Here is a 103,160-nt window from a genome sequence, read left to right as displayed (position 1 = left end):
GTAACCCAGACGCGCCGCGCCCCCGTACCGCGTCCACTCCGCGCCGACCTTCGCACTCACCATGACCGAGCCCGTGGCCGAAGACCACCCCACGACGCCCTTCTGGAACGACATCGCGCACCCGCCACCGGCGAGCGTGCAGTCCACGGTCGACGTCGGCCACCCCCACGCCGCCCCCTGCGGACCGCCGGCAGCCTCGTAGTTGCGCAGGAACACGCCGGAACCGATACCGAACGTCCCCGCCGGGGAATCGAACACCTTCCCCTTCGTGAACGCCTGCACCGTGCCGCCACCGTTCGCGCTCACGACCGTCGCCTTGCCGGACGGGTAACCCAGACGCGCCGCGCCCCCGTACCGCGTCCACTCCGCGCCGACCTTCGCACTCACCATGACCGAGCCCGTGGCCGAAGACCACCCCACGACGCCCTTCTGGAACGACATCGCGCACCCACCGGCCGTCGTCGAGCAGTTCTGTGCCGAGATCGGCCAGCCCCACTCGCCGGCTTCCCCCTGGGCAGCGAGATAGTCGGTGAGCATCCCACCGGTCTTCATGCCGAAGGTGCCGGCGGACGAGGACCAGATCTTGCCCTTGGTGTACTCCTGCACCTGCCCGCCGCCGTTCGCGGTGACGGCCAGCACGGCGGTCTTCGGATACCCGTAGACGCTCTTGACTCCGCCGGCTGCTCGCCAGAACGTCAGGAAGGAGCCGCTGACCTCGACGAGACGCGTCGCCGGCGAGTAGGCGATCACGCCGTTCTGGAACGTCTGCTCGAATCCGGCATCCGGCCCGGCGACAGCGGCCTTGGTCGGGTAGCCGAAGCGGCTCGACTCGGCACCCAGAGTCTCGTAGAGGGCGGCGAAAGCGGTGGGCACGAGCATGGAAGCGGTCGCCGCCGAGTAGTACACGGTGCCCTTCTGGAACACCATCTTGCAACCGCCGTCCGCCAGCTGGCACACCGCATTCCCGGTAGGCCAACCCCACGAGCCCTTCTCGCCGCCGGCGGCGAGGTAGTTCGTGCGGAAGGGTCCACTGCTCATCGGGTACGCGTGCGAAGAGGAGGCCGGCTTCCAGATCGTGCCCTTGGCGAACTGCTGCACGTAGCCGCCCCCGTTGGCCGACACGTACACGGCGTTGCCGGTGGGCTGCCCGTACCGCCCGGTCGCTCCGCCCTGCGCGTTCCAGGCCGTCAGGATCGCTCCGGAGACGGTGTACTTCGTGGCGCCGAACCAGTCGGTGAAGTAGTTGTAGAAGTTCCGGTTGCCGTAGGCGGAGCAGCTGTCACCCGTGCCGTAGCCGGCGCGGAGTGCTGCCGCGTTCGGCTGGTACGGCGTGTAGTAGTACAGCGCCGCCGTCGCCGCGTTGGCGATGTAGACGGGCGAGGAACCGCACGACTTGTTCGGGTTGTAGAGGATGTTCCAGGTCTTGCCGGGGGCATACCACTGGAACCACTTCCCCTCCATGTAGATCTGCATCTGACGCGCAGCGCCGTAGATCTGGTGGAAGAATCCCACGAAGTTCGGATCGCACGGTGCCGTGTCCGGGCACCCCTGGCCGAGCGCGATGTTGTAACGCCATGCGCTGGGCCAGGTGTGCGTCACGAGGCCCTGTTCCTTCTGGAGCATGACGATGAGGACCCGCGGGTTGATGTCGCAGGCCTTGGCGACGCGGTAGATGATGCGAGCTGCCGACTCGTTCTTCGCACCGGTGTATCCGTCGCAGTACGCATCGGCAGGGCGGGTGACCGACGTGATCTTGAAGTCCTTGAGGCAGACGTATCCGCTCTGGCACTTCGAGACCTTGCTGTTGAAGAAGCTCTGGATCTGCGCCTCGGTCATGGTGCTGCTGTCGGTGAAGACGGCGTCACTGATGATGTTGCCGGGTGTGAACCCGACCAGCGATGATTTCACGATCCCGGCGGCCGCGGGGTCGCCGACGACCCTGCTCACGGAACCGCCGACGGCGGACGTCACAGCGGCGGAGGCGGCGGTGGCGGGGACCACCGTGCCGATCACCAGGGCGGAGGCAGCGAGGAAACAGGTGAGAAGGCGGGTGACCTTCGTGGTGTTTCGAGAGCGTGGGGCACGTCGAGACATGTGACCAGTGTGACGGAAGTTGCGGGATGATGCCACTGTTGCCACGGAAACGCGATCAGCTCCCGGCGTGTCGCGTGGATGCGAAGCTGGCGTTCAGGTGATCAGAGGTCTGCGTGCAGACTCCACACCCGCTCCGCGGCACTCGCCCAGGAGAAGGCCCGCGACCGGTCGGCGGCGAGCACGCGCAGGCGCTCCCTTCCGGCGCCCGCCGCGTCCTCGATCGCCTCTGGCAGCGCCTCCTCGGCGACCACCGCTCCCCCGTCGGCGAGGACGTCGTGATGACACCCGGACTCCACGGCCACGACGGGGACGCCCAGCGACATCGCTTCCACGGCGCGCCAGGGCCATCCGGTGACGGCGTCGGTGGATACGAAGACGCGAGCCCCGGCGACGACGGCGGCGCGGTCCGACACCTCGAGGGTCCCTCGGACGTGCGCACGGCGCTCGGGCAGTCCGGCGGCGGCGGCGATCTCGGCGATACGCGGTTCCGTGCCTTCCGCCGCTCCGATCACCACGGCGTCGAGACCGGCCGCGACCGCCCCGCGGAAACCGGCGGCCAGGGTGTCCTGCGGGCCGGACAGGACGAGGTACTCCGACGGCAGGCCGAGTGCGTCGCGTCGCGACGTGGCGTCCGGCGGGAGGACGAGACCCTGGGGTGGAGCGCCGGCGATGACGCGGATGCGGTCGCCGAGCTTCACGAGGCCGGACAGCCGCTGCGCCATGGAGTGCGAGGGGACGACCACGGCATCCGCATGTTTTACGGCACGCCGGAGCATCCCGCGCTGCCAGGCGACGGCGCCCCTGGACAGTTGGGACGGCGCCTCCCAGGCCCGCAGATCCCACAGCGTGACGGTCGTCTGGTCGTTGTCGTGCACGCGGTCATGACGCACCAGCGGAGCGAGCAGCGTGGGCGCGTGGATGAGGCCGCCGCCGACGCCAGGGGCGATACCGAGCTGCCAGGACGCGGCGAGCTCACGGCGGCCGACCGCGAGGGTGCGCACCTCTCCGATGCCGCGCAGGTCGACGTCCGCCCCCGACGGCACGATCGCGTCGACCGTGCAGTTCGGTGGGGCCGTCTGGACGAGCCCGGCGGCGAGATCTCGCGACGCCGCCGCCTGATCGGGGTCGACGACGTGCACGAGCTGATCCAGAACAACACGCAGTCGAGCACCCATGCGATCAGGCTAACCGCGGGATGCCGACGACCCCGGGAGCGCATCACCTGTCCACACCGCTACTCAGCGTTCCCACAGCATCGGGAGCGCGGCGGGCAGCCTCGCCGTGCTTGAATGCCAGGGTGAGCGATGGTCGCCTTCCCGTCCGCCGCCGATGGGTCGGGTGGACCATCGGCCTCGTCCTCGTGTTCCTCGTCCTCGCACTGGGCTGGGTCACGGTGCGCGGCATCGGCGCGGTCGACAACCTCCAGCAGATATCGAAAGCGACCAGTCAGCTCAAGCAGTCCATCGCCGAGGGCGATCTCGATGGGGCAGCCCCGGTCGCCGCCCGCATCTCCCGCAACGCGGAGTCGGCCCGATCGCTGACGGGAGACCCGATCTGGCAGGCGTTCGCTGTGCTGCCCTGGATCGGCCCGAACTTCCGCGCGGTGAGCGAGGTCGCCGAGATCGCCGACGACGTCTCCAGGGACGCCCTCGGTCCGCTGCTCGACGTCGCCGACGACGTCGACCTCACGAGCCTCGGCTTCGCGGGCGGGGCGATCGACCTCGCTCCCTTCGCGGCCGTCGAGAAGCCGCTCGGCACCGCGAGCGCGGCGTTGACCGTGGCGGAGGAGCGGGCCCGCCGCATCGACGCCGACGCCACCCTTCCGCCGCTCGCTGACGCGGTGCGGGAGATGCGCGGCGCCGTCACCCAGGCCGCCACGGCGGTCGGTGCGCTGCACGGCGCCTCCGTCCTGCTGCCGACCATGCTCGGCGGCGAGGGCCCCCGCACCTACGTCCTCGCGATGCAGAACAACGCAGAGCTGCGGTCATCGGGCGGCATCATCGGCTCGATCGCGCTCCTGCGCGCGGAGAACGGCAAGGTCACGCTGCAGCGGCAGGCGTCGACGCGCGACTTCCCCCCGCTGGACACGGCGCTGCCGGTCAGCGACAGCACCGTCGCGCTCTTCGAGGACCGCCCCGGCCGCTATCTGCAGAACATCACCAGCATCCCCGACTTCCGTGAAGCGGGACAGACCATCGCCGCCCGGTGGGAGGGGCGCTACGGGGGGAAGGTCGACGGGGTGATCGCGGTGGACGCCGTGGTCGCCGCACACCTCATGCGAGCCACCGGGGATCTCTCCTTCGGACCCTTCACGGCGACTGCGGACACCGTGACCGATCTGCTCCTCTCGGAGATCTACGCGGCGATCCCCGATCCCGCGGCTCAGGACGCGATCTTCGCCCAGGCCGCCGGCGGGCTGTTCTCGGCCGCTCTGTCCCACGCGGAGCCGCAGGCCCTCGTCCGCGCTCTCGCCGACGCCGCCGGCGAAGGCCGCATCCGGATCTGGAGCGCGCACGAGTCGGAGGAGTCGCTCCTCGCCGCCAGCGCGCTCGGCGGCGCCATGCCGCAGGACGACGAGGACGCCGCGGTGGTCGGCGTCCTGATCAACGACGGGACCGGCGGGAAGATGGACTACTACACCCGCGCCTCGATCGCGACGGCGGTGGGGACCTGCGCGGGGGTGCCGACGACCCAGGTGCGCGTCACCTGGTCGAACACGGCCCCCGCCGACGCCGCCACTTCTCTGCCTCCGTACGTCACCGGCGACGGCATCTACGGCGTGCCGGCCGGCAGCGTGCGCACCCTGATCGCCGTCTACGGTCCGGACCGTGCCCTGCCGTCGCATATCGACCGGGACGGCAAGGAGGAGGGCGTGCAGACGACGACCATCGGCGATCGCTCCGTCGTGCAGCACGAGGTGCTCCTCGCCCCCGGCGCCTCCACCACGATCACCGTGGAGTTCCAGGGCGAGGGCGCCGGAGCGCGCCTCACCGAGGTGCAGCACACCCCGTTGATCGTCGCCCCGAAGCTGACCCGCGAGACCCTGCAGTGCGGCTCGTGACAATCGCCGACGGATGAGGTACTGTCATCTCACTGGGGAATAACCGGGGTCCGTGAACCTGCCGTGGGGGCAGAGGACTCCGCGCAGTCGGACGCAGGGGTGTGTCCGGAGGCGATTCCGCGTGAAATTCTGGGGAGAAATCATGCTGAAGAAACTGGCTGCCATCAGCCTTACCGCTGGCGCGCTCATCTTGGCCGCGCCGACCGTCGCCTCTGCGGCACCGAGCGACTCCTACCCCTCGCCTCCGGGCGCGAAGGTGGGCGACGCGATCATCGACACCTGTGAGGTCTCGACCGTCGCCTTCGGCGCCGGGTACTTCGAGCCCTCGGAGACCGTCGGAGTGTCCGTCTCGGGGCAGAACGCCGGCGCCGCCGCCATCTCGGGCAACACCGCCGCATCCGACGGCAGCCTGAGGGTCACGTTCCGCCCGCCCTCCGACGGGCAGGGGGCCTACGCCCTCGACTTCGCCGGTTCCCGGGCCTACACCGCGACGGTGACGGTGTCTCACGGGAACGCCGCCGCTTCCAGCTGCGACCACGATCCCGGCACCGCCGCGCCCGCCGGGACCGAGCTCCCGCTCACCGGCGGCACGGAGCTCGCCCTCACCGGTGGATCGGTGTCGCCGTGGATCATCGGCGGCGGAGCAGTCGCTCTGGTCGCCGGTGGTGCTCTCGTCGCCGTCGGAGCCGCGCGTCGCAAGCGCGCCTGAGTCGCGCGCCGCATGCGCGCCTGAGCCAGGTCGCCGCCTTGCGCGGTGGCCGGCTGGACGACGGTGATCCCTCCCCCTCCGATCACCGTCGTCTGGCGAATCCGGTCATGCACCGGACGGCCCACGGGCGATGTTCCCGGGAACATCGCCCGTGGGCTGCGTCGTTCCCCGCTGTCTCAGGGAGCCGGAACCGGGGTCTCCGTCGGCGGGTGCAGCTTCTGCTGCATGAGCTCGTGGATGAAGTCGTAGTTCGGGTCGAACTCGTCGACGCCGTTCTCGGGTGTCAGCTCGACGGTCTGGACCGGCTGCTCCTTGGCCTTCAGCATGAGGTCGAAGAACTCCGGCAGCTTGCCCTGCGGAAGATCGGTGCTGATGAGTGCCGTGCCCGCAGCGGCCACCTCGTTGAATCGGGTGAGGACGGTCTGCGGAGTGAACTGGGCGAGGATCGCCTCCTGCAGTTCGCGCTGCCGCTTCATGCGGTCCCAGTCGCTGGTCGTGTACCGCGAGCGGGCGTACCACTGAGCCGTGTCGCCGTCCATGTGCTGCTGCCCGGGCTCGATCCAGCCGATCGCCCATTCGTTCACGTCCGTGCCGGACCAGCCCTCCGGCGGGCCACCCTTGGGCAGGCGCTCCGTGACGGTGATGTCGACGCCGCCGAGGGCATCCACGAGGTCGGCGAAGCCGTGCATGTCGACGAAGACGTAGTACGGGATCTCGATGCCGAGCACGCCCTCCGCCGCATCCTTGGTCGCCTCGATACCCGGCGCCGAGCCCGTGGCCTCCGCGTCCGGATAGAGCCCGGTCCCCTTGTCCTCCCGGCATACCTCCGCGGCGTTGCGGACATGGTTCATCCACCCGTTCCAGCCGCAGGTGGACGACCCGTGGCCCTGGAAGCCCTCGGGATAGAGCTCTTGCATCGGGCTGCCGTCGCTGAACGGCGCATGCGGGAGCTCACGCGGGATTCCGGTGATGGTCACTGCTCCGGTCTCGGCGTTGACCGAGACGACGGAGATGCTGTCGAAACGCATCGAGTCACGGCCGTCTCCGCTGTCCGCGCCGAGCAGCAGGATGTTGTAGTAGCCGTCGCTGGGCGGGAGGCTCGGGCCGCTCTGCCCGAAGATCGCCCCGACACTGCCGCGCACAGAGCCCACCGCGGTGGCCGCGTAGCCCATGACGCCTCCGACGAGCCCCAGCAGGACGAGCGCGACGACCGGCACGAGGAACCGCGACGGCGCGGGGACCCTGACCAGGCGGACGAGGCGGAGCGTGTCGAACGTGAGGACGATCCAGAGGACCACGACTCCCACGAGCAGCACCTGCACGAGTGTGAGCAGCGCCGCCGATACGAACCCGCCACCGATCGTGAGCCAGAGGAAGACGGGGCGGGCGAACAGCACGAGCCCGACGGCGACGACGGCCAGGAACCACGTCGTCAGGGTGACGCCGAGCCCGAATCTTCCCAGCCGTCGATTACCCGCCAGGACCTGCGCGGACCCCGGCAGCAGGAAGTTGAGACCGACGAGCCACCAGGCGCGTTTCGACATGAGCCCGGCATCGGCCGTATCCGGGTGTCGCAGCGGCCGCGTCTCGATGAGCGGACGTCGCGTCGCGCGCGGGGGCGCAAGGGTCACAGCGAGCCCTTCAGCCGATCGTTCTTCTCCTCGACCTGGGCCTCGAGGTCGGCGGCGTACGCCTCGACACGGTCGGCCAGCTCGTCGTCCGCGGCACCGAGGATCCGGGCCGCGAGCAGACCCGCGTTGCGTGCGCCGCCGATCGACACCGTCGCGACCGGGATACCCGCGGGCATCTGCACGATCGACAGCAGCGAGTCCATACCGTCCAGGTATGCGAGCGGCACCGGGACCCCGACGACGGGAAGTGCCGTCATCGACGCGAGCATGCCCGGAAGGTGGGCGGCACCACCGGCGCCCGCGATGATGACACGCAGGCCGCGAGCCCGGGCTTCCCGCGCATAGGACATGAGCTTGTCCGGCGTGCGGTGGGCCGAGACGACCTCGACCTCGTGCGGGATCCCGAAATCGGTGAGCGCCTGGGACGCGTCGCTCATGACGCGCCAGTCGGAGTCGGATCCCATGACGACGCCGACCAGAGGGACGGCGGAGGAGTGCAGTGGCTCGGTCACCAGATCAGGCTACGGTCTCGCGCTGGGAGAACACCCGAGCGGCACACGTCTTTTCCCGTGCGCCGCCGCGGGAATACTCAGACGAAAGCGGCCGCGGCGGCCCTGGCCACGTACACCGCGTCGTCGAGATCGTCCCCGGCGACGTTGACGTGGCCCACCTTACGACCGGGGCGCGGTGCCTTGCCGTACGTGTGGATCTTGGCGTCCGGGTGCGCGGCCATCGCCGCCTCGAAACGGTCCCCCAGCGTGCCCTCTGCGGGCCCTCCGAGGATGTTCACCATGACCGCCCAGGACGCACGAGGTCGAGTGTCGCCCAGCGGCAGGTCCGCCACGGCACGCAGGTGCTGCTCGAACTGCCCGGTGACGGCGCCGTCCTGGCTCCAGTGCCCGCTGTTGTGCGGACGCATCGCGAGCTCGTTCACGAGGATGCGCTCGTCGTCCGTCTCGAAGAGCTCGACCGCGAGCATCCCGGTCACGCCGAGACCCTCCGCGATGCGACGACCGATGTCCTCGGCGACCTCGGCGAGACGCTCGGTCGCCGCGGGCGCCGGGGCGATCACCTCGGCGCAGACGCCATCGCGTTGCACGGTCTCGACGACCGGATACGGGATCATCTCTCCTCCGGGTCGGCGCGCGACCTGCTGGGCGAGCTCACGGACGAAGGGGACGAGCTCCTCGGCGAGCAGGGCGTCGGAGCCCTCGAGCGCATCGAGCCAGTCCTGCGCCTCGGCACCGGAGCGCACGACCCGCACGCCCTTGCCGTCGTACCCGCCCCGCGGCGTCTTGACCACCGCGGCACCGTCGTGCTCGTCGAGGAAGCGCTGCAGGTCATCGGCGGAACGGACCGGCGCCCACTCCGGCTGCGGCACGCCGAGCTCCGCCAAGCGGGCGCGCATGACGAGCTTGTCCTGGGCGAACTGGAGGGCATCCGGTCCGGGATGCACCGCGATCCCCTCGGCGACGAGGGCGCGGAGCACTTCCTGCGGCACATGCTCGTGGTCGAAGGTGAGGACGTCGACGTCGGCGGCGAAGGCGCGCACGGTGTCGAGGTCCCGGTAGTCGCCGACCGCTGTGGCGGCCAGGCCCGCGGCCATGCCCTCCTCCTCGGCGAGCACCCGCAGTTCGAGACCGAGCTCGACCGCCGGAGCGATCATCATCCGTGCCAGCTGTCCTCCGCCGATCACGCCCACACGCAGCGCCATGTGCCGCCTCCATTCGTCATGCCCATTCTTCCGCACGCTCACCGGTCCGGGGAACGGCGAAGCGAACGGGCCGCGAGGCGGCCGTGAGTTCGCGCTCAGGCGATCTCGTCGCCGCTCGCCTGCGCGTCGCGATGGGCGAGGATCTGCCCGACCTCGATCTGATCTGCGAGCGTCTCGTGCACGAGGGTGACGTTCGGGACGTTCACGAGACGGAGAGGTGCGTCCACGCCGTTCGAGAGCGTGATGGTCCCGCAGCCCCACATCCGCTGCAGCGGACCCCGGCGGACACCGATCGTGTAGCCGCGGGCATGCGACATCTCGCGGCGGTTGCGCGCGCCCAAGCCCTGGGCTGCGATGACACGTCGGGTCGTGATCGTCGTCGTCCGCGAGTACCAGACGATGAAGGGGATCACGACGGCGATGAGGACGACGACTCCGGCGGCGGCGAGCAGCATCCAGTCCTCGAACCCGGCCGGAAGGTTGCCGTAGAAGTAGGCGGTGGCCCCGAAGGCGGCGATGAGCACGAGCGCCGACCAGAAGAGCCGGCGAGCGTGGCCGCGGAAGCGCGCGATGAGCAGCTCCTCGGCGGGAGTGCCGGGCGGCGGCATCAGCGGGCGTCCGCCGAGCGTCACGGGCTGGGTCACACCCCCATTGTGCCCGCGATCGCCGACAACACCGTCCGCGGGACGGCGTGTCCCCGCGTCACGCGGGCCGGACGTGCACGACGTCACCCGCGGAGACCGCGTGCACCGTCCCCTCCGCCGCGACGAGCAGACGCCCCTCGTCGTCGATGCCGACGGCCACGCCCTCGAGCAGGGACCCGGCGGGCAGCGAGACGCGCACGGCTTGTCCGACCGTCGCGCACCGCGCGGTCACCGCCGCATGCAGACCGCTCGCGGTCGCGTCGTCCGCCGCGGCGAGCGCGCGGAGGTGGCCGTCGAGCGCCGACACGTAGGAACGGAGCAGCTCGTCCTCGTCGACGACGACCCCCTGTACCGCGAAGGAGGTGGCCGTGGGAACCGGAAGCTGGGTCGCGGTCATGGCGGTGTTGACGCCCGCCCCGACGATCACGGCCGTCGGCGTCGCCTCGGCGAGGATGCCGCAGATCTTCCGGCCGTCGACGAGGACGTCGTTCGGCCACTTGAGGACGACGGCGGCCTCAGGAAGCTGTGCGGCGACGGCCTCGGCCATGGCCGCCCCGGCGGCGAGCGGGATCCAGCCTCGCGCTGCCGGCTCGGCAGGCAGATCGCGGAGGAGGACGCTCACCGCGAGCGCCGAACCCGCCGGGGCGATCCACCGGCGATCCAGCCGCCCCCGTCCGGCCGTCTGGTGCCGGGTCAGGAGGACCGAGAGGTGCGGCCAGGCGTCGGCGTCGTCCGCGTTTCCCCGGAGGTCGGCGTTCGTCGAGCCGGTCGCGTCGACGACCTCGAGACGTGGTAGGAGCGCAGCGGAGCGCGGGAAGTCGCTGCTCATGCGTCCTCTTCGTCCGCCTCGTCGTCGTCATCGTCCGCATCACCGCGGACGGCACCGATCTCCCGGTCGCGCCACCGCTCCCACTCCCCCATGAGCCGCTCGACGGCGGCGTGGAACTTCTGCGTCGCCACGCCGGGGGTCGTGTCGCCGAAGTAGTGGCGCACCCACATCTGCAGGCGCGCGACGGCCGCTTCGTCCTCCCGTACGCGCTCGACCTCGGCGACGATGTCGTCCGCCGCCTCCGCGGACAGCCATTCGCAGTCGGAGAGGTAGCCGGTGGTGTCGACGGCGGCCTCTTCGTCGACCGGGCGCGTGATCATGAGCGGCTTTCCCGCCGCGAGGCGGTCGTACACCATGGCCGAGATGTCCACGACGGCGACGTCGGCGGCGGCGAGCTGCCAGCCGAGCTCGGGGCCGTCGTCGTACATGTGCTGCGCGGTCGGGTCGGCGGCGTTCGCGGCGGCGATGGCCGCGACGATGCGGCGATGCGCCGCCCCGTAGGCCTCGTCGACGACACCGCTGCGCGGGTGCGGGCGGTAGATGACCCGGTGCTCGCCCGTCGCGAGCAGTCGCGCCACCAGGCGCTCGCCGTGCGAGGCGATGGAGCCGTAATGCGCGCTGGGACGATCGCCTTCCCACGTCGGGGCGTAGAGGACGACGAGACGGTCGTCCGGCGTATACGGGAGCGAGCCGGAGTAGTGGTCCGCCTGGGGGCGTCCGATCTCGATGGTCCGGCTCTCCACGTCGTAGTCCCACAGCGTCCGCGACAGCCGATCCCTGGCCGCCTGACCGGCGACGAAGGCGTAGTCATAGGCCTTGTACTGATTCGTGGTCATGTACATCTTGTCGGACTCGCCGTGGTTGATGAACACATGCCAGCGACGGCCGTACCGGAACATCTGGAAGTTACGGGTGTTCTGATTCACGTAGAGGACCACCCGGATGTCCTGTGTGGCGAGGAATCGCTCGAGGTCGCGCACCTTCGGCACGAACGCGACGGGCGGGCCGTCCTCCTCCAGCAGCTTCTCCGCGCCAGTCGCCTGGCGCGCGAGGACCACCACGGGCCACCGCTCGGCGAGCGCGGCCAGCGGGCGGTACCACTGCCGCATCTGGTACATGTTGACCGCACCGTCGGCGAAGTACACGGCGACCCGGAAGTGATCTGCCGGGCATGGCGCCTGATCCGCCAGCCGGCGGCGGACACGCTGCACCGCGGAGCGCGAAGCGAGCGCCCGCCGCAGGAGACGGTAGGCCTTCTTCGCGTCAGACAGTGCACCCATCCCTCCAGGATAGTTCGTCCGCTCGCGGTCCCCGCTGAGCCGCGACGACCGCGCTCTGCCTGGGAGAGCGGGGCAGGAGCGGCGTGACATGATCGACGTGTGCCAGCCAACGGATCCCCCGCCCCCGTCACCGGGGTGTCCTTCGTGATGCCGGTGCTCAACGAACGCGCCTACCTGGAGCACGCGGTCGCGTCGGTGCTCGCTCAGGAGGTCGGGGTTCCGGCCGAGCTCGTCCTCGCGCTGGGACCGTCGTCGGACGGCACCACGGCCCTCGCCCGCCGACTGGCCGCTGCCGACGACCGGATACGCCTCGTGGACAACCCCGCCGCGCACATCCCGGTCGGACTCAACGCCGCGATCCGGGCCAGCCGCTACCCCACCGTCATCCGGGTCGATGCGCACTCCGAGCTCGCCCCCGGCTACGCGGCCCGTGCCCTGCAGACGCTGCAGCGCACGGGGGCGGCCAACGTCGGCGGCGTGATGCACGCCGAGGGTCGGACTCCCTTCCAGAAGGCCGTCGCCCGGTTGTACAACTCCCCCGTCGGCCTGGGCGGCGGCGCGTATCACGGCGGCCGCGTCGAGGGCGAGGCGGAATCCGCCTACCTCGGCGTGATGCGGCGGGAGGTCCTCGATGAGGTCGGCTTGTTCGACGAGACGATCCGCCGCGGCGAGGACTGGGAGCTGAACCTGCGCATCCGTCAGGCCGGCCACCGGGTGTGGTTCGATCCCGAGCTGTCGGTGACCTACTGGCCGCGGGAGAGCTGGCTGCGACTGGCCAGACAGTTCCGCGCGACCGGTGCCTGGCGAGGGGAGCTGGTGCGCCGCTTCGGCCGCCGCAACGGTCTGCGCTACTTCGCCCCGCCGGTGCTCCTGCTGTTCGTCGTGCTCGCCGTCGTCCTCGGCATCCTGCAGCTCACCGGCGCGGTGTCCGGCACCGCCTCGCTCATCGCCTCTGGCCTGGTATACGTCCCGCTCGCGCTCTACGTCCTGCTCGTGGTCGGCGTGGCTCTCTCGCCGGGCGGGGGTGGCCTGCGGCAACGCCTGTGGACGCTCCTCGTGCTGCCCACGATGCACCTCTCGTGGGGCCTCGGCTTCCTCGGCGGCGTGCTGCGCGGAGCCGGCGACACGGTGGACGCGTCGCGGCTCGGCACGCGGAACACTCCCCTGCCCTGAACGCGGACGGCTACGGGGTGACGAATCCGAGGTCGAGGATCCGGTCGACCACCCGCTGCGCGGCCCGGCCGTCGTCGAGCGCGTTGAACTGCCGCTGCCACGCGGCATAGCGTTCCGCGTACCGTTCCCGGTGCCCCTGGTCGTCCAGCGCGGCCACGAGCTCGTCCTGCGTACGGACCAGCGGGCCGGGCGCGCGTTCCGCGAGATCGAAGTAGAACCCGCGGAGCTGACCGCGATAGTGGTCGAGGTCGGGCACGAGGAAGTACATCGGCTTGCCGGTCACCGAGAAGTCGAACATGACGGAGGAGTAGTCCGTGACGAGGGCGTCGGCGGCGAGCAGGAGCTGCGACGTCTCGGGGTATCCCGTCACGTCGATCACCCGCGCGCCGGCACGGTCCCTGCCCTCCCCCAGCGTGCGCGAGTGACCGCGCACGAGCACGACGGCGTTCGTCTGCCGCGCCAGGAGTTCCGGATCGACGAAGTCGACCATCTCCGCACGGTCGTCACGCCACGTCGGGGCGTAGAGCAGCACGCGTTCGTCGGCGCCGATGCCGAGCGCCGCGCGCACGGCGACCGGATCCCCGGTGCGCAGCGCATCATTGCGCGGGTAGCCGTCGACCCAGATCGGCCGCCCGAAGAACGCGTAGGCCTTGCGGAGGATGCGCGCGGAGTAGGTGTTCTGCGCCAGCAGCACGTCCCACCGCCGGGACTCCTTGACCACCGCCGCCATCCGCCGGGGGTCGAACCCCGGGCGGTGCAGCGCCAGACGCTTGAGGGGCGTGCCGTGCCAGGTCTGCAGCACCTTCTGTCCGGGCTTGCGCGCGAAGCGACGGCGCAGCCAGTCGTTCACGATGAGCAGTCGTGCAGCACCGCGGGCGCGCCACCATTCCGGGCTGCCCTCGATGACCGCTATCGCGCCGTCCGGCACCTCGACCGACAGATCGGCGACGCTCCAGTACCGGCGCACCTGCGGAGCACGCCGCGCCAGCTCCCGATCGATGGCGCGGGGGTTGCACCCGACGCTTCGGCCGTAGAAGCTCTCGAAGAACACGGCGTTCTCCGTCCCGCCGGTCTGCGCCACATAGCGCTCCTCGAGCGTCGAGCGCCCTTCTGCCGTGTCATACACGGGATCGACGGGTGCCGCGATGCGGACGACCGCACCATCGACGGCGATCCGCACTCCCGGGAGCACGACCGGCGCGAGACGCAGCTCCGACAGATCGGCGCCGCCGATGCGCAGCTCGTACTCGCCTGATGGCAGGGGCAGCTCCGGGCCACCCCACCGGGATGCGCGGAGCGCGAACGTCGCCTTCCAGGTCTTCCCCCCGCCGGTGACGCGGGCCTCCACCCGCGCCCGCGGTCCGGCGAGCTCGGCACTCTCCGGACGCTGCCCGGTCCCTGCGATGACCAGCGCCTGTGCCGTGTCATCGATGCGGGCCGTCGTCATGCTGCTCCCTTCGGCGCGGGGATCCCCCGCGCGCGGATCGTCCGGTATACCCGACGAGTGTTCCGACCATCACGGAACGCGTGCATCTCCGCGCTGAGCGTAGCGGAACGTCGGGCAGCCTCGTCGAACGCGGCGGGGTCGCCGAGAAGCGACGCCAGCCGGACGAGCGCCGCCTCCCATCCCGTCGCGACGCCTGAAGCGGCGACCTCCTCGAAGCGCCCGTAGAAGCCGCGGGTGCGGGCGTACTCCCTCACATCGGGTGCGAGGAAGACGACCGGCATGTCCAGAAGTCCCACGTCGTAGGCGAGCGAGGAGTAGTCGGTGATGAGGACGTCGACCGCGGCCAGCACCGGAGTGACGTCGCTGACGACCGTGCTGGGCAGCGCGCGCACTCGCGCCGTCGGCAGCGGCGGCGTGTAGCTGCCGTCACCGAGCGGATGCGAACGCACGAGGAGGACGGCGTCGTGCTCCTCCAGCACCCGGATGATCTGCATCCATTCCTCGGCCGTCGGCACGGAGGGGTCGGGGGCGCCGTCCCGCCACGTCGGCGCGTAGAGGACCAGTCGTCGGGCGTCGCCGATCGCGCCCACGGCCTCCACGAGCAGGGCCCGTGCATGCGCGCGGCGTTCCTGGGGCGTGCCGAGGGAGAGCACATCGACGCGCGGCTCCCCCGTGACCACGACCCGGTCGTCGCTCAGCCCGAACGCGGACTCGAGGCGCGCCCTGGCCCGGTGCGAGGCGGCGGGGAGCATGCGGATCCGCCGCGCGGCGCCGCGGTACAGCAGCCCGACGAGGCGCCGGAGGATCGGGGCGCCGGGGACGGCGGGCACCTGCGTCGTGGCCGGCGAGTCGAGGCCGATGCGCTTGAGCGGGATGCCGTGCCAGAGCTGCACGACGAAGGCGCCACCGCTGCCGTAGCGGTTCACGTCGCCGAGGCCGTGCGTCACGACCAGCACGCCGGCGCGCGCGGTCGCCCACCATCCGCGGAGCCCGCCCCGCGGGACGGTCCGCAGGCCGAGGGCCTCGGCGTCGGCCGCTTCGCGCGCCGATCCGGTCAGCCAGAGGGTGTCATGCCCCTCCCCTGCCGCACACCGCTGCAAAGCCAGAGCACCATCGCCGACGCCGGCGCCGCATCCGAAGACCCAGCGCCGACCGCGCGGCACGACGAGGGTGCCGAGACGACCGAGGGCGTACAGCGGGATCCGGAGCAGCTTGGCCGCGTTGCCGGTGCCGAAAGAGAAGGACGCCACCCGGCGAGCCTATCGCGCGGGTGGCGTCCTTCTCTGACCGTCGGGATCAGCCGGCGAGCGTGCCGAGCGTCACCTCGATCTCACTCTGCTTGCCGTTGCGGACGTAGGTCACGTCGGCCTTGCTTTCGGCCGCCGCCGCGCGCACCTGCGCGGTCAGGTCGGTCGCGCTCGTGATGGGCACCCCGTTGAAGCTCGTCACGACGTCGCCGGCCTGGAGGCCGGCAGCCGCGGCCGCACCCCCGTCGGTGACCTCGGCGATGTACGCACCGGCCTCGGTCGCGCCCTCGACGCCGGAGGCATCACGAACCGACGCGCCCAGCAGGCCGTGGGTGGCCGCGCCGTCGGCGATGATCTCGTCCGCGACGCGCTCGGCGATGTTCGACGGGATGGCGAAGCCGATGCCGATCGAGCCCGACTCCTCGGAGCTGCCCGAGCTCGCGATCGCGACGTTGATGCCGATCAGCTCGCCCTTGCTGTTGACGAGGGCCCCACCCGAGTTGCCGTGGTTGATCGCCGCGTCCGTCTGGATCACCGCGATCGAGATCGACTCGGTGGCCTGCTGCCCGCTGTTGCCGGGGAGATCGAACTGGAACGGCCCCTCGCCCTGGCCGTCCTCCGGCGCCTGCTCCTGCGGGGCGTCCTCGGACGAGGAGTCCGGCAGAGCGGAGGAGGCGATCTGGATGCTGCGGTTCAGTGCGCTCACGATGCCGGTGGTGACCGAGTTCGCGAGTCCCAGCGGGGCGCCGAGAGCTACGGCGGTGTCGCCGACGTTCAGCTTCGACGAGTCTGCGAACTTGATCGGGGTCAGGCCCTCGGCGTCGGTGAGCTTGATCACCGCGAGATCGTAGATGGGGTCGGTGCCGACCACGGTCGCCTCGTAGATGCGGCCATCGGAGGTCGTGACCCGGATCGTCGGGTCCGCCGCCGCCCCGCCGAGCGTGACGACGTGCGTGTTGGTGAGGACGTAGCCGTCCTTGCTGATGATGACGCCCGAGCCGCTGCCGGCCTCCTGGGAGCCGGCGACTTCGATGGTCACGACAGAGGGAAGAGCCTCGGTCGCGACCGCGGTGGTCTCGTTGACCGAGCCGGGGTTGTTCACCGTGACGGTCTGCGGTCCCTGCGCCGACCCGGAGGACGGCGAGTCCTGCAGCCCGGTGAGCAGCGCGCCGCCACCGAAGCCGGCGACGCCACCGACGAGGGCGGCCGCGACGATGAACGCCGCGACGCGGGTGCCGCCGCGCGACTTCTCCTTCGTGGCGGCGGGGGCCGGCTCAGCCGGCGGCACCGTGCCGTCGAGCGGGCGGGTGTCCTGCGCCGGGACGCCGAATGCGGCGCCGGGGACGCCGGCCGCGGTCGGTCCGGGCGCGGCCAGCCCGTGCGGCACGGGGGCCACGGTCGGGGCGCCGGCGGCGTGCGACGCGAACGTCGGCGGCATGTGATGTCCCTGCGGGGCGGCCGGTGCGGAAGCAGCCGGGGCCACGGGGGTACCGTCGGCGGCCTGCGACGACGCACCGGACGCGGTCTCCGGGGTCTGGGGGTTCTGTGCGGCCGACACGGCGTCGTCCGACGCCGGTGCCGGGCGGTCCTGCGGGTTGTCCTGGTTCATGGTGTGCTCCTTCAACGCTCCTCCAGGATGCCCCGCATCCCTGTGCGTTCCTTATGCCGAGCTTGAGTTTCAGCTATGGCCTTAGCCTGTTCTTCATGAGTGTCATCCCCGGCGCATGGCGTCGCACGGCGGCCGGTGCCGGTCTGCTCGACGCGGACGGTTCCGTCGCGCCCACCATCTTCGCAGAGATGTCCGCCGCGGCGGCCCGAACCGGCTCGATCAATCTGGGCCAGGGCTTCCCCGACGAGGACGGCCCGGAGGCGGTGCTCACCGCCGCGCGCGACGCGATCGCCGACGGCCTCAACCAGTACCCGCCGGGACGCGGGTTCCCCGATCTGCTTCTGGCCATCGCGGAGCATCAGCAGCGCTTCTACGGTCTGACGGTCGACCCGGACTCCGAGGTCATCGTGACGGCCGGCGCCACCGAGGCCCTCACCGCGACCCTGCTCGCCCTCATCGACGGGCCGGAGGACGAGGTCGTCGTCTTCGAGCCCTACTACGACTCGTACGCCGCGGCGGTGGCGCTCGCGGGTGCTCGCCTACGGACGGTGCCCCTGCGGGCGCCCGATTTCCAGCCCGACCTGGATCAGCTGGCGGAGGCCGTCACGGACCGGACCAGGGTCATCCTCGTCAACGACCCGCACAACCCCACCGGAGCCGTCTTCGACGAGGAGGTGCGCCGTGAGGTGGTGCGTTTGGCGGCGCGGCACGATGCCGTGATCGTCACGGACGAGGTCTACGAGCACCTCACCTTCCACACCCCGCACGTCCCGATCGCCACCCTGCCCGGTGCCGCGGAGCGGACCCTCACGATCTCGTCGGCGGGGAAGACCTTCTCGACCACGGGGTGGAAGATCGGCTGGGTCCACGGTCCCGCCGCGCTCATCACGGCCGTCCTGACCGTCAAGCAGTACCTCACCTACGTCAACGGCGCCCCGTTCCAGCCCGCCGTCGCCGTCGGGCTCCGCCTCGACGACGCGTTCTTCACGGACGCGGCCGCCGTGCTCGCCCGCAAGCACGGGATCCTCGGCGACGGGCTCCGCGCAGCCGGCTTCACGGTCCACGCACCGCAGGGCGGCTACTTCACGGTGGCCGATGCGACGGCCCTCGGCGGCGCCGATGCGGCGGCCTTCTGCCGTGCCCTCCCGGACCGTGCCGGCGTCGTGGCGATCCCGCTGACCGCCTTCGTGTCCCCCGCGCAGCGTCCGGCGTATGCGGGGCTCGTGCGTTTCGCTGCATGCAAGCGCATCGATGTCCTCGAGGAGGCGGCGGCGCGCCTCGCCGGCCTGAACACGTGAGCGGGTCCGGTCAGCGCGGCACCACAGCGTAGCGACGGGCCCGCAGCGAGGGATTGGTCGCACGGACGCGGGCGATCGCCGCGCCGTCGACCACCCCGAGGGCCACTCCCGGCTCCGGCCCGATGCCCGCGCGGACGGCCCCCTGCGGGTCGACGATGCGTGAGTGCCCCACGCCGATCGGCGCCGGGTGGTCCGCGGCGATCACGAACACCGTGTTCTCGATGGCGCGCGCCGCGAGCAGAGTGGTCCAGTGCTGCTCCTTGAGCGGTCCGCGCACCCACTCCGCCGGCACCACGAGCGCATCGGCGCCGGCGACCGCGAGAAGCCGCGACACCTCGGGGAACCGCAGGTCGTAGCAGGTCATCAGTCCGAAGCGCAATCCGCCGACCTCGAACACCGCGGGCTCGCCGATGTCTCCCGGCTCCACCCAGTCCGACTCGGTCTGCCCGAAAGCGTCGTAGAGGTGCTGCTTGCGGTAGACCGCGAGGATGCCGTCGCCGCGCACGGCGACGACCGTGTTGCGCACGCGCCCCTCGTCCGAGGCCTTCTCCGTGACGCCCGCGACGATGACGACGGCGAGCTCCGCGGCCAGACCGATCAGTCCGGTCACGAACTCGCCGTCGAGATCCTCCGCATTGGCCGCGAGGCGCTCGTCCATCGGATCGACGAAGTAGCTCGAGTACTCAGGGAACACGATCAGCTTCGCCCCGAGCCGTGCGGCCTCCGTCGCCAGCTCCGCGATCCGTTCCCGGTTGGCCTCGCGGGAATCGGTGGGGGCGAACTGGCACACGGCGACGGGTACGGCGGTGTTCTCAGACATGACGCCATCCTCTCGCACCCGCCGGCGCCGCGCTCGATTCGACGCCTCCCCGGATCCGTGATAAGTTATCTCTTGTGCCGCGGGGTGGAGCAGTTCGGTAGCTCGCCGGGCTCATAACCCGGAGGTCGCAGGTTCAAATCCTGTCCCCGCAACAAGGGAAAGGCCCTCTGGCCGGGAGTGATCCCAGGCCGGAGGGCCTTTCGCATAAGGCGGGAGCCGACCTCTGCGAGTATCGAGGGGTGAACCGACCGGTCGACATCGATGAGCGGCTCGTCGCCGACCTCGTCGCGGAGCAGTTCCCCCGCTGGACGCACCTGCCCGTCCGCGCCGTGGCGCGTCAGGGATGGGACAACCGGACGTTCCGTCTCGGTGACGAGTTGTCGGTGCGACTTCCTCGTGCCGAGGGCTACGCCGCGGCCGTGCAGAAGGAGAGCAGAGCGCTCGAGTTCCTCGACGGAAGGCTTCCCGTCGCCGTTCCCTCCGTCGTGGCGCTGGGGGAACCCGGCCGGGGCTACCCGTTTCCGTGGTCGATCCGCCGGTGGCTCGACGGCGACACCGTCGAGCGCGCCGGGGGGCTCGATCGCGTTCGCCTCGCCGCCGATCTCGGGACAGTTCTCCGCACCGTGAGGTCCCTGCCCGTGGACGCGGGTTCGGCGGCCGGGCGGCACTCGTTCTTCCGCGGTTCGCATCCGAGCGTCTACAGCGATGAGGTCGACGCCGCGCTCCAGCGGCTGGACGGCACCGTGGACGCGGGACTCTGCCGGAGCGTCTGGCTCGATGCGACGAGCAGCGCGTGGGAGTCCTCGCCGGTCTGGTTCCACGGCGACGTCGCCGTGGGCAACCTGCTCGTCAGCGACGGCCGCCTGTCGGCGATGATCGACTTCGGCACCTGCGGCGTCGGCGATCCCGCCTGCGACCTCGTCATGGCATGGACGTACTTCGACGGGGATGCGCGCGACGCGTTCCGCGACGCCGTCGACCTGGACGCCGCGACCTGGCGACGGGCTCGCGGCTGGGCACTCTGGAAGGCCCTGGTGACTCTCTCCGACGGGTCAGGGCCGGGCGGCGACGACAGCCGCCGCGTGCTCCACGAGGTGCTGACAAGCCCGCTCTAGGCCTGCGGCCCCCGGTCAGCGCACGACGGCGGTGGGCGCCACGAGCGCCGCGAGCACCTCGTGACTGATGGAGCCGAGCAGGAAACGGGCGACCGCCCCCCGTCCGTGCGAGCCGACCACGGCGAGGCTCGCGGTGGCGGCGGCGCGGTTGATGACCTCGGACGGGTATCCGCGTTCGACCCGGGGCTCGATCTCGAGATCCGGATAGGTCGAGCGCAATCCGCCGAGAGCGACGGCGAGGGTCTCCTCGGACAGCTCCTGCATGGAGGAGAGGTACTGCTCGGGATACGACCTCGCTCCGCGCGGGAGGGGGACGGGAGTCCATACCGTCACCGCGACGAGGGGCTCGCCGAGACGGTCGGCCTCGGCAGCGGCGAAAGCGACGGCAGCCTCCGAGATCGGAGACCCGTCCACCCCGACGACGACACCGCGACGGTCGCTCGTCTCGATGTCGGGGATCACCACGACGGGGCAGGAGGAGTCGGCGACGATGCGCAGCCCATGGGCGCCGCGCCGAGGGCTGTCCGCGTCATCCGGACGGAAGTCGCTTCCGATCACGAGGAGGTTCGCGCCCGCGGTGGTCGACACGAGCTGACGGACAGGGTCGCCGCGGAGCACGACGAGGTCGACGTCCAGGCCCTGATCCTTCAGCGTCTCCGCGTGCTCCTCCAGCAGACTCCGCGCCGCCGCGATCGCGGCGTCCACCACAGGGCCCTCCCCGACGGCGCCGACCGCTCCCCCGACGACGCTCGCGAGGAGCAGAGAGGCCTTCCGCGACCGGGCGCGATGCGCGGCCCATTCCAGTGCTCGTCGTCCCGCCGACGTGTCCACCACTCCCACAACGATGCGCTCAGCCACGACACCCTCCCTGTTTCCCTCCACCCTCCCATGTCATCCCCTCCGCGCGCGACGGTCCGTCCCGGACAAAACCCTCCGCCTACTCAGGCACTCACGCCGACTCAGGCTTCCTGCCCAGAGGTCGCCTGATCTCGCGGGCCCGCCTGCTGCCGCGAGACCGCCTGTCCTGGCGCGCCGCACGCGGACGCAGGCACCCGCGCGGAATCAGGCTCACGTGCAGGGTGTCGCCTGAAGCGGCGCGAGTGCCTGATGCGGCGGACCGGCTTCCGGCGCACGGGTGCCGGGAATGCGAAAGGGCACCCCGTGGGGGTGCCCTTTCGTGTGCGTGGGGAGGATCACTCTCCCGCGGCGGCCTCCAGCTCCAGGAGCTTCTCGACGGCCGCGGTGAGGCGCTTGTCCGCCTCGCCGAACTTCTCCAGGTCGCCCTCGGCGAGAGCCGCCTGGCGGTCGAGCAGCGCCTGCTGCGCCTTCGCCAGAGCGTCGGCCTGCTCATCCGTCGGCGTCGGCGTGGTCGGCGTCTCCCCGGTGTCGGGATCGGTCGTGCCCGGATCGGTGGGTTCGACCTCGTCGTCACCACCGGTCGCGCCGGAGTCGCCGCCGAACAGCGTGTCCAGCGCCTCCGTGAGCGTGTTCTCGAAGGCCACCCGGTCACCGAAGGCGACGAGCACCTTCTGCAGACGCGGCAGCTGCGTCCCCTCGGACGACTGCACGTACACCGGCTGGACGTAGAGCAGACCGCCACCGACGGGCAGGGTCAGCAGGTTGCCGTAGATGACCTCGGACTCCCCCTGCTGGAGCAGGTTGAGCTGCGGGACCACGGCCGTGTCGGAGTTGTAGGTGTTCTGCACCTGACCGGGGCCGGGAACCGTGGTGTCGGTGTCGATCTCGAGCATGCGCAGCTGCCCGTACCCCTCGGCCTTCACGCCCTTCTCGGCGCCGGCATCCGAGTCGACGGCGAGGTAGCCCATCAGCACGTCACGACTGCCGCCCGCGCCCTGGGAAGCGGGGATGAACGTGGAGAACATCGAGAACCGCGGTTCGTCCTGACCCGGCATCTGCATGGTCAGGTAGTACGGCGGCTGCAGCATCGCGTCGCTGCGCGGGTCGTTCGGCGTCTGCCAGCGGTTGTCCTGCTGGGCGAACGAGCCGGCCTTGTCGACGTGGTAGATGCCGAGGATGTCGCGCTGCACCTTGAACAGATCGGTCGGGTACCGGACGTGGCTCATGAGCTCGCCGGACATCTCGCTGATCGGCTTGAGGGTGGACGGGTAGACCTTCTGCCAGGTCTTCAGGACCGGGTCCTCCTCGTCCCAGGCGTACAGCGTGACCGAGCCGTCGTAGGCGTCGACCGTGGCCTTGACCGAGTTGCGGATGTAGTTGATGTCGTCGATCGCGAGCGACGGCGTCGGGACGTTCGAGTCGGCGATCGCGTCGGACAGGCTCACGCTCGTCGAGTACGGGTAGGTCGAGCTCGTCGTGTAGCCGTCCACGATCCAGACGATGCGGCCGTCCACGACGCTCGGGTACGGGTCGCTGTCGAGCTCGAGGTACGGCGCGACCTTCTGCACGCGCGTCGTCGGGTCGCGGTCGTAGAGGATCTGCGAGTCCTCGTTGACGAGGTTCGAGAACAGGATCTGCTCCGACTGGAACTTGAGCGCGTAGAGCAGCTTGGTGAAGCTGTCGCCGATCTTCGGCCCGCCGTTCCCGGAGAACGTCGTCTTCGTCTCGCTCGAGCCGTCCTTGCCCCGCGGGTAGTCGATCTCGACCGGGTCGGCCCCCTCCGGGGCGCCGACGATGGAGTACTCCGGGGAGTTCTCGCCGAAGTAGACCCGCGGCTCGAAGTCACCCTGCTCGGACAGGAAGCCCGAGGTGGGGATGCCGCGCTCGAGGAAGACGGGCTCGCCGTCGGTCGTGCGCTGGTTGCCCGCCGCGGCGACGAGGCCGTAGCCGTGCGTGTAGACCGCGACCCGGTTGTTCCAGTTGTCGCCGTCGCCGAGACCCGACATGTCGAGGTCGCGGACGGAGACGACCGTGTCCTGCTTCACCCCGTCGATCTCGTAGCGGTCGACGTCCATGTTGGTCTGGAACTGGTAGTAGCCGCGATACTGCTCGAGCTGGCGGACCGTCGGCGGGATGACCTTCGGGTCCATGATGCGGATCGATGCGGTGGTCTCGGCGTCGGCGCGGAGCTGCCCCGCCTCGGCGTCGGTCTCGGCCTCGAAAGCCGTGGTCTCCAGGTCGGCGACGCCGTAGGCCTCCTTCGTGCCGTCGATGTTCCGCTGGTAGTACTCGGCCTGATAGGCGTTCTGGTTCGGCTTCACCTGGAAGGTGGTGACCACCCAGGGGTAGCCGATGCCGATGACGAGCGAGGCCACGATCAGCAGCGCGGTCGCCGCGAGCGGGAAGCGCCAGCGGCCGATGACGGCCGTGACGAAGAAGAGGATGGCCACGACGGCGGCGATGATCGCGAGGATGCCGAGGCCGGGGATGGTCGCGTTGGCGCCCGTGTAGGCGGCACCGGTGATCCGGTCGTCCGGCTCGACGAGGGTCTTGTAGCGGTCCAGCCACAGGCTCGCCGCCTGCACGAGCAGGTACAGGCCCGCGATGACCGCGAGCTGGATGCGGGCCGGCTTCGAGATGCGCAGCTCGCCCTGGCCGATGCGCACGGAGCCGTAGAGGTAGGACACGAGCGCGGTGACGAGAAGGCTCAGCAGCAGGACCGCCGAGACGAACGCGAGGAGGATCGAGTAGAACGGCATCGCGAACATGTAGAACCCGGTGTCGACCTTGAACTGCGGGTCGACCTCACCGGTCGCGACGCCGTTGGCCCAGAGCCACACGGTCTTCCAGTTGCCGGCCGCCGCGAACCCCGCGAAGAGGCCGAAGAAGATGGGCATGCCCCACATCGCGAGGCGGCGCAGCGGCTCGATGACCTCCTGGTAGCGGTCGAGCTGCGAGCTCAGCCGGACGTAGACCGGACGCAGCCGGTAGGCGAGCTGGATGACGACGAACAGCGGAACCGCCATGCCGAGGAAGCCGATGACGAACATCACCGCCGTCGCGATCCACTGCGTGGTGAGCACGCCGGTGAACCCGACCTGGTCGAACCAGAGGAATTCGGTGTAGAGCGACGCGAAGACGAAGAACGCCGCGATGAGCGCGGCGATGATCACCAGGGAGATTCCGAGGATGCGTCGGGAGGTTCGAGGCGTGGCCGGGGGCTGGGCTGGGGTCGAGGTCACCCCTCCATCCTAGGCACCGCTCGCTGTGGGCGGGCTGTCACACCGGTCACGGCGGGGTCACGACCCGCGCCGGCTCAGGTGGCCGGGACGTCGCAGGTCGGCAGGGCGTCGACGTCGCCGTCCTCGGCGATGACCTCCAGCGCCGCGAGCGATTCCTCGAGGGTCGCAGTGCGGATGACCTGCAGGCCGTCCGGCACGTGCCCCACGACCTCATCGCAGTTGGCCTCCGGCGCGAGGAAGTAGTCCGCACCGGCGTCGCGAGCGCCGTAGAGCTTCTGGCGGATGCCGCCGATCGGGCCGACGGTCCCCTCGGCATCGATCGTCCCGGTGCCCGCGACCTCCTTGCCGCCGTTCAGCTCGCCCGGCGTCAGGGTGTCGATGATCCCGAGGGCGAACATCATCCCCGCGCTGGGGCCGCCGACGTTGTCGAGCTGGATCGTGACGTCGACCTCGAAGTCGTAGTCGGTGCGCAGGGTGATGCCGATGAGCCACGACGTCGTGCCTTCCTGGGTCTGCTCCTCCGGCGTGATCTCGACCGTCTGCTCGTCGCCGTCACGGCGCACCGTGAGTGCCACCGGATCGCCGCCCGCCTCCTGGATGGCTTCGCGGAGTGCAGTCGCCGAGGTGACGGGCGTGCCGTCGATCGCGGTGATCACGTCATCCGCCTGCAGCAGGCCGTCGGCCGGCGACCCTTCGACGGCATCGACCACCACGACCTCGGCTCCGGTGTCGTAGCCGAGCTCGTTCAGCGCGGCGGCCGTCGCCTCGTGCTGCGAGTCGACCATGAGCATCGCGTTGCGCTCGTCCCGCTGCTCGGTGGTGACGCCCTCGGGGAAGACCGCGTCCAGCGGCACAACGGCCCGCGACGCGTCCATCCACGCGAGAGCGAGCTCGAACCAGCTCGGCGTCCGTTCCCGGTTGCCGACCACCTGGACGGTCGTCAGGTCGAGCGTGCCGCCCGTCTCGTACGTCTCGGTCCCCTCGACGCTGATGAGCGGGACCTGCTCACCGTCGGCGTTCTTCGCCGTGCCGAGGGTGTCGTATACGGGGCCGGGACGCTGGATCACATACGGCGACGGCAGGAAGGTGAGGACGGCGAGCGCGGCGAGCGCGACCACCAGTGCCCAGACACCGAGTCCGAGCTTCCCTGCGCGCGGTCGTTCCACAGCAATCCTCCGTCGTTCGCGAGCGGCGTACAGCGATCTGCCCGCTTCGGGGTCGCGCACTGAAACCTGTGACTAGCGTAGATGCCACGGCTTCAGACGTGCTGAGAGGGCGAGCGACATGGCAGACAACGAACCGAACCCGGAGGACTTCCAGGAGTTCCTGCGACGGATGCTCTCGAACCAGGGCGGCGGAGACATCGACCCCGAGGCGCTGCGCGACGCGTTCCAGGGAATGGACGGCTTCACCTTCGACCCGGCGATGATGCAGACGATCATGGCGCAGCTTCAGGGCACCTTCGGCGGCGACCCGTGGGAGAACTCCCTGCGGCAGGCCCTGCACATCGCGAACCGCGAGGGCCAGGGCATCGGAGACGGCTCGCGGTCCTCCCTCGCCGACTCGTTCGCTCTCGCCGGCCTCTGGCTGGGCGAGGCGACCACCATCTCCGAGCTCGCGGACCCGCCGGTGGCGATGACCCGCGGCGAATGGGTCGAGAAGACGCTCCCGGTGTGGAAAGAGATCGCGGACCCCGTGTCCACCAGCATCGCCGACGCGCTGACGGCTGCCCTCGACACCCAGGTGCCGGAGGAGATGCGCGGCGTGGTGCAGGGTGCGGGACGCCTGATGCGAGGCCTCGGCGGCTCGGTGTTCGCCGCCCAGTTCGGGCAGGTGCTCGGCAACCTCTCCCTCGAGGTCGTGTCCGGCGGCGATGTCGGCATCCCCGTGCTGCCGGCGGGCACGGCCGCCGTGATCCCGCAGAACCTCACCGCTTTCGGGGAGGGGCTCGAGATCCCCGAGGATCAGATCGCCCTCTACGTGGCGACGCGCGAGCTCGCCTACGCCCGCCTGTACCGGCACGCCAAGTGGCTGCACCTGCATGTGATGGCGCAGATCACCGACTTCGCTCGGGGCGTCACGGTCGACGTCGACGCTCTGGAGGATGTGGCGAGCCGCCTCGACCCCTCGAACCCCGAGGAGCTGCGCGCGGCGATCGAGGGCGGTGCCCTGCTGCCCACGCAGACCGAGGCGCAGCGCGAAGCCCTCGCCCGGCTGGAGAACCTGATCGCGACGATCGACGGGTGGGTCGACGTCGTCACCGCGGACGCCACCTCCCGGCTGCCGGACGGGGGCAGGATCGCCGAGGCGGCGCGGCGTCGGCGCGCGGTCGGCGGTCCCGCCGAGGATGCCCTGGGCGCGCTGGTCGGGCTCAAGATCCGACCACGGCGCATCCGTGAAGCCTCGGCCATGTGGCGTGCGGTCACCGACGCGGTCGGTGTCGCGGCCCGGGACTCCCTGTGGGACTACCCGGACCTCATGCCCACCGCAGAGGACATCGACGACCCGACAGCGCTGATCGCCCGCCTGCAGGCCGCTGAGCGCGGCGAGCAGCCGGAGGCCGACGAGTTCGACGAGGCCCTTGCCCGCCTGCTGGACGGCGACGACTTCTCAGAACAGACGCCCGCCGAAGGCGACGACGCGGCGCCCGACGGCGACGCCGGCGACGATCCGGAAGGCGGGCGTCCGGTCTGAGTCCGTCTCAGCCGAGCCGGGGAGCACGATCACTCCTTCTCCCCGACCTCGGGCGGGACGCCGACTTCTCCACCGATCCCTCGAATCGACCTGCGCTCCCTCGGTGATCCGCAGAATCGAGAGGTGCCGCTCACCCCGACGACCCTGACCCGTCTCGACCCCGCGCTGCCGCTGCTCTGGCGAGACGGAACGACCCTCCAGGTGGGCGACGACCCCGCCATCCGCATCACCGCGTCCGCGCCGTGGGTCGAACGGCTCCTCAGCCGCATGCGTCGAGGATTCCGGCGCAGCGCCTTCGACGTCGTCGCCCATCGCGCGGGCGCACCGCGGGAGGACGCCCGCCGACTGTTGGCCGTCCTCGAACCGGCCTTGCAGGACGAGCCCGTCCGCCCGCGCGCCGCCCGGGTCTCCGCGCTCGGGCTCACCGACACCCGCGCCGAGGGGCGGCTGTGCGAGACGCTGGCCGACGAGGGGGTCCCGCTCGCATCGGACGAGGCACCGGCCTCGACCACGGTCGCCGTCCTCCTCGTCCCCGGCGCGGCCGCGGCCGTGCAGTTCGCGCCGTTCCTCCGGACCGACCGTTCGCATCTGCCGATCGCCATCGAGCCGGCGCGCATCACGGTGGGACCGCTCGTCTCCCCCGGGCTCACCCCGTGTCTGAGCTGCCGGGATGCCGAGGACACGGCGCGCGACCCTGCGTGGCCGCTGATCCATGCTCAGCTCGTGGGCCGCGACCCCGGGCGCATCACGCTCGCCAGGGTGGCGTCGGCCGGCGCCGTCGCGGCGCACCTCCTGGCCGCGGCCGATCCGGCGCGCATCGCCAGGATCAGCGCGGACGGCGCGATCGTGTGGCGTTCGGTGCGGTTTCGCGCAGAATGCCTGTGCCGCGACCCGTCGTCCCCATCTCCGCCAGGAACCGGGACGGCGCCCGTTCGCCGCGCCCTGCCGACCGCGCCCACGAGAGCTCCAGCGTGCGCGCAGCCCGCGTGATCCCGACATACGCGAGGCGTCGCTCCTCATCGACGGCCTCGAACGTCGTCGCGTACGAGATGGGGAGAGACCCCTCCGCCCACCCGGCGAGATAGACGTGCGGCCACTCGAGGCCCTTCGCCGCATGCAGGGTCGAGAGGGTCACCGTCCGCATGGTCGGCTCGTGCTGATCCTTGGCACGGGCCATGAGCTCGTCGCTGAACGACCGGAGCGTCGTCTCCGGACTCGCTTCCTCGGCAAGGCGCAGGATGGCGCGACGCGCTTCCCAGCCGTCGCGCTGCGCTCCCCCGGCCGTCGGCGGCTCCTCGGTCAGCCCCAGCTCCCGAAGCACGCGCCGTACCCCGGGCAGGAATCCGTGCTCGGTCGGCGCGACGGCGGCAGCTCGGAGCGCGAGGATCGCCTGACGCACCTCCGGCATGGCGAAGAACCGCGTGCCGCCGAGCACCGAGGTGGCGATCCCCTCGGCGGCGAGCGCCTGCTGCAGCACCGCGGACTGCGCGTGGGCCCGGTACAGCACGGCGATCTCGGCCGGCGAGGCGCCGTCGGCGATGCGGGCGGCGACGCCGGCCGCGATGCCTGCGGCCTCCTCGGCCTCCGAGTCGTAGACCGTGATCGTCGGCGGCTCGGCGGTGAACTGCTCCCGGGCAGGGATCAGCTCCAGCGCCCCGGGGCGACCGCGCATCAGCGCGTTGGCCGCCGTCAGGATGGGAGCCTGCGACCGATAGTTGGTCTCCAGTCGTACGACGGTCGCGTCCGGATGCCGCCGTTCGAACTCGAGCAGGAACCGCTGGTCGGCTCCGGCGAAGGAGTAGATCGTCTGGCTGGCATCACCGACGACACAGATGTCGTGACGATCCCCCAGCCACAGCTCCAGAAGCCGGTTCTGCAGCGGCGACACGTCTTGGAACTCGTCGACGGTGAAGTGCCGGTACTGCTCGTGGACGGCGGCTGCGACGCGCGGCTCGGTCTCCAGCATCCCCGCGCACGCGAGCAGCACGTCCTCGAAGTCCAGTTGGTGACGCTCGTCCTTGAGCGCCTCGTAGCCGCGCATCAACTCCACGAGCTGCGTGGGGTCGACCCCGCTGACCGGGCGTCCGAGCTCGGCATACCGGTCGATCGAGATCATCGACACCTTCCGCCACTCGATCTCCGACGCGATGTCACGCAGGGTCGCCGTTCGAGGACGCAGGCGGATGGCGTCGGCGGCCTGGCCGAGCATGCGCACCTTGTTGTCGATGATCGACGGCGCGGGAGCCCCCGCCAACGTGGGCCAGAAGAAGTTGAGCTGCGCGAGAGCGGCGGCATGGAAGGTGCGAGCGGCGACACCCTCGATCCCCAGGGCACGGAGGCGGCCGCGGAGCTCGCCGGCGGCCTTCGCGGTGAAGGTCACCGCCATCACGCGCGACGGAGAATAGGCACCGGTGTCCACCCCGTGCGCGATGCGGTGGGTGATGACCCTGGTCTTGCCCGTACCGGCCCCCGCGAGCACCGCCACCGGTCCTCGCAGCACCGATGCGGCCGCTCGCTGCCGCTCGTCGAGGGCATCGAGTGCGCTCACGGGCGATCCTCGAACCAGTCGACGATGAGAGCGCGCGCGATCGACGCGGGCCCCGGCAGCCCGACGGGGCCGTCCCCGGCGAGCGCGGAACCGATCTCCGCCCGTGTGAACCAGCGCACGTCGATGATCTCCTCACCGTCGGCCCTGGCCGCCGATTCGTCCTCCACGACGGCACGGAAGCCGACCATGAGCGACCGCGGGAACGGCCACGGCTGCGAGGAGACATAGCGGAGGGCCGACAGCCGCACGCCGGACTCCTCCTCGATCTCCCGGTGCACGGTGGCTTCGAGGGACTCCCCCGCCTCGGTGAAACCCGCGAAGCAGGAGTACATGCGTCCGCCCCAGTTGGCGTTGGCGCCGAGCAGCAGCCGCTCGCCGTCCGCGCTCTCGACGGCGACGATCACGGCAGGATCGGTCCGCGGGAAGTGCTCGCGCCCGCACACCAGGCACCGCCGAGACCAGCCCGCGTTGCGCAGCTCCGTCCCTCCGCCGCAGGTGGGGCAGAACGGGGCGTCGCGGAGCCAGCCGGCCAGGGCGACGGCAGCGACCAGGACCTCGGACTCCGCCGCGTCCAGGCGCCCGCCGAGGTCGCGGAGCCCGAGCCAGATCTCGTCGGGCGCGGTGTCGAGGGCATCGGTCTCCGGCGGCAGCGCGGCGAGCAGGAGCGCCGTGCCGTCGGCATCCCGGCCGAGCAGCGCCCATGTCCCGTCCGCGACCTCGTCCGCGGAGACGCGCAGCAGCGCGGAGGCCGCCACACGCACACGTCCCTCCCGGACGACGACGACGCGCGAGCCCGCGTCGTCGCGCAGACGCTCGAGCACGCCCTCCTCCTCGCGGAGTTCGGCGGCGCGGTCGAAGAACGGGCGCGGAATGCTCATCGACTCCCCCTTTCACGGGCGTGGCGGAGGCGGGACCGCCCCTGAGCCGACCTACCCTGGGGGCATGGGACGCTCTCCATTCACTCTAGCCGCGGCGGTGACGGCCGCACTTCCCGGCGCGGAGGTCACGGGCACCCGGGCGCTCACCGCGGGCGGCGACGGGCGCTTCGACTCCGCCGTCGCCTCCCTCGCCGACGGCCGGGAACTCGCGATCCGCGTGGCGGACGACGACGACGCGGCGCGGGAGCTGGCGGCAGAGGCCCTGGCGCTGCGCGCCCTCACCGACGGCGCGCGTGCCATGCTGCCGTTCCGCGCCCCCGGCTACATCGGCGAGACCAGGGTGGGCGAAGGGCGCGCGCTCGTGACCGAGCTGCTCCCCGGCTTCCAGATCGAGGCGTCGATGGTGCCAGCCGGACGCGGCGCGGCGGAATCCATGGGAGCCGCGATCGCCGCCGTGCACGGGCTGCCGACGTCGGTCGTCCGCGGCGCCGGACTCGTGATGCGCAGCGCCGAGGAGAGCCGCGCCGAACTGGAGCGGCTCGTCGACACCGCGGCCGCCACCGGACGCGTCCCCGCCCGCCTCACGGTGAGGTGGCGGGATGCCGTCGCCGACGACGACCTCTGGCGCTTCGAGTCGACGGTCGTCCTCGGCGGCGCGCAGGCGACGTCCTTCCTCTTCGACGACCACCCCGAGCGCGGCCCCGAGGTCACCGGCGTGATCGGCTGGCACGGTCTCGCGGTCGGCGATCCGGCACTCGATCTCTCCTGGCTGTCCGCGGCTCCCGACGCGGCGGCCGACGTGCACGGCGCCTACGCCCGCACCATGGACCGCACTCCCGACGCCGGGCTCGAGGTTCGCGCGCGCCTGCTCGCCGAACTGGAGTTCGCGCGCTGGCTCGTCCACGGCGACGCCTTGCGGCGCGAGGACATCGTGGAGGATGCCGCGGCTCTGCTCGAGGCTCTGGCCGACGGCCTGCGCCATGACGACCTCGGCGTGCCCGGCGATCGTCGCTCGGACGTCGACTCCGCGATGGACGCCCTCGACCGCGTGCCGGTGGCGGCCGCTCCAGAGGTGGACACCTCGATGCAGACCGACGCCTACAACCCCGAAGAGCTCTGGGCGGCGGAGACGGACGACGCGGACCGCGACGCGCCGGCCGACGTGTCGGCCGACCTGGATGTGCCTGCGGGTGCACCGTCGCAACCCGACGCGGAGCACCGCGCCGCGGTGGCGAGCATCGAGACCGAGGACCTCTCCGGCGTCGCACACGCGTTCGCCGAGACGCGAGGGGGCGGACGAAGCGAGTCCTCCGCCTCCGCCTTCGCCTCGTCCCCGGCCGCGGACGACGACGACTCCGAAGAGGCTCAGCGCGCGGCGCGGGCGGCGCTCCAGCGCTGGAAGAGCTCCTCCTCGGAGTAGACGCGATCCCCGCGGATGACGAGGTCATCGGCCACGTAGTACAGCGCCACGTCGATCTCCTCCAGCGGGACGCCGAAGCGCCGATGGTACGCGAGCCGATAGAGGGCGAGCTGCAGCATCCGCTCCTCGCGCTCCTGTGGCGTCCGTGGCGCCCGCCCGGTCTTCCAGTCCACGATCTCGATCCGTCCGCCGCGGTCGGCGCGTCGGTACACCGCGTCGAGCTTGCAGATGACGATGTGCGCGTCCGCGCCTGAGTGCAGCCCCGGAAGGCCGGCTCCCAGCGCGAAGTCGATCTCGATCTCCACGGCGAGCGGCTGCAACGGTCCCCACTCGCTCCGCTCGAATGTCTCCTGCAGCGCAGCGAGGTCGGCGGCGTCCGCCGCAGCCCCGGATGCGGAAGCGCCCGGGGTGCTGTCGCCCTCGGGCTCGTCCTCGTCGATCTCCCAGAGCGCCTCGTCGACCCGGGTTCCCACACCGACGAGTTCGGAGCGCTGCTCGACCCACGCGTGGAACAGGGTCCCCAGACGGGTCTGACGGTACGGACGCTCCGGCATCGGACGCACGAGCGAGGAGAGGGTGCCGGTGTAGTCGGTGACGTAGTCCTTGAACCGCGACGCGGGAACCCGGGTCGGGGCTTGCGCGTCCGTCCCGCGTTGGCGGGCCGCGCGCTCGTCCAGCAGCCGACGCAGTTCCTCCGTCGGCACGACGGCGTCGTCCTGGAGGGCCTCTTCGACGACTGCGGCCGCGGCACCGACCACCCCGCGCCGTCCTCCGAGCGGATCGAGCGGCCAGTGCAGCGTGGCCCCGGGGCCGTCGTACGGGTTCTCGTCCGGATCGACCGGCGGGATCTCGTCGAGCCCGAGGACGTCGATGGCCTCCAGCAGGTACGGACTCGGGGTGCGTGGTGCCTTCTGACCCGCCCAGTGCGCCCCGCTGAGCAGCAGGTCGCTCTTCGCTCGGGTGATCGCCACGTAGGCGAGACGGCGCTCCTCCTGCCGCTGGTACTCCCGGTAGGCGTCCTTGAACCGCTTGAGCGCGCCGCCGTGCGGGTTCGCCTTCGTCGCGCCGCCCGACAGCGACGCCTGGGCGAGCTTCTGCCGCTTGCCGGGGTCGGTCTCGCCCTCCATCGCCTCCTCCGGATCCCAGACGAAGCGCGGAAGCGCGTCGCGGTCTCCGCGCAGCGCGAAGGGCACCACGCCGAACCCGAACCACCCGGAGGTGTCGGACACCCGCCCCGGCAGCTCGTCGACGACGAGGCGCACGACGGCGACGGCATCCCACTCCAGGCCCTTCGATCCGTGGATCGTGAGCAGCTGCACGACGCCGGCCTCCGGCGGCTCCGGACGGGGCATGAGCTCGTCGGTGCTCTCCGCCTTGTCGAGCCAGGCCAGCAGGCTGCCGATGGTGCCGCGTTCGTCGGCGGCGAGGAACGCCCGCACCTCGTCGGCGAACGCCCGCAACTGTGTGGCTGCGACCCGCGCAGGTCCTCGGGTCTCGTTGGCGGCGAGCTCGATGTCCAACCGCAGCTCCAGCTCGATGAGTCGGATGAGCTCCGGGATGGGCTGGGACGATGCGCGACGAAGGCGTTCCAGCATCTCCCCCGCGGACCGGATCCGGGCGCGCCCCTCCGGGGTGATGCCCTCCAGCAGGCGATAGTCGTCGCGCACCGCGCGCACGATGTCGACCGCGTCCACGATGGAGACGGCCTCGTCGGCGCCACGGGACGAGCGCAGCCGCGCCCGCACCTCCTCGGGTAGGGGCATGAGGGCGGTGTCGCGCTCCGCGATCGCCCGTCCCAGCTCGTAGAGCGCGGCCATGTCCGCCACCCCGACCCCGAAGCGGGGGCCGGTGAGGAGCCGGATCAGCGCCGAGCCGGCCGTCGGATCGTGCACCACCCGCAGCGTCGAGACCACGTCCACGACCTCGGGCGTGGCGAGGAGTCCGCCCAGCCCGAGGATGCGGTGCGGAATCCCCCGCGCAGCGAGCGCGCCTGCGAAGGTCTGCATGTGGCGCTTGGACCGGAACAGGATCGCGCCGGTGTGCGGGGAAGTCGAGGTCTCGTCATGGGCGGCGCGGCGCTCGGCGAACCAGGCCGCGACCTCGGCGGCCTCGTCGTCGACGGTGAACGGGTAGCGCACGGCGACCGTGCCCTCCCCCGCACCCGGCCGCGGCTCCAGCGGCGGGACGTCGAGTCCCGGACGCTGGAGCGGCTCGAGCACCCGGTTGGCGACGTCGAGGATGCCCCGGTCGTTGCGCCAGCTCGTCATGAGGCTGTAGGTGCGCACGTCGCCCGTGCTCGAGAAGGACCGGGGGAACGCGTAGAGGTTGTCGGCGCTGGCCCCGCGCCAGCCGTAGATCGACTGATGCGGATCGCCGACGGCCATCACGGCCGTGTCGCGGAACAGCTCCGCGAGGAAGCGGGTCTGGATCACGGAGGTGTCCTGGTACTCGTCCAGCAGCACGACGCGGTGCTGTTCGCGGAGCTCGGCGCGGACGTCCGGGGCCGATTCGACGATGTCGTACGCGCCGGACACCTGGTCGGCGAAGTCGAGCACTCCGCGCCGGTCCTTCTCGGCGATGTAGTCCCGGACGAGACGGGTCAGGGTCGACAGACTCCGGAGGTTGACCGCCGCCTTCTCGACGTCGGCGTGGGAGCGGTAGGGCTCGAACGCCGCGGCCTGCGCCGCGGCGAGGCGCTCCGCCTCCGCGAGGTCGACCCGGTGATCGAGGGCCTCGCCGGCGAGCCGCTGCACGGCGTCGATGACCGTTCCCAGGGCGTAGTCGACCTCCTCCAGCTCCGGCAGGTCGCTGCGGAGCACGACCTCGCGCGCCAGCATCCAGGACGCCGCCTGGCTGAGCATCGCCACATCGGGGTCCCGGCCGATGCGCGCGGCGTGCTCGCGGACGATGCCGTCCGCGAAGGCGTTGTAGGTCGATACGCGAGGACGGATGAGGAGGTCCTCGGCCGTGCGGACCGCACCGGACTGCCCGCCCGTGCCGTAGTGCCGCGCGAGGTCATCGAGGACGTGGGCGCGCACGAGTTCACGCTGCCGCCCCGGCGCGGCCTCCGCCACGCGGCGCAGCGCCTCTCCGGCGACGATCTCCGGGAGATGCGGGAGCAGACCCCGCCGACCGTATTCGTCGACGACCGCGAGGCGGGCGCCGATGCGCTCCGCCAGCTCCCCCGCCGCCTTGCGGGTGAACGTGAGTCCGAGGACTTCGTCCCGGCGGACGAGCCCGTTCGCGACGAGCCAGACCACCCGGGCCGACATGGTCTCCGTCTTGCCGCTGCCGGCTCCGGCGACGACGAGGGCGGGCTCGAGAGGAGCCTCGATCACCTGCTGCTGGGCGGGCGTCGGGGTCGGGAGTCCGAGCGCGGCGGCGATGTCGGTCGCCGAGAGCACGGCGCCCGGGGTTCCTGCGGTCATGCGCTCACCGCCGGCACGGTGTGGATCCGGCAGGGATGCACCCGGCGCTGCGTGTCCGCGCAGTGCGCCTCGACCTGGGCCGTGAAGCTCGCCGCCGACATGCCGCGGGCGACCTCGGCGACCCGGTTCAGGAACTGCGACCGCGCCTCGGCGTCCAGCGCGTGCTGGTGCGCGACGCGGTAGTCGCTCTTGGCCAGCGTCTTCGAGACGATGACGAGACGTGCGCCCCCGAGCGAGCCCGGCGCGGCCCCCGGCACGAGGCCCTCCTGCACCGCGATCTGATAGGCCGCGAGCTGGGCATGATCGACCACGCCGCCGTCCGACTCCGGATCGGTCTTCCCGGTCTTGAGGTCGACGACCACCGTGGTCCCCTCCGGCCCGCCGGACATCGACCGCCAGCCGCGTCCTCGGGCCGGGCCGTGCTCACCCGCCCCGGGCGGGTACGCCTCGACCCGGTCGATGTAGCCGTGCACGATGGCACGGTGACCGCGGTCCTCTCCCACCGGGTGCACGGTCGGCTCGGCGGTCTCGCCGGACACGTCGACGGCGAACCGGAACTCCACCTCGCTGCCGAGGATGCGACCGCCGTCTCGCCTCACCTCGCCGAGGTAGCTGTGCAACCGGTCGATGAACAGGTCGGCGCGACGACGCTCCTTGCGACCGATCCACGCCGTCTCGAAGTCGAGCTCCGGCCAGTGCTCCTCGACGATCTCGCGCATGCGCTCGAGGTCGCCGTCCGGTACGCGCTCCATCGCCTCGTGGACGATCGTGCCGATACCGGCCGTCGGCGGCATGACCGTATCGCCTCCGAGGGCCGAGACGACCCAGTTGAGCCCGCACTCCTCGTACGACTCCACGGCCGAGGGCGACACCCGTGCTCCGTTCGCGGCGAGATCGCGCAGCGGCGCGGCCGTCGACGGCGCCGTGACCCCGTACCAGTCGTGCGGATGCGCTCCCGGCACCCCCTCCCTCGCCAGGACGGCGAGCTGGGCGGCGGCCTCGCGCTGCGCCGGTTCGGAGTGAGCCGTGGTGAGCACCCGGCGGTACCGCGCGACCAGCCCGCGCAAAGTGAGGGGGTGCTCTGCGGAGGGATGGCGCTCGGACGGCTGCGGCGCGGGAAGGAAGCCGAAGAAGGCGCTGGGCGTCAGATCGTCGTCGTCGACGGCGGTGATGAGCAGCCGGTGGCGGGCGCGCGAGATCGCCCGTACGAACAGCCGCAGCTCGTCGTGGAGCGCGGCGCGACGCCGGTCGAGGACGTCCGGCACCTCGGCCGGCAGGCCGGAGCGAGCCGCGGTCAGCGCGTCCGCCAGCCGCCAGGTCTGCAGGAGCCCGCCGCGCAGTCGCACGTTGGGCCAGACGCCGTCCTGGACCCCGGCGACGACCACGGCGTCGAACTCCGTCCCGAGCGCGGTGGCCGGCGTGAGCAGCGTGACCGTGCCCGGCCGCTCGGGCGACGACAGCGTGTCTTCCGGCACCTCGCTGTCGAGGATGTCGCGCACGAAGACCTCGGGGCGCTCGTTCGGGGTGCGCTCGACGAAGCGCTTGGCCGCGTCGAAGAGGGCCACGAGGGCGTCGAGCGACCGTGCCGTCTCGGCGCCGGTGGGCAGCAGCGAGATCTCCCGCCACGCGACGTGCAGCCGCCGCCCGTCGACGGCCCTGGCCTGCTCCCAGATGCGCCACAGGAGGTCATGGATCGTCTCTCCCTCCGCCGCGGCACGGACGACGCCCGCTACGGTCTCGGCGAAGCGCTCGGCAGTCCGTGACTCCGGTGCATCGATGAGGGTGAGGGTGGCCGGTGCCGACATCGCCGCGCGCAGGAGCTCGCGCGCCGGAGTCGACCCGCCCTGGCCGAGTTCGAGGTGACGGAGCCGCGCGCGCAGCCGACGGAGCGCGATCGCGTCCATGCCGCCGAAGGGTGTGCGCAGCGCCTCCTCCCAGGCCTGCACCGTGCGCTCTTCGTCCGGGGTCAACGCGAGCCGCACGATGCCGACGATGTCGCGCACGATCCCCTCGCTGCCGAGCGGGCGCTGCACCCCCGCGGCCCTCGTCGGGATCTCGCGCGCGGCGAGCTCGGTCTCGAGGGCTGTCACCTGACGGGTGTCATGGGCGATGACCGCCATCCGCTCCCAGGGGATTCCGGCCCGGAGATGCCAGTCGCGCATGACCCCGGCGATCCGGTCGAACTCCTCGTAGGGGGACGGGGCGAGGAACGTCGACACCTCCGCCTCGTCGTCCTCCGCCGCCGGTGCCGGCGCCCGCCGGTGCTCGACCCGTCCGGACACCCCGATCGCCTGCGTCACCGTGCGCGTCAGCGCGGTCAGCAGGGGGCGCTGGCGGTGCGCGCCGTCGAGCACGTGCACGGCGCCGAGCGCGCCGGTGAGCTGCGCGAACAGCTCGGGACTGGCCCCGCGAAAGGCACCGGAGGAGATGTCGGGGTCGCCGAAGGCCTGCACGGCGATGCCGCGGTCGAGGAGCGCGCGCACCACGCCGATCCCGCCGCGCGTCAGCTCCTGGGCGTCGTCGATGAGCACCACGCGCAGTGGTGCCAGCGCTCCGAGCGTCGCGGCGTCCGCCGTACGGAGGATCCCCGCCGCCTCACCGAGGAGGTCGGCGGCGTCGCGGTGGGCGGACCGCAAGGCGTCGAGCACGGTGCGGTACTCCTCCACGAAGTCGGCGGCCGCTGTCCAGACCGCATCGCCGGTGGCACGCAGTTCCGCCGGGCTCGCCCCCAGCTCCGTGCACTCCGCGAGGAAGGCGCGCAGCTCGGAGCGGAAGCCCTTCGAGGCGCGGACCGGCTCGCTGAGCGCCGGGGGCCAGGAGATCCGGCCGTCTTCGACGTCGCCCGCCAGCAGCTCGGCGATGATGCGATCCTGGTCGGCGCCGGTGAGCAGCGCCGGCGGCTCGGCCCCTTCGCGGACCATCGCCCCGCGGACCAGCTGGAACGCGAACGACCCGAGCGAGCGGGCCAGTGGCCCTGGCGTCGCCTGGCCGATGCGCACGCCGATGCGGTCGCGCAGCGCGGTGGCCGCCTGCCGGCTCGGGGTGAGCGCCAGCACCTCCTCCGGCCGCAGTCCCTCGACCTCGAGGAGCTGCACGACCCGGTCGACGAGCGTGCGCGTCTTACCCGTGCCGGGGGCGCCGATCACGACGCCGGACGCGGTCGGCGGCGCCGTGATCACGGCTCGCTGGGCGGCATCCGACAACATCCCTCCACGCTATCGGGAGGCGCGGACATCGACGTCGAAGGCGACGCTCGTCGCGGGTTGTGCGCTCAGGGCGAAACGGCCGCCGTCGCCGGTCTCCGCCGCCGGCTGCGCGATAGAGTTGGCGAGTCCGACGACCTGCAAGGAGCATCCGTGGAAATCCGCATCGGCATCATCAACACCGGCCGCGAGCTGAGCTTCGACACCGCTGCCACGGCGGACGAGGTCCGCACCCAGGTCTCCGCGGCACTCGAGCAGAGCGCCTCGCACCTGAGCTTCGCCGATGTGAAGGGCAACTCCTACATCGTGCCGACCGCGAACCTCGCCTACATCGAGCTGGGCACCGAGGAGTCGCGTCGCGTGGGCTTCGTCGCCTGACCCGCGCATGTACATCCTCCTCGCCCTCGTCGGCGCCTGCGTGCTCGGGATCGCCGCGCACTTCCTGATCGGCGGTCGCGAGCTGCGCGGCGTCGCCCTCGCCCCGGCGATCGCGACGGCCGTCTCGGCGATCGTCTACACGAGCCTGCAATGGGCCGGCGTGGGCGAGGACAGCCCCTGGCTGTGGCTCGCGAGCATCCTCGGCGCGGCGGTGGTCGCGGCCCTGGCGACCGCGGCCCTCACCGCAGGGCGTCGACGCGGCGACGCGCAGAGGCGAGCCGCGCTCGGGATCTGACCTAGGACGCGAGGCCCATCGCATCCATGCGGCGGGCGTGCGCTCCCATGAGCTCGGTGTACACCGGCTCGATGCGGGCCTCCTCCACGGCGAGGAGCTCCGGCCGCAGCGCCGCACGGCAGACGAGGATCGTGTCCCCCACGAGGCGTCGTGCCCACATGGACAGCAGCGAGCGCCACTCCTCGTCGCTCTCGATCGTCTCCTGGATGATCGCGACGATCTCGTGGCGCGCGTCGTCCTCGCGCAGGATCTCGGCGACCCGCCGTCCCGTCTCGCCGTAGCTCGAGGCGAGCGCGAGGTAGAAGTCGTCGAGCATGCCTGCCGTGATGTAGACCGCGAGCAGGGTCTCGCGCGGGCGCGCCCCGATGGTCTTGCGCCGGAACGCGTCCAGGTGCTCGCGGAACGGGAGCATGAGCTGCGTCGGGTCCTGGCCACGTGCCGCGATGATGTCGACGATGCCCCGGTGCTTGGTGAGCGCGGCACCGGCGGCCCGCGACAGCGACTCCTTCTCGGCCAGCTCGGGAGTCGCGCGGATGAGCCGCGTCAGCGTCTCGAAGTAGCCGAGCTGGAGGTAGGCCGCCTGGCCGAGGAACCGGTCGAGCTCAGGCGCCAGCTCCGCGAAGTCGACGCGCGTCGCATCGCTCTGCTCGCCCCGGCTGCGCAGCGCCAAGGTGCGTCGCGGCGCGGCATCGCGCTGCCAGAACCACTTAACCACGAGGTGTTCCTCCCGAGTCGGCCACGTCGTTCACAATACTCGGGCGACGGCGTCCTCCCTGTCCGGAGCCGCCCCTCCGGTAGGCTGGGCGTGTCCCCGCCGTCGGAGCGGGGCCCCGCGCCTGTGGCACACGAGACGGCGTGGCTCCGTTTACGAGGCGATCGCGAGGTCGCCGGACAGGCATCTGAACACAGTGACAAGTTTCGCCGAACTCGGCATCGACCAGGACATCGTCGACGCACTGGCAGCGAAGGGCATCGTCGATGCCTTCCCGATCCAGGAGCAGACCATCCCCCTCGGCCTCCCCGGCCAGGACATCATCGGGCAGGCCAAGACCGGTACGGGCAAGACCTTCGGCTTCGGCATCCCGGTCGTGCAGCGACTCGGGAAGGACCCGGAGCCGGGCGTCAAGGCCCTCATCGTCGTCCCCACCCGTGAGCTCGCGGTGCAGGTCTACGAGGACATCGACCTCCTCACGAGCAACCGCTCCACGAGCGTCGTCGCCATCTACGGCGGCAAGGCCTATGAGGGGCAGATCGACCAGCTCAAGGCCGGCGCGCAGATCGTCGTCGGCACGCCGGGTCGTCTCATCGACCTCGCCGGCCAGCGCCTGCTCGATCTCTCCAACGCGACCGAGGTCGTGCTCGACGAGGCCGACAAGATGCTCGACCTCGGCTTCCTGGCCGACATCGAGAAGATCTTCCAGAAGGTGCCGGCGGTGCGGCACACCCAGCTCTTCTCCGCGACCATGCCCGGTCCGATCGTCGCGCTCGCGCGGCGGTTCATGACCAACCCCATCCACATCCGCGCCAACGACCCGGACGAGGGTCTGACGCAGGCGAACATCAAGCACCTCGTCTACCGCGCACACTCGCTCGACAAGGACGAGGTCATCGCCCGCATCCTGCAGGCCGAGGGGCGCGGCAAGACCGTGATCTTCACGCGGACGAAACGTGCGGCGCAGCGCCTCGTCGACGAGCTCACCGACCGCGGCTTCAACGTGGGCGGCGTGCACGGCGACATGGGCCAGGATCAGCGCGAGCGCTCCATGGCCGCGTTCAAGGCCGGCAAGAAGGACGTTCTCGTGGCGACCGATGTCGCCGCGCGCGGCATCGACGTTGATGACGTCACGCACGTCATCAACCACACGATCCCCGACGAGGAGAAGACGTACCTGCACCGCGCGGGACGCACCGGCCGCGCGGGGAAGACCGGCATCGCCGTCACCTTCGTCGACTGGGAGGACCTGCACAAGTGGGCCCTCATCAACCGTGCCCTCGAGTTCGGCCAGCCCGAGCCCATCGAGACCTACTCCTCGAGCCCGCACCTCTACACCGACCTCGACATCCCCGAGGGGACGAAGGGCCGGCTCGTGAGCGCGCCGAAGAAGGAGGCGGTCAAGACCGAGCGCTCCCGTCGCCCGGAGCGCGCTGCCGACGCCGCCGCTGAAGGGACCGGGGAGGGCGGCACGCGCCGCCGTCGCCGCCGCCGCACGGGTTCCACGCCCGTCGGCTCGACCTTCGCCGAAGGGGCGAGCGAGGGAGGGTCCGCCGAGGGCTCGACCGCGCAGGCCGCCGACCGCGGCGCCGAGGGCGCCGGCACGCACGACGGCGCCGGCAAGGAGCACCACGATGGCAAGCCCGCTCCGGCGCGTCGTCGCCGCCGTCGTCGCGGCGGCTCCGGCACCGGAGCGGCACCCGTCACGGGCGCCTGATCCGCATCATCATCGTCCGAGGGGCGCCGCACGGTCTTCCGTGCGGCGCCCTTCGTTCTCCAGGAGTGCAGCCGGGACCTGCGGCGGGTAGACCCAGGCGACGAGTACGACCGAGATGATCATCAGCAGGAACCACGAACTGAGTTTGCTCAGGGACACGGGCTGCCACACATCCGCCTGGTCGGGATACGCCCAGGCACCCGCCCAGGTGCCGATGTTCTCGGCCAGATAGATGAACACCGCCACTCCGGCGAAGACGGCCAGGAGCGGCAGCCGGATGGTGCGGCGCCATACGCGGGCATGCATGATCGTGGGCAGCCACAGCACGATGACCCCTGCCAAGAGCACCCAGCGCGCATCCCACCACCAGTGGTGGGTGAAGAAGTTGACGTAGATCGCGGCGGCCAGCACAGCCGTCAACCACCGGCGGGGGTAGCGGGTGAACCCGAGGTCGAACAGCCGATACACGCGCACCATGTAGGAGCCGACGGCCGCGTACATGAAACCGCTGAACAGCGGGACACCGCCGATACGGAGGATGCCGTCCGCCGCGTACGCCCAGGAGCCGACGTCGGTCTTGAACAGCTCCATCGCGGTGCCGGTGATGTGGAAGAGCACGATCACCCAGAGTTCACGTCCGCTCTCGAGGCGGAACACGAGCATCGCCACCTGGATCAGGACGGCCGCGATCGTCAGCGCATCGTTGCGGGCCAGTGCCGCGTCGTCGGGATACCAGAGGCGGGCCGCGACGATCACCACCAGCAGGGCCGCTCCGAACACGCACGCCCATGCCTGTTTCAGCACGAACACGACGAACTCGGCGAGCCCGGCGCGGAAGCCCGTGGTCGGCACCGCGCGGAGGAGTCGGCGAGCGGTCGCGTCGACGCGGCGCTCCAGGGAGGTGGGACGTTGCATGCCTCGGACCGTATCCGTCCGTCTCGACAGAACGCCGGGAGACCGCCGACAGAACGCCGGGGTCAGGGACGCCGCGGACCGGAGCCGGAGGCGCGATCGATGATCCGGGCGACCATGTCCTCCGCCGTGGTGTTCTCTCCCGGAACGTTCGGTTTTCCGGTGCCGTGGTAATCGCTGGACCCGGTGACGATGAGGTCGTGCCGGGCTGCCAGCTCGCGCAGCAGCTTCTTGCCGGCGGTCGTGTTCTCCCGGTGATCCACCTCGAACCCGGCCAACCCCGCGTCGATCAGACGCTCGATGTACGGCACCGGCATCATCCGGTCCCGGCCGGCCGTGACCGGATGGGCGATGATCGCCACACCTCCCGCCTGAGTGATCAGTCGCACGGCCGTCAGCGGGTCCGGAGCGTAGTGCGGCTCGTAGTAGCCCTCCCGCGGGTGGAGGATGCCGTCGAAGGCCTCGCCCCGATCACGCACGATGCCGCGCGCCACCAGCGCGTCGGCGATGTGCGGGCGGCCGACGGTCGCGTCGAGCGTGGTCTGGGCCAGGACGTCGTCCCAATGCAGGTCATAGTCGCGGCCGATGTTTCGGACGATGCGCTCCGCTCTTCCGATGCGGTCGTTCCGGATCCGGTCGGTCTCGGCCCGCAGCGCCGCGTCGTCCGGATCGAAGAGATAGCCGAGCACGTGCACGCTGCGCCACTCGTGCTTGGCGGAGAGCTCCATCCCGGGAAGGAAGGTCATACCGAGGGCGACGGCGGCGTCCCCGGCCTCCGTCCAGCCGGTGGTGCGGTCGTGGTCCGTGAGCGCGGCGGTCCGCACGCCGTGTCGATGCGCCTGTCTCATGACCTCGCCCGGCGCCTCGGTGCCATCGGAGTGATTGGAGTGCAGGTGCAGATCGGCGGGACCGGCGGGCGGAACGGGCATCCTCCGAGCGTACCGAGCGCCGACGCGCGTGGCGCGGATTCCCGAACCCCGATCGCGGCGTCGGGCCGGCCGCGAGGCAGGGACTTCACAGGCGACGCTTCTAGGCTGAAGGGGATGTTTCGACTCCTGGGGATCCTGCTCACCGTGCTCTTCGCGATCGCGGCGGCGGTCGTGGTGTGGCCGCAGTTCTTCAACCTCGAGCAGACGTACCCGTTCGCGCAGCTCGTGGCCGCCCGCGGCCTCGTGCTCGGCGGGTTCCTGATCATCGCGGTGCTGGCGCTGCTGCTCCTGCTCGCCCGGCCGCTGCGCGGCTTCGCGGCGTCCGTCCTGATCGTCGCCCTGCTCGGCGCCGCCGCGACCGGGGTGATCGGAGCGACGCGGGGGTTCGGCGTGGCCGCCATTCCCGAGCGGACCGACACGAGCCTGCGGGTGCTCACCTGGAACACCGCGGGTGAGGCCGTCTCCGCCGAGCAGATCGCCCAGGAGATCCTGGAGCAGGAGGCCGACGTGGTGGCGCTGCCCGAGACCACCGAGGAGGTCGGCGAGCGGATCGCGCTCATGCTCCGCGAGCAGGGGCATCCGATGTGGGTGCATCACGTGCAGTTCCGCCCGGACGTGGAGGACGGCCCGCAATCGTGGCAGACGACGGTCCTCGTGGCCCCCGAGCTCGGCGAGTACTCCGTCATCGAGTCGTCGAAGGACGGGAGCAACAACACCGGATCCGTGCCCAGCGCCGTGCTGATGCCGATCGACGGCGACGGTCCGACGATCGTCGCCGTGCACGCGGTCGCGCCGCGCATGGAGGAGATGCAGCAGTGGCAGAGTGATCTGCAGTGGATCGCCGACCAGTGCCCCGCGGGTGACTTCATCCTCGCCGGCGACTTCAACGCCACCGTGGATCACATGGCCTCCCTCGGCATCGACGGCGGCGACATGGGGTACTGCCGCGACGCCGCCTCCCGGACCGGGAACGGGATGTCCGGAACCTGGCCGAGCTCGTTCCCTGCCCTCGCCGGCGCCCCCATCGACCACGTGATGGCCTCCCCCAACTGGCGACCCACGGGTTCCGCCGTCCTCGAGGATGCCGGCGGGAGCGATCATCGCGCCCTCATCGTGCAGCTCGAGCCGACCGGCTGATCCGCGCCTGGCGCGTCCAGGTGAGAGACTGGACGGATGAGCACCGGAGAAAACGACACGATCGCTGACGAGACCGTCGAAGCCCCCGTCGAGAACAGCTCGACCAACCGCAAGCAGCCGTTCCCGCAGGGGTTCCTCGACACCATCTCCACCGGGTGGGCCGAGCGTCCGGATACCCTGCCCGCGCCGCGCGCCCAGGCCGCGTACGCCGAGCGCCGCCGGGCCGCCGTCTCGGCCGCATTCCCCGGCAAGCGGCTCGTGATCCCCGCCGGCTCGCTCAAGCAGCGCAGCAACGACACCGACTACGTCTTCCGCGCGCACTCCGCCTTCGCGCACCTCACCGGCTGGGGGTCCGACGCGGAGCCCGACTCGGTGCTCGTCTTCGAGCCGACGCACGACGGGCACGACGTCACGCTGTACTTCCGCGAGCGCGCCGACCGCACGACGACGGAGTTCTATGCCGACGCCACCGTGGGCGAGTTCTGGATCGGTCCGCGTCCGTCGCTGGCCGGCGTCGCCGCCGACCTGCAGGTGGCCACGGCCCACCTGCACGAGTTCGCCCCGGTCGACGGCGAGCTCGTCCTCGAGGAGGATGAGTCCCTCACCCGTTTCGTCTCGGAGCTGCGACTCATCAAGGACGACTTCGAGATCGCCGAGATGCGGCGGGCCGTGGAGATCACCGCACGGGGCTTCGACGACATCATCCGCGAGCTCCCGGCCGCCGTCGCGCACGCCCGGGGCGAGCGCGTCGTCGAGGGAGTCTTCCACCGGCGCGCCCGCGAGGACGGCAACGGCGAGGGATACGACACGATCGCCGCGTCCGGGCCGCACGCCTGCTACCTGCACTGGACGCGCAACGACGGCACCGTCATCCCCGGAGACCTCATCCTCGTCGACGCCGGCGTGGAGGCCGACAGCCTGTACACCGCCGACATCACCCGTACCCTGCCGGTGTCCGGGACGTTCACAGAGGTGCAGCGCCGCGTCTACGAGACGGTGCGCGAGGCGGCCGACGCCGCCCTCGCCGCGGCCAAGGTCGGCGTCCGCTTCCGCGACGTCCACGCGGCGGCCATGTCCGTGATCGCCGCCCGCACCGCGGAATGGGGCCTGCTCCCCGTCACCGCCGAGGAGGCCCTCGACGCGGACGCGGGCGGCCAGCACCGGCGCTACATGGTGCACGGCACGTCGCATCACCTCGGCATCGACGTGCACGACTGCGCTCAGGCGCGCCGCGAGATGTACTACGACGGCATCCTCACGCCGGGCATGGTCTTCACGATCGAACCGGGACTGTACTTCCAGATCGACGACCTCACGGTACCCGCCGAGCTGCGCGGCATCGGCGTCCGCATCGAGGACGACATCCTGATGACCGAGGACGGCCCGGTCAACCTCTCCGCGGACATCCCCCGCACGGCCGATGAGGTCGAGGCCTGGATGGCCCGTCTGCAGCGCTGAGCTCTGACCGGAGCCGCTGAGCCGAGGCTGGGGAGGACGGAGGGCCGCCGCTCTCCCCAGACCGGCGGCCCGTTCCCCCTCTGCGGAGACGAAGGTCGACCAGGGGCCCTCCCCCGAGGATCCCTGGAGCCGCCCCCGGCATGGTGCCCGTGCCGGCGCCGCGTCTCCCCCCCGAAGACCTGCGGCCGCCTCCCACGGAAGAGATGCGGGAGCCGGCCGTTCATTACGCGGTTCCCCCGGTTCTCCCGATCCGGAGGAGGATCAGCCCCGTCGTGCTGCGACGAAGGCGTCGACCACGGGCGCGATGTCCGCGCCGACCTCGGCCGGCGGGCGCCGGTTCCCCTTGACCTCGAAGGAGTGCCCGCCGCCCTCGACCCAGTGCACCCTGGCGTCCTGACAGCCGGCGACGGCGTCGTCGAGCTGGGCGATCGGCTGGATGAACCGGTCCGCCGTGCCCTCGATGAAGAGTTGCGGGACGGTGATCGACGGCAGATGGGCGACCCGGGGCTTGTCCGGGCGGCCGGGCGGATGGAGCGGGTAGCCGAGGTAGACGAGGCCCTCCACGACGAGTCCCTCCGCCGCGGCCAGGGACGCCATGCGCCCGCCATAGGACTTCCCGGTGGCCCACACGGCGGCTCGTGGCGCTCGTACGCGGGCGTCGGCGACCACGGCGTCCCACGTCGCGACGGCGTGCGCGGCCGGACCGGGCATGCGGCGTCCCTGCTCGGCGTACGGGAAGCTGAAACGCAGCGTCGCGTACCCGAGCGCCACGAGTGCGCGGTCGTACCCGACGAGGAAGGGGTGGTCCTTCCCGGCTCCGGCCCCGTGGGCGATCAGGACGACATCGTCACGGATGCCCGGTGTCCAGTCGGCGGACACCGTCGTCGTACCGGTCGGCAGTGCGACCTCGATGCGGACCGGCGTGGGCTCCGCGGTCACCGCACCGATCCGGGGGTGCCGGTCTCCGGGTCGGCGGGTCGCGGCGGAAGTCCCGGCTCGGGCGCGGGCTCGGGAGCCGGTGCAGGCTGAGGCGCCGGGGCAGGATCAGCCTCAGGCTCGGGTGCAGGCTCAGGCGAGGGCTGGGGAGGACCGGGCGGGATCCGCTCGCCGTACTTCGGCGGCTCGTCCAGGTTCACCGGCGGACGCACCGGGGCGACACGCTGCGCACCGAGGACCTGGCGAGCCTTCGCCAGCGAACCGGGCTGCACGGTCACCTCGTAGTGATCCGCGGCGAACTGCGTCACGCTCGCGAAGTCCCGACGGCGACGCACGATCGCGTAGGTGATGAGGCTCAGCAGCATGCCCACTGCGACGCCGATGAGGACGAAGCCGACGAACAGCTGGATCGGCACCTCAGGATTGCCGAGGACGAGGATCGCCGAGAGGAACAGGCCGATGAGGATGCCGTTGATCGCTCCCGACCGTGCCGCCGCGGCATAGCCGAGCCGCCCGGTCACCCGCTCGACCGTCCGCACGCTCTGACCGACGATCGCGATGTCGCGCGCGGGGACCTCCCCGGCGATCAGTTTCGACACCGCCTTCTGCGCGCTCTCGTAGTCGCGCATGGAGGCGACGATCTCACCGGTGTCCGTGCCGCTCGCGGGGCGATTCAGCATGCTCATCCGGCTATTCTTCCACGTCGTGCCCCGCGTCCGGCCGAGCGACCGCCGCGACCGCCGTCCCGGCACGGCGCGGGCTACGCTGGTCGAGTGAGCACACAACGGGTTTTCGCCGCGCGCCTGGCAGGGTGTGCCGTCTTCGATCCCGTCGGCGACCGGCTCGGCAAGGTCCGGGACGTCGTCGTCGTGTATCGAAGTACCGCGGCCCCGCGCGTGATCGGACTGGTCGTGGAGATCCCCGGCCGCCGCCACGTGTTCCTCTCGATCGGCCGGGTCACGTCGATCCGGTCCGGTCAGGTCATCACCACCGGCCTCATCAACGTCCGTCGCTTCTCGCCGCGCGCCGGCGAGGTACGCGTCCTCGCCGAGATGCTCGGCCGACGCGTGAGCCTCACGGACGGAAGCGGCACCGCCGTCATCGAGGACGTCGCGATCGAGCCCAACCGCCTCGGCGAGTGGGCGATCAGCCAGCTCTTCCTGCGCCGGCCGAAGACCGGTGCGTCGCCGTTCGCCAAGGGCCCGACGACGTTCGCCGCCTGGAGCGAGGTCACCGAGGAGCACGCACCGGGCGAATCGCAGTCCGCCGAGCAGCTCGTCGCCTCCTACTCCGAGCTGCACGCCGCCGACCTCGCCAACACGCTCCTCGACCTCCCCCAGCAGCGGATGATCGAGGTCGCGGAGGAGCTCTCCGACGACCGCCTCGCCGACGCCCTCGAGGAGATGCCCGAGGACGAGCAGGTGCACATCCTCGACCGCCTCGGCGAGGAGCGGGCAGCCGACATCCTCGATCAGATGGAGCCGGACGACGCCGCCGATCTCCTCGCCCAGCTCCCGCCCACCCAGCTGGAGCAGTTGCTCCAGCGGATGGAGCCGGAGAGAGCCGAGGACGTACGGATGCTGCTGCGCTACGGTCCCGACACGGCGGGCGGTCTGATGACCCCGGAGCCGATCATCCTCTCCGCTGACGCCACGGTCGCCGAGGCACTGGCGCTCATCCGCCGCCACGAGCTGCATCCGGCTCTCGCCGCGGCCGTCTTCGTCACGCTCCCGCCGTTCGAGACGCCGACCGGCCGGCTGCTCGGCCTCGTGCACTTCCAGCGGATGCTGCGCTATCCGCCGCACGAGCGGCTCGGCGCCATCCTCGACGACAGCCTCGAGCCGGTGCCCGTCACCGCCTCCGCCGCCGAGGTCGCCCGCATGCTCGCCAGCTACGACCTCGTCTCGCTGCCCGTGATCGACGCAGCCCACCGCCTCGTCGGCGCGATCAGCATCGACGACGTGCTCGACTACCTGCTGCCGGACGACTGGCGCACCCACGACAGCGACGATGTGACACCGCCCGTGACGGAGGCGCGCTGATGGCGCGCAAGGAGCGGGCCGCCCGCCTCGACGCGCCAGGACGGACGAGCACCCGCCCCCGGTCGACCTCGCGCGACCGCTTCGGTCGCTTCACGGAGTGGGTCGCCCGCGCCATGGGCACCCCGGCGTTCCTCGTCATCCTCAGCCTCTTCTGCATCCTCTGGATCGGCTGGAACACGCTGATGCCCCGCGAGGTGCGCTTCGACGACGCCGCGCTGGGCTTCACCGCGCTCACCCTCATGCTGTCGCTGCAGGCCTCATACGCCGCGCCGCTGATCCTCCTCGCGCAGAACCGCCAGGACGACCGCGACCGCGTGCAGATCGAGCAGGACCGGCAGCGCGCCGAGCGCAACCTCGCCGACACCGAGTACCTCGCCCGCGAGATCGTCGCGCTGCGGATGTCGCTGGAGGAGCGCAACGCGCAGGTGGTCACCCGCGACGTGCTGCGGCAGGAGCTCCGTGCCCTGCTGGCCGAGCTGGGCGACGCCGAGGAGAAGCCCGCGGGCGGCACCGTCTCATGACCGCGGCCGAGAGCGTCAGGGCCGCGGTGGCGGCGGTGACCGATCCGGAGCTGCGGCAGCCGATCGGCGACCTCGACATGGTGCGCGACATCTCGGTCGAGGACGGGGTCGCGCGCGTGAGCATCGTGCTGACGATCGTCGGGTGCCCCGCCGCCGACCGCATCGAGCGCGACGTGCGCGGTGCCGCGGCCGCGGTCCCCGGGGTCACGGACGTCGAGGTCGAGGTGGGCGTGATGACCCCGGCCGAGCGCAAGGCCCTCACCGAACGGCTCCGGGCGGGACGCCCCGCCCGGCACATGCCCTTCGGCCCCGACTCCCTCACCCGCGTGATCCTCGTCTCCAGCGGCAAGGGCGGCGTCGGCAAGTCGACGGTCACCGCGAACCTCGCGGTCGCTCTCGCCGACCGGGGTCTCGCCGTCGGCCTGGTGGATGCGGACGTGCACGGCTTCTCGATCCCCGGGCTGCTGGGTATCCCCGCCGGCACGCAGCCGACGCGCATCGACGACCTGATGCTGCCGCCGGTGGCACACGGGGTGAAGACCATCTCGATCGGGATGTTCCTGCGCGACGGGGAGTCCGTCGTGGCCTGGCGCGGACCGATGCTGCACCGCACGGTCTCGCAGTTCCTCACCGACGTCTTCTTCGGCGACCTCGACGTCCTGCTCATCGACATGCCACCAGGCACCGGTGACATCGCGATCTCGATCGGGCAGCTCCTCCCCCACGCCGAAGTGCTCGTGGTCACCACTCCCCAAGCGGCGGCATCCGACGTGGCCATCCGCAGCGGACTCGTCGCCCGTCAGACCGGTCAGCGCGTGATCGGCGTGATCGAGAACATGTCCGCGTACACCCTCCCCGACGGCACGGTCATCGACCTGTTCGGCGCGGGTGGCGGAGCGGCGGTCGCGGAGGCCCTGTCCGAGTCCGACGCGCCGGTCCCCCTGCTCGCCTCCATCCCGCTCAGCCCGGCGCTCCGTCAGGGCGGGGACGTGGGCGTCCCGGTCGTCACCTCCGCGCCCGACGACGCCGCCGCCCAGGCGATCCGCACGATGGCCGCCGGCCTCGCCCGACGGGGCCGTGGCCTCGCCGGACGCTCGCTGCCGATGTCGATCGCCTGAGACCGAAGGGGAGGATGGACGGATGCCGCACCGATCTGTGACCGTGGATGAGAGCCTGCTGCGGCGGATGGCGCGTGACGCCACCGTCTACTCCCTGACCAGGCCCGTCGCGATCGTGATGTGGGTCGCACTGGCAGCCGGACTGGTCCTCTCCGTCTTCACGCTCAACGACCTCCTCTCCCGCGGAGCGGAGGTCAGCACGATCGTCGCCTGGCTGCCCGCCGTGACGGTGGCACTGGGTGCCTACGCGGTGATCCTGACCACCTCGAGCGCCCGCAAGGCCGTCCGTGCCGCGATGCCGGTCGAGAGCGTGGTCTGGGTCGCGCTGGACGAGGACAGGCTGCAGCTGGGAAGCGATCGCCGCCGCTCCGAGATCCCGTACCGCACGTTCCAGAGCCTCCGTGTCGGCAGGGACGCCGTGATCTTCAAGGTGCGCGATGCCTCGGTCGCCACCGCGATCCCGCGCTCGCTGTTCAGCGACGAGGAGCTGACGATGCTGCGGACCCGGATCTCCTGAACCGACGACTCAGGTCGCCTCGGTGTCGAACGGCGGGCGGTTCTCGGCGCTGAAGGTCGGCGGCGCGGTGCGCGGGGCCACCGGCTCCGCGATCGTCGCCGTCGCCTGCGCGGGGGTCGCGGGCTCCGGCTCCTCCAGGAGCGCGTCGCGGATGATGCGCCGGGGGTCGTACTGCCGCGGGTCCAGCTTGCGCCAGTCCACGTCGTCGAGTTCCGGACCCATCTCCTCGCGGACGCGGGACTTCGTGTCGCGGATGTACTCGCCGGCCCTGCGCACGATGCTCGCGAAGGCCTCCGCGGCACGCGGCAGACGCTCGGGGCCGATGATCAGCACTGCGATCAGGCCGATGAGCAGCAGCTTCTCGAAGGTGAGGCCGAACGTCATGTGACCAGGCTACCGCCGCGCCTGCGGGCTCTGCGCGCGGTGAGCGAATACCCTGGACACATCAGCCATGCACGCAGGGAGAGGCAGGTCATGAGCGAGCACGACGCCAACGCGCGCTTCCTTCGCGAGTCCATCGTCGAGCCGGAGACCATCGCCCGCGCTCGCACCCACGCCGTGGAGCTCGGGGCGGCCCCCATCAGCGCCGTCGTCGGTTCGCAGATCGCGGTGCTCGCCGCCGCGGGCACCGCCCGCTCCATCGTCGAGATCGGAACCGGCGCCGGCGTCTCCGGACTCTGGCTGCTGCGCGGGGCACCGAACGCGGTGCTGACCTCGATCGACAACGAGCCCGAGCACCTCGCCGCCGCCCGTCAGGCGTTCGCGGACGCGAAGGTGCCCGCCACCCGCGCGCGGTTCATCGCCGGACGCGCGATCGACGTGCTCCCCCGCATGAACGAGGCGTCGTACGACATCGTCCTCGTCGACGCCGACCCCGAGAACGTCATCGAGTACGTCTCGCACGGACTCCGTCTCGCTCGTACCGGTGGCCTGGTGCTCGTGCCCCGCATCCTCGCCGGGGGCCGCGTGGCCGACCCGGTCCAGCGCGACGACATCACCTCCGCCTATCGATCGCTCGTCCAGGAGACGCAGGAATCGTCGGCGGTGCTGGCCACGGTCTCGCCCGCGGGCGAGGGCCTGCTGCAGCTGATCCGCCTCGACGACCGCGCCTGAGCGGCACCCCCACACGACAAGAGGGCGAGGGATCCGCGATCCCTCGCCCTCTGCGGTCGCGCTTCAGCGGACCGGGTTCGATCAGGCCGGGGCCACGACGGCACCGAGCACGTCGTGAAGCTCCTTGGCCTCGGCGTCGTTCACGGAGACGACCAGGCGGCCTCCTCCCTCGAGCGGAACACGCACGATGATGAGTCGTCCCTCTTTCACGGCCTCCATGGGTCCGTCTCCGGTCCTCGGCTTCATCGCTGCCATCGTGGCTCCCTTTCCTCCGGTGGTATGGGACGAGTTTATCGGGTGCGACCGCGCCGTGGACGTCACGGGGACACAATCCGCTCCCCCGCGTCGTCAGGGCACCTGCCAGAACGTACTGCCGAGGGCATACACGTGGTAGATCCACACCCACTGGCCGACCAGGCACAGTGCCAGCACCCCCAGGCGCCAGGTTCGTGACCGGGGCACCGCGACCGCACCCCACGCCGGGCTGAGCGGCAGCAGCAGGCGGAAGGTGCTCGACTGCGGGAAGAACACTGCGAGCAGATAGAGCAGGTAGCTCGCGCTCCAGAGACGGAGGTCCGGGCCGAGCGCGCGCACCTGCGGGGACAGCATCAGCGCCGCGCCCGCCGCGACGACGAGGACGACGAGGGCGACCGGCCCCCAGGCCGGTGGCAGACCCCACAGCTCGAACCAGAAGTGCGACGCCTGCACCCACCCCTCGAAGGGCACGAAGCCCTCGACTCCCCCGGCGATCCAGTGTCGTCGCCAGGCGAGTTCGGTGGCGAGGTAGGCGCCGGGGTCACCGGTCACGACACCGGCGATCAGCTGCCAGGCGAACCCGGTGGCCGTCGCGAGCGCGCCGAGGGCGACGATGTGCACGATCTCCCTGGCGCCCAGCGGATCGGTGCGGCGATGCCGCCAGCGGAGGATGCCGTGCAGACCGAGGTACAGGGCGAAGGCGAGCACGCCGGGGCGGGTGAACCCCAGCACCGGGATGAGCACGTACAGCCAGGTGTAGTTCCGCCGGATCGTCGCATCCAGCGCGAGGAAGAGCAGCAGCAGGAAGAGCGTCTCCGCGTAGCCGACCTGGAACAGCGCGGCCAGCGGCCCGGACGCGAAGAAGACGACGGCCCACAGCGCCGCTGCGTTCCCGATGCGGTCGCGGAGCAGACGATGCAGGGCGAGACAGGCAAGGTAGCCGGCTCCGAGCGAGAGCACGAGAGCGCCCGCGCCCCAGGAGCCGAGCACGAAGCCCAACGCCTTGGCGGCGTACGCGAACACGGGCATGAAGGCCCACGCGTTCTCGGCCACCTGCCCGTCATCGGTCAGCGGGAGGTCGGCGGGATAGCCGTGCACCGCCACCTGCCAGTACCACTGCGCATCCCACCCGAGGACGAAGTCCACGAGCCCGGCGTCGCCGCCGAAGCGCGAGAACACCGTGGACAGGGCGGCCGCGGCGATGAGGAATCCGGTCGTCACGACCCGTGCGAGGACGTAGACGATGCCGATGCGCAGAGCCAGCGGTATCCGCGCCCAGCGCCGTGCGAGCGTCAGTGCGACGTCAGCCATGCGCGCAGACCCCGCTCGACGGCGTCGATCTGGGCGAGCGGCACACGCTCCTCGTCGTGATGGGCGAGATGCGGGTCGCCCGGCCCGTAGTTCACGGCCGGGATGCCGAGGGCCGAGAACCGCGCCACGTCGGTCCAGCCGTACTTCGGCTGCGGCTCCGCGCCGACAGCCGCGACGAACCGGCGCGCGATGTCCGCGTCCAGGCCGGGGCGGGCACCTTCGGCGGCATCCGTGATCTCGACGTCGAATCCGGCGAGCACCGCTCGGACGTGAGCCTCGGCGTCGGCCGCGGACTTGCTCGGCGCGAAGCGGTAGTTGACCTCGACCTCGCAGGCGTCCGGGATGACGTTGCCCGCGACTCCTCCCGCGATGCGGACCGCACTGAGGCCCTCCCGATAGAGAAGTCCCTCGACCATCACCTCGCGCGCTCGGTACTCGGACAGCCGGGTGAGGATGGGCGCCGCGCGATGGATCGCGTTCTCGCCGATCCAGGCTCTGGCGCTGTGCGCGCGGACGCCCGTGGTCCGCACGATCGCCCGCAGCGTGCCGTTGCATCCCCCCTCGACCTGGCCGTTCGAGGGCTCCCCGAGGATGGCGAAATCGGCCTGGAACAGGTCGGGACGCGCTGCGGCGAGAAGCCCGAGGCCGTTCAGGGAGGCCGCGACCTCCTCGTTGTCGTACCACATCCAAGTCACGTCGATCGCGGGGTCGGTGAGCTCGGCGGCCAGCTTGAGCTGCACCGCGACCCCTGCTTTCATGTCGACGGTGCCGCGACCCCACAGATACGGCACGCCGTCGATCTCGATGTCGCGCGTGGGCAGGTTGTCGTTGAGGGGCACGGTGTCGATGTGCCCGGCGATCGCGACGCGCTGCGCCCGACCGAGATCCGTGCGGGCGACGACCGTGTTGCCGTGCCGGATGACCTCCAGGTGCGGCAGACCGGACACGGCCTCCTCGATCAGGTCGGTCAGTGTCTTCTCGTCGCCGGAGACGCTCGGGACGTCGCAGATCGCGCGGGTGATGTCGGCGGAGGACGCGGTCAGATCGAGCACCATGCCCCCAGCCTACTGATGCCCGTCATGCGGGACGGGACACCGTCGTCGGCGCGATACCGTGGAGGCATGAGCGACGCACGATCTGTCTGGGGACTCGGCCTGACGACCACCGCGAGCGACGGCACGGTCCTCGACGCGTGGTACCCGGAGGTCCGCTCGTCCGCGCCGTCCGACGCCGAGGTCGCCGCCGCGCGCACGGCACTCGACGCACAGACCGGACCGGACGAGCGCCGCGACGTCACCCTCGCGGTGGTCGAGCTCACGATCGACCTGGACGCGGCCCCGACCTCCACCGCGGACGCCTATCTGCGCCTGCACGCGCTGTCGCACCTGCTCGTGCAGCCGAACGCCCTCAACCTCGACGGCATCTTCGGTCACCTGCCGAACGTCGCCTGGACCAATGCCGGCCCGCTGCTCCCCGCCGACGCCGCGCGCCTGCGTCCGCAGCTCCAGCGCGCCGGGATCCAGATCCAGGGCCTGGACAAGTTCCCTCGTCTCACCGACTACGTGCAGCCCGCCGGAGTGCGCATCGCCGACGCCTCGCGCGTGCGGCTCGGCGCTCACCTCGCGCCCGGCACCACGGTCATGCACGAGGGCTTCGTCAACTTCAATGCGGGCACCCTCGGCGCCTCGATGGTCGAGGGTCGCATCTCGCAGGGCGTGGTGGTCGGCGACGGCAGCGACATCGGCGGCGGCGCCTCGATCATGGGCACGCTCTCCGGCGGCGGGTCGCATCGCGTGTCGATCGGCGCCCGCACACTTCTCGGCGCGAACGCCGGCATCGGCATCTCCCTCGGCGACGACTGCGTCGTGGAGGCCGGGCTCTACATCACCGCCGGGACGAAGATCGTGCTCGCCGACGGTCCTGCGACGGCCGATGGCGGCCGCAAGACCGTCAAGGGCGCCGACCTCTCGGGTCAGGACGGCCTGCTCTTCCGTCGTAACTCGCTCACGGGTGCCGTCGAGGCGGTCCGCCGCGCCGGCGTCGGCGTCACGCTCAACGAGGCGCTCCACGCCTGACAGCCCGCCTGCAGCCTTCGACCGGTCTCCGCTGGTAGACTGGCTCCGTTGCCCGCGCCGCCGGCCGGTCAGCATCGTCGTCGTCTAGGGGTCTCCGAGGACCGAAGCGAGCGCCCGCGCTCCCCTCTCCAGCCCGAACTGGCCATTCGCACGGCGAACGGACGCGCACTCGCTGCGTCTTCGCCCACCTCACCCCACTATCCCGCGCCGTTCTCGTGCGCTGACGGAGTTCTCTGCATGCCTTCCTTCCTCGATCTCGGCGTCCCCGCCGAGCTCGCCACCGTTCTCGCCGCCTCCGGAAAGACCGAGGCGTTCGCGATCCAGCGTGACACCCTGCCCGACTCGCTCGCCGGCCGTGACCTCCTCGGTCGCGGACGGACGGGCAGTGGCAAGACCATCGCCTTCGCGCTCCCGCTCGTCGCCCGCCTGGCGGCCTCCGGCCACAAGCGCCGGTCCGGCCTGCCCCGCGGCCTCGTGCTCGCCCCCACCCGCGAGCTCGCCACCCAGATCGCGGCGACCGTCGCCCCGCTCGCGGAGGCCGTCGGCCTCCGGGTCACCACCGTGTTCGGCGGCGTCAGCCAGCGTCCGCAGGAGCAGGCGCTGCAGGGCGGCGTCGATATCGTCGTCGCCTGCCCCGGCCGCCTGGAAGACCTCATGAAGCAGCAGGTCGTGCGCCTCAGCGCGATCGAGGTCACCGTGCTCGACGAGGCCGACCACATGGCCGACCTCGGCTTCCTCCCCGGCGTCACCCGCATCCTCTCGGCGACCCCCGCCGACGGTCAGCGCCTGCTCTTCAGCGCCACGCTGGACCGCGGCATCGACACCCTCGCCCGCCGGTTCCTCACGAACGCCGTCAGCCACGAGGTCGACGAGGCGAGCGTGCCCGTCGGCGAGATGACCCACCGGGTGCTCGTCGTCGACTCCCCCGAGAACAAGACCGTGCTGGTGCGCGACCTCGCCTCGGGCACCGGCCGTCGCATCCTCTTCACGCGCACCAAGCACCAGGCGAAGAAGCTCGCCAAGCAGCTCACCGCCGCCGGGATCCCGGCCGTGGATCTGCACGGCAACCTGTCCCAGAACGCCAGGGAGCGCAACCTCGGCGCCTTCTCCACCGACCCGGCGGACGGGGGCGTCCGCGTGCTCGTCGCGACCGATGTCGCCGCTCGCGGTGTGCACGTCGACAACGTCGACCTCGTCGTCCACGTCGACCCGCCCGTCGAGCACAAGGCCTACCTGCACCGCTCGGGCCGCACGGCGCGGGCCGGGGCGGCGGGCACGGTCGTCACCGTGGTCCTGCCCGAGCAGCGCCGCGACGTGAAGGATCTCCTGCGCAAGGCCGCCATCACGGCACCGCTGGAGAACCTCACCGCCGACGCCGTGACCGAGCTCGTCCCCGAGCGGGCGCCGCACGTGCGCCCCGCTCCCCCGCAGCCGCAGCAGCAGCGCTCTGCGAAGCAGCGGCCCGCGGGCGGCGAGAAGAGCACCGCGACCACCCCGCCCTCCCGCCGTCGTCGCCGTCCGCGCTCTGCGGGCCAGGGCGCGCCGGGTGCGCAGCGCCAGGGCGGTCAGGGCCGCCAGGGCGCGCGCGGCGGCCAGGGACGCTGATCCCGGCTCGCGCCTGACGACGACGAAGGCCCCCTCGCACTCCGGTGCGAGGGGGCCTTCGGCGTCTGCGACGCGGCGTCAGCGCGTCGGGAAGGCGCGCTCCGGCGACCCGGTGTAGAGCTGCTGCGGACGGCCGATCTTCGTCTGCGGGTCGAGCTGGAGCTCGCGCCACTGGGCGAGCCAGCCGGGCAGGCGACCGATCGCGAACAGGACGGTGAACATGCGGGTGGGGAAGCCCATCGCCTTGTAGATCACGCCCGTGTAGAAGTCGACGTTCGGATACAGGCGCCGCTCACGGAAGTAGTCGTCCGCGAGGGCGATCTCCTCGAGCTCCTTCGCGAGGTCCAGGAGCGGGTCGGTGACGCCGAGCGAGTTCAGCACCTCGTCCGCGGCCTCCTTGACGAGCTTGGCGCGCGGGTCGTAGTTCTTGTAGACCCGGTGCCCGAAGCCCATGAGCTTCACGCCCTCTTCCTTGTTCTTCACCCGCTCGACGAACCGGGAGACGCTCTGGCCCGAGTCGCGGATCTGGCCGAGCATGGTCAGCACGGCCTCGTTCGCGCCGCCGTGCAGCGGGCCGGAGAGAGCCTGGATGCCGGCCGAGACGGAGGCGAACTGGTTGGCTCCCGTGGAGCCGACCAGGCGGACGGTGGAGGTCGAGGCGTTCTGCTCGTGGTCCTCGTGCAGGATGAGCAGCAGTTCGAGGGCCTTCACCATGGTCGGGTTGATCTCGTAAGGCTCGGAGTTCACGCCGAAGTTCAGCTTCAGGAAGTTCTCCACGAAGCCGAGCGAGTTGTCCGGGTAGAGGAACGCCTGGCCGACGCTCTTCTTGTGCGCGTAGGCGGCGATGACCGGAAGCTTGGCGAGCATGCGGATGGTGTTCAGCTCGACGTGCTCGGGGTTGTGCGGGTCGGTCTGGCCCTCGTAGTACGTCGACAGGGCCGCGACGGCGGAGGACAGCACCGACATGGGATGCGCGGTGTGCGGCAGCGCCGAGAAGAAGCGCTTGAGGTCCTCGTGCAGCAGCGTGTGGCGGCGGATCTTCTCGTCGAACTCCGCCAGCTCGCCGGCGGACGGCAGCTCGCCGTAGATGAGCAGCCACGCGACCTCGAGGTAGCTGGTGCTGCCGGCGAGCTGCTCGATCGGGTAGCCGCGGTAGCGCAGGATGCCCTTGTCTCCGTCGATGAACGTGATGTCCGACTTCGTGGAGGCGGTGTTGACGAAGCCGTAGTCGAGACCGGTGTAGCCGGTCTGACGGGTCAGCGTCGAGAAGTCGATACTGTCGTGGCCCGCGGTACCGCGCACCAGGGGGAATTCGGCGGTAGTCTCGCCGATCGTCAGCTTCGCCGTCTGGTCTGCCGCAGCGCTCACGCGGACCTCCTCCTTCTGTCTGATCGCCCCGGCGTCGCGGGCGTCAGCAAGTTCTTGATCAAGCCGGAACTGGCGATCTCTCGGGCGCCGAGCGCCTGGCCGGGTGCCGACCGAATCGCCTTTACAGCCTAGTCGTCGCACAGGCCTACTGTGACAACGGCCAAAGAGATCGGCGCAACAGGGAGGGTTCCTACAGAACCGCTCCGCGCAGGCGCTGAGCCGCCTCGGCCACGCGGTCGGTCGGCGCCGTGAGCGACAACCGCACGTGCTCGGGTGAGGAGGCACCGTAGAAGTGCCCGGGGCCCGCGAGGATCCCGAAGTCGGCGAGGCGCGCCATCGACTCCCAGGCGTCGCGTCCCTCGGTCGCCCAGAGGTACAGCCCCGCCTCCGAGCCGTCGATGCGGAAGCCGGCAGCCTCGACGGCGGGCAGCAGCAGCGCCCGCCGCTCACGGTAGAGCTCCTTCTGCGCCGCCACGTGTGCATCGTCCCCGAGGGCGACGATCATCGCCTGCTGCACCGGCGCGGGCGGCATGAGGCCGAGGTGCTTGCGTGCGGCGAGGAGCTCACCGACCACGCGGGCGCAGCCGGCGACGAAGGCCGCCCGATAACCCGCGAGGTTGGACTGCTTGCTCAGCGAGTACACGCTGAGCAGATTCGCCCGCGTGCCACCGGTCACCCTCGGGTCGAGCACCGACGGTATGGGCTCCTCGGTCCACGGACCGTCCCATCCCAGTTCGGCGTAGCACTCGTCGCTGGCCAGCACGGCCCTCAGCTCACGCGCCCGCTGCACAGCCACGGAGAGCTCGTCGACGGTCCACGTGCGACCGTCCGGGTTGCCCGGGGTGTTGATCCAGATGAGCCGCGCGCCCTCCGGCCATTCCGCCGGGTCGTCGGCCGCGACAGGCGTCGCCCCGGCGACCCGCGCGCCGACGTCGTACGTCGGGTAGGCGACGCGGGGGTGCACCACGATGTCTCCGGCACCGAGACCCAGCAGCGTGGGCAGCAGCGCGACGAGCTCCTTGGAGCCGATCGTCGGCAGCACGTTGTCGACCCGGAGGTCCGGGACGCCGCGGCGGCGGGCGTACCAGTCGACGATCGCCTCCCGGAGCGCGGGGGTGCCGACGGTCTGCGGATAGGCGTGGGCGTCGGTCGCCTCGGCGAGGGCCTGACGGACGATCTCCGGCGTGGGATCGACCGGCGAGCCGACGGAGAGATCGACGAGCCCGCCAGGGTGCCGGGCGGCGCGCTCGCGATACGGGACCACGGCGTCCCATGGGTAGTCGGCGAGGTCGCGGACGCTCACGGAGCGGGCCTACTCGCCCTGCGGCGGGAGCGCGGCGATGATCGGGTGGTCGAACGGGTAGACGCCGACCTTGGCGGCGCCGCCGGGCGAGCCGATCTCGTCGAAGAACTCGACGTTGGCCTTGTAGTAGTCCTGCCACTCGTCTGGGAGGTCGTCCTCGTAGTAGATCGCTTCGACGGGGCACACCGGCTCGCACGCTCCGCAGTCCACGCACTCATCCGGGTGGATGTAGAGCGACCGTTCGCCCTCGTAGATGCAGTCAACGGGGCACTCGTCGATGCAGGCGCGATCCTTGACATCGACGCACGGGAGGGCGATCACATACGTCACCCCCTCAGTCTACGACCCGTGGACCTCGGGTTCCTCCGAGGACGGCGTGGCGGGGCGGACCGGCTGCCGGGAGAACGACGGCCACGCGATGACGAGCAGCACGATGCCGGCGGCGAGATAGGTCCAGATGCGCCCGGCGAGGGTGTCCTGCACGACGACGGAGCCACCGGGACCGACGCCCGAGATGAGCACGATCATGCCCAGCATCCCGAGTCCGGCGGCGACGGCGGCGCCCCGGTCATGGGTGAGCGCCCGCACGGCGATGAGGATCGCGGCGCAGGCGATGGCGGCGACGATCAGGCCGATCGGGATCGGCCCCCACATGACGCTGTGCGCGATGGTCCCGGCCACGCCGTAGACCCCACCCACCAGGGCAGCAGCCACCCAGGACAGCACCCTCGACAACCACTTCCCGCGCACCCCCCGATCCTACCCGGGCGCTGTCCGGCGAAACGACGTGTCAGGCGGCGAGACCCCCCAGCCGCAGCAGCGCGGCGACGAGGGCGGCGGCTGCGACCACCACGAGGAACGACTGCCGCAGCCAGAGGAGTCCCGCCGCGACGAGCAGGGCGGGGACACGCGCGTCGACGGTGATGGCCTGCCCGTCGCCGAGCGACTGCACCGCGACGAGGGCGGCGAGCAGCGCGACGGTGAGGAGATCGGAGATACGGGCGGGGCGCGGGGCTTCGAGCACCTTCGGCGGCACGAGGTAGCCCACGGCCTTCAGTGCGAGGCAGATCAGGGCGGCGAGGAGGATGGCGCTCCAGAGACTCATGCGCCGACCTCCCCGTCGCCGACCTCTGCAGCTCGCGGTGTCTCCAGCCAGTTGAACCACCCGACGACGATCGCGACGAGCGCGGCGACCAGCACGGGGAGTCCCGGCAGGAGGAACGGGGTCAGGGCGGCCGCGATCACGGCCGCGGCGATCCCGACGGCGACCGCCTGCCGCCGGCGCAGTCGCGGCCACAGCAGGGCGAGGAACGCTGCGGCCGCCGCGGCATCCAGGCCCCACGCCTTCGGGTCGCCGAGCACGTCGCCGACCAGCGCGCCGATGAGAGTGGTGAGGTTCCAGCCCAGGAAGATGCCGACCCCGGTGACCCAGAAGCCCACCCGGCGCAGGCGCGGATCGTCCTGCGCGATCGCCACCGCAGTGGACTCGTCGATGGTGAAGTGCGCGGCGACGGCCCGTCGCGCCGGTCCCCCGCCGACGACCGGCGACATGCGCATGCCGTAGGCGACGTTGCGCACGCCGAGGAGGGCGGCCGACGCGATCGCCGACGGCAGCGCGGCCAAGCCGCCGGCGGCGAAGACGCCCACGAAGGCGAACTGGGATCCGCCGGTGAACATGAGGACGCTGAGCACGCACGCCTGCCACACGTCGAGGCCCGCGGCCACGGCGAGCGCACCGAAGGAGATGCCATAGGCACTCGTGGCGAGCACGACGCCGAGGGCCTCGCGCCACACCTCACGTTCAGCGGTCATCGACAGCCATCCGTTCGCTTCACTGAACACACGATCATCATTCTGAACATGGCGCTCGGCATAGTCAAGCGAACGATCGTTTGCCATGATGAACGCATGGAGGATCTCCGCACCCGCATCGCCCGCACGCTCCGCCGCGAGCGCGAGACGGCGAACCTATCCGTCTCGGAGCTCGCCCGCCGGGCCGGCATCTCCAAGGCCACGGTCTCCCAGCTCGAGAGCGGCGCAGGCAATCCGAGCGTGGAGACGCTGTGGGCGCTGGGCGTCGCGCTCGGTGTCCCGTTCGCGGTGCTCGTCGACCAGCAGGCCAACGCCCCCACCCTCATCCGCGCCGACGACCTCGCGGGGGTGCCCTCCTCTGCCGCCGCCTACAGCGCCACGCTCCTCTCGGCGAGCCCTCCTGGCGCCCGGCGCGACGTGTACCTCATCCAGGCGGAGCCCGGCGACCCCCGCCGCTCGGACCCCCACCATGCGGGCACGATCGAGCACGTGATCCTCATCGCCGGGCAGGCGCGGGTCGGCCCGCCCGAGGATGCCGTGGTGCTGAACCCGGGCGACTACCTGACGTATGCCGGCGACGCGGCGCACGTGTTCGAGGCCATCGCGCCCGGGACGAGCGCCGTGCTCATCTCCGAGCTCCGCTGAGGATCACTCCCCCGGCCCGGCCGGCGAGGGATCCGGGATCTCGTGCGGACGGTAGTTCGGCAGGCGCGACGCCGGCAGGATCGCGAGCGCGCTCACCGCGGCGAGGATCAGCAGGCCGAGCTTGAGCGTGCGCAGGCGCGACTCCTCGTTCACGGCGACCGCGGCGTCGACCTGTTCCGGCGTCGCGTCCGTGGTGTCCAGGACCGCACGCAGCTCGTCGTTGCTGACGAAGTTCACCTCGTTCAGGTCGACCTGCGACACCAGCGACGGCGGCAGTTCCGGATGCTCCACGACCGCCCGTCCGACGTTGAGCGCGAGCAGCGAGACCAGCAGCGCCCCGGCGAGTGCCGTCCCGACCGCGGAGGCGAGGTTCTGCGTGGTGCCGCGCAACGATCCCACGTCGCCGGCGAGCTCCGGCGGCGCCGCGGTCACGAGCACGTTGAACACCAGCGTGACGAGGGCTCCCTGGCCGATGCCGAACACGATGAGTCCGGCGATGGTCGGCACCGTCTCCCAGTTGTTGGTCACGACGACCGAGAGCCAGACCAGCGCCGCCGTGGTGAGGATGAACCCGAAGACGCCGATCGTGCGCGGCGGGTAGCGCGTGTAGAACCGGACGACGAGCGTCGCCGTCACGAACACCGTGAGGTTGAACGGCATCATCGCGAGGGCGGTGTCGAACGGCGTCCGCCCCTGGACGATCTGGATGTACAGCGGCACCGTGAAGTTCACGCAGGCTTCCAGCGCCACGACGATGAACATGGCGTACACCGCGGCGCGCTCCCGGGACGACCCCAGCACGCTCAGGTCGATGAGCGGCACCTTCCCCTCGGCCATCCGCCGCCGGGTCCACAGGAAGAACCCCTGGCCCAGGATGATCCCCGACACGATGAAGATCGGTGCCGGCGAGAGCCCGAGGATGGAGAACGGGGCGGACGGCGCCGCCGCGAGCGCTCCCCAGCTGTTGAGGTTGTTGAACCCGAGGGTGAGCAGCACGATCGCCGCTCCGATGAGGAGGGCCGCGACGAGATCGATGCGGATCGCCGCATCGCCGCGGTCGCCGCGCAGCGTGAAGCTCAGGGCGAAGACCGCGACGGCGATCGCCAGCACGATGACGAAGAGCGGACGCCACCCGACGAGCGTCCCGAGCGTCCCTCCGATGAGGAAGGCGCTGACACCGGAGATCGCGCGCGCCGAGCCGATCGCGCCGATCGCCGTGGCCTGCTGCGCGCCCCGGTAGTTCTCGGCGATCAGGGCCACGATCGAGGGGACGATGATCGCGGCGGCCGCTCCCGCCACGGCCTGTCCGGCGATGGCCCACCAGACGGTCGGGGCGAGGAGCATCATCACGGCCGACCCCGCGAAGAGCGCGACGACGACGCGGAAGATCAGCACCCAGCCGACGCGCTGCCCGAGCTTGGCCCCGGTCATCACGAGCGCCGCGACGGCGAGGCCGTACATCACGATCGTCGTGCTCGCGACGGTCGGCGGGACGCCGAAGTCGCTCACCATGCCGCCGAGCGAGATCGGCAGCGCCGCGACGTTGAAGGACATGAGCACCTGTGCGAGGAACAGGCTGACCATCGGCAGCCAGGACGTCTTCGCGGGGGCGGGGGCCGTGCGGGTCATGAGCGCTCTCCTTCCAAGGCTGACGAGACACGCGCATCGTCGGAATGCGCGGGCGCGGGCGCGGAGGCGAAGAGGTTCAGCCCCAGCGACCGCGACAGGTGGCCGATCGCCATCTGCGACCGGATCGAGTTGCCTGCCTCGTCCAGCCGGGGCGAGAAGCCGGCGACGGCGCCCTTGCCGGGAGAGACCGCGACGAGGCCGCCCGAGACGCCCGACTTGGCCGGCAGCCCGATCTCGAACAGCCAGTCCCCGGACCGCTCGTACAGCCCGCTCGCCGCGACGACGGCGAGCGTGTCACGGCAGACGTCCGCGGAGACCACCCGCTCCCCCGTCACGGGATTGACCCCGCCGTCGGCGAGCGTGGCCCCCATGACGGCGAGGTCGTGCGCGGTCACGCTGAGCGCGCACTGACGGGTGTAGACGTCGACGATGTCGTCCGGATCGCCGGCCAGTCGTCCGTAGCTGCGCAGCAGCCATCCGAGTGCGCGGTTGCGCTCGTTCGACCCGGCCTCGGAGGCGTAGACCTCGCCGTCCAGGCTCAGCGGTCGTCCGGCGAACGCGGACAGCCCCTCGCGGACGCGCTCCCACTGCTCCACCGCCGTGGCGCCGGGCATCAGCGCCGTGGTCGCGATCGCCCCGGCGTTGACCATCGGGTTGCGCGGATGCCCGTCGTTGAGCTCCAGCGCCACGACCGAGTTGAAGGCGAGGCCGGTGTTGTTCACGCCCACGATCTCGCGGACCCGCTCGTGGCCGTGCTCCTGGATCGCCAGCGCGTAGACGAACATCTTGGAGATCGACTGGATGGAGAAAGCGTGCAGGGCGTCTCCGGCGTCGTGGATGCCGCCGCCCACCTCGATCACCGCGAGCCCGAACAGCTCCGGATCGACCGCGGCGAGGACGGGGATGTAATCCGCCACCTCTCCGGACACCTCGTCCGCGTACCGGGCGTGCGCCTCCCGCACGAGCTCGTCCACCCGCTCCCATCCGGGAAGCGTGCCCGTGGAGACCTCCTGCGGAACGTCGAGCCAGACGGTGGGGTCGAGCACCATTCCTCCTCGGAAATCGCGACGCCCCCAGCCGTCTCCCTGTCACGGTAGCGTCCGTGTCGGGTGACGGCTAGGGGCAATCGTTCGCGAGGGGGCCCGCTCTGCGGCTCAGTACCAGTTCATGGCCTGGGAGTGTCCCCAGGCGCTGCACGGGGTGCCGTAGGCGTCGGCGATGTACTGCAGGCCCCAGGCGATCTGGGTGGCGGCGTTCGTCTGCCAGTCGGCACCCGCCGAGGCCATCTTGCTGCCGGGCAGCGCCTGCGGGATGCCGGTCGCTCCCCCGTCGTTGTTGTACGCCTGGTAGTTCCAGCCGGACTCCTTGTTCCACAGCGAGTTCAGGCAGGAGAACTGGTCGCCACCCCAGCCGTAGCGGTCGGCCATCATCTGCTGTGCGGTGGCCCGAGCCCCGTCCGGCGTGTTCGCGGAGGCGAGCGCGGCCGCTGCGGCCGCCGCCTTCTCCTCGGCGGCGCGCGCAGCGTCCTCTGCCGCCTTCTTCTCCTGCGCGGCGGTGTAGGCCTGCTGGAGCTCTGCCGTCGCGGTCACGACCTTGTCGGTCTCCGCCTCGGCCTGCTCGGTCGTCACGGTGATGAGGACCAGCGGGAGGGTGGATCGGTCGGCGAGGGTCTCCAGGTCGTCCTCGAGAGCGGTGGTGTCCACGGACGCCGCCGCGCCCACGTCGAGGCCCGACTCGGCGACCTCCGTGGACAGGCTCTTCGCCGCGGCGACCGCATCGGTCGCGTTCGAGACCGTCATGACGGCCTGATCGGCGATACGGGTGAGGGGCTCGGTGCCGAGGTCGTGGCTCGTGACGGCGGAGGTGGCGTCGGAGCGCTCCGCTCCGGCCGCCGGGGCGGAGGCGAGGCCCACGCTGAGGGTGATGCCGACGAGCGCGGCCGTGGCGGCGCCGAGGGCGATGAGGGGTGTACGGGTGACGGTGGCGCGAGCGGCTGCCGCGTCGGAGGCGCGCCGAAGCGCACGGGTCTTCTGAAGCAAGGCTTTGACTTTCGGGTCGTCGTACGCCCATATCGGGGACTCATCGGGAGCTCGCCCCGGGCGCAAGTCAACGAGTCTGCGTCATCAACCTGAACGAAAACTAGCCCTCACCTGGGATTTTCATGAGAGAGGGCCCCACGCGGCCAGGCGGCGGCGTGGGGCCCTCTCGAAAGGAGTGCGGCGCGATCAGGCGTTCGCGTCCTGACGCTTGAGACGCGAGGCCTCGCGACCGCGGACGGTCTGGTCGAGGATCACCTTGCGGATGCGGACCTTCTCCGGAGTCACCTCGACGCATTCGTCGTCGCGCGCGAACTCCAGGCTCTCCTCCAGCGTGAGGATGCGCGGCGGCGTCATCGACTCGAAGTTGTCGGCCGTGGAGGAGCGCATGTTGGTGAGCTTCTTCTCCTTGGTGATGTTGACGTCCATGTCGTCGGCGCGCGAGTTCTCGCCGATGACCATGCCCTCGTAGACCTCTTCGGTCGGCTGCACGAAGAACGACATGCGCTCCTGGAGCGCGATCATCGCGAAGGGGGTGACGACACCCGAGCGGTCGGCCACGATCGAGCCGTTCTGGCGCGTGGTGATCTGCCCCGCCCACGGCTCGTAGCCGTGCGAGATCGCGTTGGCGATACCCGTGCCGCGGGTGGTCGTGAGGAACTCGCTGCGGAAGCCGATGAGACCACGCGAGGGCACGACGAACTCCATGCGTACCCAGCCGGTGCCGTGGTTGGTCATGTTCTCCATGCGGCCCTTGCGGTTCGCGAGGAGCTGGGTGATCGCGCCGAGGTGCTCCTCCGGCGTGTCGATGGTCAGGTGCTCGAACGGCTCGTAGACCTTGCCGTCGATCTTCTTGGTGACCACCTGCGGCTTGCCGACCGTGAGCTCGAAGCCCTCGCGGCGCATGTTCTCGACGAGGATCGCGAGGGCCAGCTCACCGCGACCCTGCACCTCCCAGGCGTCGGGACGCCCGATGTCGACGACCTTGAGCGACACGTTGCCGATGAGCTCGCGGTCGAGGCGGTCCTTCACCATGCGTGCGGTGAGCTTGTGCCCCTTGACCTTGCCCATGAGCGGCGAGGTGTTGGTGCCGATCGTCATGGAGATCGCGGGGTCGTCGACCGTGATGGCCGGCAGCGGACGGATGTCCTCGGGGTCGGCGATGGTCTCGCCGATCGTGATGTCCTCGAAGCCGGCGATGGCGACGATGTCGCCGGGGCCGGCGGATTCGGCCGGGTAGCGCTCCAGGGCGCGGGTCTTCAGCAGCTCGGTGATCCGGGCGTTGCTGGTCGAGCCGTCGGAGCGGACCCAGGCGACCGTCTGGCCCTTCTTGAGCGTGCCGTTGAAGACGCGCAGCAGGGCGAGGCGACCGAGGAAGGGGCTGGAGTCCAGGTTCGTGACCCAGGCCTGCAGCGGGGCCTCGTCGTCGTAGGCCGGGGCCGGGACGTGCTCGAGGATGGCCTCGAACAGCGGCTCGAGGTCGTCGTTGTCGGGCAGCGAGCCGTCGGCGGGACGGTTCTGCGACGCGGCGCCGGCGCGGCCGGAGGCGTAGACCACGGGCACGTCGAGCAGCGCGTCGACGTCGAGATCGGGCACGTCGTCGACGAGGTCGGAGGCCAGACCCAGCAGGAGGTCGTGCGCCTCCTCCTCGACCTCGGCGATCCGGGCGTCCGGACGGTCGGTCTTGTTGACCAGGAGGATGACGGGGAGCTTGGCCTCGAGCGCCTTGCGCAGCACGAAGCGGGTCTGCGGCAGCGGGCCCTCGCTCGCGTCCACGAGCAGCACGACGCCGTCGACCATCGACAGGCCGCGCTCGACCTCGCCGCCGAAGTCGGCGTGGCCGGGGGTGTCGATCACGTTGATCGTGATCTCCTTGCCGCCGGCGTGCTTGCCCTTGTAGGTGATCGCCGTGTTCTTGGCGAGGATCGTGATGCCCTTCTCGCGCTCCAGATCGTTGGAGTCCATCGCGCGCTCCTCCACGTGCGAGTGTTCGCCGAAGGAGCCCGTCTGGCGGAGCATCGCGTCGACGAGCGTGGTCTTGCCGTGGTCGACGTGGGCGACGATTGCGACGTTGCGGAGGTCAGAGCGGAGGGCGTGCGCCATACAAGGGTCCTCAAAGAGTGTGGGGTTGCGCCGGGAAGCCGACGTTCCAGGATAACGTACGCGCGGATCGGGTTCCTGAACGCACGTCGTACCATCGTCCCGTGAGCCTCCCCGACCCGACTCCCCCGGTGCCGCAGACGCCGTCGACCGCGCCCATCCGGCGCGACGAGCCGCGTGAGGGTCGAGCGCGCCTGTGGTGGGAGATCGCCATCGTGCTCGCCCTGGGTCTGGGCCAGTCCGCGATCTACGCGATCGTGCAGCTCGCCTATCGGCTCACGGACGACACGCCCCTCGCGGATCAGACCGCCACCCTCAACCCCTCCCGCAGCGACCGGGAGGTGTTCGACCTCATCTATCAGGTGCTGTCCATCGGCTTCGCCCTGGTACCGGTGCTCCTCGTCTGCTTCCTGCTGTGGCAGCGCCGTCGCCCGCACCTGGAGCGCCTCGGCCTCGACGGTACCCGCGTGGCCGGCGACGTCGGCCGGGGCGTGCTCCTCGTCCTCGCGATCGGCGTGCCGGGCCTGGCGCTCTACCTCGGCGGCCGGGCGCTCGGACTGTTCGTGGCCGTGAACCCCGCGGGTCTGGACGCGCACTGGTGGACCGTGCCGATCCTCCTGCTCGCCGCCGCACGCGCGTCGCTCCAGGAGGAGTTCGTCGTGCTCGGATACCTGTTCGCCCGCCTGCGGGAGCTCGGGTGGTCGCCGTGGACGATCATCGTCTCGACGTCGGTGCTCCGTGCGACGTACCACCTCTATCAGGGGCCCGGTGCCTTCATCGGCAACCTCGCGATGGGACTGCTCTTCGGGTGGCTCTACCACCGCACCGGTCGGCTGCTGCCGTTCCTGGTGGCGCACTTCCTCATCGACGCGGCGGCGTTCGTCGGCTATCCCTGGGCCGCGGCGACCTGGCCCGCCCTGTTCGGTCTTCCCGGCTGAGGCGCGCTCAGCCGAGGTTGACGACGACGAGCGCCGCGACGGCCCACAGCACGATGACGGCGAGGGCGATGAGGGCCGGGCCGTCCCAACTGCGTCGGATCGGCGCGTCCGCCGTCGCAGGCGCCGCGCTCCACAGATCGCGGATGCTCGTGAGCACCCGGAGCGCCGACGGCACCTTCGGCTCCGCGTCCTCATCGCGGGAGCGACGAGGCGGACGCGCTTTGGCCGGTCCGCCCCAACAGCTCAGGGTGCGGCCGTCGTCCAGCGTGAACTCGAGCTGCCAGCGCATGTCGATGTCCTGCACACGCGCCCAGCCGAAGGTCGTGCGACGCAGCAGGTTCTGCACCACGGCCCCGTCCTGATCCACGCGGACGAAGGAGACGAAAGCGGTCTCGTACACGATACACAGACCGAGCAGCAGCCAGGGCGCCACGAGAAGCGCCTGCACGATGCTGCCGTTGACGACGGTGTCCCCGAGCAGGAACAGCACCAACAGGATGCTGAGGACGAAGACGACGGTGCCCGAGGGCGCACGGTAGGTCCGTGCGCCCTCGGGGTGTGCGGGAGATGCCACCTCAGCGGCCGCCGAGCGGGATCGAGGCACCGGGGATCGCCTGCAGCAGACGATCCGTGTACTCCTCCTGCGGGTTCGCGAAGATCTCGTCGACCGTCCCCTGCTCGACGACCTTGCCCTTCTCCATGACGCAGACCAGGTCGCTGGAGACCCGGACGACCGCGAGGTCGTGCGTGATGAAGAGATAGGTGAGGTCGAGCTCGGACTGCAGGTCGGCGAGGAGCTTCAGGATCTGGTCCTGCACGAGCACGTCGAGCGCCGACACCGCCTCATCGAGGACGATGATGTCGGGCTTGAGCGCCAGCGCACGCGCGATCGCGACACGCTGACGCTGTCCGCCGGAGAGCTCGTTCGGATAGCGCGTGGCCAGCGCCTGCGGCAGGGCGACCTGCTCCAGGAGCTCTTCCACGCGAGCCCGATGCGAGTCCCGGTCGCCGACCCCGTGGATCTGCAGCGGCTCCGCGATGGTGTTGCCGATGTTCCGCAGCGGATCCAGGGACCCGTAGGGGTCCTGGAACACCGGCTGCATGCGCCGGCGGAGTCCGAAGGACTGCGCGTTCGACAGGTGGGACACGTCCTGCCCGTCGATCTCGATCGTCCCGCTCGTCGGCTCCTCCAGCTTGAGCACCATCTTGGCGACCGTGGATTTCCCGGAGCCCGACTCGCCGACGAGGGCCAGCGTCTTTCCGCGCGGGATCTCGAACGACACGTCGTCCACCGCCCGGAACGCCTCGCTGCGGAAGTTGCCCTGCCGGATCTTGTAGTCCTTGGTCAGGCCGGCCACGCGGACCGTCGGCGGGATGTCAGCCAGGTCGTCGAGCGTCTCGATGCCCCGGTCTTCCACGACCGCCTGGATCCGCTGCGAGGCAACGCTGGGCGCCGCGGCGACCAGTCGCTTCGTGTACGGGTGCTGCGGGTTCTCCAGGATCTGCCGGCTGGGGCCCGCCTCGACGATGTTGCCGCCGTTCATGACGATGATCTTCTCGGCGCGTTCGGCCGCGAGTCCCAGGTCGTGCGTGATCAGCAGCACCGAGGTGCCCTTGTCGCGCGTAAGCGACGCCATGTGGTCGAGGATGACCCGCTGCACCGTCACGTCGAGAGCCGAGGTCGGCTCGTCGGCGATGAGGAGCTTCGGATCGGCCGCGAGGCCGATCCCGATCAGCGCCCGCTGGCGCATTCCGCCGGAGAACTGGTGCGGATACTGGTGCAGGCGACGCTCGGCATCCGCCAGCCCGGCCTGCTGCAGTACCTCGATCGTCCGCGCCTTCGCCGCGGCGCGCCCCTGGGCGACGCCGTTCGCGCGGACGGCCTCCTTCACCTGGAAGCCGATGCTCCACACGGGGTTCAGGCTCGACATCGGGTCCTGCGGGACGAAGCCGATGTCTCGACCGCGCACCGCCTCCATGTCGCGCCGGCTCAGCCCGGTCAGCGGGCGTCCCTCCAGCGTGATGGACCCGCCCGTGATCGTTCCCGTGCCCGGAAGCAGGTCGACGATGGCGGTCGCCGTGGTCGACTTGCCCGAGCCTGACTCGCCGACGATGGCGACCGTCTCACCGGGCATCACATCGAACGTGATCCCGTGCAGGACCTCGCGCATCCCGCCCTGGGTGCGGAACGCGACGGTGAGGTCGCGCACGCTCAGCAGCGGCATCTGTGGGGTGGTGCGGTCGCTCATCGGCGAGCCCTCGCCTTCGGGTCGAGGGCGTCTCGGATGAGCTCGCCCAGGGTGACGAACGCGAGCACCGCGAGGGTGAGCGCGAGCGCCGGATAGATGAGGGACATCGGAGCGACGCGGAGCGAAGCCTGTGCCCTGGCGATGTCATTACCCCACGACATGACCTCGCTGCCGAGCCCGACCCCGAGGAACGACAATGTCGACTCCGCGACGATCGCCGCCGCCAGGCCGAGCGTCGACACGACCAGCAGAGGTGCGATCGCGTTCGGAACGACATGGCTAAGGAGCACTCGGAACTTCGATTGCCCCAGTGCCCGAGAGGCCATGACGAAGTCCGCCTGCCGCACGCGGAGGATCTCCGCCCTGACGACTCGCGCCGTCGAGGCCCACGCGAACCCGCCGATGGCGAGAGCCAGCGTCCAGACCGAGCGCGCGTCCTTCAGCACCGTCATCACGACCACGGCGGCGAGGATGTAGGGGATCGCGAAGAAGATGTCGCCGACGCGGGACAGGACCGAGTCCAGCCAGCCGCCGTAGAAACCTGCCAGGGCTCCCATGATCAGTCCGAGGATCGAGGAGATCACGGTGGCGATGAGGCCCACCGCCAGCGAAGTCTGCGATCCCCACACGATCCGCGCGTAGATGTCGCACCCTTGGAATGTGAATCCGAGCGGGTGGCCTTCCGTCGGGCCTCCGTTGCTGTTGGAGAGCTGGCAGTCGCTGTTCGGCGGGGTCGACGTGAACAGCGTCGGCCAGAGGGCCATGAGAAGGAACACCAACGCCAAAACCACCGAGAACCAGAAGAGCGGACGGCGGCGCACGTCGCGCCACGCATCGCGCCAGAGATTGCTCGGCTTGTCGGAAATTCGGACGGCATCGACGTTGATGGACTCCGTCTCGACAGGGGCTACGAAGTGTTTCTGGGTCGTGGGATCAGACATATCGAATCCTTGGGTCGAGCAGACCATAGAGCAGGTCGATGAGCAGGTTCACCAAGACGTACAGGATGACGAAGACCGTGACGAACGAGACGACCGTCGGGCCCTCCCCCCGTCGGATCGCTTCGAAGAGGGTGTTGCCGACACCCGGCACGTTGAAGATGCCCTCCGTGACGGTGGCCCCCACGAGAAGGACGCCGAAGTTGGTGGCCGAGTTGGTGATGACGGGAATGAGGGAGTTTCGCAGCACGTGGACGGGGAGCACGCGATTCCGCGAGAGCCCCTTGCCGTACGCAGTACGCACCCAGTCCTGATTGAGGGTGTCGATGACGGAGCTCCGCATCAGCCGCATACTCACGGCGTAGAGGCTGAACCCGAGCACGAGGGCAGGGAGCCAGAGTCCGCCCCAGTCGTTGTCCGCTCCGACCGTGGGCTTGAACCACCCGAGTCGGATGGCGAGGAAGTACTGTGCCAGGAAGGCGACCACGAAGATCGGGATGGCGATCGCGACGAGCGCCACCATGAGGGAGACGTTGTCGAAGAACTTGCCCTTCCGCAGAGCGGAGATCGTGCCGATGACGATGGCGAGCACGAACTCGATTCCGATGGCCATGACGGCCAGGCGTCCCGTCACGGGCAAGGTCGCCGCCAGGACCGTCGACACCGGACGACCGGAGTAGGTCGTCCCGAGGTCGCCCTGGAACACCCCGGTGATGTAGTACCAGTACTGGACGAGGAACGGGTCGTTCAGGTGGTACTGCTCACGGAGCTGCTCGATGACAGCCGGATTCGGGGTCTTGTCGCCGAAGAGGGCGAGAATGGGGTCGCCGGGCATGGCGAACACCAGGAAATAGATGAGCAGGGTGGCTCCGAAGAAGACCGGGATCACCTGCAGAAGACGTCTCAGAATGTAACCGAGCATCCGCTTGTCCCTTCTCTGAGGGGCAAAGAAAGCGAGCCGAACACAGCCTGTGAGGCGGTGACGAAGATCGCCACCGCCTCACAGGTGAAGTGCCGTCAGACTTACTCGCCGGCCTTCGTGATCTCGTAGTAGAGCGGAACCGAGTTCCAGCCGAACGTCACGTTGTCGACGTTCTCGCTGTAACCACCGGTCACGTTCGAGTACCAGAGCGGGATCGCCGGAAGATCCTTGAACAGGACTTCCTGAGCCTTGGTGAAGTCCTCGAGCTGAGCGTCCGGGTCAGGGTTGCTGATACCGGCCTTGATGAGCTCATCGAACTCCGGGCTCGTGTAGTCGCCGTCGTTAGAGCTGGCGCCGGTCGCGTAGAGCGGGCCGAGGAAGTTGTACAGACCCGGGTAGTCCGCCTGCCAGCCGGAGCGCGCCGCCGTGGTGATGGTGCGGTCGTTCACCTTGGTGCGCAGGTCCTGGAAGGTCGGGTACGGGTCGCCGGACGCCTCGATACCGAGCGTGTTCTTGATGCTGTTGCTGACCGCATCGACCCACGCGTCGTGTCCGCCGTCGGCGTTGTAGGCGATCTTGAAGTCACCCTCCCACGGCGAGATGGCGTCGGCCTCTGCCCAGAGTTCCTTCGCCTTCTCCGGGTCGTAGTCCAGAACCTCGTTGCCGGGTACGTCCTCCGACCAGCCTGCGATCACCGGCGACGTGAAGTCGGCAGCCGGGGTGCGCGTTCCCGAGAAGATCGTCTCGGTGATCTCTTCCCGGTTGATGGCCATCGAGATCGCCTGACGACGCAGCTTGCCCTCTTCGCCGCTGAAGTGCGGGAGGAACTGGCCGATCGTGAAGGACTGGAAGACGGCGGAAGGCTGGTTCACCGCGCGGTCGCCGAGCTCGTCGGTGAACACCGGAAGCGAGTTGGTCGGGATCGCATCGATCACGTCGACCTCGTTTCCGAGGAGGTCAGCGTACGCGGACTCCTGGGTCGCGTAGAACTTGATGGTCAGGCCGCCGTTCTTCGCCTGGCGTCCACCCTCGTAGTCGTCGTTGCGGACCAGGTCGATCTGCACGTCGTGCTGCCAGGCGTCGTCACCGTCGATCATGTACGGGCCGTTGCCGATGGGGTTCTGTCCGAAGGCGTCCATGTCCTCGAACGCGACATCGGGCAGCGGGTAGTACGCCGAGTACCCCAGGCGCAGAGCGAAGTCCGAGGCGGGCTTGTTCAGCGCGATGGTGAACGTGTAGTCGTCGACCTGCTCGAGACCGGTGAGCTCGGTGTCCTCCTCGTAGCTGAAGCCCTCGATGTCCTCGAAGAAGTAGCCGGACAGGTGGGCGTTCGATGCCTTCGCACCCTCGTTCCACGCCTTGATGAAGTTGTCGGCCGTGACCTCCTCACCATTGGTGAAGGTCTGCCCCTTCTTCAGCTTGATCGTGAGGTGCTGAGGGTCGTCGGTGACGATCTCCTCGGCCATGTCGTTGACCGGCTTGCCCTCGGCGTCGTAGTAGACGAGTCCGGCGAAAATCTCGTCGAGGATCTTGCCGCCGCCGACCTCGTTGGTGTTGGTCGGGATGAGCGGGTTCTCCGGCTCGGAGCCGTTCGTGGTGATGATGGCGTCGGCATCCGCGTTCGCGTCGCTTCCTCCGTCACCCGTGTTGCCGCCGCCGCTGGCGCAGCCTGCCAGGGTCAGGGCGCCGATCACGAACAGTGCGCTGCCCGCGAGGGCGATCTTGTTGCGCTTCACTTTTGTCCTCCTGTGGACGTGGGAATTCTGCGCTGCTCATCATCGAGCGCGCAGGGATACCTGAGCGTAACCCGGGGGTCGCGAGTCCAGGACGTTCGGCTAACGAACTGTTACTGAGTGGTGACCATCTGTCACATGACGGAAACATGGCGTAACGCGAACGGCGCCGCGCCGCCGGGAGGCGGGCGCGACGCCGTTCGTCGTGCGGGTCCGTGTCAGGCGAAGGCCTCGATCGGCGGGCAGGCGCAGACGAGGTTGCGGTCGCCGTAGGCCTGGTCGATCCGGCGGACCGGCGGCCAGTACTTCGCCGCCACCAGCGAGCGCACCGGGTAGGCGGCCTCCTCGCGGGTGTAGGCGTGTGCCCACTCCCCCGCGATGAGCGAGACGGCGGTGTGCGGGGCGTGCACGAGCGGGTTGTCATCCGCGGGCCAGCGCCCCGCGGCGACGGCGTCCGCCTCGGCCTTGATCATGATCATGGCCTCGATGAACCGCTCGATCTCGTCGAGGTCCTCCGACTCGGTGGGCTCCACCATGAGGGTGCCCGCGACCGGGAACGACATGGTCGGCGCGTGGAACCCGTAGTCGATCAGGCGCTTGGCGACGTCGTCGACGGAGATGCCGGTGGCCTCCTTGAGCGGACGCAGGTCGAGGATGCACTCGTGCGCGACCCGTCCGTTCTCCCCCGTGTACAGCACCGGGAAGTGCCCGCCGAGGCGCTCGGCGATGTAGTTCGCCGAGAGGACCGCCGCGGCGGTCGCGCGCCGGAGGCCCTCGGCACCCATCATGCGCACGTACGCCCACGAGATCGGGAGGATGCCCGCAGAGCCGTACGGGGCCGCGGAGATCACCGCGCCCTCGAACGTGTGGCCGCCGAAGTGCTCGGCGCGCTGCGCGAGCGGGTGCGACGGCAGGTACGGCGCGAGGTGCGCCTTCGCCGCGACCGGACCGATGCCCGGGCCGCCGCCGCCGTGCGGGATGGCGAAGGTCTTGTGCAGGTTGAGGTGCGAGACGTCGCCGCCGAGGTCGCCGAATCGCGCGTAGCCGAGGAGTGCGTTGAGGTTCGCGCCGTCGACGTACACCTGACCGCCGGCCGCGTGCACCGCCCCGGTGATCTCCACGACCTGCTCCTCGTAGACGCCGTGCGTGGACGGGTACGTGATCATCAGCGCCGCCAGGTCGTCAGCGTGCTGGGCGATCTTCGCGCGGAGGTCGTCCAGGTCGACGTTGCCGAGCGCGTCGCTCGCCACCACGACGACCTTCATGCCGGCGAGCACAGCGGAGGCCGCGTTCGTGCCGTGGGCGGAGGACGGGATGAGGCACACGATGCGGTGGTCGTCGCCGTTCGCGCGGTGGTAGCCGCGGATCGCGAGGAGGCCCGCCAGCTCCCCCTGCGAGCCGGCGTTCGGCTGCAGCGACACCGCGTCGTACCCGGTGATCTCGGCGAGCCAGCCCTCGAGCTGATCGATGAGCTCCAGGTAGCCGCGGACGTCGGCCTCCGGGGCGAACGGGTGGATTCCCGCGAACTCCGGCCACGTGATGGCGGCCATCTCCGTGGCGGCGTTGAGCTTCATCGTGCACGAGCCGAGCGGGATCATGCCGCGGTCGAGGGCGTAGTCCCGGTCGGACAGGCTCTTCAGATACCGCATCATGGCGGTCTCGCTGCGGTGGCTGTGGAACACCGGGTGCGTGAGGTACTCGTCTTCGCGGCGGAGGGCGTCCGGCAGCGCGTCCGCGTCGCCGAGGCCGAAGCCGAAGGCGCGCTCCTGCTTCCCGCCGAAGACCTGCGCGACCTGGTGCAGCTCGGCCACCGTGGTCGTCTCGTCGACCGCGATGCCGATCGTGTCGGCGTCGGCGACCCGCAGGAGGATGCCGTAGCCGCCTCGCGCCTGGTCGGCGTACTCCGCCGCCCGGCCCGGGACGCGCACGGTCAGCGTGTCGAAGAAGTGCTCATGGACGACCTCGGCGCCGGCCTCGACGAGCCAGTCGCGCAGCAGGGCCGCCTTGGCGGCGACGTCGCGGGCGATCTCGCGAAGCCCGTCCGGGCCGTGATAGACCGCGTACATCGACGCCATCACGGCGAGGAGCACCTGGGCGGTGCAGATGTTCGACGTCGCCTTCTCGCGGCGGATGTGCTGCTCGCGGGTCTGCAGCGAGAGGCGGTAGGCCGGCTTGCCCTCGGCGTCGACGGACACGCCGACGAGGCGTCCGGGCAGCTGCCGCTCCAGGCCTGCGCGCACGGCCATGTAGCCGGCGTGCGGGCCGCCGAAGCCCATCGGCACGCCGAAGCGCTGCGTCGTGCCCACGGCCACGTCGGCCCCGAGGGTGCCGGGCGCGTTGAGGAGCGTCAGCGCGAGCAGGTCGGCGGCCGCGACGGCGAGCGCGCCGGCGACGTGCGCGGCGTCGAACACCGCGGACGGATCCCATACGCGGCCCGAAGCCCCCGGATACTGCACGAAAACGCCGAAGAGCTCGGCGGGGAGCTCCTCCCCCGCCGCGAAGTCGACCGTGACGAGCTCGATGCCGAGCGCCTCGGCCCGGGACGCGAGCATGGCCTTCGTCTGCGGCAGCGCATCCGCGTCCACCGCGAAGACGTTCGAGGAGGTCTTCGAGGCCCGGCGCGCGAGCAGCATCGCCTCCACGACCGCGGTGGACTCGTCGAGCATCGACGCGTTCGCGGTGGTGAGGCCGGTGAGCTCGGACACCATCGTCTGGAAGTTGATCAGCGCTTCGAGGCGCCCCTGCGAGATCTCGGGCTGGTACGGCGTGTAGGCCGTGTACCAGGACGGGTTCTCGAGGACGTTGCGCTGGATGACCTGCGGCGTGACGGTGCCGTAGTATCCGAGGCCGATCATCGAGCGGTTCACCGTGTTCCGCGCGGCGAGGGAACGCAGCTCGGCCAGCGCCTCCGTCTCCGACGCGGCGACCGGGATGCGGGAGTCGGCGACCGCGTCCTCCGGTCCCGTGTAGATCGAGGCGGGGACGGCCTGACGCATGAGTTCCTCGACCGGGCTCAGCGTCCCGCTGTCGACGGAGCCGAGACCCAGCGCGTCGAGCATCGTGCGCTGGGCGGCCTCGGTCGGTCCGATGTGACGATCGGCGAATGCAACCACTTCCGGATCAGCCCTCCGTGAGTGCGACGTAGGCGTCGCGGTCCAGCAGTCCGTCCAGCGCGCCGGCAGCGACGGACACCTTGAGCAGCCAGCCGCCCTCGAACGGCTCGGCGTTGACGAGCGAGGGGTCGTCGACGACGGCGTCGTTGATCTCGACGACCGTGCCGGCGACCGGGGCGTAGAGCTCCCCGACCGACTTGGTGGACTCGATCTCGCCGACGACGGAGCCGGCGGTCAGCTCGGTACCGACGGCGGGGAGCTCGACGAAGACGACATCCCCCAGCTTCTCGGCGGCGTAGTCGGTGATGCCGATCGTCACGGTGTCGCCGTCACCGGCGATCCATTCGTGCTCGTCGGTGTAGCGGAGTGCGCTGAGGTCGGTCATTTTGTCCTCCGGTAGAAAGGCAGGGCGGTCACGGTCGCGGGGATACGGGTCCCCCGCACATCAAGGAATACTGCGGTTCCCTCTCCCGCGGAAGAAGGGTCGACGTACGCCATCGCGATGGGATGGCCGAGCGTCGGGCTCAGGGCGCCGCTGGTGATCTCTCCGATCGGGGTGCCGTCGGCGTCGACGACCGCGTAGCCGGCGCGGCCGGCGCGTCGTCCTTCGGCCGTCAGTCCGACGAGGATGCGGGCATCGTCGGCGGGCGCCGGAGCGTCCTTGCCGACGAAACGGTCCTTCGCGACGACCACGACCCGGCCGAGGCCGGCCTGGGCGGGTGCGGTGTCGAGGCTGAGCTCGTGGCCGTACAGCGGCATGCCCGCCTCCAGGCGGAGGGTGTCGCGCGCGGCGAGGCCGGCGGGGACGAGCCCGTGCGGCGCGCCGGCGTCGAGGACGGCGTCCCACAGCGCGGTCGCGTGGGCGGCCGGGACGAGGAGCTCGAAGCCGTCCTCCCCGGTGTAGCCGGTGCGGGCGAGGAGCAGCGGCTCCCCGGCGAACGACGCGGTCGCCCACGCGTAGTACTTCTGCTCCGCCCAGGAGACGCTGACGTCGGCGATGCCCGCCGTCGCGGCGAGGATCTCCTCGGCCCGCGGGCCCTGCACGGCGATCAGCGCGTAGTCGTCCGAGACGTCGGCGACCTCCACGGGGCCCGCGTCCGCGTCCGCGACCCGCGCGGTGAGTGCCTGACGCACCGCGTCGCGGTTGCCCGCGTTGGAGATGATGAGGAAGTCGTCGTCGGCCAGGCGGTAGACGATCACATCGTCGACGATGCCGCCCTCGGGCGTCAGCAGCAGGGAGTACTTCGCCTTGCCGACCGCGAGCGCCGACAGCCGCCCGGCGAGGGCGTAGTCGAGGAAGGCCGCCGCGCCGGTGCCGCGGACCGTGAACTCGGCCATGTGCGAGATGTCGAAGATGCCCGCCGCCTGGCGCACCGCGTGGTGCTCGGCGAGGTCGGACGTGTAGCGAACAGGCATCTGCCAGCCGCCGAAATCGGTGAAGGAAGCGCCGAGCGCCTCATGGCGCTCGCGCAACGGGGTGTAGCGGGGGTCGGACATGGAGTTCTCCCGGGCTGGGTCGGGCGGGACGACGACGTCGTCCCTGGGAACTCCCCCTCTGTCATGGGCCTGAGAGCTTCGCCCGCGCGAGCGCTGGGCTTTCACCGTCGGCGGATCCCCCGGTGCTCGGGATCGCTTTTCAGAGCGGCCGGACCTCCGCGGTACGCGTACCTGAGAGATTGGCGGGGAGGCTTGCTCCTTCGGTGCCCGGCTGCGTGCGCCGGGGCTCTCCCGCGTCGGTCGTTCGGCCTGTCTTCGATTGTGGATTCAGTCTAGCGGTCTCCCCCGCCCGCTCAGGAGCCCAGCGCGAGCTCCGCTCTGACCTCGTCACGGAGCCTGCCGAGGTTCTCCGGTTCGGGGGCCGCCGCCAGAAGCGTCCTGGTGTACTCGTGCTGCGGGTTCAGGATCACCTCGTCGGCCGTTCCCCGCTCCACGACGTCGCCCTGGAAGAGGACCATGATGTCGTCGGAGAAGTGCCGCGCGGTCGCGAGGTCGTGCGTGATGTAGAGGACGCCGAGGTTCTCCTCGCGCTGCAGCTCGGCGAGCAGGTTGAGCACGCCGAGCCGGATCGACACGTCGAGCATCGACACCGGCTCGTCGGCCACGATGAACCGGGCGCCGGGGGCCAGGGCCCGCGCGATCGCCACACGCTGCCGCTGTCCGCCGGAGAGCTCGTGCGGGCGCCGTTCGGCGAAGCTCTCGCCCGGAGTGAGCCGCACGCGCTCCAGCAGCTCGATCGCCCGCGCCCGCACCTCGCGGCTGTCGAGCTTGGGGTGGTGCAACCGGATCGGACGCTCCAGGTGGTGCACGATCGTGTGGAACGGGTTGAGTGAGGCGAACGGGTCCTGGAAGACCATCTGCACGTCCGACCGGTAGCGCTCGAGGGCCGACCCCCGCGTGCCGGACTCCTCGCCGTCGAGGAGGATGCTTCCCGAGGTCGGCGTCTCCAGCTTCATCAGCATCCGGGCGATGGTCGACTTGCCCGACCCGGACTCGCCGACGAGCGCCGTGGTCCGCCCGGCCTCCAGCGTGAACGACACGTCCTTCACCGCGTGCAGCACGCTGGTGCGGAACCCCGAGCGCAGGTGGAAGTCCTTCACGAGGTTCCTCGCCTCGAGGGTGCCGCCGCGCCTCGTCCCGTCCACGCTCATCGGATGACCTCCTGGTTGACGCTGCCACTGCGGACGAAGTCGCCCCGCTCGCCCGTGAGGGACGGGAAGCTCGACAGCAGCCGCTGGGTGTACTCGTGCTGCGGGTTGCGGTAGATCTCGGCCGCGGTGCCCTGCTCGACGATCCGGCCCTGCAGCATGACCGCGATGCGGTCGCTGATCTCGATCAGCATGGGCAGATCGTGCGTGATGAAGATGACGGCGAAGCCGAGCTTCTCGCGCAGGCGCATGATCTCCCGGATGATGCCGCGCTGCACGACCACGTCGAGCGCCGTGGTGGGCTCGTCCATGATCATGACCTGCGGGTCGAGCGCGAGCGCCATCGCGATCATCATGCGCTGGCGCATGCCGCCGGAGAGCTCGTGCGGGAAGCTCGTCAGCCGGCCGGGGTCGACGCCGACGAGCGTGAGCAGCTCCTCCGCGCGCTCCTGCTTGGCCTTCTTCGACATTCCGGGGCGGTGGGTGTCGAAGATGTCGAAGATCTGCGCGCGGACCGAGATGACGGGGTTGAGGGAGTTCATCGCCCCCTGGAAGACCATCGAGATCTTGTCCCAGCGGAAAGCGCGCAGCCCGTCCCCGTCGAGTCCGACGACGTCGATGTCGTGGCCGTCGCGGTCGTGGAACACGATCTCGCCGTCGGTCATCAGCGCCGGCGCCTTGAGCAGCCGGTTCATCCCGTACGCGAGGGTCGTCTTGCCGCAGCCCGACTCCCCCGCGAGTCCGAGGATCTCGCCGCGGTGGAGCGTCAGCGAGACGTCGCGGACGGCTTTGACGGGCGGGTCGACCTCGTACTCGATCGAGACGTTCCTGGCGGTGAGCACGGCGTCGCTCATGCGGTGACCCCCTTCTCCTTCGCGACCTTGCGCAGACGACGGGCCGCATCGGGCGCGTTGCGCAGCTTCGGGTTGATGACCTCGTCGATGGCGAAGTTGATCAGCGCGAGTCCCGCGCCGAGGATCGCGATCATGATGCCCGGCGGCACGAACCACCACCAGGCACCGCGACCGAGGGCCTGACCGGACTGGGCGTCGTTGAGGATCGAGCCCCAGGTGATCGAGGAGTTCGGACCGAGACCGAGATACGACAGCCCCGCCTCGCCGAGGATGGCGAAGATGATCGCGAAGAGGAACTGCGCGGTCAGCAGCGGGAGCAGGTTCGGCATGATCTCGACGAGGATCACCCGGAGGGACTTCTCCCCCGCCACCTTCGACGCGTACACGTAATCGCGGGTGCGGAGCGAGCGGGTCTGCAGCCGCAGCACGTACGCCGCTCCGGCCCAGGAGGTGATGCCCAGGACGAAGGCCACGAGCTGCCAGCTGCGCTGCGGCACGAACGACGCGATCACCATGACCAGCGGCAGTCCGGGGATCACGATCATGACGTTCGTCAGGAGAGCGAGGACGTCCTCCCGCCAGCCGCCGAGGTACCCGGCCAGGACACCGAAGAGGAGCGAGAGCACGATGGCGATGCCGCCGGCCGTGACGCCGATGAGCAGCGACCCCTGCGCCCCGACGGCGAGCTGAGCGAGCACGTCGTTGCCGAGCTTGGTCGTGCCCAGCCAGTGCTCCGCCGAGGGCGCGGCGAGGGCGGGGTTGTCGGTGCTGCGCGGGTTCTGCGTGAAGAACGGCGCGATGATCGCGAAGAGCACGATGGCGAGCACGAGGACGGACCCGACGATGAACTTCGGCGACGTGCTGGGCAGGATCCGGCGGCGCCGGCGCTCCTGACGCTGCGTGGCCAGGGCGACGGTGCCCTCGGGGGCGACGGTGGGAGGCTCCTCCACGAGGAGCGGGTTCTTCGTGTCAGACATTCTGGCGAGCCCTCGGGTCGATGAAGCCATAGACGAGGTCCATGAAGAAGTTGGCGACGAGCACCGTGAGGGTGATCACGAGGAACAGTCCCTGCATCAGCGCGTAGTCGTTGTTGGTGACGGCCTGGAACATGAGCTTGCCGACGCCCGGGTAGGTGAAAACCTGCTCCATGACGATGGAGCCGGCCACGACGAACCCGAGGGTGATCGAGAAGCCCGCGATCGACGGGATGGCCGCGTTGCGGGCCGCGTACGTCGTCATGATGCGCCGCGGCCGCAGTCCCTTGGCCTCAGCGGTGAGGACGTAGTCCTCGGCGAGCGTGGAGACCATCATGTTGCGCATGCCGAACATCCAGCCCCCCACGGAGCTGATCACGATCGTGATCGCGGGAAGGAGCGAGTGCGCCACGGCGTCGGTGAAGAACGCCCACGTCGGTTCCGGGCCCTCCGGGAAGTCGAAGACGTCGTAGCCGCCGAACATCGGGAACCAGCCGAGCCCGACCGCGAAGACGGCGATCAGGACGAGCGCGAGCCAGAAGTACGGGATGGACTGCAGCACGGTGGTTGCCGGGATCAGGTGGTCGACCCAGGTACCGCGCTTCCACCCGGCCCAGGCGCCGAGCACGACGCCGAGCAGGAAGGAGATGACCGTCGCGGTGCCGACGAGCACCAGCGTCCAGGGCAGGGCGCCGGCGATCAGCTCGGCCACCGGGGTGGGGAACTTGGTCACCGACACCCCGAGATCGCCGCGGAGCATGCGTCCCCAGTAGGCGAGGTACTGCTCCCAGAGGGACGCATCGTCGCCGCCGAGCAGGAGCTTGATGTTGCGGATGGTGGTCTCGGAGACCTCTCCGCCGGCCCGCTGCATCTTGGCGATCATGATGTCGGCGGGATCCCCCGGCATGAGCCGGGGAAGCAGGAAGTTGATGGAGATCGCAGCCCACAGCGTGAACGCGTAGAACCCGATCCTTCGTGCATAGAACTTCATGTCACTCGTCCTGACTTCCTGCTTCCCCTGCTCCTTTCGTCACTCAGCCGGCGGGCTTGATCTGCGTCAGCACGTATCCGGCAGCGATGGCGCCCCAGGACGGCGGGAACGCGTAGAGGTTCTCCTCGGTCGGCCAGCCGGTGTAGTCCTTCGTGTTGTAGAAGGTCTGCGTGGCGTTGATCACGAGCGGGATGTAGGGCACGTCGTTGACGATCGCGTCCTGGATGGTGGCGTAGAGCTCCTTGCGCTCGGCCTCGTCCTCGGTGCTGATGGCCTGCTGGATGGCCGCATCGACGGTGGGGTTGTTGTAGCGGCTGAAGTTCCAGCGCCCCGGGGGGATCTCGGTGCCGACCGGGCTGGTGGACTGCACCTCGGTGCCGCCGAACCAGTCGCGGTAGATCTGGAACGGGTCGGCGATGGTCGTGCCGACCACGCCGCCGACGATCAGCTGGAACTCGCCGGACTGACGGGCGTCGACGAACTCCTGCCACTGCACGGTCGACGCGGTGATCTTGATGCCCGCGGCCTCGGCCTGCTCGGCGATGAGCTTCGCGGCGTCGTTGTAGTCCGTCCAGCCGTCGACCGAGATCAGGCTGAGCTCGACGGGAGCGCCGTCCTTCTCGTAGATGCCCGACGAGCCCTTGGTGTAGCCGGCGGCCTCGAGGATGGACGCGGCCTCCTCGACATTGGCCTCCTGCGGGCTGACCTCGTACGCGTCGTCCGTGAGCCACTTCTCATCGCGCGGGAGCAGCGTGTAGGCGGGCGAGACGTCGGCGGTGAGACCGACGAACGCCTTGTCCTTGATGGTGGCCCGGTCGACGGCGACGTTCAGCGCCTGCCGGACGGCCACGTCCGTCTGCGGACCCGTGCAGCCGAGCTCGGCGTTCGAGCACGTGTAGAGCACCGTCGGGTCCTGCGGAGTGTTGATCCACTCGATCTTGCCGCTGGCGGTCGCGTCATCCGGGTTCGGGATGAACATGCCGGTCCAGTCGAGCTCGCCCGCCGTCACGAGATCCTGCGCGGTCTGGTTGTTGTCGACCGCGATGTACTGGACCTTCTTGATGGCCAGCTCGTCGGCACCACGGTAGTTCTCGTTGGCGACCAGCGTGTAGGACTCGCTCGTGGTCTTGTCCACGACGTACGGGCCCGACCCGACCGGCTCCTCGTTCGTGAAGTTCGCGAAGTCGTCGACGTCCTTCCAGATGTGCTCGGGGAGGATGTAGCTCGAGCCCATCCGCTGGAACTCCGTGGTGTACTGCGCGATGCCGTAGGTGAGCACGACCGTGGTGTCGTCGGTGGCCTCCGCGGAGACCAGCTGATTGCCCTCGGGGTTGTTCGCCTCGTACAGGAAGGTGAAGGCCACGTCCGCGGCCGTGAGCGGCTCGCCGTCGCTCCACTTCAAGTCGGACTTGATCTTCACCGTGATCTGCGTGCCGTCCTCGTTGTACTCGAAGGACTCGCCGATGAGGCCGATGGGCTCCTCGTCCTTGGTCTTGTTGTAGAAGAACAGGGGCTCGTAGATCGGGCCGAGTGCGCCATGGAGCACGTTCGGGGCGAAGGGGTTGTAGTTCGTGGTGATCGGCGTCGTGCTGCCGGCCCAGACGCGGAGGGCGCGGTCGCTGGACGCGTCGCCGCCTCCGTCATCGCTACCGCCGCCGCCGCAGGCCGTCAGGCCCAGGACGAGGACCGAGGCCCCCGCGACCGCCGTGAGCGCGATCTTGCGCTTTCCGTTACGGATCATTCTTCATTTCCTCTCGGTGCTGCACTGCAGGAGGGATTCTCCGGTTGGAGCCGAACCCCGGGCGGGGTTCACGGGAACCCCGGGAGGCGGCCGGTGGCCACTCTCGAAGGGGTTTGTTAGGACAGTAACCTAACAAACCCACCCCGGGGGGACAAGCCTTCCCGCGGGGAGGAGATAACGTTTCGGACTCGACGCGTTCGTTCGTCATCTGCGCGCACTAAAAGTCCCGATGACACTAAGATCGAATCCGGAGGTTAAGGTGCCTATGACTCGAAGTGCGGACATCCGCGTCGCCGTCTCGACGGTGATCCTCACGCTGCGCCGCGGTGACGATGGTCCGCCCGTGCTCGCGCTCCCCCTCGTCCGCCGCACCCGCGAGCCGTTCGCGGAGCGGTGGGCGCTCCCCGGCGGGTGGCTCACCCCCGAGGAGTCGCCGGTCGATGCCGCGGCCCGCACGCTCGCCGAGACGACCGGCCTCGCCCCCACCTACCTGGAGCAGCTCTACGCCTTCGGCGCCGTCGACCGCTCCCCCACGCGGGTCGTCTCGATCGTGTACTGGGCCCTGCTCCGCCAGGACGACGTCGAGGCCCAGATCACCGCGCACCGGGCCTCGGGCCGCGCGCCGGAGAACGTGGAATGGTTCGCTGCCGACGACCTGCCGGCGCTCGCCTTCGATCATCGCGAGATCATCGAGTACGCGCTCTGGCGCCTGCGGAACAAGGTCGGATACAGCCGTGTGGCCCAGGGCTTCCTGCCCGCCGAGTTCACGCTCGCCGAGCTCCGGGAAGCCTACGAGTCGATCCTGGGGCGCGCGCTCGACCCCGCGAACTTCCGGCGGCAGGTCGAGTCCGCCGGCAACCTGACCCGCACCGACCGCTTCCGGACGGGCAGTCATCGCCCGGCCCGCCTGTACCGCGACGACACCGATCTCGAGCTGGCCGACCGCGGTCCGCTCCGCCCCGAGGAAACGAGAACCCGATGAGCATCACCTTCGTCCCGACGCCCGCGGTCCCCCCTGCGGACCCGTCCGTCGACCACGCGATCCAGGCCATCGTCGGCGGGGTCTCCACCGACGCCACCTGCACGACCGACCTCGCCGTCGGACCCTGGGACTTCGACACACGCCCCGGCTACGGACCCGGCTCCTCCATGGGTGATGTCATCCCCACCGGGGCTCCCCGGCAGGGAGAGCTCCCCGGGGCCTACCGCGAGGCCGGCGAGGCGGAGCTCCACCGACGCATCGAGGCGGCGAAGGCCACGCTCGGAGACAGGGTGGTGATCCTCGGGCACTTCTATCAGCGCGAGGAGGTGGTGGCCCATGCGGACGAGGTGGGCGACTCGTTCCAGCTCGCCACCGCCGCCACGATGCGGCCGGATGCGGAGGCGATCGTCTTCTGCGGTGTGCACTTCATGGCCGAGACCGCCGACCTCCTCTCCCAGCCCGACCAGGCGGTGATCCTGCCGAACCTCGCCGCGGGGTGCTCGATGGCGGATATGGCCGACATCGACCAGGTCGAGGAGTGCTGGGAGCAGCTCGCCGACGTGCTGGGCGACCTCGACACCCCGGACGCCGACGGCCGCGTGCCGGTGATCCCCGTCACCTACATGAACTCCTCAGCGGCGATCAAGGGCTTCGTCGGGCGACACGGCGGCATCGTGTGCACCTCGTCCAACGCCGCCACGGTACTGGAGTGGGCGTTCGCCCGCGGCCGCCGGGTGCTCTTCTTCCCCGATCAGCATCTGGGACGCAACACCGCGAAGGCCATGGGGGTGCCCCTCGACCGGATGCCGATGTGGAACCCGCGGCGAGCGCTGGGCGGCTCCACCGCGGAGGAGCTCGTCGACGCGCAGGTGATCCTCTGGCACGGGTTCTGCTCCGTGCACCGGCGCTTCACCGTGGCGCAGATCGACCAGGCTCGGGCCGAGCACCCGGGAGTCCGCGTGATCGTGCACCCGGAGTGCCCGATGGAGGTCGTCGACGCGGCCGACGAGGCGGGATCCACCGAGTACATCCGCCGCGCCATCGCCGAGGCGACGGAGCCGACGACCTTCGCCGTCGGTACCGAGATCAACCTCGTGCGCCGCCTGGCCGCGCAGTACCCGCAGCACCGGATCTTCTGCCTCGACCCGGTCGTCTGCCCGTGCTCGACCATGTACCGCATCCACCCGGGCTATCTCGCGTGGGTCCTGGAGGAGCTGGTCGCCGGCCGCACACCGAACCGCATCACGGTCTCCCCCGATGTCGCCGACCCGGCTCGCCTCGCGCTCGAGCGGATGCTGGCCGCCAAGCCGCCGGTGGCCGCCGGGGCACGATGAACGTCGTCGTCGTCGGCTCCGGCATCGCCGGCCTCACCGCCGTGCTGCACGCTCACGAGGCCGGGCACACGGTGACCGTCGTGACGAAGGGCGACCTCGGGGGCGGATGCACGCCTCTCGCGCAGGGCGGTGTGGCCGGCAGCTACGGGCCGGGAGATGGACCGGCCACGCACGCCGCCGACACGATCAGCGCCGGAGGGGGTCTGTGCGATCCGGCCGCGGTCGACGCGCTCGTGGCGGACGGCGCGGCCCGGACCGCCGAGCTCCTCGCCCGCGGCGTCGCCTTCGACCGGACTCCGGGCGGCGCTCTCGCCCGCGGGCGCGAGGCGGCGCATACTCATGCCCGCATCCTGCACGCCGGAGGCGACGCCACCGGCGCCGCGATCTCCGCCGCGCTATGCGCCGCCGTTCGCCGTGCGTCCATCGCCGTCTGCGAGGGGACGATGCTCCTCGACCTCGTCGTCGAGGAGGACCGGGTCCGTGGGATCACGGTCCTCCGCGACGGGGACACGGCCGAGATCCGGGCCGACGCCGTGATCCTCGCGACGGGCGGGGCGGGGCAGCTCTACGCGCACACGACCAACCCGGCGGAGGCGACCGGCGATGGCATCGCGGCGGCCCTGCGCGCCGGCGCCGCCGTCGCCGACCTGGAGTTCGTGCAGTTCCACCCGACCGCGCTTCCCGGCACCCCGGTCTTCCTGCTCTCCGAAGCCATCCGCGGCGAGGGTGCCGTGCTCCGCGACCACGAAGGGCGACGGTTCGTGTTCGACAGCCACCCGGACGGGGAGCTCGCGCCGAGGGATGTCGTCGCGCGGGCCATCGCCCGACAGGCCGCCCGGCAGGGGGCGCCCGTGCACCTCGATGCGACGGCGCTGGGGGCGGACGCGCTCGCCCGCCGCTTTCCCACCATCGACCGAGTGACACGTGCTCGCGGTTTCGACTGGTCCAGGGAGCCGCTGCCGGTGACGCCCGCCGCCCACTACCTCATGGGCGGCGTCGTCACCGATCGCCACGGACGGACCACGATCCCGGGGCTCTACGCCGTCGGTGAGACCGCCCGCACGGGGGTGCACGGAGCCAATCGGCTCGCCTCCAACTCACTCCTCGAAGGCGCCGTGTTCGGTGCCAGGGCCGCCGCCGCCCTGGACGGATCGTGGGCCACTGCCGTCGACATCACCCCGCGTCCGTCGCCGACCGACTCGGCGGACGCGGATGTCGCACCGGAGCCTCTCCCCCCGTTCGACCGCGCCGGGCTGCAGCGGTTGCTGTGGGACGAGGTCGGCCTGCACCGGACCGGATCGGGCCTGCAGCGCGCGCTCCGGATCGTGCGCGGATGGACCGTCGAGACGCCTCCCCCCTCCGACGCCCGCGCGCACGAGGACCGGAACCTGCTGCAGGTCGCCGACGCCACCATCCGTGCCGCCCTTGCCCGCCCCGTCTCGGTCGGCGCCCACCACCGCGACGACCCCGTCCCCGCCGAGCCGAGGGCGGAACACGCACCGATCCTGGAGACCGCCTGATGCTCACCCGCGCCACCCTGCACCGCGTCGTCGGAGCCGCACTCGAGGAGGACGCCCCGTGGGGCGACCTCACCAGCACCACCCTGCTCCCCGCGGAGACGACGGCCACGGCCGACCTCGTCGCCCGCGAGGACGGGATCTTCAGCGGCGGTGAGGTCTTCGCCACCGCGTTCCTCCTCACCGATCCCGATGTCGTCGTCGACCTGCACGTGGGCGACGGCGATGCCTTCACCGCCTCCGACGTGCTGGCCACCGTGACAGGGCCGGCCCGCACGCTCCTCACCGCCGAGCGTGTCGCCCTGAACTTCGTGCAGCGGATGTCGGGCATCGCGACCCTCACCGCCGCCTATGTCCGCGAAGTGGAGGGGACGCGGGCGCGCATCGCAGACACCCGCAAGACGACGCCAGGACTGCGGGCGTTCGAGCGGCACGCCGTGGTGTCAGGCGGCGGCCGGAACCACCGGTACTCCCTCTCCGACGCGGTCATGGCGAAGGACAACCACCTCGCGGTGCTCCAGCGGTCCGGGCTCGACCTCGCGACGGCTCTTCGCGAGGCACTCTCGCGGCTGCCGCACACCGCCCACGTGGTCGTCGAGGTCGACCGTCTCGACCAGATCCCGGCGGTGCTCGACGGCGGTGCGCACACCGTGCTGCTGGACAACTTCTCCCTCGACGATCTGCGCGCCGGCGTGGCCCTCATCGGCGAGCGCGCCACCGTGGAGGCCTCGGGCGGCGTCGACCTGACCACCGTCCGCGCCATCGCCGACACCGGGGTGGACGTGATCTCGGTCGGAGCCCTCACGCACTCCGCGCGGGCGCTGGACCTCGGACTCGACCTCCGGATCGGTTGAGTCTCGTGCTGTACCTCGATCACGCCGCGACCTCGCCGGTACGCCCCGAGGTACGGGCGGCCATGGAGCCCTTCCTCACCGAGGTGTTCGGCAACCCCGCCAGCCACCACACCGCGGGCGAGACGGCAGCGCGCGCGCTGGAGGATGCCCGCGCCAGGGTCGCCCGCGTCTTCGGGGTGCGGGCGGGCGACGTCGTCTTCACCGGCGGCGGCACGGAGGCGAACAACCTCGCCGTGAAGGGGATCACGCTGGCAGCGCTCGCCTCCGGGCGGCGGCGCGTCGTGGTGTCCCCCATCGAGCACGAGTCGATCCGGGAGTCGGCGGCGTACCTCGCGCGCTTCCACGGGGTGACGGTGGCGATGCCCGCGGTGGACGGGACCGGGCGGATCGGGCCGGACGCCCTCGACACGGTGCTCACCGACGACACGGCCATCGTGTCCGTCGGGCACGCGAACAACGAGATCGGCACCGTCCAGGACATCGCCGCGCTCCGCGAGGTCGTCCGCGCCCGCCGCGTGCCCCTCCATGTCGACGCCGTGCAGTCGGCCGGCTGGCTGCCCCTGCATGATCTGGATGCCGACGCCGTATCGATCGCCGGGCACAAGCTCGGCGCTCCCAAGGGCACCGGGGCGCTCATCGTCCGCGGCCGCCTCCCTCTGGAACCGCTCCTGCACGGCGGCGGTCAGGAGCGTGGACGGCGGTCCGGCACCGTCGACGTCGCGGGAGCGGTGGGCCTGGCGACGGCGTTGGAGCTCGCCGAGCGGGAGCGCGAAGACACGGCGACCAGGGTGGCGGCCACGACGACGCGTTTCATCGTCGAGGTGCAGCGACGTGTGCCCGTGGCCGCGCTGACGGGGCATTCCACGCAGCGTCTGCCCGCGACGGCGAGCTTCACGATCTCCGGCGTGAGCGGCGAGGCGGTGCTGCTGGAGCTGGAGCGCCGCGGGGTGATCTCGTCCAGCGGCTCCGCCTGCGCGACCGGCAGCGACGAGCCCTCCCCCGTGCTGCTCGCGTGCGGCATCGCCCCCGAGGTCGCTCAGACGGCCGTGCGGTTCACCTTCGGGCGCACGGCCCTCCCGGCGGATGCTCCCGAGCGCCTCGCCGCACTGCTCGCGGAGGCGGTCGCCGCCGTCCGCGGCTGACGGACGGCTCTAGACTCGGCGGAGTGACCGCCCCCACCCCGATCGTGACGCTGATCGTGCCAGGACGCGACATCGCCGCGTTCGCCCCCGCCGCCCTCGACTCCCTCCGCGCGCAGACGGACGAGCGGTGGCGTGCCCTCCTCATCGACGACGGCTCCACCGACGACACGGGAGCGATCTTCGCCGACGCCGCCGCGAGGGACGCCCGCTTCACCGTGATCCGGCATGAGGCCTCCGTCGGGCTCGGCGCCGCGCGCAATGTCGGCCTCGCACGGGTCGACACGCCCTTCACCGGTTTCCTCGACGCGGATGACGAGCTGATGCCGGACGCGCTGGCGACGCTCGTGGGCACGCTCGAGCGCACCGAGAGCGACTTCGCCGCCGGCGCCTACGTGCGGCTGCGTCCCCAGGGGCGAGGATACGTGCCCGGCCGCGTACAGCCCTGGGTGGCCGCGGCGACCTCTCCGGCCCGCCTCGGCACCACCCTCGCAGAGCACCCGCAGGCGGTGTCGAACATCGTCGCGTGGTCCAAGGTGAGCCGCACGGAGATGTGGTCCGACCTGAGATTCCCGGAAGGTGTGGCCTACGAGGACCAGGTCGTCGCGCAGACGATGTACACCAGGGCGCGCACCTTCGATGTGCTGCCCGACGTCGTGGCGCGCTGGCGCGTCCGAGCGGACGGCACCTCGATCACCCAGAGCAAGGCGCAGCTCCCCGTGCTCCGCGACTACCTCGCTGCGCTCCGCGGCGGGATCCGCGTCCTGCAGGAGGCGGGCGCGCATGCCGCCGTGACCGCACGGCTCGACCTCATCCTCGCGATGGACGTCGCTCCGCTCCGGAAGATCGCGGACACCCACCCCGATCCCGCCTATGCGGCGGACGTCTCCGCGTTCCTGGCCGAGCTGCGTGCCCTTCCCGAGTTCGCCGACGCCCGCCCCGACCCCACCCTCGCCGACGCCCTCGCGTGGTGAGCCCCGCCGAAAGGACCCCCGCATGACCGACTACCTCTCCTCGCTCTTCGCACTCGACGGCCGCACCGCGGTCGTGACCGGCGGCAGCTCGGGCATCGGTCGCGGCATCGCGACGGCGCTCGCCCGGGCCGGCGCGGCCACGGTGATCGTCGCCCGCGGCGCGGAGCGCATCGCCGAGACCGTCGAGGAGCTGACCGCGCAGGGGTGCCGGGCCGCGGGCGTGGTCGGCGATCTGAGCACGCGCGAGGGCATCCATGCGGTCGCGGAGGCCGCAGCCGTCCCCTTCGGCGAGCCGGACATCCTCGTCAACTCCGCCGGCATCAACATCCGTCCGCCCTACGCCGAGATCACCGAGGCGGACTGGGACGCCACGATGACCGTCAACGCGCTCGCCCCGTTCCTCCTCGGTCAGCGCTGGGCGCAGGGCATGGCGGCGCGCGGCTACGGGCGACTGATCCACATCAGCTCGCAGCAGGCGCACCGGGCATTCGTGGGCAGCGGGGTCTACGGCGCCTCCAAGGGCGCGGTCGAGTCGCTCATGCGCTCGGAGGCCGAGGCCTGGGGCGGCACCGGTGTGACGAGCAACTCCCTCGTCCCGGGATTCGTCCTCACACCCCTGAACGCCCGCCTGCAGGAGGACTCCGCGACGATCGCGGCCCTCGCGGCCCGGACGATGATCGGACGCAACGGCCTCCCCGAGGACTTCGCCGCAGCCGCGGTCTTCCTCGCCGGTCCGGGTTCGGCCTACGTCACCGGCCAGTCGCTGTTCATCGACGGCGGGCTCTCCGTCCACTGAGCCTCGCGGTCGTCACCCGTCGGTCGGGCGCGGCCGCGCATCGGCACTCGATGCCGTCGGCAGCGGGACGCCCGTCGTCAGCGCCACGACGGCATCGGCTGCGGCGGAGTCCTCCGGCTCACGGTCGGCACGGCGCTCGGCGAGACCAGCGTCGACTCCTTCTCCGACGCCCCCGCGGATCGCGGCCTCCTCCTCGGCCTCCGCTTCGATCTCGGCGTCCAGCACGCGCGACGCGGCCACCTGCTGCGCCGCCAGCTCGGCGTAGAGGCCGCCCTGCGCGAGGAGCTCGGCGTGGGTGCCGGACTCCACGATGCGCCCGGCCTCCAGCACATGGATGACGTCCGCCCCCATGACCGTCGACAGGCGGTGCGCGATCGACAGGGTGGTGCGCCCCTTCGCCGCCTCGTCGAGGGCCTCCTGCACCACGCGCTCGGACACGGTGTCCAGGGCGGAGGTCGCCTCGTCGAGCAGGAGCACCGGCGGGTCCTTCAGCAGCACGCGCGCGATGGCGATGCGCTGCTTCTCGCCACCGGAGAGCCGGTACCCGCGCTCCCCCACGACCGTGTCGTAGCCCTTCTCGAAGCCCGCGATGATGTGGTGGATGTTGGCCGCGGTGCAGGCGGCGACCAGGTCCTCGTCCGTCGCATCGGGCTTCGCGTAGCGGAGGTTCTCCCGGATCGTCGCGTGGAACAGGTAGGTCTCCTGGGAGACGATGCCCACATCGTCGATGATCGACTCCTGCGTGAGGGTGCGCACGTCCGCCCCCGCGAACAGCACCGCGCCGCCCTTGGCCTCGTACAGTCGAGGCGCGAGGTAGAGGATCGTGGTCTTGCCCGCGCCGGAGGGCCCGACGAAGGCGACGTGCTGCCCGGGCTCGGCCACGAAGGAGACCCCGTGCAGCGTGGGACGCGAATCGGCCGCGGCATCCGGATACCGGAACACGACGTCCTGGAACTCGATGCGTCCGCGCGGACCCGGCGCCTGCGCCACGGCGATAGCATCGGGGGCGTCGGTGATCTCGGGGACGAGGTCGAGGTACTCGAAGATGCGGGCGAAGAGCGCGGACGAGGTCTGCAGGTCGAGCGAGACCCGCATGAGCCCCATGAGCGGCATGAGCAGCCGCGCCTGGACCGTCGTGAAGGCCACGATCGTCCCCGCGGTGATCGCTCCCGTCCCGCCCGCGATGAGGTATCCGGAGACGAGGTAGATGACGGCGGGGACGCTCGCCATGATGACCTGGACGACCGCGAAGAAGCCCTGACCGCTCATGGCCCGGCGCACCTGGAGGCGCACCTGGTTGCGGTTCTCCTGCTGGTAGCGCTCGGACTCGGTGCGCTGGCGGTTGAACGCCTTGGACAGCAGCATGCCCGAGACGCTCAGGGTCTCCTGGGTGATCGAGGTCAGCTCGGACAGCGACTCCTGGGTCTCCCCCGCGATGCGTGCCCGCACCTGTCCCACGCGTCGCTGCACGAGCACGAGGAACGGCATGAGCACGACGGCGATGAGGGTCAGGCGCCAGTCGATGAGGATCATCGCCACGAGCGAGGCGATCACCGTGACGGCGTTGCCGAGGATGCTGGTGACGGTGTTCGTCAGCACGCCGGAGACGCCGCCGACGTCGTTCTGCAGCCGGGACTGGATCACGCCGGTCTTCGTGCGGGTGAAGAAGCCGAGCTCCATGGCCTGCAGGTGCTCGAACAGCCGCACCCGGAGATCGCCCGTGACGCTGTTGCCGACCGTCGCCGTGAGCCAGGTCTGTGCGACTCCGAGGACCGCCGAGAAGAGGAAGAGGCCGACCATCGCGCCGACGAGCACGCCGAGCAGCGAGAGGTGGGGGCCGCCGCCGTCGACGGGGAACAGCGCGTCGTCGAAGATGCGCTGCACGAGGAGCGGCGGGATGACCGCGATGCCGGCGCCGAGCACCACGAGGACACCGGTGAAGAGGATGCGCCACCGGTAGGCGCTGAACAGGGCGACGACCCTGGTGCCGAGGCCGTCGATCTTCGGAGCCTCCGCGTTGAGCCGACGCTGGGCGTCCTCGTCCACGCCGCGGAAACCGCCCCGCGGACCACCGCCCATCCCGCCCATGCTCATGGCGCCAGCGTAGTCACCCCCGAGGACACGGGCTCCGTTCCCGCGGCGTTCAGCGATATCTCAGATTTCGGAATGAAATGTCCGCTCGACCCGTTACGCTGAATGACTCTCGCGAACTCTCGCACCTCCCTCTTCTCTCCGATGCCCTGGAGGCCGCCCATGTCTGCCGTCGATACCGGCTCCATCACGACGCCCCCCGCATCGAGCGGGGGCATCCCCCGCAAGGACATGCGGGTCATCTGGCTGCTGCTCGTCGCCGCCTTCGTCGCCATCCTCAACGAGACGACGATGGGCATCGCGATCCCGCACCTGAACACCGATCTCGGCATCCCGCCCGAGCTCGGGCAGTGGCTGACGAGCGCGTTCATGCTCACCATGGCGGTGGTCATCCCGACCACCGGCTTCATCCTGCAGCGCTTCACGACGCGGCAGGTCTTCATCGCCGCGATGACGGCCTTCTCGCTCGGCACGCTCGTGGCGCTCGTGGCGCCCGGCTTCTCCGTGCTGCTCGCGGGCCGCGTGATCCAGGCGGCGGGCACCGGCATCATGATGCCGCTGCTGATGACGACGATCATGAACGTCGTGCCGGCGCAGTCGCGCGGCCGCATGATGGGCCGTGTCGGCCTCGTCATCTCGCTCGCGCCCGCCATCGGCCCGACGCTCGCGGGCGCCGTGCTCGACGCGTTCAACTGGCGCGCGCTGTTCGCGATCGTGCTGCCCATCGCCCTGATCTCGCTCGGCATGGGTGCGAAGTGGATGACGAACCTCGGCGAGACCCGCAAGGCTCCGCTCGACGTGCTGTCCATCCCGCTCGCGGCGCTGGGTTTCGGCGGCATCGTCTTCGGCCTCAGCCAGTTCGGCGGTGAAGGCGGTGCGGGCGGCACGACCGGCGTCATCGCCCTGGTCGTCGGCGCCGTCTCGCTCGCGCTCTTCGTCTGGCGCCAGCTCGTGCTGCAGCGGGTGGACGACGCGCTGCTCGACCTGCGCGTGTTCCGTTCGGCGAACTTCTCGCTGGCCGTCATCATCATGACGATCCTGGCCCTGTCGATGTTCGGCACGCTCACGCTGCTGCCGCAGTACCTGCAGAACGTCGCCGGACTCAGCGCTCTGGAGTCGGGCCTCATCCTGCTCCCCGGTTCGGTGCTGATGGGCCTCCTCGGACCGATCATGGGTCGCGTGTACGACGCGAAGGGCACCCGACCGCTGCTCATCCCCGGCACGATCCTCGTCTCGGCCTCGCTCTTCTTCTACTCGACGGTCGGCGAGCACACCGTGTGGTGGCTGCTGATCGTCGTGCAGGCGGCCATGTCGGTCGGCCTCGCGATGTCGTTCACGCCGCTGTTCTCCTCGTCGCTGGGGTCGCTGCACCGCTCGCTGTACTCGCACGGCTCCGCGGTGCTGAACACGCTGCAGCAGGTCGGCGGCGCGGCCGGTGTCGCGCTGCTCACGGTCACGTACTCGGCCATCCTGCACGCCGGGGAGGACGAGGGCCTCTCGCGGGCGGTGGCGGGTGCCCCCGGTGCGCGGACGGCGTTCCTCATCGCGGCGATCATCTCGCTCGCGGCGGTCGCGCTCAGCCCGCTGGTGCGCAAGCCCGCCGACGACATCGGCGATGCGGCGCACGGCGGTCACTGACCGCGCAGAGACACCGACGGCGTCTGCTGCTCACCGCTCCTTGGGGGCGGGGATGTGGCAGACGCCGTTGCTGCAGTAGCCGGCGGCATCGCCGTCGAGCAGCTCGATCGCACCCGGCAGCGGCTGCAGCCCGAGCGGCGCGTCCTGCCCGGTGTTCTCCTGCTTCGATTCGGTCATCCCTCGATCGTACGCCTGCCAGGAGCACCGGGCGCCGCACGCTCTTCTCTCCGACCCGAGAGCGGCGTATCGTTCCCGGCGAGGGGGTGCGCACCCTCGCCGCGCCCCCGGAGCCGAGGAGGCGCCATGATCATCCACCCTCCCGAGCGGGCCACCGCGACCGGCCACGTCGCCGCGATGTACGAGAGCGACCTCGCCGACGACGGCATCGTGTTCGCACACACCAGGGCCATGGCCGTGAACCCCGAAGCCCACGCCGCGTTCGAGGCGCTCGTCCGTGCGGTCGTCCCGTCGATCGGCGTCCGCGTGTACGAGGCCGCGACCCTCGGGGCGGCGCGGGCCCTCGGATCCGCGCACTGTCTGCTCGCCCACGGCCGCCGCTCCCTCCGCGCCGGAGTCGTCGACGAGGAAGGACTCGCCGCCTTCGCCGCCGGAGACGACAGCGGTTTCACGGAGCAGGAGCAGGTCGTGATCCGCTTCGCCGCACGCCTGTCGACCGATCCGTCGGCGATGGCCGATGCGGAGACGCAGGAGCTGCGCGAGGCCGGGTTCAGCGACCGGCAGATCGTGGACATCACCCTGGCGGCGGCGGCGCGCAACTACTTCAGCAGGGCACTGCTCGCGCTCGCCGTCCCCGTCGAGGACGTCCCCGGGCTGGATCCCGCACTCACCGCGGCGCTCACGCACGCCTCCGCGGCCGGCCCGCCAGGCGATCGATAGGCCGCTCCCCTTAATCTGGACGGATGCTCCGACGATTCCTCGCCCGCGTGTACTGGGCCGTCAGCCGGTGGACCCTCGTCGCCGACGCCGCCCCCACGCGTCCGACCGTCCTGATCGGCGCCCCGCACACCTCGAACTGGGACTTCGTGCTCATGCTCGCGATCGCCTGGCGGCTGGGCATCGAGGTCCACTGGCTGGGTAAGAAGAGCCTGTTCCGCGGCTGGCGCGGCCCGATCATGCGCGGCCTCGGCGGCATCGCCGTCGACCGGGCGGACCCGGCGCGCATCGTCGGCGAGGTCGTGGAGCAGGTGCACGCCGGGACCGTGTTCGGCCTCGTCGTCACCCCCGACGGCACCCGCGGCGGCAACGAGTACTGGAAGAGCGGCTTCTACCGGATCGCGCGTGCCACCGGCATGCCGGTCACCCTCGGCTTCGTCGACCGCCACACCATGACGACCGGCCTCGGGCCGACGATCGACCTCACGGGAGACGTGGCCGCCGACATGGACCGGATCCGCGCGTTCTACGCCGACAAGCACGGCGTGCGTCCGGAGCGCCGCACGGAGCCGCGGCTGCGCGAGGAGACGGCCGAGCGGCCGGAGGGCTGACGCCTCACTCCTCCGCGGGCGCGTGGTCTCGGGCGTACGCGAGGTCGTCGTCGGACAGCGACTCGATCATCCCGACCACCGCTCCGGTGATCTCCCGGATCTCCTCGCGGACGTCCTCGTCGAGGTGCCGCGAGCCGCTGCCGATGACCGCTCGGCGCGCCTCGTCGGACAGCTCCGGCCACCATTCGTCGATCGGGGGCAGCGTCATCCGGGGTCCTTTCCTGAGGCCTGTCCGCCGGGCCGCGCAAGGTCCTGGACAGCGGCGGATCGTGCCCACGAGACTATCGCCATGAGAGCAGAACCCCGTGGCGACGCGGACGAGCGCGACGACCGCGATGACGGTCGCGACGAGACCCCGAATGAGCGCGCGGACCGCAACTGGGAGGAGCTGCTGCAGGAGCTGCGGGTCATGCAGACCGGCACGCAGATCCTCACCGGCTTCCTTCTGGCGGTCGCGTTCCAGCCGCGCTTCACCGATATGGACGAGTTCCAGCGCGACCTGTACGTCGTGCTCGTGGCCCTCGCCGCTCTCGCGACGATCCTCGCCCTCGCCCCCGTCGGCATCCACCGGGCTCTGTTCGGCAGCCGGCTGAAGCCCGAGCTCGTCCGGACGGCGGCGCGGTTGGTGAAGATCGATCTGTTCGTGATCGGCGCCCTCACGATCGGCGTCACGACCCTCATCGTCGACTTCACGGTCAGCCGTACCGCCGGGATCGTCGCGCTCATCGCGTCCCTCGTGCTCGTCGTCGGACTGTGGATGGCGCTGCCCGGCCTGCTGCGGCGCGCCCGATCCCGGGCGCGGTCACACGACGGACCGCCGCCCCCGGCGGCGTGAGCGCGAGGAGGGCGGCGGTCCGACAGCGGGTCGATCAGCGACCGGCGGGGCTGCGGTTCTCCGCGCTCACCATCCAGGCGAACTGCTCCAGCCGCTCGATGACGGCGTGCAGCAGATCGGCGGACGTCGGGTCCTCTTCGTCGACGGCGTCGTGCACGTCGCGCATCGTCCCGACCGCGGCCTCGAGGCGCGCGGTGACGAGGTCGATGGTCTCCGTGGTGGACACCTCGCCGGTCGGGAACTCCGGCAGCGTGGTCGTCTTCGCGATCGTGGCGCTGCGGCCGTCGGGGACGGCGTGCAGCGCGCGCATGCGCTCCGCGATGGTGTCGCTGAACGTCCGGGCGTCCTCGATGATCTCGTCGAGCTGACGGTGGGTGTCGCGGAAGTTACGTCCGACGACGTTCCAGTGCGCCTGCTTGCCCTGCAGCGATAGTTCGAGCAGATCGACGAGCACGGCCTGCAGGTTCGCCGCGAGGGTCGGGGATGCCGTGAACCCCTTCTCCGCGTTCTGCTGGCGGGTGGTCTTGACGCCCGCCTTCGCCGCCCCGTTCTTGCTGCTGGAGCTGCCGGACTTCTCGGTCTTCGTGTCTGCCATGGTGTGACCTCCTCCCGGCACGGTAGCCCGCAGCGCGGCCCGTTCCGAGGGGGTTGACACCCGCCGGTCGCACCCCTGAACGTGAGGAAGGCGACAGGGCCATCGAGAGAGGCGGAACAGTGGGAACAGCAGCAGCACAGGAGGATCGACCCGAGGTGGTCGTCGCCCCTCTGACCGCGGCGGATGCCGGCGAGGTGCTCACGATCCAGCGGGCGGCCTTCGTGTCGGAGGCGGCGATCTACGGGAGCGTCGACATGCCGCCCCTGACCCAGACGCTCGCCGAGATGGAGGCCGAGCTCACCTCGGAGCGCGGCCTGGGTGCCCGGATCGACGGCCGCCTGGTCGGAGCCATCCGGTTCGTCGAGGACGACGACCTGCTCCTGATCGGACGGATCGCGATCGCTCCCGACATGCAGGGCGAGGGCATCGGCCGGAAGCTCCTCGAGGCGGCGGAGCAGGCCTCCGACGCCCGCGAGGCCGAGCTCTTCACCGGAAGCCTCAGCGAAGCGAACATCCGGCTGTACGAGTCCTGCGGCTACGAGGAGCACGAACGGGTGCCGCAGGGCGACGGCACCGCCCAGGTGTTCCTCCGCAAGCGGCTGCGAGGTTAAGGGCAGCGCCCCCGTCTGCGCAAGGGGGTCGAGGGGATCGGGCCGATGGGGAATCGTAGCCGGGACATGTCGCGACCGCGTCATGCCCCAACCGGAAAGGAGAGCTCGTGCTCACCCTCACCGACAACGCCACCGCCATCGTGTCGACCCTCGTGAGTCGACAGAACGACGCGCCGGCCGCCGGGCTGCGCATCCACACCGCCGAGGCGCAGGACGACACGGGCGCGGCCCGTCTCGCCGTCGCCGTGACCGCCGATCCGGAGCCCGCCGACCAGGTCGTCGAGCTTTCGGGCACGCGCCTGTTCCTCGACGAGGCCGCCGCCTCCGCGCTCGACGACAAGGTCCTCGACGCGGGCGTGGACGACGAGGGCTCCGTGTCCTTCGCCGTGCTCCCTCAGGTCGCCTGAGACCTCAGACTTCGGACGCCGCGGCCGCATCGGCCGCGGCGTCCGTCCGTCTCCGAGCACGGTCCGATAACGAGAACCGCGCCACCTTCGGCGGCGGCCCCGAGCGCTCTAGCATCGGGACCATGCGACGACCCTTTTCCCTCCTTCTCGCCCTCGCCGCCACCGCGCTCGCCGTGACGGCCTGCGCTCCGGCGACCTCAGCCGAGCCGTCCGCGTCCCCTCGTCCCTCGGAGACCACCAGCGCATCGCCGACGCCGACAGAGACCGCCTCCGCGCACATTGTCGTGTCGCTGGACGGTCTGACGGTCACCGGCTCGGAAGAGCGGAGCGCTGACTACACGGATTCCGCCGCCCTCCTCGAGCTCCTCCAGGAGGTCACCGGCGAGCTTCCCGAGCCGGAGGGCGTGGAGATCTTCCCCGGCGAGGCCTCCACGCTTGAGGCGTACGACTGGGAGGGGCTGCGCGTCCTGGCCGACAGCACGGGCGAGGCCCCGGCCAGCGTCTCCGTCACCGCCGCCGAGGTCGCGGGCCTCCCGATCGCGACCGAGGACGGATTCCGCGTCGGCAGCACCCGCGCCGAGCTCCGCGCCGCCGATGCCTGGGCGCTGACGGATGCGGAGGACCCGGAGACCGCGAGCGAGCTCGGGCTCGGCGGGCGCGAGGTCCCGGACACCGAGTCCCTGACCCGCCCGGGCTCCACCGGGATCATCTACACGATGTTCGTGCTCGACGGCGACACCGTCACGCAGATCATGGTCCCCGCGAACGACTTCAGCGACCTCTGACCCGCGGCGTCACCCTCAGTCCCAGTCCAGGTACTCCTCGAGCACGACGGCCGTCTCGATGGGGTGCGTCATCGGGAAGAGGTGATCCCCGCCCTCGACGACCTTGATGCTGGCGCGCTCCGGAGCCGTGGCGCGCAGGCTCTCGGCGTTCGCGGGCGGGGTGACCTCGTCGGCCGTCCCCTGGATCAGCAGCACCGGGATCACCGGGGCGAGGGGCGTCTCCACCTCTTCCACGCCGAGGAGTGCGAGACCGTTCACGCGCTCCGGATGAGCCACCGCGAACGACCGCGCGATCGTGCCGCCGAAGCCGTGTCCGCCGATCCACGTGTCGCCGAGGCCGATGTGGTCGATGACGGCGAGCGCGTCCGCGACGCGGTCCTCGATCGACGTGTCGGCGTCATCCGCGCGATGGCCGATCCGCACGACGTGGAATCCGGCCTCCTCGGCCAGGTAGTGACCGACCACACCGAGCACGTCGGCGGCCAGGCCACGCTCCTGGATGAGCACGAGCTTGACCGGCCCGTCGCCCTCGTCGACGAACGGGATGGCGCGGCCCTCGGGCTCGAAGGTCTGGGTGTCGGTCATCGGCGTCGTTCTCCTCAAGCCGTCGGTGTCAGGTTCGCAGGCGTCGTCCGCGCCGGGCTCCTGCGACCGGGCACCGGGCGGGGGCGCCTGCGTCCAGCGTAGCCCGCCGGGGGACGAGCCTCCTCCTCGCATCCCCCGGCGGAGTCATCAGGCGGCGGCGAGCTCGCGCCACAGATGCGCGAGGGTCGCGGCGCCGCGGACGAGCATGCGCAGATCGATGCTCTCGTCGCTCGCGTGCCAGTGGTCCTCGGGCAGCCCCGTTCCGAGGAAGACGACCGGGGCATCGAGTTCCCGGGACAGCAGCTCGGCCGGCCCTCCCCCGGCATTGCCCATCTTCCCCTGGATCGGTCGGCCGTGCCCGAGGGCGAGAGCGCGCTCCAGCGCATTCCGATACGGCCCTGGAGGAGAGACATACGGCTCCTGCGCGATGTCCTCGTCGACCTCCAGACGGTACGTCGCCTCCGGGGGCATGACGTCGGCGATGAAGGCGCGGAGCGCGTCGGCGACGTCATGGTTGCGCTGGTTGGCGACGGTCCGGATGCTCAGCG

General features: G+C 70.8%; 92 protein-coding genes, 1 tRNA gene and 1 riboswitch (1 of these 94 running past the window's edge). Of the genes, 36 read left to right on the top strand and 57 right to left on the bottom strand.

The features are described 5' to 3' along the window. Together KZC57_RS15435 and KZC57_RS15430 are read right to left on the bottom strand one after the other, a co-directional pair. A partial coding sequence (locus KZC57_RS15435; protein WP_374206615.1) for an LGFP repeat-containing protein occupies window positions 1–2,094 on the bottom strand: 2,094 nt, incomplete at its 3' end. Between the two features lie 101 nt (window positions 2,095–2,195). Then, a complete protein-coding gene (locus KZC57_RS15430; protein WP_247642139.1) occupies window positions 2,196–3,269 on the bottom strand; it encodes a glycosyltransferase in 1,074 nt (357 codons plus the stop codon). Window positions 3,270–3,391: 122 nt separating this feature from the next. Here KZC57_RS15430 and KZC57_RS16545 point away from each other — a divergent pair, with 122 nt between their 5' ends. Together KZC57_RS16545 and KZC57_RS15420 are read left to right on the top strand one after the other, a co-directional pair. Further along, on the top strand, window positions 3,392–5,155 hold the full coding sequence (locus KZC57_RS16545) for a DUF4012 domain-containing protein (RefSeq protein WP_247642138.1): 1,764 nt from the start codon (window positions 3,392–3,394) through the stop codon (window positions 5,153–5,155). A 142-nt stretch (window positions 5,156–5,297) separates the two neighbouring features. Further along, the gene (locus KZC57_RS15420) at window positions 5,298–5,864 is read left to right on the top strand and encodes a hypothetical protein (protein WP_060922789.1); all 567 of its coding nucleotides are present in this window, start codon (window positions 5,298–5,300) and stop codon (window positions 5,862–5,864) included. 176 nt (window positions 5,865–6,040) lie between these two features. On the opposite strand, the gene KZC57_RS15415 is transcribed toward KZC57_RS15420, so the two are convergent. From KZC57_RS15415 to KZC57_RS15390, 6 genes are all read right to left on the bottom strand, one after another. Beyond that, on the bottom strand, window positions 6,041–7,495 hold the full coding sequence (locus tag KZC57_RS15415) for an LCP family protein (protein WP_060922788.1): 1,455 nt from the start codon (window positions 7,493–7,495) through the stop codon (window positions 6,041–6,043). Continuing rightward, a complete protein-coding gene (gene purE / locus KZC57_RS15410) occupies window positions 7,492–7,959 on the bottom strand; it encodes a 5-(carboxyamino)imidazole ribonucleotide mutase (RefSeq protein WP_060922793.1) in 468 nt (155 codons plus the stop codon). Before purE ends, KZC57_RS15415 begins: the two co-directional genes overlap by 4 nt. A 125-nt stretch (window positions 7,960–8,084) precedes the next feature. Continuing rightward, on the bottom strand, window positions 8,085–9,209 hold the full coding sequence (locus KZC57_RS15405; protein WP_060922787.1) for a 5-(carboxyamino)imidazole ribonucleotide synthase: 1,125 nt from the start codon (window positions 9,207–9,209) through the stop codon (window positions 8,085–8,087). Window positions 9,210–9,304: 95 nt separating this feature from the next. Further along, window positions 9,305–9,817, bottom strand: coding sequence for a PH domain-containing protein (locus KZC57_RS15400; RefSeq protein ID WP_105950773.1), 513 nt, complete (start codon window positions 9,815–9,817; stop codon window positions 9,305–9,307). Between the two features lie 94 nt (window positions 9,818–9,911). Then, window positions 9,912–10,682: a biotin--[acetyl-CoA-carboxylase] ligase gene (locus KZC57_RS15395; RefSeq protein WP_247642137.1), complete on the bottom strand. Its 771-nt coding sequence runs from the start codon at window positions 10,680–10,682 to the stop codon at window positions 9,912–9,914. Continuing rightward, on the bottom strand, window positions 10,679–11,962 hold the full coding sequence (locus KZC57_RS15390) for a CDP-glycerol glycerophosphotransferase family protein (protein WP_247642136.1): 1,284 nt from the start codon (window positions 11,960–11,962) through the stop codon (window positions 10,679–10,681). Before KZC57_RS15390 ends, KZC57_RS15395 begins: the two co-directional genes overlap by 4 nt. Before the next feature lie 147 nt (window positions 11,963–12,109). On the opposite strand from KZC57_RS15390, the gene KZC57_RS15385 reads away from it, so the two are divergent. Beyond that, complete coding sequence (locus KZC57_RS15385) at window positions 12,110–13,135, top strand: glycosyltransferase (protein ID WP_060922792.1); 1,026 nt, start codon at window positions 12,110–12,112, stop codon at window positions 13,133–13,135. A gap of 10 nt (window positions 13,136–13,145) precedes the next feature. Here the strand turns inward: KZC57_RS15385 and KZC57_RS15380 are convergent, their stop codons facing one another. Genes KZC57_RS15380 through KZC57_RS15370 form a run of 3 tightly spaced genes read right to left on the bottom strand, consistent with a single transcriptional unit; the run spans window position 13,146 to window position 17,438 of the window. Continuing rightward, window positions 13,146–14,582, bottom strand: coding sequence for a CDP-glycerol glycerophosphotransferase family protein (locus KZC57_RS15380; protein WP_060922783.1), 1,437 nt, complete (start codon window positions 14,580–14,582; stop codon window positions 13,146–13,148). Next, window positions 14,579–15,832, bottom strand: a complete 1,254-nt coding sequence (locus tag KZC57_RS15375) for a CDP-glycerol glycerophosphotransferase family protein (protein WP_247642135.1) — start codon at window positions 15,830–15,832, stop codon at window positions 14,579–14,581. Before KZC57_RS15375 ends, KZC57_RS15380 begins: the two co-directional genes overlap by 4 nt. A gap of 46 nt (window positions 15,833–15,878) precedes the next feature. Next, window positions 15,879–17,438 carry a S1C family serine protease gene (locus KZC57_RS15370; protein WP_247642134.1) on the bottom strand — a complete coding sequence of 520 codons (1,560 nt, stop codon included), beginning with the start codon at window positions 17,436–17,438 and terminating at the stop codon, window positions 15,879–15,881. A gap of 95 nt (window positions 17,439–17,533) precedes the next feature. On the opposite strand from KZC57_RS15370, the gene KZC57_RS15365 reads away from it, so the two are divergent. Continuing rightward, on the top strand, window positions 17,534–18,736 hold the full coding sequence (locus KZC57_RS15365) for an aminotransferase class I/II-fold pyridoxal phosphate-dependent enzyme (RefSeq protein WP_247642133.1): 1,203 nt from the start codon (window positions 17,534–17,536) through the stop codon (window positions 18,734–18,736). A 10-nt stretch (window positions 18,737–18,746) separates the two neighbouring features. On the opposite strand, the gene KZC57_RS15360 is transcribed toward KZC57_RS15365, so the two are convergent. Beyond that, entirely contained in the window at window positions 18,747–19,556 is an 810-nt protein-coding gene (locus KZC57_RS15360) for a carbon-nitrogen hydrolase family protein (RefSeq protein ID WP_247642132.1), read from the bottom strand. Between the two features lie 78 nt (window positions 19,557–19,634). Between KZC57_RS15360 and KZC57_RS15355 the strand changes: the two genes are divergently transcribed. Both KZC57_RS15355 and KZC57_RS15350 read left to right on the top strand, forming a co-directional pair. Next, window positions 19,635–19,708: transfer RNA gene (locus tag KZC57_RS15355), tRNA-Met, on the top strand. A gap of 87 nt (window positions 19,709–19,795) precedes the next feature. Further along, window positions 19,796–20,671, top strand: a complete 876-nt coding sequence (locus KZC57_RS15350; RefSeq protein ID WP_247642131.1) for an aminoglycoside phosphotransferase family protein — start codon at window positions 19,796–19,798, stop codon at window positions 20,669–20,671. Window positions 20,672–20,686: 15 nt separating this feature from the next. On the opposite strand, the gene KZC57_RS15345 is transcribed toward KZC57_RS15350, so the two are convergent. From KZC57_RS15345 to KZC57_RS15335, 3 genes are all read right to left on the bottom strand, one after another. After that, entirely contained in the window at window positions 20,687–21,529 is an 843-nt protein-coding gene (locus tag KZC57_RS15345; protein ID WP_060922960.1) for a universal stress protein, read from the bottom strand. A gap of 335 nt (window positions 21,530–21,864) precedes the next feature. Next, window positions 21,865–24,771, bottom strand: a complete 2,907-nt coding sequence (locus KZC57_RS15340; protein ID WP_060922959.1) for a UPF0182 family protein — start codon at window positions 24,769–24,771, stop codon at window positions 21,865–21,867. 74 nt (window positions 24,772–24,845) lie between these two features. Then, on the bottom strand, window positions 24,846–25,937 hold the full coding sequence (locus tag KZC57_RS15335; RefSeq protein ID WP_247642130.1) for a PDZ domain-containing protein: 1,092 nt from the start codon (window positions 25,935–25,937) through the stop codon (window positions 24,846–24,848). 118 nt (window positions 25,938–26,055) lie between these two features. On the opposite strand from KZC57_RS15335, the gene KZC57_RS15330 reads away from it, so the two are divergent. Next, a complete protein-coding gene (locus KZC57_RS15330) occupies window positions 26,056–27,465 on the top strand; it encodes a zinc-dependent metalloprotease (RefSeq protein WP_247642129.1) in 1,410 nt (469 codons plus the stop codon). A gap of 826 nt (window positions 27,466–28,291) precedes the next feature. Here the strand turns inward: KZC57_RS15330 and KZC57_RS15325 are convergent. Beyond that, window positions 28,292–30,013: an ATP-dependent helicase gene (locus KZC57_RS15325; RefSeq protein WP_247642128.1), complete on the bottom strand. Its 1,722-nt coding sequence runs from the start codon at window positions 30,011–30,013 to the stop codon at window positions 28,292–28,294. Continuing rightward, the gene (gene nudC, locus KZC57_RS15320) at window positions 30,010–30,891 is read right to left on the bottom strand and encodes an NAD(+) diphosphatase (protein ID WP_105949529.1); all 882 of its coding nucleotides are present in this window, start codon (window positions 30,889–30,891) and stop codon (window positions 30,010–30,012) included. The genes KZC57_RS15325 and nudC overlap by 4 nt, the downstream gene beginning before the upstream one ends. 64 nt (window positions 30,892–30,955) lie before the next feature. Here nudC and KZC57_RS15315 point away from each other — a divergent pair, with 64 nt between their 5' ends. After that, window positions 30,956–32,311 (top strand): hypothetical protein, encoded by a 1,356-nt coding sequence (locus KZC57_RS15315; protein ID WP_247642127.1) that lies wholly within the window; start codon window positions 30,956–30,958, stop codon window positions 32,309–32,311. On the opposite strand, the gene KZC57_RS15310 is transcribed toward KZC57_RS15315, so the two are convergent. Continuing rightward, complete coding sequence (locus tag KZC57_RS15310; protein WP_247642126.1) at window positions 32,257–35,739, bottom strand: ATP-dependent DNA helicase; 3,483 nt, start codon at window positions 35,737–35,739, stop codon at window positions 32,257–32,259. The two genes, KZC57_RS15315 and KZC57_RS15310, sit on opposite strands and share 55 nt — an antisense overlap. Beyond that, window positions 35,736–38,945: an ATP-dependent DNA helicase gene (locus KZC57_RS15305; protein ID WP_247642125.1), complete on the bottom strand. Its 3,210-nt coding sequence runs from the start codon at window positions 38,943–38,945 to the stop codon at window positions 35,736–35,738. Before KZC57_RS15305 ends, KZC57_RS15310 begins: the two co-directional genes overlap by 4 nt. A 150-nt stretch (window positions 38,946–39,095) precedes the next feature. Between KZC57_RS15305 and KZC57_RS15300 the strand changes: the two genes are divergently transcribed. Together KZC57_RS15300 and KZC57_RS15295 are read left to right on the top strand one after the other, a co-directional pair. Further along, entirely contained in the window at window positions 39,096–39,320 is a 225-nt protein-coding gene (locus KZC57_RS15300) for a DUF3107 domain-containing protein (protein ID WP_025102974.1), read from the top strand. 7 nt (window positions 39,321–39,327) lie between these two features. Continuing rightward, on the top strand, window positions 39,328–39,615 hold the full coding sequence (locus KZC57_RS15295; RefSeq protein ID WP_060923155.1) for a hypothetical protein: 288 nt from the start codon (window positions 39,328–39,330) through the stop codon (window positions 39,613–39,615). Window position 39,616: 1 nt separating this feature from the next. Here KZC57_RS15295 and KZC57_RS15290 read toward each other — a convergent pair whose 3' ends face one another. Next, window positions 39,617–40,330 (bottom strand): ferritin-like fold-containing protein, encoded by a 714-nt coding sequence (locus tag KZC57_RS15290; RefSeq protein WP_060923156.1) that lies wholly within the window; start codon window positions 40,328–40,330, stop codon window positions 39,617–39,619. Window positions 40,331–40,523: 193 nt separating this feature from the next. On the opposite strand from KZC57_RS15290, the gene KZC57_RS15285 reads away from it, so the two are divergent. Beyond that, window positions 40,524–42,044: a DEAD/DEAH box helicase gene (locus tag KZC57_RS15285; protein WP_083371047.1), complete on the top strand. Its 1,521-nt coding sequence runs from the start codon at window positions 40,524–40,526 to the stop codon at window positions 42,042–42,044. Between the two features lie 9 nt (window positions 42,045–42,053). Here the strand turns inward: KZC57_RS15285 and KZC57_RS15280 are convergent, their stop codons facing one another. Together KZC57_RS15280 and KZC57_RS15275 are read right to left on the bottom strand one after the other, a co-directional pair. Beyond that, window positions 42,054–42,959, bottom strand: a complete 906-nt coding sequence (locus tag KZC57_RS15280; RefSeq protein ID WP_060923608.1) for a DUF817 domain-containing protein — start codon at window positions 42,957–42,959, stop codon at window positions 42,054–42,056. Window positions 42,960–43,021: 62 nt separating this feature from the next. Next, entirely contained in the window at window positions 43,022–43,885 is an 864-nt protein-coding gene (locus KZC57_RS15275) for a PHP domain-containing protein (RefSeq protein WP_247642124.1), read from the bottom strand. A gap of 114 nt (window positions 43,886–43,999) precedes the next feature. Between KZC57_RS15275 and KZC57_RS15270 the strand changes: the two genes are divergently transcribed. Together KZC57_RS15270 and KZC57_RS15265 are read left to right on the top strand one after the other, a co-directional pair. Then, window positions 44,000–45,022: an endonuclease/exonuclease/phosphatase family protein gene (locus KZC57_RS15270; protein WP_105949524.1), complete on the top strand. Its 1,023-nt coding sequence runs from the start codon at window positions 44,000–44,002 to the stop codon at window positions 45,020–45,022. 36 nt (window positions 45,023–45,058) lie between these two features. Beyond that, on the top strand, window positions 45,059–46,480 hold the full coding sequence (locus tag KZC57_RS15265) for an aminopeptidase P family protein (protein ID WP_144880858.1): 1,422 nt from the start codon (window positions 45,059–45,061) through the stop codon (window positions 46,478–46,480). A 261-nt stretch (window positions 46,481–46,741) separates the two neighbouring features. Here KZC57_RS15265 and KZC57_RS15260 read toward each other — a convergent pair whose 3' ends face one another. After that, a complete protein-coding gene (locus KZC57_RS15260) occupies window positions 46,742–47,419 on the bottom strand; it encodes an alpha/beta family hydrolase (RefSeq protein WP_247642123.1) in 678 nt (225 codons plus the stop codon). Then, window positions 47,416–48,102: a general stress protein gene (locus KZC57_RS15255; RefSeq protein WP_247642122.1), complete on the bottom strand. Its 687-nt coding sequence runs from the start codon at window positions 48,100–48,102 to the stop codon at window positions 47,416–47,418. The genes KZC57_RS15260 and KZC57_RS15255 overlap by 4 nt, the downstream gene beginning before the upstream one ends. Window positions 48,103–48,189: 87 nt before the next feature. Between KZC57_RS15255 and KZC57_RS15250 the strand changes: the two genes are divergently transcribed. Genes KZC57_RS15250 through KZC57_RS15235 form a run of 4 tightly spaced genes read left to right on the top strand, consistent with a single transcriptional unit; the run spans window position 48,190 to window position 51,614 of the window. Next, entirely contained in the window at window positions 48,190–49,458 is a 1,269-nt protein-coding gene (locus KZC57_RS15250; RefSeq protein ID WP_060923132.1) for a magnesium transporter MgtE N-terminal domain-containing protein, read from the top strand. Continuing rightward, on the top strand, window positions 49,458–49,979 hold the full coding sequence (locus KZC57_RS15245) for a DUF1003 domain-containing protein (RefSeq protein WP_060923133.1): 522 nt from the start codon (window positions 49,458–49,460) through the stop codon (window positions 49,977–49,979). Before KZC57_RS15250 ends, KZC57_RS15245 begins: the two co-directional genes overlap by 1 nt. Further along, window positions 49,976–51,097 (top strand): Mrp/NBP35 family ATP-binding protein, encoded by a 1,122-nt coding sequence (locus KZC57_RS15240; protein WP_247642121.1) that lies wholly within the window; start codon window positions 49,976–49,978, stop codon window positions 51,095–51,097. Before KZC57_RS15245 ends, KZC57_RS15240 begins: the two co-directional genes overlap by 4 nt. 22 nt (window positions 51,098–51,119) lie before the next feature. Then, window positions 51,120–51,614 (top strand): YcxB family protein, encoded by a 495-nt coding sequence (locus tag KZC57_RS15235; protein ID WP_060923135.1) that lies wholly within the window; start codon window positions 51,120–51,122, stop codon window positions 51,612–51,614. Between the two features lie 9 nt (window positions 51,615–51,623). Here KZC57_RS15235 and KZC57_RS15230 read toward each other — a convergent pair whose 3' ends face one another. Then, complete coding sequence (locus KZC57_RS15230) at window positions 51,624–51,998, bottom strand: twin-arginine translocase TatA/TatE family subunit (RefSeq protein WP_105949520.1); 375 nt, start codon at window positions 51,996–51,998, stop codon at window positions 51,624–51,626. Between the two features lie 90 nt (window positions 51,999–52,088). Between KZC57_RS15230 and KZC57_RS15225 the strand changes: the two genes are divergently transcribed. Further along, a complete protein-coding gene (locus KZC57_RS15225) occupies window positions 52,089–52,727 on the top strand; it encodes an O-methyltransferase (RefSeq protein ID WP_060923137.1) in 639 nt (212 codons plus the stop codon). An 81-nt stretch (window positions 52,728–52,808) separates the two neighbouring features. On the opposite strand, the gene KZC57_RS15220 is transcribed toward KZC57_RS15225, so the two are convergent. The 3 genes from KZC57_RS15220 to dapE form a co-directional block, all read right to left on the bottom strand. Next, entirely contained in the window at window positions 52,809–52,982 is a 174-nt protein-coding gene (locus KZC57_RS15220; protein ID WP_071328210.1) for a DUF3117 domain-containing protein, read from the bottom strand. 93 nt (window positions 52,983–53,075) lie between these two features. Next, window positions 53,076–54,293 (bottom strand): hypothetical protein, encoded by a 1,218-nt coding sequence (locus KZC57_RS15215; protein WP_060923138.1) that lies wholly within the window; start codon window positions 54,291–54,293, stop codon window positions 53,076–53,078. After that, window positions 54,275–55,348, bottom strand: a complete 1,074-nt coding sequence (dapE, locus tag KZC57_RS15210) for a succinyl-diaminopimelate desuccinylase (protein WP_247642120.1) — start codon at window positions 55,346–55,348, stop codon at window positions 54,275–54,277. The genes KZC57_RS15215 and dapE overlap by 19 nt, the downstream gene beginning before the upstream one ends. 66 nt (window positions 55,349–55,414) lie before the next feature. Here dapE and dapD point away from each other — a divergent pair, with 66 nt between their 5' ends. Continuing rightward, a complete protein-coding gene (gene dapD, locus KZC57_RS15205; protein WP_247642119.1) occupies window positions 55,415–56,368 on the top strand; it encodes a 2,3,4,5-tetrahydropyridine-2,6-dicarboxylate N-succinyltransferase in 954 nt (317 codons plus the stop codon). Window positions 56,369–56,605: 237 nt separating this feature from the next. After that, window positions 56,606–57,973, top strand: coding sequence for a DEAD/DEAH box helicase (locus KZC57_RS15200; protein WP_062766414.1), 1,368 nt, complete (start codon window positions 56,606–56,608; stop codon window positions 57,971–57,973). A gap of 78 nt (window positions 57,974–58,051) precedes the next feature. Here the strand turns inward: KZC57_RS15200 and KZC57_RS15195 are convergent, their stop codons facing one another. From KZC57_RS15195 to KZC57_RS15170, 6 genes are all read right to left on the bottom strand, one after another. After that, window positions 58,052–59,341 carry a citrate synthase gene (locus tag KZC57_RS15195; protein WP_217584969.1) on the bottom strand — a complete coding sequence of 430 codons (1,290 nt, stop codon included), beginning with the start codon at window positions 59,339–59,341 and terminating at the stop codon, window positions 58,052–58,054. A gap of 190 nt (window positions 59,342–59,531) precedes the next feature. Continuing rightward, entirely contained in the window at window positions 59,532–60,644 is a 1,113-nt protein-coding gene (gene dapC, locus KZC57_RS15190) for a succinyldiaminopimelate transaminase (RefSeq protein ID WP_247642118.1), read from the bottom strand. Window positions 60,645–60,653: 9 nt separating this feature from the next. After that, window positions 60,654–60,974 (bottom strand): ferredoxin, encoded by a 321-nt coding sequence (gene fdxA, locus KZC57_RS15185; RefSeq protein WP_017203330.1) that lies wholly within the window; start codon window positions 60,972–60,974, stop codon window positions 60,654–60,656. Window positions 60,975–60,983: 9 nt separating this feature from the next. Then, window positions 60,984–61,394, bottom strand: coding sequence for a hypothetical protein (locus KZC57_RS15180; RefSeq protein WP_060922743.1), 411 nt, complete (start codon window positions 61,392–61,394; stop codon window positions 60,984–60,986). Window positions 61,395–61,434: 40 nt separating this feature from the next. Beyond that, complete coding sequence (locus KZC57_RS15175; protein WP_060922742.1) at window positions 61,435–61,749, bottom strand: AzlD domain-containing protein; 315 nt, start codon at window positions 61,747–61,749, stop codon at window positions 61,435–61,437. Continuing rightward, a complete protein-coding gene (locus KZC57_RS15170; RefSeq protein WP_247642117.1) occupies window positions 61,746–62,456 on the bottom strand; it encodes an AzlC family ABC transporter permease in 711 nt (236 codons plus the stop codon). The genes KZC57_RS15175 and KZC57_RS15170 overlap by 4 nt, the downstream gene beginning before the upstream one ends. A gap of 96 nt (window positions 62,457–62,552) precedes the next feature. On the opposite strand from KZC57_RS15170, the gene KZC57_RS15165 reads away from it, so the two are divergent. Continuing rightward, window positions 62,553–63,101 (top strand): helix-turn-helix domain-containing protein, encoded by a 549-nt coding sequence (locus tag KZC57_RS15165; protein WP_060922741.1) that lies wholly within the window; start codon window positions 62,553–62,555, stop codon window positions 63,099–63,101. A gap of 3 nt (window positions 63,102–63,104) precedes the next feature. Here KZC57_RS15165 and KZC57_RS15160 read toward each other — a convergent pair whose 3' ends face one another. From KZC57_RS15160 to typA, 4 genes are all read right to left on the bottom strand, one after another. After that, window positions 63,105–64,730 carry an MFS transporter gene (locus KZC57_RS15160; protein ID WP_247642116.1) on the bottom strand — a complete coding sequence of 542 codons (1,626 nt, stop codon included), beginning with the start codon at window positions 64,728–64,730 and terminating at the stop codon, window positions 63,105–63,107. Beyond that, complete coding sequence (gene glsA, locus KZC57_RS15155) at window positions 64,727–65,779, bottom strand: glutaminase A (protein WP_247642115.1); 1,053 nt, start codon at window positions 65,777–65,779, stop codon at window positions 64,727–64,729. Before glsA ends, KZC57_RS15160 begins: the two co-directional genes overlap by 4 nt. A 105-nt stretch (window positions 65,780–65,884) precedes the next feature. Next, window positions 65,885–66,769: a hypothetical protein gene (locus tag KZC57_RS15150; protein ID WP_060922739.1), complete on the bottom strand. Its 885-nt coding sequence runs from the start codon at window positions 66,767–66,769 to the stop codon at window positions 65,885–65,887. Between the two features lie 186 nt (window positions 66,770–66,955). Then, entirely contained in the window at window positions 66,956–68,869 is a 1,914-nt protein-coding gene (gene typA / locus KZC57_RS15145) for a translational GTPase TypA (RefSeq protein ID WP_025102945.1), read from the bottom strand. 128 nt (window positions 68,870–68,997) lie between these two features. On the opposite strand from typA, the gene KZC57_RS15140 reads away from it, so the two are divergent. Beyond that, window positions 68,998–69,804 carry a CPBP family intramembrane glutamic endopeptidase gene (locus KZC57_RS15140; RefSeq protein ID WP_199787708.1) on the top strand — a complete coding sequence of 269 codons (807 nt, stop codon included), beginning with the start codon at window positions 68,998–69,000 and terminating at the stop codon, window positions 69,802–69,804. Between the two features lie 7 nt (window positions 69,805–69,811). On the opposite strand, the gene KZC57_RS15135 is transcribed toward KZC57_RS15140, so the two are convergent. The 13 genes from KZC57_RS15135 to KZC57_RS15075 form a co-directional block, all read right to left on the bottom strand. Then, window positions 69,812–70,378: a PH domain-containing protein gene (locus KZC57_RS15135; protein ID WP_247642114.1), complete on the bottom strand. Its 567-nt coding sequence runs from the start codon at window positions 70,376–70,378 to the stop codon at window positions 69,812–69,814. A gap of 1 nt (window position 70,379) precedes the next feature. Next, the gene (locus tag KZC57_RS15130) at window positions 70,380–72,053 is read right to left on the bottom strand and encodes an ABC transporter ATP-binding protein (protein ID WP_247642113.1); all 1,674 of its coding nucleotides are present in this window, start codon (window positions 72,051–72,053) and stop codon (window positions 70,380–70,382) included. Continuing rightward, window positions 72,050–72,994, bottom strand: a complete 945-nt coding sequence (locus KZC57_RS15125; RefSeq protein ID WP_060922737.1) for an ABC transporter permease — start codon at window positions 72,992–72,994, stop codon at window positions 72,050–72,052. Before KZC57_RS15125 ends, KZC57_RS15130 begins: the two co-directional genes overlap by 4 nt. Continuing rightward, entirely contained in the window at window positions 72,987–73,913 is a 927-nt protein-coding gene (locus KZC57_RS15120; RefSeq protein WP_105949510.1) for an ABC transporter permease, read from the bottom strand. The genes KZC57_RS15125 and KZC57_RS15120 overlap by 8 nt, the downstream gene beginning before the upstream one ends. 101 nt (window positions 73,914–74,014) lie before the next feature. Further along, window positions 74,015–75,649: an ABC transporter substrate-binding protein gene (locus tag KZC57_RS15115; RefSeq protein WP_136050936.1), complete on the bottom strand. Its 1,635-nt coding sequence runs from the start codon at window positions 75,647–75,649 to the stop codon at window positions 74,015–74,017. Between the two features lie 215 nt (window positions 75,650–75,864). After that, complete coding sequence (gene gcvP, locus KZC57_RS15110) at window positions 75,865–78,705, bottom strand: aminomethyl-transferring glycine dehydrogenase (RefSeq protein WP_247642193.1); 2,841 nt, start codon at window positions 78,703–78,705, stop codon at window positions 75,865–75,867. A 61-nt stretch (window positions 78,706–78,766) separates the two neighbouring features. Next, the gene (gcvH, locus tag KZC57_RS15105; protein ID WP_060923660.1) at window positions 78,767–79,144 is read right to left on the bottom strand and encodes a glycine cleavage system protein GcvH; all 378 of its coding nucleotides are present in this window, start codon (window positions 79,142–79,144) and stop codon (window positions 78,767–78,769) included. Further along, window positions 79,141–80,256, bottom strand: a complete 1,116-nt coding sequence (gcvT, locus tag KZC57_RS15100) for a glycine cleavage system aminomethyltransferase GcvT (protein WP_247642112.1) — start codon at window positions 80,254–80,256, stop codon at window positions 79,141–79,143. Before gcvT ends, gcvH begins: the two co-directional genes overlap by 4 nt. Before the next feature lie 149 nt (window positions 80,257–80,405). After that, window positions 80,406–80,500: riboswitch (glycine riboswitch) on the bottom strand. A gap of 49 nt (window positions 80,501–80,549) precedes the next feature. After that, entirely contained in the window at window positions 80,550–81,407 is an 858-nt protein-coding gene (locus KZC57_RS15095; RefSeq protein WP_105949505.1) for an ABC transporter ATP-binding protein, read from the bottom strand. Then, the gene (locus KZC57_RS15090) at window positions 81,404–82,258 is read right to left on the bottom strand and encodes an ABC transporter ATP-binding protein (RefSeq protein ID WP_060923231.1); all 855 of its coding nucleotides are present in this window, start codon (window positions 82,256–82,258) and stop codon (window positions 81,404–81,406) included. The genes KZC57_RS15095 and KZC57_RS15090 overlap by 4 nt, the downstream gene beginning before the upstream one ends. Next, window positions 82,255–83,235: an ABC transporter permease gene (locus tag KZC57_RS15085; RefSeq protein WP_247642111.1), complete on the bottom strand. Its 981-nt coding sequence runs from the start codon at window positions 83,233–83,235 to the stop codon at window positions 82,255–82,257. Before KZC57_RS15085 ends, KZC57_RS15090 begins: the two co-directional genes overlap by 4 nt. Beyond that, window positions 83,228–84,223: an ABC transporter permease gene (locus tag KZC57_RS15080; protein WP_060923233.1), complete on the bottom strand. Its 996-nt coding sequence runs from the start codon at window positions 84,221–84,223 to the stop codon at window positions 83,228–83,230. Before KZC57_RS15080 ends, KZC57_RS15085 begins: the two co-directional genes overlap by 8 nt. A 43-nt stretch (window positions 84,224–84,266) precedes the next feature. After that, window positions 84,267–85,964, bottom strand: coding sequence for an ABC transporter substrate-binding protein (locus KZC57_RS15075; protein ID WP_247642110.1), 1,698 nt, complete (start codon window positions 85,962–85,964; stop codon window positions 84,267–84,269). 265 nt (window positions 85,965–86,229) lie between these two features. Here KZC57_RS15075 and KZC57_RS15070 point away from each other — a divergent pair, with 265 nt between their 5' ends. Genes KZC57_RS15070 through KZC57_RS15040 form a run of 7 tightly spaced genes read left to right on the top strand, consistent with a single transcriptional unit; the run spans window position 86,230 to window position 93,560 of the window. Continuing rightward, window positions 86,230–86,946, top strand: coding sequence for an NUDIX domain-containing protein (locus tag KZC57_RS15070; RefSeq protein WP_060923235.1), 717 nt, complete (start codon window positions 86,230–86,232; stop codon window positions 86,944–86,946). Then, on the top strand, window positions 86,943–88,280 hold the full coding sequence (gene nadA / locus KZC57_RS15065) for a quinolinate synthase NadA (RefSeq protein WP_060923236.1): 1,338 nt from the start codon (window positions 86,943–86,945) through the stop codon (window positions 88,278–88,280). Before KZC57_RS15070 ends, nadA begins: the two co-directional genes overlap by 4 nt. After that, a complete protein-coding gene (gene nadB, locus KZC57_RS15060) occupies window positions 88,277–89,800 on the top strand; it encodes an L-aspartate oxidase (RefSeq protein WP_247642109.1) in 1,524 nt (507 codons plus the stop codon). Before nadA ends, nadB begins: the two co-directional genes overlap by 4 nt. Further along, window positions 89,800–90,651: a carboxylating nicotinate-nucleotide diphosphorylase gene (nadC, locus tag KZC57_RS15055; RefSeq protein ID WP_247642108.1), complete on the top strand. Its 852-nt coding sequence runs from the start codon at window positions 89,800–89,802 to the stop codon at window positions 90,649–90,651. The genes nadB and nadC overlap by 1 nt, the downstream gene beginning before the upstream one ends. Before the next feature lie 5 nt (window positions 90,652–90,656). After that, a complete protein-coding gene (locus KZC57_RS15050) occupies window positions 90,657–91,793 on the top strand; it encodes a cysteine desulfurase family protein (protein ID WP_247642107.1) in 1,137 nt (378 codons plus the stop codon). Window positions 91,794–91,816: 23 nt separating this feature from the next. After that, window positions 91,817–92,764, top strand: a complete 948-nt coding sequence (locus tag KZC57_RS15045; RefSeq protein ID WP_247642106.1) for a glycosyltransferase family 2 protein — start codon at window positions 91,817–91,819, stop codon at window positions 92,762–92,764. 22 nt (window positions 92,765–92,786) lie between these two features. Continuing rightward, window positions 92,787–93,560, top strand: coding sequence for an SDR family NAD(P)-dependent oxidoreductase (locus KZC57_RS15040; RefSeq protein ID WP_247642105.1), 774 nt, complete (start codon window positions 92,787–92,789; stop codon window positions 93,558–93,560). A 12-nt stretch (window positions 93,561–93,572) separates the two neighbouring features. Here the strand turns inward: KZC57_RS15040 and KZC57_RS15035 are convergent, their stop codons facing one another. Further along, window positions 93,573–95,648 carry an ABC transporter ATP-binding protein gene (locus KZC57_RS15035; protein ID WP_247642192.1) on the bottom strand — a complete coding sequence of 692 codons (2,076 nt, stop codon included), beginning with the start codon at window positions 95,646–95,648 and terminating at the stop codon, window positions 93,573–93,575. Window positions 95,649–95,813: 165 nt separating this feature from the next. Here KZC57_RS15035 and KZC57_RS15030 point away from each other — a divergent pair, with 165 nt between their 5' ends. Beyond that, window positions 95,814–97,289: an MDR family MFS transporter gene (locus tag KZC57_RS15030; protein ID WP_105949497.1), complete on the top strand. Its 1,476-nt coding sequence runs from the start codon at window positions 95,814–95,816 to the stop codon at window positions 97,287–97,289. Between the two features lie 30 nt (window positions 97,290–97,319). Here the strand turns inward: KZC57_RS15030 and KZC57_RS15025 are convergent, their stop codons facing one another. Continuing rightward, window positions 97,320–97,466 carry a hypothetical protein gene (locus KZC57_RS15025; protein ID WP_167627859.1) on the bottom strand — a complete coding sequence of 49 codons (147 nt, stop codon included), beginning with the start codon at window positions 97,464–97,466 and terminating at the stop codon, window positions 97,320–97,322. Between the two features lie 126 nt (window positions 97,467–97,592). On the opposite strand from KZC57_RS15025, the gene KZC57_RS15020 reads away from it, so the two are divergent. Further along, window positions 97,593–98,186: a carboxymuconolactone decarboxylase family protein gene (locus KZC57_RS15020; protein WP_247642104.1), complete on the top strand. Its 594-nt coding sequence runs from the start codon at window positions 97,593–97,595 to the stop codon at window positions 98,184–98,186. Window positions 98,187–98,209: 23 nt separating this feature from the next. Continuing rightward, on the top strand, window positions 98,210–98,794 hold the full coding sequence (locus KZC57_RS15015; RefSeq protein WP_060921358.1) for a 1-acyl-sn-glycerol-3-phosphate acyltransferase: 585 nt from the start codon (window positions 98,210–98,212) through the stop codon (window positions 98,792–98,794). A gap of 4 nt (window positions 98,795–98,798) precedes the next feature. On the opposite strand, the gene KZC57_RS15010 is transcribed toward KZC57_RS15015, so the two are convergent. Then, window positions 98,799–99,002, bottom strand: coding sequence for a hypothetical protein (locus KZC57_RS15010; protein WP_025102919.1), 204 nt, complete (start codon window positions 99,000–99,002; stop codon window positions 98,799–98,801). Window positions 99,003–99,083: 81 nt separating this feature from the next. Here KZC57_RS15010 and KZC57_RS15005 point away from each other — a divergent pair, with 81 nt between their 5' ends. After that, the gene (locus KZC57_RS15005) at window positions 99,084–99,629 is read left to right on the top strand and encodes a DUF6328 family protein (RefSeq protein WP_105949495.1); all 546 of its coding nucleotides are present in this window, start codon (window positions 99,084–99,086) and stop codon (window positions 99,627–99,629) included. Between the two features lie 34 nt (window positions 99,630–99,663). Here KZC57_RS15005 and KZC57_RS15000 read toward each other — a convergent pair whose 3' ends face one another. Beyond that, a complete protein-coding gene (locus KZC57_RS15000) occupies window positions 99,664–100,224 on the bottom strand; it encodes a Dps family protein (protein WP_247642103.1) in 561 nt (186 codons plus the stop codon). A 155-nt stretch (window positions 100,225–100,379) separates the two neighbouring features. Here KZC57_RS15000 and KZC57_RS14995 point away from each other — a divergent pair, with 155 nt between their 5' ends. From KZC57_RS14995 to KZC57_RS14985, 3 genes are all read left to right on the top strand, one after another. After that, window positions 100,380–100,835, top strand: a complete 456-nt coding sequence (locus KZC57_RS14995; protein ID WP_105949493.1) for a GNAT family N-acetyltransferase — start codon at window positions 100,380–100,382, stop codon at window positions 100,833–100,835. 107 nt (window positions 100,836–100,942) lie between these two features. Then, window positions 100,943–101,242: a hypothetical protein gene (locus KZC57_RS14990; protein ID WP_060921362.1), complete on the top strand. Its 300-nt coding sequence runs from the start codon at window positions 100,943–100,945 to the stop codon at window positions 101,240–101,242. A gap of 122 nt (window positions 101,243–101,364) precedes the next feature. Beyond that, complete coding sequence (locus tag KZC57_RS14985) at window positions 101,365–102,027, top strand: hypothetical protein (RefSeq protein WP_247642102.1); 663 nt, start codon at window positions 101,365–101,367, stop codon at window positions 102,025–102,027. Between the two features lie 15 nt (window positions 102,028–102,042). Here the strand turns inward: KZC57_RS14985 and KZC57_RS14980 are convergent, their stop codons facing one another. Both KZC57_RS14980 and KZC57_RS14975 read right to left on the bottom strand, forming a co-directional pair. Further along, window positions 102,043–102,612, bottom strand: a complete 570-nt coding sequence (locus KZC57_RS14980) for an alpha/beta fold hydrolase (RefSeq protein ID WP_060921364.1) — start codon at window positions 102,610–102,612, stop codon at window positions 102,043–102,045. A 147-nt stretch (window positions 102,613–102,759) separates the two neighbouring features. Next, window positions 102,760–103,160: the final stretch of a M20/M25/M40 family metallo-hydrolase gene (locus tag KZC57_RS14975; protein WP_247642101.1), read on the bottom strand. The gene runs 994 nt beyond the window's last position; the window shows 401 of its 1,395 coding nt (coding positions 995–1,395); the start codon falls outside the window, past its right edge; it ends in the stop codon at window positions 102,760–102,762.

Origin of the sequence: Microbacterium sp. KSW4-4, assembly GCF_023091185.1 — a bacterium.
GTDB lineage: Bacteria > Actinomycetota > Actinomycetes > Actinomycetales > Microbacteriaceae > Microbacterium > Microbacterium paraoxydans.
This window is presented reverse-complemented; position numbering and strand designations above follow the sequence as displayed.

What these genes read in the sequence shown, in the direction of transcription:
- KZC57_RS15430 (WP_247642139.1), bottom strand. Translation starts at nt 3,269, where the DNA reads ATGGGTGCTCGACTGCGTGTTGTTCTGGATCAGCTCGTGCACGTCGTC.
- KZC57_RS15420 (WP_060922789.1), top strand. Translation starts at nt 5,298, where the DNA reads ATGCTGAAGAAACTGGCTGCCATCAGCCTTACCGCTGGCGCGCTCATC.
- purE (WP_060922793.1), bottom strand. Translation starts at nt 7,959, where the DNA reads ATGGGATCCGACTCCGACTGGCGCGTCATGAGCGACGCGTCCCAGGCG.
- KZC57_RS15405 (WP_060922787.1), bottom strand. Translation starts at nt 9,209, where the DNA reads ATGGCGCTGCGTGTGGGCGTGATCGGCGGAGGACAGCTGGCACGGATG.
- KZC57_RS15400 (WP_105950773.1), bottom strand. Translation starts at nt 9,817, where the DNA reads ATGCCGCCGCCCGGCACTCCCGCCGAGGAGCTGCTCATCGCGCGCTTC.
- KZC57_RS15395 (WP_247642137.1), bottom strand. Translation starts at nt 10,682, where the DNA reads ATGAGCAGCGACTTCCCGCGCTCCGCTGCGCTCCTACCACGTCTCGAG.
- KZC57_RS15390 (WP_247642136.1), bottom strand. Translation starts at nt 11,962, where the DNA reads ATGGGTGCACTGTCTGACGCGAAGAAGGCCTACCGTCTCCTGCGGCGG.
- KZC57_RS15385 (WP_060922792.1), top strand. Translation starts at nt 12,110, where the DNA reads ATGCCGGTGCTCAACGAACGCGCCTACCTGGAGCACGCGGTCGCGTCG.
- KZC57_RS15380 (WP_060922783.1), bottom strand. Translation starts at nt 14,582, where the DNA reads ATGACGACGGCCCGCATCGATGACACGGCACAGGCGCTGGTCATCGCA.
- KZC57_RS15370 (WP_247642134.1), bottom strand. Translation starts at nt 17,438, where the DNA reads ATGAACCAGGACAACCCGCAGGACCGCCCGGCACCGGCGTCGGACGAC.
- KZC57_RS15365 (WP_247642133.1), top strand. Translation starts at nt 17,534, where the DNA reads ATGAGTGTCATCCCCGGCGCATGGCGTCGCACGGCGGCCGGTGCCGGT.
- KZC57_RS15360 (WP_247642132.1), bottom strand. Translation starts at nt 19,556, where the DNA reads ATGTCTGAGAACACCGCCGTACCCGTCGCCGTGTGCCAGTTCGCCCCC.
- KZC57_RS15330 (WP_247642129.1), top strand. Translation starts at nt 26,056, where the DNA reads ATGGCAGACAACGAACCGAACCCGGAGGACTTCCAGGAGTTCCTGCGA.
- nudC (WP_105949529.1), bottom strand. Translation starts at nt 30,891, where the DNA reads ATGAGCATTCCGCGCCCGTTCTTCGACCGCGCCGCCGAACTCCGCGAG.
- KZC57_RS15315 (WP_247642127.1), top strand. Translation starts at nt 30,956, where the DNA reads ATGGGACGCTCTCCATTCACTCTAGCCGCGGCGGTGACGGCCGCACTT.
- KZC57_RS15310 (WP_247642126.1), bottom strand. Translation starts at nt 35,739, where the DNA reads ATGACCGCAGGAACCCCGGGCGCCGTGCTCTCGGCGACCGACATCGCC.
- KZC57_RS15305 (WP_247642125.1), bottom strand. Translation starts at nt 38,945, where the DNA reads ATGTTGTCGGATGCCGCCCAGCGAGCCGTGATCACGGCGCCGCCGACC.
- KZC57_RS15295 (WP_060923155.1), top strand. Translation starts at nt 39,328, where the DNA reads ATGTACATCCTCCTCGCCCTCGTCGGCGCCTGCGTGCTCGGGATCGCC.
- KZC57_RS15280 (WP_060923608.1), bottom strand. Translation starts at nt 42,959, where the DNA reads ATGCAACGTCCCACCTCCCTGGAGCGCCGCGTCGACGCGACCGCTCGC.
- KZC57_RS15275 (WP_247642124.1), bottom strand. Translation starts at nt 43,885, where the DNA reads ATGCCCGTTCCGCCCGCCGGTCCCGCCGATCTGCACCTGCACTCCAAT.
- KZC57_RS15270 (WP_105949524.1), top strand. Translation starts at nt 44,000, where the DNA reads ATGTTTCGACTCCTGGGGATCCTGCTCACCGTGCTCTTCGCGATCGCG.
- KZC57_RS15265 (WP_144880858.1), top strand. Translation starts at nt 45,059, where the DNA reads ATGAGCACCGGAGAAAACGACACGATCGCTGACGAGACCGTCGAAGCC.
- KZC57_RS15255 (WP_247642122.1), bottom strand. Translation starts at nt 48,102, where the DNA reads ATGAGCATGCTGAATCGCCCCGCGAGCGGCACGGACACCGGTGAGATC.
- KZC57_RS15245 (WP_060923133.1), top strand. Translation starts at nt 49,458, where the DNA reads ATGGCGCGCAAGGAGCGGGCCGCCCGCCTCGACGCGCCAGGACGGACG.
- KZC57_RS15240 (WP_247642121.1), top strand. Translation starts at nt 49,976, where the DNA reads ATGACCGCGGCCGAGAGCGTCAGGGCCGCGGTGGCGGCGGTGACCGAT.
- KZC57_RS15235 (WP_060923135.1), top strand. Translation starts at nt 51,120, where the DNA reads ATGCCGCACCGATCTGTGACCGTGGATGAGAGCCTGCTGCGGCGGATG.
- KZC57_RS15230 (WP_105949520.1), bottom strand. Translation starts at nt 51,998, where the DNA reads ATGACGTTCGGCCTCACCTTCGAGAAGCTGCTGCTCATCGGCCTGATC.
- KZC57_RS15225 (WP_060923137.1), top strand. Translation starts at nt 52,089, where the DNA reads ATGAGCGAGCACGACGCCAACGCGCGCTTCCTTCGCGAGTCCATCGTC.
- KZC57_RS15220 (WP_071328210.1), bottom strand. Translation starts at nt 52,982, where the DNA reads ATGGCAGCGATGAAGCCGAGGACCGGAGACGGACCCATGGAGGCCGTG.
- KZC57_RS15215 (WP_060923138.1), bottom strand. Translation starts at nt 54,293, where the DNA reads ATGGCTGACGTCGCACTGACGCTCGCACGGCGCTGGGCGCGGATACCG.
- dapE (WP_247642120.1), bottom strand. Translation starts at nt 55,348, where the DNA reads ATGGTGCTCGATCTGACCGCGTCCTCCGCCGACATCACCCGCGCGATC.
- dapD (WP_247642119.1), top strand. Translation starts at nt 55,415, where the DNA reads ATGAGCGACGCACGATCTGTCTGGGGACTCGGCCTGACGACCACCGCG.
- KZC57_RS15200 (WP_062766414.1), top strand. Translation starts at nt 56,606, where the DNA reads ATGCCTTCCTTCCTCGATCTCGGCGTCCCCGCCGAGCTCGCCACCGTT.
- KZC57_RS15175 (WP_060922742.1), bottom strand. Translation starts at nt 61,749, where the DNA reads ATGAGTCTCTGGAGCGCCATCCTCCTCGCCGCCCTGATCTGCCTCGCA.
- KZC57_RS15170 (WP_247642117.1), bottom strand. Translation starts at nt 62,456, where the DNA reads ATGACCGCTGAACGTGAGGTGTGGCGCGAGGCCCTCGGCGTCGTGCTC.
- KZC57_RS15165 (WP_060922741.1), top strand. Translation starts at nt 62,553, where the DNA reads ATGGAGGATCTCCGCACCCGCATCGCCCGCACGCTCCGCCGCGAGCGC.
- KZC57_RS15160 (WP_247642116.1), bottom strand. Translation starts at nt 64,730, where the DNA reads ATGACCCGCACGGCCCCCGCCCCCGCGAAGACGTCCTGGCTGCCGATG.
- glsA (WP_247642115.1), bottom strand. Translation starts at nt 65,779, where the DNA reads ATGGTGCTCGACCCCACCGTCTGGCTCGACGTTCCGCAGGAGGTCTCC.
- typA (WP_025102945.1), bottom strand. Translation starts at nt 68,869, where the DNA reads ATGGCGCACGCCCTCCGCTCTGACCTCCGCAACGTCGCAATCGTCGCC.
- KZC57_RS15130 (WP_247642113.1), bottom strand. Translation starts at nt 72,053, where the DNA reads ATGAGCGACCGCACCACCCCACAGATGCCGCTGCTGAGCGTGCGCGAC.
- KZC57_RS15125 (WP_060922737.1), bottom strand. Translation starts at nt 72,994, where the DNA reads ATGTCTGATCCCACGACCCAGAAACACTTCGTAGCCCCTGTCGAGACG.
- KZC57_RS15120 (WP_105949510.1), bottom strand. Translation starts at nt 73,913, where the DNA reads ATGCTCGGTTACATTCTGAGACGTCTTCTGCAGGTGATCCCGGTCTTC.
- gcvP (WP_247642193.1), bottom strand. Translation starts at nt 78,705, where the DNA reads ATGCTCGACGCGCTGGGTCTCGGCTCCGTCGACAGCGGGACGCTGAGC.
- gcvH (WP_060923660.1), bottom strand. Translation starts at nt 79,144, where the DNA reads ATGACCGACCTCAGCGCACTCCGCTACACCGACGAGCACGAATGGATC.
- gcvT (WP_247642112.1), bottom strand. Translation starts at nt 80,256, where the DNA reads ATGTCCGACCCCCGCTACACCCCGTTGCGCGAGCGCCATGAGGCGCTC.
- KZC57_RS15095 (WP_105949505.1), bottom strand. Translation starts at nt 81,407, where the DNA reads ATGAGCGTGGACGGGACGAGGCGCGGCGGCACCCTCGAGGCGAGGAAC.
- KZC57_RS15090 (WP_060923231.1), bottom strand. Translation starts at nt 82,258, where the DNA reads ATGAGCGACGCCGTGCTCACCGCCAGGAACGTCTCGATCGAGTACGAG.
- KZC57_RS15085 (WP_247642111.1), bottom strand. Translation starts at nt 83,235, where the DNA reads ATGTCTGACACGAAGAACCCGCTCCTCGTGGAGGAGCCTCCCACCGTC.
- KZC57_RS15080 (WP_060923233.1), bottom strand. Translation starts at nt 84,223, where the DNA reads ATGAAGTTCTATGCACGAAGGATCGGGTTCTACGCGTTCACGCTGTGG.
- KZC57_RS15075 (WP_247642110.1), bottom strand. Translation starts at nt 85,964, where the DNA reads ATGATCCGTAACGGAAAGCGCAAGATCGCGCTCACGGCGGTCGCGGGG.
- KZC57_RS15070 (WP_060923235.1), top strand. Translation starts at nt 86,230, where the DNA reads ATGACTCGAAGTGCGGACATCCGCGTCGCCGTCTCGACGGTGATCCTC.
- nadA (WP_060923236.1), top strand. Translation starts at nt 86,943, where the DNA reads ATGAGCATCACCTTCGTCCCGACGCCCGCGGTCCCCCCTGCGGACCCG.
- nadB (WP_247642109.1), top strand. Translation starts at nt 88,277, where the DNA reads ATGAACGTCGTCGTCGTCGGCTCCGGCATCGCCGGCCTCACCGCCGTG.
- nadC (WP_247642108.1), top strand. Translation starts at nt 89,800, where the DNA reads ATGCTCACCCGCGCCACCCTGCACCGCGTCGTCGGAGCCGCACTCGAG.
- KZC57_RS15040 (WP_247642105.1), top strand. Translation starts at nt 92,787, where the DNA reads ATGACCGACTACCTCTCCTCGCTCTTCGCACTCGACGGCCGCACCGCG.
- KZC57_RS15035 (WP_247642192.1), bottom strand. Translation starts at nt 95,648, where the DNA reads ATGGGCGGGATGGGCGGTGGTCCGCGGGGCGGTTTCCGCGGCGTGGAC.
- KZC57_RS15030 (WP_105949497.1), top strand. Translation starts at nt 95,814, where the DNA reads ATGTCTGCCGTCGATACCGGCTCCATCACGACGCCCCCCGCATCGAGC.
- KZC57_RS15025 (WP_167627859.1), bottom strand. Translation starts at nt 97,466, where the DNA reads ATGACCGAATCGAAGCAGGAGAACACCGGGCAGGACGCGCCGCTCGGG.
- KZC57_RS15020 (WP_247642104.1), top strand. Translation starts at nt 97,593, where the DNA reads ATGATCATCCACCCTCCCGAGCGGGCCACCGCGACCGGCCACGTCGCC.
- KZC57_RS15015 (WP_060921358.1), top strand. Translation starts at nt 98,210, where the DNA reads ATGCTCCGACGATTCCTCGCCCGCGTGTACTGGGCCGTCAGCCGGTGG.
- KZC57_RS15010 (WP_025102919.1), bottom strand. Translation starts at nt 99,002, where the DNA reads ATGACGCTGCCCCCGATCGACGAATGGTGGCCGGAGCTGTCCGACGAG.
- KZC57_RS15005 (WP_105949495.1), top strand. Translation starts at nt 99,084, where the DNA reads ATGAGAGCAGAACCCCGTGGCGACGCGGACGAGCGCGACGACCGCGAT.
- KZC57_RS15000 (WP_247642103.1), bottom strand. Translation starts at nt 100,224, where the DNA reads ATGGCAGACACGAAGACCGAGAAGTCCGGCAGCTCCAGCAGCAAGAAC.
- KZC57_RS14985 (WP_247642102.1), top strand. Translation starts at nt 101,365, where the DNA reads ATGCGACGACCCTTTTCCCTCCTTCTCGCCCTCGCCGCCACCGCGCTC.
- KZC57_RS14980 (WP_060921364.1), bottom strand. Translation starts at nt 102,612, where the DNA reads ATGACCGACACCCAGACCTTCGAGCCCGAGGGCCGCGCCATCCCGTTC.